Here is a 92,322-nt window from a genome sequence, read left to right as displayed (position 1 = left end):
GAGCCATGCTCGGCAGGGGCTTTCCCCGGCAAGGCCTCTTGCCGAGCATGGCTCGGCACTACAGGACGCTTTATCGGTAAGGCCTCTGCCGAGCATGGCTCGGCACTACAGTGGTCCAGCTTTCTGCCGGGCATGGCCCGGTATCGCGCTGCAAACATACGCAGTAGTAGGGGTTGCGCCAGATCCGGTGCTGCGACTTGGTCGCAGTGGTGAGCTAGACTGTGGGCCCTGTCGTGGCCGTGAGGCCACCCTGAACGGAATTGTCATCCCGCATGAGTTGGCTCAGCAAGTTGATGCCGTCCGGCATCCGTACCGACAACACGCCCTCCAAAAAACGCAGCGTCCCCGAGGGGCTGTGGGAAAAATGCAGCAGCTGCGGCGCGGCCCTGTACCGCCCGGAGCTGGAAGAAAACCTTGAGGTCTGCCCGAAGTGTGGGCACCACATGGCCATCCGCGCGCGCGCGCGCCTGGCCTCGTTGTTTGATGCTGATAGCACCAGCGAGATCGCCGCCCGTCTCGGGCCGACCGACGTGCTCAAGTTCAAGGACCAGAAGAAATACGTAGAGCGCATCAAGGCCAGCCAGAAGAACACCGGCGAGTACGACGCGTTGGTTGCCATGCGCGGCCTGCTGAAGGGCCGCCCGCTGGTGGCTTCTTCCTTCGACTTCGCCTTCATGGGCGGTTCGATGGGCTCGGTGGTCGGCGAGCGCTTCGCGCTGGCGGCAGAAACCGCGCTGGAAATCGGCTCCCCCTATGTCTGCTTCTCCGCCTCCGGCGGTGCACGCATGCAGGAAGGCCTGTTCTCGCTGATGCAGATGGCCAAGACCTCGGCCGCGCTGGCCAAACTGCGCGAAGCCGGTCTGCCCTACATCTCGGTGCTGACCCATCCCACCACCGGTGGCGTGTCGGCCTCGTTCGCGATGCTGGGCGATATCAACATCGCCGAGCCGCAGGCACTGATCGGCTTTGCCGGCCCGCGCGTGATCGAACAGACCGTGCGCGAAAAGCTGCCCGAAGGCTTCCAGCGCTCCGAGTTCCTGCTTGAGCACGGCGCCATCGATCAGATCTGCGACCGCCGCGAAATGCGTGACCGCCTGGCCGACCTGCTGGCCATGTTGGGCCGTCAGCCGCAGCATGAGGAAGTAGCAGCCTGATGGGTACGCGCAAGTATTTTGGTACCGACGGCATCCGTGGCCGGGTCGGCAAGGGCGTCATTTCCGCTGATTTTGTGCTGCGGGTTGGCAATGCGTTGGGTCGCGTGCTGGTTGCGCGCAGCGGCGGCAAGCAGCCGACCGTGGTGATCGGCAAGGACACGCGCATCTCCGGCTATATGTTCGAGTCGGCGTTGGAGGCAGGTCTGGTTGCTGCAGGTGCCAACGTGCAGCTGATTGGGCCGATGCCGACCCCGGCGGTGGCCTTCCTGGCGCATACGCTGGGTGCCGATGCCGGCATCGTGATCAGTGCCTCGCACAATCCGCATTACGACAACGGCATCAAGTTCTTCTCGGCCGAAGGTGAGAAGCTCGATGACGCCACTGAGCTGGCGCTGGAAGCGGCGATGGATCAGCCGTTCTCGACGGTGGAGTCCGAGCAGCTCGGCAAGGCGGTCCGTGCGCGCGATGCGGTCGGTCGTTATATCGAGTTCTGCAAGGCCAGTGTGCCGCGCAATTTCTATCTGCGTGGACTCAAGGTCGTGCTCGATTGCGCCCATGGCGCCACCTATCACGTTGCGCCGCTGCTGTTCCGTGAGCTGGGTGCCGAGGTGACTGCGATCGGTGCCGAGCCCAATGGCGTCAATATCAACGACGGTGTGGGCTCGACCCATATCGACAATCTGGCACGCAAGGTGACCGAGGTTGGGGCCGATATCGGCATTGCCTTCGACGGCGATGGTGACCGCGTATTGATGGTCGATCACACCGGTGCCGCAGTGGATGGCGACGGCTTGCTGTACGTGCTGGCCAAGGCGTGGCAGGCCAACGGCCGCCTGCGTGGCCCGGTGGTGGGTACGCTGATGACCAATTACGGGATGGAGCAGGCGCTGGAGCGTCTGGGTATTCCATTCGTCCGCGCCAATGTTGGTGACCGTTACGTGCACAAGGCACTGGTCGATGGCAATGGGGTGCTGGGCGGTGAAGCCTCCGGTCATATCCTGTGCCTGGATCGCGCCACCACTGGGGACGCCATCGTCAGTGCATTGCAGGTGCTGGAAGTGCTCGGCGATGCTGGTGTGAATCTGCACCAGGCCCTGCAGGGGCTGGTGATGGTGCCGCAGAAGACGATCAATGTGCGCCTGGAAAGTGGCGCGCGCGAAGTGGTTGCAAGTGCGCCGGTGCAGGCTGCGCTGGCAGCCGCCCAGGCAGCTGTGGCCGGGCGGGGCAGGGCGTTCCTGCGGCCGTCGGGTACCGAGCCGGTGGTGCGGGTCACGGTCGAGGCCGATGAGGCCGGGCTGATGACCGCCACCCTTGAGGCGCTGGCCAACGCGGTTCGTTCGGCTACCGCACAGGTTTGAGCTGGATCATAGTGGTGTTGCCGGGACGTCGGTTTCAATAGCCGGCGTCCCGTTCCCTTCTTTGGAGTTTTGTATGAGTTCCCGTATTCCCACCCTCGATATCACCCGTTTCGATACTGACCGTGACGCCTTCGTGGCCGAACTTGGCGCGGCGTATCGTGAGTGGGGTTTTGCGGGTATTCGCAACCACGGCATTCCGCAGGCGGACATCGACGCCGCGTATGACGTGTTCAAGGCGTTCTTCGCCCTGCCGGAAGATGTGAAGAAGCAGTACCACATCGCTGGCGGTGGTGGTGCCCGTGGCTATACCCAGTTCGGCGTGGAGACCGCCAAGGGCTCCAAGCACTTCGACCTGAAGGAGTTCTGGCATATCGGTCGCGAGATCGCCGATGACTCCAAGTACCGTGAGGTGATGCCGCCAAACCTGTGGCCGAGCGAAGTCCCCGGCTTCAAGGAACATGGTTACGGCCTCTACCAGAAGCTCGACCAGTTGGGTTCGCGTGTGCTGTCGGCGCTGGCCCTGCACATCGGTCTGCCGGAGAACTACTTCGCCGACAAGACCAATAACGGCAACTCGATCCTGCGCCCGATCCATTACCCGCCGATCACCACCGATGACATCCCGAATGTGCGCGCTGGCGCGCATGGCGATATCAACTTCATCACCCTGCTGGTCGGTGCCAGTGCGGCCGGCCTGGAAGTGCAGTCGCATGAAGGCGAGTGGGTGCCGTTCACCTCGGACGCCGACACCATCGTGGTCAACATCGGCGACATGCTGCAGCGCCTGACCAACCATGTGTACCCGTCCACCATTCACCGCGTGGTCAATCCCCCGGGTGAGCTGGCACGCAAGCCGCGTTATTCGGTGCCGTTCTTCCTGCATCCGAACCCGGATTTCCTGATCGACGTGCTGCCTTCGTGCATCACTGCAGAGAATCCGAGCCGTTATCCGGAGGCGATCACCGCCCATGGCTTCCTGGAAGAGCGCCTGCGCGAGATCAAGCTGAAGTAAGCCTGCGCTGGCTCCAGCAGCTGTCGCAAAAACGCCGCCTCGGCCTTGGCCCGGCGGCGTTTTTGCATCTTGTCTTCCGTTGTCTGCAGTTTGTCCTGCCGATGTCCGCATATCGGCTATCCTTTGCCGATACTTTTTACCGGGGAGTTATGCCTGAATGCGCCAAAAAATCGTTGCTGGTAACTGGAAGCTGCATGGCAGCCGTCAATTCGCCACCGATCTGGTCGGGCAGGTGGCTGCTGGCCTGCCGCTGGCAGGTGTTCGCCTGGTGATCTTGCCGCCGCTGCCGTACCTGGGCGATCTGGTCGAGGATTTCGAGGGTACGGAGCTGCTGTTCGGCTCGCAGGATGTGAGCAGCAACGAGAAGGGCGCCTATACAGGGGAGGTTTCGGCCAGCATGCTGGTAGACGTCGGTGCCACTCATGGTCTGGTCGGCCACTCCGAGCGCCGCCAGTACCACAACGAAAGCAGTGAACTGGTTGCGCGCAAGTTCGTTGCCGCGATCAATGCAGGCCTGGTGCCAGTCTTATGTGTTGGTGAGACGCTGGAGCAGCGAGAGGCTGCGCAGACCGAGGCGGTGATCGCCTCGCAGCTGGCGCCGGTGCTGGATCTGGCCGGGGTCCAGGCCTTCGCCAAGGCAGTGGTGGCGTATGAGCCGATCTGGGCAATTGGCACCGGCCGAACTGCCTCGCCAGAGCAGGCGCAGGCCGTGCATGCGTTCATTCGTGGCGTAGTCGCCGAGCGCGATGCTAGAATTGCCGATTCGTTGTCGATCCTTTATGGCGGCAGCGTCAAGCCCGACAACGCAGCAGAGCTGTTTTCACAGCCTGACGTCGATGGCGGGCTGGTAGGTGGCGCTTCGCTGGTGGCGGCTGATTTTCTGGCCATCGCGAGGGCGGCCGCCAGTCGCTAACGGGTAATTGTCCGGGACGGATTTCAAAAATGCTGATGTTGATCCTCAATGTGGTCTATGTGCTGGTGGCGCTTGCGATGATCGCGCTGATCCTGATGCAGCGTGGCTCTGGTGCTGCCGCTGGTTCGGGTTTTGGTGCCGGTGCGTCGGGTACGGTGTTCGGTGCGCGTGGCGCGTCCAACTTCCTGTCCAAGAGCACCAAGTGGCTGGCCGTGGTGTTTTTCGGCATCAGCTTGTTCATGGCGTGGTATGCCAGCCACGGCTCGCGTCCGACGGACCAGGGCGTGGGCCTGATGAGTGCGGTTGAAGCGGCGGCTCCGGCTGCTGCGCCGGCGGCCCCGGCAGGTGAGTTGCAGGCCGTTCCGACAGCTCCGGCTGCCGCAGCGGTGGGTGAAGTGCCGCAGGCAACGGCTCCGGCGGAAAATATTCCCGCCAAGAGCGAAGAAAAGCCCGCTGAACCCGCACAGAAAGACTGAAGACGGTTACAATACGCGGCGCACTGCGAAGCAGCTGCGCTGACGTAAGCCCAGGTGGCGGAATTGGTAGACGCACTACCTTGAGGTGGTAGCGACTTAGGTCGTAGGGGTTCGAGTCCCCTCTTGGGCACCATTGTTTTATGCGGGTACACGGGTTGCAGCAGCTTCCCGTCGTGGCAAGTCCCGTTCATCCCCCATGCCTTGGCACCTGCAGGTGTCCCGGGCAGAGGCAAGAGAGAATCGCTGTGCTGGCCGAATATTTGCCGTCTCTGCTGTTTCTGATCGTCGCCACCGGCATCGGCGTTGCGCTGATGTTGATCGGTCGGTTCCTCGCTCCGCGTTCGCCGGACACCGAGAAACTCTCCGCCTACGAGTGTGGCTTCGAGGCGTTCGAGAACGCGCGCATGAAGTTCGATGTGCGCTACTACCTCATCGCCATCCAGTTCATCGTCTTTGACCTGGAAATCATCTTTATTGTGCCCTGGACCCAGGTGTTCATGGAGCTCGGCGCGCGTTCGCTGGTCACCATGGGCTTGTTCGTGGGCATGCTGTTCCTCGGCTTTATCTACGTGTGGAAGAAGGGAGCGCTGGAATGGGAGTGATCCAAACTCTCGACGGCCTGATGAACAACCCCGTCCCGGAAGGGCGGGTTGATGACATTCTGCGGCCTGAAGGCGATAACCCCCTGCTCGAGAAGGGCTATGTGACCACCAGCGTTGACGCGCTGTTGAACTGGGCACGTACCGGCTCGATGTGGCCCATGACTTTCGGTCTGGCCTGCTGCGCGGTGGAAATGATGCATGCCGGTGCGGCGCGTCTGGACCTTGATCGCTACGGTGTGGTGTTCCGTCCGTCGCCGCGACAGTCCGACGTGATGATCGTGGCCGGTACCCTGGTCAACAAGATGGCCCCGGCGCTGCGCAAGGTCTACGACCAGATGCCGGACCCGAAGTGGGTCATCTCGATGGGTAGCTGCGCCAACGGCGGCGGTTATTACCATTATTCCTATGCAGTGGTGCGTGGTTGCGATCGTGTGGTGCCGGTGGACGTTTACGTCCCTGGCTGCCCGCCGACCGCCGAGGCGCTGGTGTACGGCATTTTGCAGCTGCAGAAGAAGATCTGGCGTACCCAGACCATCGCACGCTGACCCCCTTTCAAATCAAGAGCACGCCAGCCCCCATGGCCCAGCAAGCACCTTCTCTCATCGATAAACTTCGCGCCCGTTTTGCCGGTGCGCAGGTTGTGGTGGTCGAACCGCGCGGCGAAGTAACGCTGGAAGTGGCTGTTGCCGATTGGCACGCAACCGCTCTGGCGCTGCGTGACGAATTCGGTTTCGAGCACGCCACCGATCTGTGCGGCGTCGATTACCTCGGTTACGGCAGCGACGAGTGGGATACCTCGGACGTTTCCTCGCATGGCTTCAGCCGCGGCGTGGAAGGCAATGGCGCAGGCCGTTTCGCCTGGGGTGAATTCCCCAGCCACGAGACCGCCGAAGGCGCTCAGCCGGACGCAATGCCCAAGCAGCGTTTCGCCGTGGTCTGCCAGTTGCGCTCCTACCAGCACAACCAGCTGCTGCGCATCCGTTGCTACGCCCCCAGCGAATCGCTGCCGGTGGTGGCCTCGCTGACCGACATTCACCCGGGCCTGAACTGGTTCGAGCGTGAAGCGTTCGACCTGTACGGCGTGATCTTCGAAGGCCACCCGGACCTGCGTCGCATCCTGACCGACTACGGTTTCGTGGGCCATCCGTTCCGCAAGGATTTCCCGCTGATCGGCAACGTCGAAGTGCGTTACGACGAAGAAAAGAAGCGCGTGGTCTACGAGCCGGTGACTTCGGTCGAGCCGCGCGTAGGCGTGCCGCGTGTTATCCGCGACGATGCCCGCTTCCAGACCGCTGAAGGCGAGCGCGCGCAGACGGAGGCAAGCAAGTGAGTGCGGACGTAAAGAAGGAATATCACCAGGCCTCGCAGGCCTTTGCGAGCAATCCTGCCGAAGCCAGGCAGGAGATCCGCAACTACACCATGAACTTCGGCCCGCAGCATCCGGCCGCACATGGTGTGCTGCGCCTGATCCTGGAAATGGACGGCGAGACCATCATGCGCGCCGATCCGCATATTGGTCTGCTGCACCGCGCGACCGAGAAGCTGGCCGAATCCAAGCCGTTCAACCAGTCGATCGGTTACATGGATCGCCTGGATTACTGCTCGATGATGTGCAACGAGCACGCCTATGTCCGCGCCATCGAAACCCTGGTGGGTATCGAAGTGCCGGAGCGTGCGCAGTACATCCGTACCATGTTCGACGAAGTCACCCGCGTCCTGAACCACTTGATGTGGCTGGGCTCCAACGCGCTCGATCTGGGTGCGATGGCGGTGATGCTGTACGCCTTCCGTGAGCGCGAAGAGCTGATGGACTGCTACGAAGCAGTCTCCGGCGCGCGCATGCACGCGGCGTACTACCGTCCGGGCGGCGTGTACCGCGATCTGCCGGACACCATGCCCAAGTACAAGGAATCGCGTTGGCACAAGGGCAATGCGCTGAAGCGTCTGAACGCTTCGCGCGAGGGCTCGCTGCTCGACTTCCTGGAGAACTTCACCAATGAGTTCCCGGGTCGCGTTGACGAATACGAAACCCTGCTGACCGACAACCGTATCTGGAAGCAGCGTACCGTCGGCATCGGCGTGATCACCCCGGAGCATGCAATGGCCTGGGGCATGACCGGCGTGATGCTGCGTGGTTCGGGTATTGCCTGGGATCTGCGCAAGAAGCAGCCGTACGCCAAGTACGAGGCGGTCGATTTCGACCTGCCGTTGGGCACCAAGGGCGACTGCTACGACCGTTACCTGGTGCGTATCGCAGAGATGCGCGAATCCAACCGCATCATCAAGCAGTGCGTGGCTTGGCTGAAGGCCAACCCGGGCCCGGTGATGGTCAAGAACTTCAAGGTTGCCCCGCCGGCTCGCGCCGAGATGAAGGACGACATGGAAGCGCTGATCCATCACTTCAAGCTGTTCAGTGAAGGCTATTGCGTGCCGGCCGGCGAAACCTATGCGGCGGTTGAAGCGCCCAAGGGCGAGTTCGGTTGCTACCTGGTTTCCGACGGTGCCAACAAGCCGTTCCGCGCCCACCTGCGCGCGCCGGGCTTCGCCCACCTGTCCTCGATCGACTCGGTCGTGCGCGGCCACATGCTGGCCGACGTGGTGGCAATGATCGGCACCTACGACCTCGTGTTCGGCGAGGTTGACCGGTAATGCCGGGCAATCACACATCGTCCGTTGCCTGCGCGGTTCTGCCGCCGCAGGCATCGGTTTTTCAGCTTTTGGTATTCGTTGAGGTCGGCCGATGAAGGCGACGGGTAATTTCGAGGCGGCGCGCAACGTCGACCCGATGGTGGTGCTGAGCGACAAGACGCGCGCTCACATCGATCACTGGCTGTCCAAGTTCCCGCCGGATCGCAAGCGTTCGGCGGTGCTGCAGGGTCTGCATGCCGCACAGGAGCAGAACCAGGGCTGGCTGAGCGACGAGCTGATCGCCGGCGTGGCCAAGTACCTGGACCTGCCGTTCGTGTGGGCGTACGAAGTTGCAACCTTCTACTCGATGTTCGAGACCGAGAAGGTTGGCCGCAACAACGTCGCCATCTGCACCAACGTCAGCTGCTGGCTCAATGGCGCTGACGACATCGTCCGCCATTGCGAGAAGAAGCTGGGCATCAAGCACGGTGAATCGACCGCTGACGGCCGCGTCTACCTCAAGAAAGAGGAAGAGTGTCTGGCTGGCTGCGCCGGTGCGCCGATGATGGTCATCAACGGCCATTACCACGAGCGCCTGACGCTGGACCAGGTCGACGCGCTGCTGGACGGGCTGGAGTAAGGCATGGCACACCACGAATCCAAGGGCCCGGTTGGACCGGCGCCGCTTCCGCACAACGTGGTCTACACCACGCTGCATTACGACACCCCGTGGTCGTACGAAAGCTATCTGAAGACCGGTGGCTACGCCGCGCTGCGCAAGATCCTCGAAGAGAAGATCCCGCCGGCCGACGTCATCGAGATGGTCAAGCAGTCCGGCCTGCGTGGCCGTGGCGGTGCAGGCTTCCCGACCGGCTTGAAGTGGTCCTTCATGCCCAAGGGTGATGTGCAGAAGTACATCCTCTGCAACTCGGATGAATCCGAGCCGGGCACCTGCAAGGACCGCGACATCCTGCGTTACAACCCGCATTCGGTCGTGGAAGGCATGGCGATTGCCTGCTACGCCACCGGCTCGACCGCGGCGTACAACTACCTGCGTGGTGAGTTCCACCACGAGCCGTTCGAGCATTTCGAGCAGGCCCTGGCCGATGCCTACAAGCACGGCTGGCTGGGCAAGAACGTGCTGGGCAGCGGTTGCGACATCGACATCTATGGCGCACTCGGCGCTGGCGCCTACATCTGCGGCGAAGAAACCGCACTGATGGAGTCGCTGGAAGGCAAGAAGGGCCAGCCGCGTTACAAGCCGCCGTTCCCGGCCAACTTCGGCCTGTACGGCAAGCCGACGACCATCAACAACACCGAGACCTATGCCTCGGTGCCGGCGATCATCCGCAACGGCGCGGAGTGGTTCAAGAATCTGAGCCTGACCAACAACGGTGGCCCGAAGTGCTTCTCGGTCTCCGGTTGCGTCGCCGTAGGCGGCAACTTCGAAGTGCCGCTGGGCACCACCTTCGACGACTTGCTGGCGATGGCCGGTGGTCTGCGTCCGGGCCGCACCCTGAAGGGCGCAATCCCGGGCGGCGTGTCGATGCCGGTGCTGACCGCTGCGGAGCTCAAGGGTCTGCCTATGGACTACGACACCATCCGTGCACTGGGCTCTGGCCTGGGTTCGGGTGCCATCGTGGTGCTGGATGACAGCGTCTGCTGCGTCAAGTTTGCCTGCCGCATCAGCCAGTTCTTCCACAAGGAATCCTGTGGCCAGTGCACCCCGTGCCGTGAAGGCACCGGCTGGATGCACCGCGTGCTGGAGCGCATCGTCGCCGGCCAGGCCACGATGGAAGACCTGCATCAGCTGAAGACGGTTGCCGGCCAGATTGAAGGCCACACCATCTGTGCGTTCGGTGAGGCGGCAGCGTGGCCGATTCAAGGCTTCCTGCGCCAGTTCTGGAACGAATTCGAGTACTACATCGTCAACGGTCATTCGATGGTTGACGGCAAGAAGGTGGAGACTGCTGCCGCATGAGCGCGCAACCGGTAAATCCCAACGTACCGCCGGATCACGTGACCATCGATATCGATGGTCAGTCCCTGGTCGTACCCAAGGGTTCGATGATCATCCAGGCCGCCGACAAGGCTGGCATTCCGATTCCGCGCTTCTGCTACCACGAGAAGCTGCCGATCGCCGCAAACTGCCGCATGTGTCTGGTCGACGTTGAAAAGTCGCCCAAGCCGTCGCCGGCCTGCGCAACCCCGGTCATGGATGGCATGAAGATCCAGACCCGCAACGAAAAGGCGCTCAAGTACCAGCGTTCGGTGATGGAGTTCCTGCTCATCAACCACCCGCTGGACTGCCCGATCTGCGATCAGGGCGGCGAGTGCGAACTGCAGGACGTGTCGTTGGGTTATGGCCGCTCGGTCAGTCGCTTCAACGAGCGCAAGCGCGTCGTGGTCGACGAGGACATGGGGCCGCTGGTCGCCACCGAGATGACCCGCTGCATCCAGTGCACCCGCTGCGTGCGCTTCACCGCTGAAGTCGCTGGCACCTACGAGCTGGGTGGCATGTCGCGTGGTGAAAACCTGCAGATCGGCACCTACGACGGCAAGCCGTTGACCACCGAGCTGTCCGGCAACGTCATCGACGTGTGCCCGGTCGGCGCGCTGACCAACAAGGTGTTCCAGTTCAAGGCACGTCCGTGGGAACTGACCGCACGCGAATCGCTGGGTTACCACGACGCGATGGGCTCGAACCTGTTCCTGCACACCCGTCGCGGCGAAGTGCTGCGCGCGGTGCCGCGTGACAACGAGCTGGTCAACGAGTGCTGGCTGTCCGATCGCGATCGTTATTCGCACCAGGGCCTGTATGCGGCCGACCGCGCGGTCAAGCCGCTGCAGAAGGTCAATGGCGAGTGGAAGGAAGTGAGCTGGGCCGAAGGTCTGGCCGCTGCCCGCGAAATCTTCGAAGCCAACCGTGGCGACGAGCTCGGCGTGCTGGTGCACCCGGCGACCTCGAACGAGGAGGGCGCATTGCTGGCCCGCCTGGCCGCTGGCCTGGGTTCGAACAATATCGACCACCGCATCAACAACCGCGACTTCTCCGATGCGCCGGTTGCCGAAGCGTTCGGCATGTCGCTGGCTGACATCGAGCACGCTGATCAGATCGTTGTGCTGGGTAGCAATATCCGCCACGAACTGCCGCTGCTGCACGCTCGCCTGCGCAAGGCGCAGACCAGCAACGGCGCCAAGATCCATTCGATCAACCCGGTTGATTTCGACTTCGCGTTCAAACTGGCTGGCAAGCACATCGTTGCACCGTCGCGCTTCGTCGAAACGCTGGGCAAAGCGCAGCTGGTCGACGCGGTGAAGGGTGGCAACAACACCGTCATCATCGTCGGTGCGATTGCCGAGAATCACCCGCAGGCCGCTGCCATCCGTGCCGCTGCCAGTGCGTTTGCCGCTGCAACCGGCGCCAAGCTGTGCCGCATCCCGCAGGGTGCGAATGCCGTGGGTCTGGCCCAGGCTGGCGTGCTGCCGGCCGGCAAGGACGTCAATGCAATGCTGGCGCAGCCGCGCAAGGCCTATGCCCTGTACGGCATCGAGCCGGGCCTGGACTTCGCTGATACCGCTGCTGCCCGCAAGGCACTTGCCGGTGCCAAGGTCGTGGCCTTCAGCCATTTCGCCTGCACCTCGACCCGCGATGTGGCCGATGTGATCCTGCCGATCGGCGCGCTGCCGGAAATCGACGCGACGCTGACCAATCTGGACGGTCGCGAGCAGAACGCCCGCGCCGGTGGCAAGCTGCAAGGCGAGGCCCGCGAGGGCTGGCGCGTGCTGCGTGCGCTGGGTGGTGACATGCAGTTGGCCGGTTTCGGTTTCACCGATCTGGCAGGCCTGCGTGCCGGTCTGCAGCCGGTCACGGTCAAGGTTGCCGCTTCGGCGCAGCCGCAGCTGGCAGGCGAGGGCTTTGAAGTGGCTTCGACCCCGGCGATCTACCGCACCGATGCCGTCGTGCGTCGTGCGCAGGCGCTGCAGTCGCATCCGCTCAACAACGATCCGCGCATTGTGCTCAATGCCGAAGACGCCGCGCGTCTGCAGCTGAGCGAAGGCCAGATGGCCAAGGTCGGTACCGACGCTGGTCGCGCCACGCTGTCGGTTGTGGTCGACGCGCGCGTCGCCGCCGGTACGGTGTGGATTGAATCGGGCCACGGTGCAACCGCGCCGCTGGGTGCCGCTCGGGTAACGGTGGTGGCTGCATGAACGAGTTGCTGTTAAACGCGATCGAGCCCTTGTTCCAGTGGTTCATGTCGCTGGGTGACATCGGCATCGTGCTGTGGACGGTGATCAAGATCCTCTTGATCGCCATGCCGGTGATCATTTCGGTTGCCTTCTACGTGTTGTGGGAGCGCAAGCTGATCGGTTGGATGCACGTCCGCCACGGGCCGATGTACGTCGGCCTCGGTGGCCTGCTGCAGGCTTTCGCCGACGTCACCAAGTTGTTGTTCAAGGAAATCATTGCTCCGGCCAGCGCACACAAGGCGATGTACATCATCGCACCGCTGATCGTGCTGGCACCGTCGTTCGCGGCGTGGGCAGTGGTTCCGTTCGACTACAAGCTGGTGCTGTCCAACGCCAACGTTGGTCTGCTGTACCTGCTGGCGATGACCTCGCTGGGCGTGTACGGCGTGATCCTCGCCGGTTGGGCCTCCAACTCCAAGTACGCCTTCCTTGGTGCGATGCGTTCGGCCGCACAGGTGGTCAGCTACGAAATCGCCATGGGCTTCGCCCTGGTCGGCGTGATGATCGCCGCCGGCAGCTTGAACCTGACCGACATCGTGCTGGCGCAGAAGGGCAATTCGGGCCTGTTCGACTGGTTCCTGCTGCCGCTGTTCCCGCTGTTCGTCGTGTACTGGGTCTCCGGCGTTGCCGAAACCAATCGCGCGCCGTTCGACGTGGTGGAAGGTGAGTCGGAAATCGTTGCCGGTCACATGGTTGAGTACTCCGGCGGTGCGTTCGCACTGTTCTTCCTGGCCGAGTACGCCAACATGATCCTGGTCAGCTTCCTGATCTCGATCTTCTTCCTCGGTGGCTGGCTGAGCCCGCTCCAGGGTTGGATCACGGCCGACATCTCGCCGTGGATCAACTGGATCTGGACCGGCGGTTGGCCGTGGCTGCTGCTCAAGGTGCTGTTCTTCGCCAGTGCGTACATCTGGTTCCGTGCCAGCTTCCCGCGCTTCCGTTATGACCAGATCATGCGTCTGGGCTGGAAGGTGTTCATCCCGCTGACCATTTTCTGGATCGCGGTGACGGCACTGATGGTGTTCTACGGCGTGATCCAGAAGGGCGTTTGATTCATGAATAAGATCACCCACTATTTCAAAAGCCTGCTGCTCCTGGAGTTGCTCGGCGGCTTGTGGCTGACGCTGAAATACGCGTTCAAGCCCAAGTACACCGTGATGTACCCGATGGAGAAGTTCCCGCAGTCGCCGCGTTTCCGTGGCCTGCACGCCCTGCGCCGTTATCCCAACGGTGAAGAGCGTTGCATCGCCTGCAAACTGTGCGAGGCGGTGTGCCCGGCACTGGCGATCACCATCGACTCGGCCAAGCGCGAAGACGGCACCCGCCGTACCACGCGTTACGAAATCGATCTGTTCAAGTGCATCTTCTGCGGCTTCTGCGAAGAAAGCTGCCCGGTGGACTCGATCGTCGAGACCCACATTCTCGAGTACCACTTCGAGAAGCGTGGCGAGAACATCATCACCAAGCCGCAGCTGCTGGCAATTGGCGACCGGCTTGAAGCCGAAATCGCCGAGCGCCGCGCCGCCGACGCCGCCTTCCGCTGAGGTCTTGAGATGGATTGGGTAAATATTGCTTTCTGGTTCTTCTCCATCATTGCCGGCATTTCCGCGGCAGCGGTGATCAGCGTGCGCAACCCGGTGTACGCCGTGTTGTGCTTGATCCTGACGTTCTTCTCCATTGCCTGCGTCTGGCTGCTGGTGGGGGCCGAGTTCCTCGGCGTCACCCTGGTGCTGGTCTACGTTGGCGCGGTGATGGTGTTGTTCCTGTTCGTGGTGATGATGCTGGACATCGACACCACCAACCTGCGTGAAGGCTGGGTGCGTTACTTGCCGGTCGGCCTGGTGGTCGCGGTGGTGATGCTGGTGCAGATGCTGACCCTTATCGGCGTCAAGGCACGTACCGCGCCGTTCCCGGTGGACAACGCCGCTGCGGTGGCTGCCGATACGTCCAACATCACCTGGCTGGCGCGCAGCCTGTTCACTGAATACCTGCTGCCGTTCGAGTTCGCTGCCGTGATCCTGACCGTCGCCGTGGTGGCAGCCGTGATGCTGACCCTGCGCCGCCGCGAAGGCCTGAAGACGCAGAACCCGACCGAGCAGACCATGACCAAGGCAAAAGACCGCCTGCGCATGGTCAAGATGGCCGCCGAAAAGCCGGTGGTGCAGGTCGATACGCAACATGACGGTGGCGAGGAGGCCAAGCCATGATTTCTCTGGGCCATATGCTCGCGCTGGGCGCGGTGATGTTCTGCATCAGCGTTGCCGGCATCTTCCTCAACCGCAAGAACATCATCGTGCTGTTGATGTCGATCGAACTGATGCTGTTGTCGGTGAACATCAACTTCATCGCCTTCTCGCGTGAGCTGGGCGACACCGCCGGTCAGCTGTTCGTGTTCTTCATCCTGACCGTGGCCGCGGCCGAAGCTGCAATCGGCCTCGCGATCCTGGTGACCTTGTTCCGTACTCGCCACACCATCAACGTGGGCGAAGTCGATTCGCTGAAGGGCTGATCCGAAGATGGAAATCACTCTCTCCAAGAGTCTGTTGATTGCAGTGGTGCTTGCACCGCTGTTCGGCAGCATCATCGCCGGCCTGTTCGGTCGTCAGGTGGGGCGCAAGGGCGCCCAGTACATCACCATCCTGGGCGTGGCCATCAGCTGCGGCCTGTCGGCTTACATCTTCTCCCAGCTGTTGTGGGGCGGGGCGCAGCCGTACAACCAGAACGTCTACACCTTCTTTGAAGTCGGCCAGTACGCGGCCCACGTCGGTTTCATGATCGACCGTTTGACCGCGATGATGATGGTAGTGGTGACCTTCGTGTCGCTGCTGGTCCACATCTACTCGATCGGCTACATGTCCGAGGACGACGGCTACCAGCGTTTCTTCAGCTACATCTCGCTGTTCACCTTCTCGATGCTCACCCTGGTGATGAGCAACAACTTCCTGCAGCTGTTCTTCGGCTGGGAAGCGGTGGGCCTGGTGTCGTACCTGTTGATCGGTTTCTACTTCAAGAAGCCCACGGCCATCTTCGCCAACATGAAGGCGTTCCTGGTCAATCGCGTCGGTGACTTCGGTTTCCTGCTCGGCATCGCCGGCATCCTGTGGGCCTTCGGTTCGCTGGACTACGCCACCGTGTTTGCCAATGCCAGCACCGTGCTGGGCACCGAGACCACCGGTCACGCCATGGTGCAGCTGATCGGCGACAACCAGTGGAGCGTGGCGACCATCATCTGCATCTGCCTGTTCATCGGTGCGATGGGCAAGTCCGCCCAGGTGCCGCTGCACGTGTGGCTGCCGGACTCGATGGAAGGCCCGACCCCGATCTCGGCACTGATCCACGCCGCAACCATGGTCACTGCGGGTATCTTCATGGTGACCCGCATGTCGCCGCTGTTCGAGCTGTCGCAGACCGCGCTGGACTTCATCCTGTTCATCGGTGCTACCACCGCGTTCTTCACCGGCCTGATCGGCATCGTGCAGACCGACATCAAGCGCGTGGTTGCGTACTCGACCTTGTCGCAGCTGGGCTACATGACGGTTGCACTGGGCGTGTCGGCCTACTCGGGCGCCGTGTTCCACCTGATGACCCACGCCTTCTTCAAGGCGCTGCTGTTCCTCGGTGCCGGCTCGGTGATCATGGGCATGCACCATGAGCAGAACATGATGAAGATGGGCGGGCTGCGCAAATACATGCCGATCACCCACATCACCATGTGGATCGGTACGCTGGCGCTGGTGGGTACCCCGTTCTTCGCCGGTTTCTACTCGAAGGACACCATCATCGAAGCTGCCGCGATGCACGCGCACGCTGCCGATGCCGGCTGGGTTGCCCTGTACGGCTACTGGGCGGTGCTGGGTGGCGTGATCGTCACCAGCTTCTACAGCTTCCGTCTGCTGTTCCTGACCTTCTTCGGCAAGGAACGCTTCCGCGACGCGCATGATGATCACCACGCTGATCATGGCCACGGCCACGATGACCATCACGGTCATGGTGCGCACGTGCCGCATGAGTCGCCGTTGGTGGTGACGATCCCGCTGGTTCTGCTTGCCATCCCGTCCATCCTCATCGGCTTCTTCACCATCGGCCCGATGCTGTTTGGTACCGGCTGGGACGGCCATGCCGCCGCCGCCGGTATTCCCGGCCAGACCATGTCGTTCTTCACTGGCATCGTCGACTTCTACGACCCGGCACGTGACACCATTGCCGAAGTGGGCAAGGAGTTCTGGCACGGTTCCGTGGCCTATGCGGTACACGGCATGCAGATGCCGGCGTTCTGGCTGACGGTTGCAGGTTTCGCGTTGGCCTGGGTGTTCTACATCTGGAAGCCGGAACTGGCAGGACAAGCTCGCAAGACCCTGGCACCGGTGGTTTCGGTGCTGGAAAACAAGTACGGCTTCGACAAGCTCTGGATCGACGGCTTTGCCGGCGGTGGTGTGCAGCTCGGCAAGGCCGCCCGTGCCGTTGATAGCACGGTCGTCGATGGGGTGATGGTCAATGGCTCGGCGCGTCTGGTCGACCTGGCTGCCAACCTGTTGCGCCGCACCCAATCCGGTTTCCTCTACCACTACGCGTTCGCGATGATCATCGGCCTGATTGCCCTGTTGGGCGTGCTGATGCATTTCTGGCGTTGACCTGTACGGAATAGAAGACGTGTCGAACTGGCCTCTACTTAGTATTCTCATTTGGCTGCCGATCATCGGCGGTGCATTGATCCTGGCTCTGCGCAACGCCCAGGCCGCCCGTTGGGCGTCTCTGGCGGTAGCACTGCTCACTTTCCTGCTCAGCCTCGGTCTGCTCAGCGGTTACGACCGCGCCGCTGCCGATGTGATGCAGTTCGTCGAACAGCATCCCTGGATCCCGGCGTTCGACATCGGCTACAACCTGGCCGTCGACGGTATCGCCATCGCCCTGATCCTGCTGACCACGCTGATCGGCGTGTTGGCACTGATCGGTGCCTGGGGCGTGGTCGACAAGCGCGTCAACCAGTACGTGGCCGCCTTCCTGATCCTGGAAGGCGTGACGGTCGGCATTTTCGCCGCCACCGACGCGATGCTGTTCTACGTGTTCTTCGAAGCCATGCTGATCCCGATGTTCCTGATCATCGGCGTCTGGGGCGGTCCGCGTCGTATCTACGCGGCGATGAAGTTCTTCCTGTACACCTTCCTCGGCTCGGTGCTGATGCTGGTGGCACTGATCTATCTGTACCTGAAGGGCGGCAGCTTCCAGCTGGTTGACCTGTATCAGCTGCAGCTGTCCGGCAAGGAGCAGACGTGGATATTCTTCGCCTTCCTGATCGCCTTCGCGGTCAAGGTGCCGATGTTCCCGGTGCACACCTGGCTGCCGGACGCGCACGTTGAAGCGCCGACCGCCGGTTCGGTGATCCTGGCCGCGATCGCACTGAAGATCGGTGGCTACGGCTTCCTGCGCTTCAACCTGCCGATCGTCCCCGATGCCAGCCACGAGTGGGCATGGCTGGTGATCGCGCTGTCGCTGGTGGCGGTGATCTACGTTGGCCTGGTGGCGATGGTGCAGGACGACATGAAGAAGCTGATTGCTTATTCGTCGGTCGCGCACATGGGTTTCGTCACCCTGGGTACGTTCATTGCGCTGTGGCTGGTTCGTGACGCCGGTAGCGCCGATGCAGCCCGCCTGGGCCTGCAGGGCGCCATGGTGCAGATGATCTCGCACGGCTTTGTGTCCGGCGCGATGTTCTCCTGCGTGGGCGTGCTGTATGACCGCATGCACAGCCGCCGCATCGCCGATTACGGCGGCGTGGTCAATGTGATGCCATGGTTCGCAGCGTTCGCACTGCTGTTCTTCATGGCCAACTCCGGCCTGCCGGGTACCAGCGGCTTCGTTGGTGAGTTCATGATCGTGCTGGCTGCATTCCAGTGGAACCCGCTGGTTGCCTTGGGCGCCGCGACCACGCTGATCATCAGTGCTGCTTATTCGCTGTGGCTGTACAAGCGCGTGTTCTTCGGTGAAGTGGGTAACGCCCACGTCGCCGAGCTGAAGGACATGAATGGTCGCGAGTGGCTGGTAATGACCGTGTTTGCGGTCGGTACGCTGGTGCTGGGCTTCTATCCCAAGCCGCTGACCGATCTGATGGAGCCCTCCATCGCCCATCTGGCGATGCAGATCGCTTCAAGCAAGCTGCTGTAAGCGGCTCGTCGAGAGTATTGATTCCAGGATTTGATGATGACCACGCCGACGCCTTTGCCGTTGACCATGACCGACCTGCTGCCGTTGCTGCCCGAACTGGTAGTGATTGGCGGTGCCTTTGCCCTGCTGATCCTTGATCTGTTCATCAGCACCAAGCACAAGGTCTGGACCCACTTCATTTCGGTGGCGATCCTCGCTGTCGCCTTCATCATGCTGTTGAACGGCGTGGGCGGGCAGGGCGAGGTATTCCACGGGATGTTCATCCGTGACAACGCTGCCGACGTCATGAAGACCGTGGTGGTGCTGGTCAGTGGCCTGAGCCTGATCTACGGTTGGAGCTACCTGCGCGAGCGCAATCTGTACCAGGGCGAGATCCCGGTACTGATCCTGTTCGCCACCGCCGGCATGATGATCCTGGTCTCGGCCGGCAGTCTGCTGATGGTCTACCTGGGCCTGGAACTGCTGGCACTGTGTTCCTACGCGCTGGTTGCCAGCAACCGTGAGAACAAGCTCGCGGCCGAAGCCGGCATGAAGTACATCGTGCTGGGTTCGTTGGCGTCGGGCCTGCTGCTGTACGGCATGTCGCTGATCTATGGCGCCACCGGCTCGCTGCACCTGGACGTGATCCACGCTTCCATCGCCCATTCCGATGAGCGCCTGCTGCTGTTGACCGGTGCGGTGTTCATGGTTGCCGGCGTTGCCTTCAAGCTGGGCGCGGCACCGTTCCATATGTGGCTGCCCGACGTTTACCAGGGTGCTCCGGCACCGATCGCGCTGTTCATCAGCTCGGCACCGAAGTTGGCTGCATTCGGCATGGCCTACCGCCTGCTGGAAATGGGCGTTGGCCCGCTGTCGACCGAGCTGCAGTACGTGCTGGCCGGCCTGGCTGCGCTGTCGCTGGTCATCGGTAACCTGATGGCCATCGCCCAGACCAACCTGAAGCGCATGCTGGCGTACTCGACGGTGTCGCACATCGGCTTCCTGTTGATGGGTATTGCCGGTGGCGGCGAGGCAGGTTATTCGGCGGCGCTGTTCTACGCCATTGCCTACGCCATCATGTCTACTGCCGCATTCGGCGCGATCATCGCCATGTCGCGTGCAGGTTTTGAGGCCGAGAACATCGAAGACTTCAAGGGCCTGAACGCACGCAGCCCGTGGATGGCAGGCTTGGTCTTGTGCATCATGGCGTCGCTGGCCGGTATCCCGCCGTTCCTGGGCTTCTGGACCAAGCTGTCGGTGCTGAGCGCGGCCGTCAATGGTGGCCTGCTGTGGCTGGCAATGGTTGGCGTGTTGTGTGCGGTGATTGGTTGCTTCTACTACCTGCGCGTCATCAAGGTCATGTACTTTGATGAGCCGGTAGGTGAACCGCTGCCGCGCAACAATGACCGCATCCTGGGTATCGTGCTGGGTGTGAATTCCGTGCTGCTGCTGTTCCTGCCGCTTGGTTTGGGCCCGATCATGGAGTGGATGCGCAATTCTTTTGCACATTTGTAATAAAAAACGTTACAAATCTGCGCGAAGTGTGTATTATTCATCTCCTGAGTTGACGACCTCACCGCCTCGCGGAAAGGTCGGAATCACCTGATAAGTGGTTCAGCCGGAAGGGTTTTTCCGGGTTTCTCTAGCGACTAGAGAGAAACGCGAAGTAAATAAGTCTTGCATTATCGGCTTGGTTACTTCATAATTCCGCTTCTGATGCGGGGTGGAGCAGTCTGGCAGCTCGTCGGGCTCATAACCCGAAGGTCGCAGGTTCAAATCCTGCCCCCGCTACCAGCTTCGGTCTTTGCAACACGATGTGTTGATGAGGCAAAAGTTGGGCTCGCAAGAACGGCTGCTTCCGTTCTTGCAACCGGGATCCGGTCATCGGATCCAAACGGACAAAGGGCCCATGTGGGCCCTTTGCTGTTTCTGGAAATCAGAAACCCCGGTTGGGTGACAACCGTTCTCTAACTTACGAATCAAGGCTGGCTGTGAGCGACAAGGCTACTGAAATCGCGAATCTGCTGGGCCCCACCGTGCAGGCGTTGGGGCTCGAGTTGCTTGGCGCCGAATATCTGCCGGCCCCGGGCGGCGCTACGTTGCGCCTGTATATCGACGTGCCGCTGGCTGAGCAGCCTGAGCGCATGGTCAACGTTGAGGACTGCGAGCGGGTGAGCCGCGAGGTATCCGCGCAGTTGGACGTCGAGGACCCGATCAGCGGCAATTACACGCTGGAAGTGTCTTCGCCGGGCGTGGACCGTCCGCTGTTCTCGCTGGAGCAGTTCGAGCGCGCCATTGGTGAATCCGCCAAGGTCGGCCTGAAGCTGCCGCAGGAAAACCGCCGTCGCCTGCAAGGCGAGATCGCCGCGGTTGACCAGGAGCAGGGCACGGTGACTTTTGTCGTCGACAACAAGCCGTTCGTGGCTTCGTTCGACAACATCGACAAGGCACGCATCATTCCGGACTGGGCCGCTTTGGGCCTGGCACCGACCAAACCGACGGGTCCGGCCCCCAAGCAGGGCAAGACCAAGAATAATTCCAATAACGAAACGGCGGCCAAAAAGCCGCGCGCGGAGTGAGCCGATGAGCAAGGAACTTTTGCTGGTAGTTGACGCAGTCGCCAACGAGAAGGGCGTGCCGCGTGAAGTCATTTTTGACGCGATCGAGGCCGCACTGGCTTCTGCCGCGAAGAAGCGTTATGCCGAGGAAGAAGTCCTGGCGCGCGTTTCGATCAACCACAAGGACGGCACCTACGAAACTTTCCGTCGCTGGGAAGTGGTCGCTGATGACGTCGTGATGGAGTCGCCGGACCGTCAGATCCGTTTGATGGACGCTATCGATGAAGCCGACGGCGTTGAAGTCGGCGACTACATCGAAGAGCAGATTGAAAACCCCGATTTCGGCCGTATCGCAGCGCAGGCTGCCAAGCAGGTCATCGTCCAGCGTGTGCGCGAAGCCGAGCGCCAGCAGGTGGTGGATGCATGGAAGGACCGTGTTGGCGAACTGGTCACCGGTGTGGTCAAGCGCGCTGAGCGCGGCAACATCTATGTCGATCTGGGCGGCAATGCCGAAGCCTTCATTCCGAAGGACAAGGGCATCCCGCGTGACGTGCTGCGTGCCGGCGACCGCGTGCGCGGTTACCTGGCTGAAGTGCGTTCGGAGCCGCGTGGCCCGCAGCTGTTCATCAGCCGTGCTGCCCCGGAATTCATGATCGAGCTGTTCAAGCTGGAAGTGCCGGAAGTCGGCCAGGGCCTGGTTGAGATCAAGGCCTGTGCACGTGACCCGGGCGACCGCGCCAAGATCGCCGTGCTGGCCCATGACAGCCGCACCGATCCGATCGGCGCCTGCATCGGCATGCGCGGTTCGCGCGTGCAGGCGGTGTCCAACGAGCTCAATGGTGAGCGCGTGGATATCGTGCTGTGGAATGAAAACCCGGCCAACTTCGTCATCAACGCGATGGCACCGGCTGAAGTGCAGTCGATCATCGTTGACGAAGAAAAGCATTCGATGGACCTGGCCGTCGCGGAAGATCGCCTGGCCCAGGCGATCGGCAAGGGCGGCCAGAACGTGCGTCTGGCCAGCCGCCTGACCGGTTGGCAGCTGAACGTGATGACCCAGGACCAGGTGACCGCCAAGTCGGAAGCCGAACAGGGCGTCGCCCGTCAGTTGTTCATGGACAAGCTGGAAGTGGACGAAGAAATCGCCGGCATCCTGGTGTCCGAAGGTTTTGGTACGGTGGAAGAAATTGCCTACGTGCCGGTTGGTGAGTTGCTGGCAGTGGAAGGCTTCGACGAAGATATCGTTGAGGAACTTCGTGCCCGCGCCCGCGATGCGCTGCTCAATGAAGCGCTGGCGGTGGAAGAGGGTGCTGACGGCGGTGTGCCGGCAGCAGATCTGCTGGCACTGAAGGGCATGGATGAGGCCACTGCGTACGCGCTGGCTGGCCACGGCGTGCGCACAAGTGAGGATCTGTCGGATCTGGCTGCCGACGAGGTTCTGGAGTTCGGCATCGAGGGCATGGATCTGGAGCGCGCCGCGGCGTTGGTCCTGGCAGCCCGCGCCGAGGAGATCGCCCGCCTGGAGCGCGGCGAATGAGCCAGCGATGAACAGTGCCCTGAGCCGCTCAGGGCGTAGACTCCGCGCTGCCTTCGTTCGTGACGAGGGGGCGCAAACAAGATCATAGGATCCGAATGTCGCAGCAAACCACCATCCGCAAGCTCGCCGAACTGGTCAACACGCCGGTCGAGAAACTGCTTGAACAGCTGTCCCAGGCCGGGATGAAGTTCAGCGGTCCCGACCAGGTCGTGACCAGTACCGAGAAAGTGAAGCTGCTTGGCTTCCTCCGCCGTTCGCATGGCAAGGAAGAGCAGCCGGTCGAAGACGCCGAAGCCGCAGCCAAGAAGATCACCCTGAATCGCCGCAAGCATCAGGAAGTGACCGTCAACGCTGGCCGCAGCAAGACCACCGTCAATGTGGAAGTACGCCAGAAGCGCACCTACACCAAGCCGGAAGGTGGCAAGCCTGCGATGACGCCGGACGAAGAGCGCGCCGACATCCTGCGCAAGCTCGAAGAATCGCGTCAGCGCAATCTCGACGAGCAGCGCATGCTGGCCGAGAAGGACCGCGCCCGCGACGAAGGCATTGCAGCCAAGAAGGCCGCCGAGGAAGCCGAAGCCGCACGCATCGAGGCCGAGAAGGTCGCTGCTGAAGCGGCTGCCAAGGCTGCTGCTGCAAAGCCGGCACCTGAAGTCGAAGCGCCGGCGCCGCGCGCCGCGCGTCCGGCCGCAGCTGCGCCGGCCCGTGCACCGGCCCGCGAAGAGCGTGGCAACAACGCAAACGCCAATGCCAACGCAAAGCCGGGCAAGCGCAATGAAGGTGGTGATGGCAACCGTTTCGGCGGCCAGCTGCACCTGTCGGCGTCTGACCGTGCCCGTCGTGGCAACAGCAACAACAACAATTCGCGCGGCCGTCCGGGTGCGCGTGCACCGCAGGGTCGCCGTGGCAACGATGCATCGCGTAGCGGTGGCGGCAGCCATGCCTTCGAACGTCCGACCGCACCGGTGGTGCGTGAAGTCGCCGTTGGCGACACCATCACCGTAGCCGATCTGGCGCAGAAGCTCGCGCTCAAGGGCGGCGAGGTGGTGAAGGCGCTGTTCAAGATGGGCGTGATGGCTACCATCACCCAGACCATCGACCATGACACCGCCGCACTGGTTGTCGAAGAGCTCGGCCACAACGTGGTGCGCGCCAACGCCAATGACGCCGAAGACGCACTGCTGGCCATCACTGGCGCCGATGAGCGCGTAGCCGTGCCGCGTGCACCGGTCGTGACCATCATGGGCCACGTCGATCACGGCAAGACCTCGCTGCTGGATTACATGCGCCGCACCAAGGTTGCCAACGGCGAAGCCGGTGGTATCACCCAGCACATCGGTGCTTACCACGTGACCACGCCGAAGGGTGTGATCAGCTTCCTTGATACTCCGGGCCATGCCGCGTTCACCTCGATGCGTGCCCGTGGTGCGCAGCTGACCGACATCGTGGTTGTGGTGGTTGCCGCCGACGATGGCGTGATGCCGCAGACCAAGGAAGCCATCCAGCACGCTCGCGCCGCAAACGCGCCGATCGTGGTGGCAATCAACAAGATCGACAAGGCGTCGGCTGACCCGATGCGCGTCAAGAACGAGCTGCTTGCTGAGCAGGTCGTGGCCGAAGACTTCGGTGGTGACGTGCAGATGGTGGAAATCTCGGCCAAGACCGGTCTGGGTATCGACGACCTGCTGGACGCGATTTCGCTGCAGGCCGAAGTGCTGGAGCTGAAGGCCGTGGCCGACGGCCGCGCCAACGGCGTGGTCATCGAATCCTCGCTGGACAAGGGCCGTGGCCCGATCGCGACGGTGCTGGTGCAACAGGGTCTGCTGAAGAAGGGCGACTACCTGGTGTGCGGTATCCAGTACGGCCGCGTGCGTGCACTGTTCGACGAAACCGGTGCCCAGGTCTCCGAGGCGGGTCCGTCGATTCCGGTGCAGGTGCTGGGTCTGTCGGGCGTGCCGGAAGCCGGTGATGACTTCGTCGTGGTTGAAGACGAGCGTCTGGCCAAGGACGTTGCGCAGACGCGTGAAACCAAGCGTCGCGAGTCGCGCCTGGTCGCCACTGCTGGCAGCCGCATGGAAGACATCATGTCGCAGCTGGGCAAGGGCGAAGGCCAGCAGGTGCTGAACCTGCTGATCAAGGCCGACGTGCAGGGTTCGGTGCAGGCGCTGAGCCAGGCACTGGTTGCACTGTCCAACGACGACATCCGCATCAACGTGATCCACTCCGGCGTGGGCGGCATCACCGAGTCCGACGCCAACTCGGCCGTGGCTTCCAAGGCCACTGTCATCGGCTTCAACGTGCGTGCGGATGCTTCGGCCCGTCGCATCATTGAGTCCAACGGCGTTGACCTGCGTTACTTCTCGATCATCTATGACGTGATCGACCAGGTGAAGCAGGTGGCATCCGGTCTGCTCGGCGTGGAAATCCGCGAAGAGATCATCGGTATCGCCCAGGTCCGCGACGTGTTCCGCAGCTCCAAGTTCGGCGCGGTTGCAGGCTGCATGATCATCGAAGGCGTGGTGAAGCGGAACAAGCCGATCCGCGTGCTGCGCGACAGCGTGGTGGTGTTCGAAGGCGAGCTGGAATCGCTGCGTCGCTTCAAGGAAAACGTCGAGGAAGTTCGCAACGGTACCGAGTGCGGTATCGGCGTGAAGGCTTACAACGACGTCAAGCCGGGCGACCAGATCGAGTGCTTCGAGCGTATCGAAGTGCCGCGCACGCTGTAACGGCTGTGATCGAGGCGCCGGGAGTCGGGATTCGCTGAGGCGGGTCCTGACGAGCGGAACCTCCAGCAGTCGGGTCGGGGAATCGTGAGTTGCGGCCGTGAATGCGGTTACAGCGAGCGGTTCCCTTCCGGTTTCATTGAAATTCACTCTTTATTGCTGATACTTGCCTGATGCCTAAGACTTTCCATCGTACCGACCGTGTTTCTGCACAGATCCGCCGTGATCTGGGCACGCTGGTGCATGCCGCCGTGCGTGAATTCGGCCTGCCTTCGGTCAGTGTGTCGGACGTGGAAGTCACTCGCGACATGGCCCACGCCAAGATCTTCGTGACCGCGCTGATGCCGGAACGTGCGGATGAGGCGATGAAGGGGCTGCGCGAGTTGACCGTTGAACTGCGTATGTCGCTGGCCAAGGCGATGAAGCTGCGGCATGTGCCGGAGCTGCATTTCCACTACGACGATTCGGTCGACCGTGGTGAGCGCATCGACAATCTGCTGCGCGACCTGGTGCCGCCGCCGGAACCCGAGTCCGACGCCGACAAAGGCACCGATAAAGAATAATCGCAGCAGCCCGTAAGGGCTGTTGTCATGTCTGGCCTGCGCGTTCGCGCAGGCGACGTTCCCGTTTTTTGCCAGGTGTGCTGAGTGCGTGCCTGCCCGCCTATGGTGTTGCATGCGTCCCCGAATCCAATTCCGCCGCCTGGATGGCATCGTTCTGCTCGACAAGCCGGCCGGCATGAGCTCCAACACCGCGCTGCAGGTTGCGCGTCGCCTGTTCCGTGCCGAAAAGGGTGGTCATACCGGTAGCCTCGATCCGCTGGCAACTGGCTTGTTGCCGCTGTGTTTTGGTGAGGCGACCAAGATCGCGGGCTTGCTGCTGGGCTCGGCCAAGGCCTATGACGCCGAAATCCGGCTTGGTAGCACCACTGATACCGATGATGCCGACGGCGCTGTGCTGCGCGAGCGGCCGGTGCCTGAATTCAGTGATGCGCAGTTGCAGGCGGCCTTGGCCAGCCTGACTGGCGCCATCCTGCAGCGTGCACCGATCTATTCGGCGCTGAAGCAGGGTGGTGAGCCGCTGTATGCCAAGGCTCGCCGCGGTGAGGCCATCGAGGCGCCCGAACGTGAGGTGCATGTCCAGTCCATCGAGGTGCTGGCGCGTGAAGGTGAGCGCCTGTCGCTGCGCGTGACCTGCGGTTCGGGCACGTATATCCGCAGCATCGCTCGCGATCTGGGTGAGCTGCTTGGCTGTGGCGCGCATGTCACCGCGCTGCGCCGACTGTGGGTGGAGCCGTTCATGGCGCCGAAGATGATCGGCCTGGATGCACTGCGCGCGGTAGCTGAGTCCGGCGACGAAGCAGCCCTGCTGGACTGGCTGCTGCCAATCGAAACGGGCCTGAGCCAGTTCGCCCGGGTTGAGCTGGATGCCGCCCAGGCAGCCCGGTTCTGCCTTGGTCAGCGCCTGCGCAATCCGGCCTGGCCGGTGGGCCTGGTGGTGGTTTACGGCGAAGGCGGTCAGCCGCTGGGCCTGGGCCAAGTGGAAGAGGGTGGGCGACTTGGCCCGCAGCGCCGCTTCAATCTCTGAACGGGAGGGGCGGACAGTACCTTTCAAGTCACTTCCGCCTTGTCCCGGATGGTTGTGACCGTTACAATTTTGCGGCCCTAGAAAGGGCAACTGCCCGCCTCGGTGGGCAGCCTATTAATCGGCGAGCTGTGCGGTGCGTCTTGAGACGTTCCTGCTGGCCCCGCATCTGAAGAGAAAAATCATGTCGATCGACACCCAGAAAGTCATTGAAGAAAACAAGCGCGGCGCTGCTGATACCGGCTCCCCGGAAGTCCAGGTCGCCCTGCTGACCGCTCGCATTGAACTGCTGACCGGCCACTTCAAGGAGCACAAGAAGGATCACCACAGCCGCCGTGGTCTGCTGCAGATGGTCAACCGCCGCCGTAGCCTGCTCGACTACCTGAAGAACAAGGATGTCGCACGCTATAAAGCATTGATCGAAAAGCTCGGCCTGCGCCGCTAATCGATATCCGCCGCGGCGCAGCGATGCGCCGCGGCTTTGTTTTTAGAGCTTCAAAATCGTAGTAGACCGGCCGGAACCGCCCGGCCAGCCGTTGCCGGCATGGGTTGGCAACGGACCAATCGAAGAAAGCATTTCAAGGATCCCCCGTGGCAAAAATCACCAAAACCTTCCAGTACGGCAAACACACCGTCACGCTTGAAACCGGCGAAGTCGCCCGTCAGGCCGGCGGCGCAGTCATCGTCAAGATGGACGACACCGTGTTGCTGGTCACTGCCGTCGCCGCCAAGAGCGCGCGCGAAGGCCAGGACTTCTTCCCGCTGACCGTCGATTACCAGGAAAAGTTCTACGCCGGTGGCCGTATCCCGGGTGGCTTCTTCAAGCGCGAAGGCCGTGCGACCGAAAAAGAGACGCTGATTTCGCGCCTGATCGATCGCCCGATCCGTCCGCTGTTCCCGGAAGACTACAAGAACGAAGTGCAGATCATCGCCACGGTGATGTCGCTGAACCCGGAAGTGGACGGCGACATCGCCGCCCTGATCGGTGCCTCGGCCGCACTGTCGTTGGCCGGCACCCCGTTCAAGGGCCCGATCGGCGCTGCCAAGGTCGGTTACAAGGACGGCCAGTACATTCTCAACCCGACCGTGTCGGAGCTGAAGGAATCGCAGCTGGAGCTGGTGGTCGCTGGTACCGCCAATGCCGTGCTGATGGTGGAATCCGAAGCCGCACTGCTGTCCGAAGACGTGATGCTGGGCGCCGTGACCTTCGGTCATCGCGAAATGCAGAAGGTCATCAACGCGATCAATGAACTGACCGTTGAAGCCGGCACCAAGCCGAGCGACTGGGTTGCCCCGGCCAAGAACACCGCGCTGATCAGCGCCCTGCAGGAAGCCGTCGGCGGCAAGCTCGGCGAAGCCTTCCAGGTGCGTGACAAGCTGCAGCGTCGTGACGCCATCTCGGCGATCAAGAAGGACGTGGTTGAGACCCTGGCTGGCCGCGTTGCCGCTGAAGGTTGGAACTCGGCCGAGCTGTCGAAGGAATTCGGCGAGCTGGAATACAGCACCATGCGTAACTCGGTGCTGGACACCAAGGTCCGCATCGACGGCCGTGCGCTGGACACCGTCCGCCCGATCGCCGTGAAGACCAGCGTGCTGCCGCGTACCCACGGCTCGGCGCTGTTCACCCGCGGTGAGACCCAGGCCATCGTGACCATCACCCTGGGCACCGCCCGTGATGGCCAGGTGATCGACGCCGTTGCCGGTGAGTACAAGGAAAACTTCCTGTTCCATTACAACTTCCCGCCCTACTCGGTCGGTGAGTGCGGTCGTTTCGGTGCGCCGAAGCGTCGTGAAATCGGCCACGGCCGTCTGGCCAAGCGCGGTGTGCTGGCTGTGATGCCGTCGCTGGAAGCCTTCCCGTACACCATTCGCGTGGTGTCGGAAATCACTGAATCCAACGGCTCCTCGTCGATGGCTTCGGTCTGCGGTTCCTCGCTGGCCCTGATGGACGCCGGCGTGCCGGTCAAGTCGCCGGTTGCCGGTATCGCCATGGGCCTGGTCAAGGAAGGCGAGCGTTTCGTCGTCCTGTCCGACATCCTGGGTGACGAAGATCACCTGGGCGACATGGACTTCAAGGTCGCTGGTACCGCCGAGGGCATCTCCGCCCTGCAGATGGATATCAAGATCGAAGGCATCACCGAAGAGATCATGAAGCAGGCACTGCAGCAGGCCAAGGCTGGCCGTCTGCACATCCTGGGTGAAATGGCCCACGGCCTGACCACCCCGCGTGCCGAGCTGTCGGACTACGCGCCGCGTCTGCTGACCATCAAGATCCACCCGGACAAGATCCGCGAAGTGATCGGCAAGGGTGGTTCCACCATCCAGGCAATCACCAAGGAAACCGGCACGCAGATCGACATCCAGGACGATGGCACCATCACCATCGCTTCGGTGAACAATGCCGCTGCCCAGGCCGCCAAGGCCCGCATCGAGCAGATCACCTCGGACGTCGAGCCGGGCCGCATCTACGAAGGCAAGGTCGCCAAGATCATGGACTTCGGTGCATTCGTCACCATCCTGCCGGGCAAGGACGGTCTGGTCCACGTGTCGCAGATCTCCAGCGACCGCGTCGAGAAGGTCGGCGACGTGCTGAAGGAAGGCGATGTGGTCAAGGTCAAGGTGCTGGAAGTCGACAAGCAGGGCCGTATCCGCCTGTCGATGAAGGCCGTTGAAGAAGGCGAGGGCACCCCGGCCGAATAAGGCTGCGGTGTTGTATCGCTGAGAAGAAAAGCGGGCCTTGTGCCCGCTTTTCTTTTGCCCGGAAAACAGCAGTTGAGCAGCCGCGTAGTGCCGAGCCATGCTCGGCAGAGGCTTTCCAGGTAGTCCATCGGTCTTGTGGGAGCTGCGTCAGCCGCGAAGCTCCAGGTCCGCCAGGTTGCAGGCATCACCAGAATTTCATTCCCGCCAGCTTCGCGGCTGATGCCGCTCCCACAAGACTGTAGCTGTGCTGCCCCAGAGCACCATTACAGCCGGTACCCACTATCCCTGATCCGCCATCACCCGCTTCTGCCGATGGAATGCGAGCACGCGCCTGCCAGCATTTCCGAGGGTGCAAACGAGGGCGGATATGGCAGCTCAGCGCAGCGCGGGCGGCGCGATTCAGCGTCACACAAACATCGCCTTTGTCGGAAAGACTGTAGCTGCCTGTTTCCTTGCAGGTATCTGCATGGCCATTCTGGCACCGGCTTTACCCCCAGCATGGCTGCGCTGGGCGGCATTTTTGGCGGGCCTCCCGTTGTGGTTGGCGACCCCGCGCTGGCGCTGGCTGGGGGCGTTGCTGGCCGGCTTGGGCTGGACTTGCCTGCATGCAGGCTGGGGCTTGGATCAGCAGCTGGCAGGACACAGGGAGGCGCAGGAAATCACGGTGACGGGCGTTGTAAGCAGCCTTCCCCAGCACGAGATCCGTCGTACCCGCTTTCAACTAAGCGTAGACACCAGCGCTGATGTCCCTGCCGACCTGCGCGGGGGCGTGGTGCAGGTCGCCTGGTACGACGACTTCGGCGCGACAGAGCCAGGTCCGCGGATGCAGGTGCACGCGGGCGAACGCTGGCAGTTGAACCTGCGCCTGCGTGCACCGCGAGGTTTGGTGAATCCAGGTGGCTTCAATGCCGAGCGACATGCGTTGGCGCAAGGCATTGCCGCCAGCGGCGTCGTGCGTCAATCGCCTGCACCGGAGCGGCTGGCGACAGCAACAGGCCTTGGGGCATGGCGCGAAGGCATGGCAGCACGGATTGCAGTGCAGGTTCCGGCCGCGTCCTCGCGCTATGTGCAGGCCTTGGCGCTAGGCGATACGCGCGGTCTCGGCGAAAGCGATTGGCAGGTACTGCGCGCTACCGGGCTGACCCATTTGATAGCGATTTCTGGTTTCCATGTGGGGATGGTCGCACTGTGCGCAGCGTGGCTTGTGGCAGGGCTTTGGCGCTTGCTGCCCCGGTTTGGTCGTTATTGTCCGCGTCCGCAAGCTGTTGCCATTGGTGCGCTGCTTGGGGCAACGGCGTATGCGGCGGTCGCTGGGTTCGGCTTGCCAACGGTGCGCACCGTGCTGATGGTGGCGGTGGTGGTGCTGGCACGACTCGGGCGCAGGCCAGTCGATGTTGCTGGCGCATTGGCGTTGGCGGCCTTGGCCGTGCTGTGGCTGGCGCCATTGTCGGTGCTTACCGCTGGCTTCTGGCTCAGTTTTGCCGGGGTTGCGTGGTTGCTGTGGTGTCTGCCCGAGCGCACGCATTGGTTGCGCGGTTTTTTGTCGGCGCAGCGCGTTGCGACGCTGGGTTTGTTGCCGCTGACGGTGATGCTGTTCGGCCAGGCCTCGGCGATCGGTCCACTGGCCAATCTGATCGCCATTCCCTGGTGGAGCCTGGTGGTGGTGCCGCTGGCGCTTGTCGGTACGGCACTGGAGGCGATATGCAGCGGCGCGGGTGGCCTGGCCTGGCGGGTCTCGGCCTGGTGTTTCGATCTGAGCTGGCCGCTGTTCCAGATGCTGGGCAGTGCTCGCTATTCATTGTGGTGGCTGCCCGAGCCGACGTGGTTCGCCTTGCCCTTTGCGTTGCTGGGCGCGGTATGGCTGTTGCTGCCGGCCGGAGTTCCGGGCAAGGGCTTGGCGGTGCTGCTGTGGTTGCCGCTGTGCGCGCCGTGGCGCGACAGGCCCGAGTCCGGCGAGTTCGAGCTGGTCACGCTGGATGTGGGGCAGGGTTTGGCAGTACTACTGCGCACCCGCCACCATGCCTTGCTGTTTGATACCGGGCCGGCGGTAGCGGACGGCTTCGATGCGGGGGAGCGGGTGGTGGTGCCGGCGTTGCGCGGCTTGGGTGTGCCGCGACTGGACCGATTGGTTGTCAGCCATGGCGATCATGATCATGCTGGAGGGTTGAAGGCCGTGCAGGACGTGCTGCCTCCGGCGGCCATACTCATGCCGCCAGGCTTGGTTCTTGAGGCTGGCGGCGCTGGAGCACGCTGCGAGGCGGGACAGGCCTGGCAATGGGACGGGGTGCTGTTTGAGTTTCTGCACCCCACGCCGGGTTTTCCGTATCTGGGCAATGAATCCAGCTGTGTGCTGCGGGTCAAGGGTGCTTATGGAGCGGCCTTGTTGACTGGTGACATCGGCGAAGTTATCGAGCAGCGCCTGCTCAAACAGATGCCGGCAAAACTGCGTGCGGAGGTGGTGCTGGTTGCTCACCATGGCAGCGGCGGCTCCTCCAGTCACAGTTTTGTCGCGGCGACCGACGCGCGTCTGGCGCTGATTTCCAGCGGCCATGGCAACCGTTTCGGCCACCCTCGGCATGATGTGGTGGCGCGCTGGCAGCGTTCAGGGGCCGAGGTGCTGACCACGGCCGGGAGCGGGGCGCTGCACGTCTGGCTGGGCAAGGAGGGTTTACAGCTGCGTGAGCGCAGAATCTGGCGTTCAAGGCTATGGGATGCCGCTGAGCGGGTGCGGGCGGCTGCTATCCTATCTGACATCAAATACGCGGCCACGGCGCCGGAGGGTTGAAACGTGTGGGAATTGGTCAAAGCCGGCGGATGGCCGATGGTGCCGTTGCTGTTGTTGGGCGTGCTGGCGCTGGCGATCGTCCTGGAGCGTTTCTGGAGCCTGCGTCGTAACGAGGTGCTGCCGCCGGGCCTGGGCCAGGAGGTCCGCAACTGGGCCGCGCGCGGCAAGCTGGATGCCTCACATATTGACTCCCTGCGCGCCAACTCGCCGTTGGGCGCGTTGCTGGCGGCCGCGCTCGAGGCGCGCAATCGCCCGCGTGACCAGATCCGTGAGCGCATCGAAGACACTGGCCGCCACCTGGTGCACAGGATGGGCCGTTTCCTCAATGCACTTGGCACCATCGCTTCGGCCGGCCCGTTGCTGGGCTTGTTGGGCACGGTGGTCGGCATGATCCAGATGTTCCTGGGTATCCTCGACCATGGTGTGGGTGATGTTGGGCAGCTCGCTGGCGGCATCGGCAAGGCGCTGGTGTGTACCGCAACCGGCATGATGGTGGCGATCCCGGCCTTGATGTTCCATCGTTACTTCCGTGGCCTGATCGATGGCTACGTGATCGAGATGGAGCAGGAAGCCAGCGCGCTGCTGGATGCACTGGATGGTCGCCCGGCGGTCATGGCGGCCAGCAAGGCCGCCGCGCCGCGCCCGGCGGCAACCGAGAAGGCCTGAGCCCATGCGGATTGGTAACAATCGCACCCAGGATGAACCGCATATCGATCTGGTGCCGTTGATCGATGTGATCCTGGTGCTGATCATCTTCTTCGTGGTCACCACCACCTTTGATGCGCGCTCGACGCTGCAGGTGCAGTTGCCCACGGCCAGCGACCAGAAGACCAGTTCGCCGCAGAGTTCGCTGAGCGTGCTGGTCAATGCCGATGGCCGCTACTTCGTCAACGATCAGGAAGTGCTGCGCACCGACATCGAATCGCTGAAGCAGATCATCGCGCAGTTGGCCGGTGCCGATCGCGAGCAGACGGTATTGCTGCGCGCTGATGCACGCACGCCCTATCAGGCCGTGGTCACCGCACAGGATGCCCTGGGTCAACTCGGTTTCCGCCGTATTGCGATTGCCACCGCACCGGAAGCCAAGCAATGAGCGATAACAGTTCGCCCTGGCAGGCCTACAAGCGCTTGCTGAGTTTCGCCAAGCCTTATCGTCCACTGCTGTTGATGGCCGGCCTGGGCATGCTGGTCGAGGCTGGCGCAGGTATGGGTTTTCTGGCGTTGATGAGTCCGATCACCAATAATCTGGTGAATCCGGAAGACATCAATCCTTGGATGCCGCTGGCCGTCATCGGGTTGTTCTTGGTGCGCGGTGCTGCGGGCTACCTGACTGATATGGGGATGGGTAAGGCTGCACGCAGCATTGCCCGCGATATGCGCGTGCGCGTGCTTGGCAAATATTTGCGACTGCCCGGCCAGCGCTTCGATGGCGAGCCGGTGCCGTCCATGCTGGTTCGGCTTGGCTCGGACAGTGATCAGGTCGCGCAGGCTGCAATTGACGCAATGAAGGTGGTGTTGCAGCAATCGCTGCAAGCGCTTGGCTCGCTGGTGATGATGTTCATCTATAGCTGGCAGGTGACCTTGGCCATCTTCGTGCTGGCGCCACCGCTGGCGTGGGTGATGAACAAGGTGGCGAAGCGCTACCGGCGCATCAGTCACCGTATTCAGGAGAGCGGTGCAGATTTGCTGCAGGCGGCAGATCAGGCGTTGTCCAGCCATCAGGAAGTAAAGATTTATGGCGCACAGCCCAGTGAAATGGGGCGCTACTCGGTACTCGCCAACAACAACCTGCGATTGGCGATGAAGGTGGAGGCCACCCGAAGCATCTCCTCCGGAATGGTGCAGCTGATCGGTGCCATCGGGTTGGCCGCGTTGCTACTCATTGCCGGACATGAGGCCGCAGCCGGTCGTTTGACCGTAGGTGACTTCGTTGCGTTGCTGATGGCGATGCTGACCATCATTCCTGCACTCAAGCAGCTGACCAACGTACAGAACATGACCCAGCGCGGCATCGCTTCGGCGCAGCGCCTGTTCCATGTGCTTGACGCCAAAGATGAAGTGGATGAAGGCAGCCTGCCACTCCAGCGAGCCGACGGCCTATTGGAGTTCCGTCACGTCACCGCGCGCTATGCGGGCCAGGCCAAACCAGCGCTGGAGGACATCAGCTTCATCGCCAAGCCCGGTACGGTAACGGCCATTGTCGGCCGCTCTGGTAGCGGCAAGTCGACCTTGATCAAGCTGATCCCGCGCTTCTATGAGATCGAGGCGGGTGAAATCCTGCTCGATGGCCATCCGCTGCAGGACTACAAGCTGGCCGATCTGCGTCGGCAGATCGCTTTGGTTGGTCAACAGGTCACCTTGTTCAATGGCAGCATCGCCGAGAACGTCGCTTATGGTGAGCTGCAGGAGCGCAGTGCCGAGCAGTTGCAGCGTGCAATCGATGGCGCAAACGCCAGCGAATTTGTCGAGCAGTTGCCGCAGGGTATTGATGCGCCGGTTGGGGCAAAGGGCGGTCGCCTGTCCGGCGGCCAGCGTCAGCGCCTGGCGATTGCCCGGGCAATGCTCAAGGATGCGCCTATCCTGATCCTGGACGAAGCTACCGCTGCGCTGGACAATGAATCCGAGCGGCTGGTGCAGGACGCACTGCAGAAGTTGATGCCAGACCGCACCACGCTGGTCATCGCCCATCGCCTGTCCACCATCGAGCACGCCGATCAGGTGTTGGTGATGGATCAGGGGCGCATTGTCGAGCGCGGTACCCATTCCGAATTGCTGGCAATGGGCGGCTTGTACGAACACCTGCATAGCATGCAGTTCCGCGATAGGCAGGAATGATGGCCAAGCAAGGACCGCAAACGCCGGCCTACTGGTATGGCGATGCGCCGGTGCCACTGCTGGTGCGGCTGGTAGCGCCACTGTATGGCGCCCTAACCGGTCTGCGTCGCAGCCTGTACCGACGCGGCTGGCTGCGCGCCCGGCAGGTGCCGCTGCCGGTGATCGTGGTCGGCAATATCACTGCCGGTGGTACCGGCAAGACTCCGCTGACCATCGAACTGGTCAATCGCCTGCGCGAAGCGGGTTGGAAGCCCGGTGTTGCCAGTCGCGGTTACGGTCGCGATGAGGCCGATACCGCGCGTTGGGTCACCGCCGATATGGACGTGCGCTTGGGCGGTGATGAGCCGGTGCTCATCGCCTGGAAGACCAGTGTGCCGGTGCGGGTGGACAAGGACCGGGTCGCAGCAGCCAAGGCTTTGCTGGACGCTGGTTGTGATGTGGTGGTCTGCGATGACGGCCTGCAGCACTACCGGCTGGCACGCGATATCGAGATCGAAGTGGTGGATGCGGTGCGGCGCTACGGCAACGGCCGGTTGTTGCCGGCCGGGCCACTGCGCGAACCAGTTTCGCGCGCGGCGCATTGCGATTTCCGCGTGGTCAATCTCGGGCAGACCAGCGATGGGTCCGCTCAGGTGGAAGATTCCGGCTTTGGTGAGTGGGCGATGCGGCTGTCGATCGATTCGGCTCGGCCGCTGAAGGGCGGCCGCGACAAACCCTTGAAGGCATTTGCGGGGCTGCGTGTGCATGCGGTGGCCGGTATTGCCAATCCGCAGCGGTTTTTCCAGATGTTGCGCGCACGTGATATCGGCGTGGTGCCGCATGCCTTTGCCGACCATCATCGCTACACGGCGGAAGACCTGTCCTTCGGTAGCGAGTTACCGGTACTGATGACCGAGAAAGACGCAGTCAAATGCCAGGGTTTCGCCACCGCGTGGCACTACGCTGTGCCGCTGCAGGCTGAATTGCCGGCAGCGTTCTGGGTGGCCCTGCTCGACCGTCTGGGTAAGCTGTCCCGCGGGTGAGGCATGCCGTTGTCGAGCGTGTTGAAAGGAGTTGAGATGAGCAAGGTTCCCGAATTCGTGGTGGCCATTCCGGCCCGCTATGCCTCCACCCGTTTGCCGGGCAAACCTTTGGCGCTGATCGCCGGGGAGCCGATGGTGCTGCACGTAGCGCGCCGTGCGCTTGCCGCTGGTGCCCGCGAAGTCTGGGTGGCCACCGATGATGCGCGTATCGCGCAGGCGGTGGCGGGGCTGCCCGGTATTCATGTGGCGATGACCGATCCCGCACATGCCTCCGGTACCGACCGTCTGGCCGAATGCGCGCGGCAGGCCGGTTGGGCCGACGATGTGATCGTGGTGAACCTGCAGGGTGATGAGCCGTTTGCCCCAGCCGCAGGCATCCGGGCGGTGGCGACAATTCTTGCCGATAGCGGTGCACCGATGTCGACGCTGGCAACGCAGGTCGAGGATGCCCCGACCTTGTTCGATCCCAATGTGGTCAAGCTTGTACGGACCTCGCAGGGTGATGCCCTGTACTTCAGCCGTGCGCCGATTCCGTGGCACCGCGATGGCTTCGCCAGCAGTCGCGATGTGCTTCCTGCAGGGCAGTGGCTGCGGCATATCGGTATCTACGGTTACCGGGCCGGCTTCCTGCAGCAGTTCGCCGCCATGCCGCCCGGCAATCTGGAGCAGATTGAATCGCTGGAGCAGCTGCGGGTGTTGGAGGCTGGTTTTCGCATTGCGGTGGCCTTGTCACCGGCGCCGTTTCCACCGGGAATCGACACCCCGGAGGATCTGCATCGCGCCGAGGCGCAGATGAAGGCAGCGCAATGAGGCTGCTGGTGGTCTGCCTGGGCAATATCTGCCGCTCACCGATGGGCGAAGGTGCGTTGCGCGCGCGGATTGCCGAGGCGGGGCTGGGCAGCTGGATGCAGGTTGATTCGGCTGGCACCTCGGGCCATTGGCATGCCGGGCGCAGTCCTGATCCACGTGCCGTTGCCTGCGCCCGCCAGCATGGCGTGAACATCTCCGCCCAGCGAGCCCGTCAGCTGCTGGCCGAGGATTTCGAGGAATACGACCTGATCCTGTGCGCAGACGGCGACAATCTGCGTGACGCGCGGGAGCTGGCACCGGCAGGGTTTGAAGGACGTGCGGTGCTGTGGCTGCCGTGGGCGGGCATTGACGGGGCTGATGTAGTGCCGGATCCCTATTACGGTGATGTGGGAGATTTCGAGCACAGCTGGGCACTGCTCGATACTGCGGCCCAGGCCACAGTGCGCCGCCTGTCGCGGCGCGATGACTCCGGCATAATCCCTGCATGAACGAAACCCGTGTAACGGAACTGCCCACGTCTGGCATCTGGCTGAACGCAGCGCCTGCGACCCTGCAGGACATGCGCGGCCGCCCGTTGGTGCTGGCCTTCGTCAACGGCGCCTCGGTCTGGTGCATGCAGCGGCTGGCCGAGGTCATGCGCTGGCAGGCACGCAACCCTGGCCGGGTGCAGCTGCTGGTGGTGCAGGTGCCGCGCTTCGAATTCGAACGCGAGCCGCAGCATGCGTTGAAATTGCTGCGTCGGCAGGGCATCAGCGCGCCCATCGTGCTGGACGCGCAGTGGGATGCCTGGCGTCGGTTTGACGTGCAGTCCTGGCCGACCTTGCTGATGCTCGATGCCTATGGGCAGGAACAGGAGCGGCTGGTCGGCGCGACCGGTGATTTGGAGCGGGCCTTGAACAGCCTGGGCGAAGGCGTGATGCGTCCGCTGGACGACGATGGCTATGGCATCCGTGAGATCAACGCCGAGCCGCGCCTGCCGCTGCTGTTCCCGGCCGGTCTGGTGGCTACGGCAGATCGCCTGTACGTGGCCGACACCGGCCATCACCGTATTCTTGAATGCAACCATGCTGGCCGCGTACTGCGTCAGTTCGGCCTGGGTAGTGCTGACCTGATCAATGGCGGTACCGGCGAGGCGGCGTTCAATCGGCCGCAGGGCCTGGCCCTGGTGCGCGAGATCCTGTACGTGGCTGATACCGGCAATCACGCCTTGCGCAGCATCAATCTGATCAGTGGGCAGGTGGACACCTTGTGCGGCAACGGCCGTGCCGGTGATCCGCGTGCCGGCGTGTTGGCCCAGCCTTGGGACAGTCCGCTCAATCATCCAGCAGCGGTTGCGGTGGCGGACAACCAGGTCCATATCGCGATGGCCGGTGACAACCATATCTGGAGCTATGACCTGGGCACGCGCGAGCTGCGCTGGAGGGCCGGTGCCGGCGCAGTGGAGGTGCGCGATGGCAGTGGTCATCTGGCTGCATTTGCACAGCCCAGCAGTCTGGTTGCGGTCCAGCAGACGCTCTACGTCTGCGACGCGCTCGGCTCGGCGATCCGTTCGGTGCAGCTGCGTGGCGACCTGGTGCAGACGCTGGTCGGGCAGGGGCCATGGGAGTCGGGCAATGTTGATGGCCCGCGCTTGCGTGCACGTCTGCAGTACCCGTTGGCCTTGGCGATGGGGCCGGATTCGCCGCTGCTGTGGATTGCAGATGCCGGCAATGGCTCGCTGCGTACCCTGCGGCTGGGTGGAGGTGATCTGTCCACGGTCAACCTGCCGCGTCGCCTGCATGGTCCGGCGGCGCTGGCCGTTGCTGCAGGCGCGATCTGGATTGCCGAAGCCGACGCGCACGCGGTGCTGCGTTTTGATCCACTCAGCGGCGAACTGAGTGAAGTGCCGATTGAAGGATGACCGACGTAGTTGCCAATGAATTCGATGGCAAGGCCTTCGCTGCGGCGCTGAGTACCGCGCCAGGTGTGTACCGGATGTACGCTGCCGACGACACTTTGCTGTACGTGGGCAAGGCTGGTGCGCTGCGCAAGCGCGTAGGCAGCTATTTCAACGGCTCGCCGAAGAGCCGCCGCATCATGATGATGCTGTCGCAGGTGGCGCGGATGGATGTCACCGTGACCCGCACCGAGGCTGAAGCGCTGCTGCTGGAAAACCAGCTGATCAAGTCGCTGAACCCGCGCTACAACGTCTCGCTGCGCGACGACAAAACCTATCCGCAGGTGTTGCTGACCCGCGAGCAATGGCCGCGGATTGCCCTGCATCGCGGCCCGCGTGCGTTGCCTGGGCGTTACTACGGGCCGTATCCGGGCGTCGGCGCGGTGCGCGAAACGCTGAACCTGATGCACAAGCTGTTCAAGCTGCGCAGCTGTGAGGACAGCGTGTTCCGCAACCGCTCGCGGCCCTGCCTGCAGTACCAGATTGGCCGCTGCAGCGCGCCCTGCGTGGAGTTGGTGGCGCAGGCCGAATACGACGAATCGGTGCGGCGCGCGGCGATGTTCCTGGAGGGCAAGAGCGATCAGCTTGCCGAGGAATTGATGCAGGCGATGCAGCAGGCCAGCGATGCGCTGGAGTTCGAGAGTGCTGCGCGACTGCGTGATCTGGTGGCTTCGTTGCGCAGCATGCAGAACCGCCAGTACGTGGATGGACGCGCCGCCGATCTGGACGTGCTGGCCTGCGCGACCCATGGGGCCAGCGCCTGCGTGATGCTGCTCGCCTTCCGCGATGGCCGCAATCTGGGCACGCGTGCATTCTTCCCGCGCACCAATGGCGAAGACAGCGCCGAAGAGGTGTTGGCGGCGTTTGTCTCGCAGTACTACGTTGAACATGAGCCGCCGGCGGAAGTGCTGCTGGATCGGCAGATTCCGGATGCGGAGATGATCGAGGCCGCGCTGAGCGCGTCGGCCGAGCGCAAGGTCGCCTTGAAGTGGAACGTGCGTGGCGAACGCGCCGGCTACGTGGAACTGGCCAGTCGCAACGCGCAGATCACTCTGGTCGCCGAGATGGACAGTGCCGGTGCGCAGCAGGCGCGCAGCGAAGCGGTGCGCGAGATGCTTGGGCTGGCCGAGCCGGTCAAACGCGTGGAGTGCTTCGATATCAGTCACACCATGGGTGAGGCCACGGTGGCCTCCTGCGTGGTGTTTGACGCCGCCGGGCCGGTGCGTGCGCAGTACCGGCGCTACAACATCAGCGGCATCGAGCCGGGCGACGATTACGCCGCCATGCGCCAGGCCATTGACCGACGTTTCCGCCGCGCGGTGGAAGAAGGCGGGGTGCTGCCGGACGTATTGCTGATCGATGGCGGCGCCGGACAGTTGGCACAGGCGCAGGCGGCACTGGCCGATCTGGGCGTGGAAGGGGTGATGCTGGTCGGCGTGGCCAAGGGTGTGGAGCGCCGTGCCGGCCACGAAGCGCTGGTGCTGCCTGATGGGCGCGAGCTGCGCCCCGGCGCGGCGTCACCGGCCCTGCAGTTCATCCAGCAGGTGCGTGACGAGGCACATCGCTTTGCCATTACCGGCCACCGCGGGCGCCGCCAGAAGGCGCGCATGACCAGCAAGCTAGAGGATATTCCTGGAATCGGCCCGCGTCGGCGCGCCAGCCTGCTCAAGCATTTCGGTGGCATCGCCGGTTTGAAGGCGGCAGGCGAGGCCGAAATCGCCCGCGTGGAAGGCATCAATGCCGCCCTCGCTGCACGTATCTACGCTAACCTTCATGGTCTGTCGGTACCCGATCCGGCGGCGGAGTAATGTTGTAATGAAATTGACCATCCCCACCTGGCTGACGTTGCTGCGGATCCTGATGATCCCGGTGCTGGTGCTGGTGTTCTACCTGCCCTATGCCTGGACCAATTTCGCCTCGGCGGCGATTTTCGGCCTGGCGGCTATCACCGATTGGCTGGACGGCTGGGTCGCGCGCAAGTACGAGCAGCATTCGGCGTTCGGTGCGTTCCTGGACCCGGTGGCGGACAAGTTGATGGTGGCGGTGGCCCTGTTCCTGATCGTGCAGGGGCACCCGACGCCGTGGATGGCGTTCTGGGCGGCGGTGATCGTCGGCCGTGAAATCGCGGTGTCGGCGTTGCGCGAGTGGATGGCCGAGATCGGCCAGCGCGCCAAGGTGCGGGTTGCGATGATCGGCAAGGTCAAGACCACCGCGCAGATGGTGGCGTTGCTGTGCCTGCTGTACTCGGTGTCGCCCAATACCTCGTACAAAACCATCTGGATGGGCGAGCCGGTGTTCCATATTGGTGACTGGATGTTGGCCATCGCCGCTTTGCTGACTCTGGTGTCTGCGCTGCAGTACCTGCGTGCGGCTTGGCCGAGCCTGCGTGAAGACGAAAAAGCCGCGCGCAATAGTGCAGCCAAAAAGTGAACAGGCTGTTGACACTGCGCCCAATGCATGTAGAATTTCGCCTCCCAAGCGGGAATAGCTCAGTTGGTAGAGCGCAACCTTGCCAAGGTTGAGGTCGCGAGTTCGAGTCTCGTTTCCCGCTCCAGTTTCAAGCATCGAGTCACGTTCGTTTGTGCTTCGATGAGTAAATAGATGTAGCAAGCCTGCGGGAATAGCTCAGTTGGTAGAGCGCAACCTTGCCAAGGTTGAGGTCGCGAGTTCGAGTCTCGTTTCCCGCTCCAGTCTTGCAATGCATCTCGAATGTTGGCGCTCTGTTTCGCAGATGCTGCATTCAATCCGCGGGAATAGCTCAGTTGGTAGAGCGCAACCTTGCCAAGGTTGAGGTCGCGAGTTCGAGTCTCGTTTCCCGCTCCAGATAATGATCTGCAGATTCCATGTGAAATCTGCAGGTAAAGAAAAGCCCCTGATGGGGCTTTTTTATTGTCCGCGATTTACCTTCAGCCAGCTGCTGCCGACATCGGCAGCAGCTGGTAATGCGTGACGCTGCTCAGCGCGCGCCGTGCGCAGCAGGTTCCGCAGTAGAGGTGTGGGCCGCTGCACTCCATGCACGCAACCCGATCACGGCAAGACCGAGGAAGAACACGTACAGCGCCGCGGTCACATGCAGTGACTTGAACAGATACGCGCCCACGTACACCACGTCGACCACGATCCACAGCCACCAGGTGGCGGTATGACGGCGTGCCTGCCACCACTGTGCGACCAGGCTCAATCCGGTCAGTATCGCGTCCAGCCATGGCAGCGATGCATCGGTGAAGCTGTGCATGCCGGCGCCAAGTGCGATGCCGCCAAGCACGCCGATGCCCAGGTCACGCAGCATCTTGCTGCGTGACAAGGGCACGATGCGCACACTGCCTTCGTCGGCGGCGTGGCGGCGCCAGTTGATCCAGCCATAGACGAGGAAAACGGCGAAGGCGAGCTGCAGCAGCGTGTCCGAATACAACTTGGCTTCGGCGAACACCAGTGCATACAGCGCCACCGACAGCAGGCCGACCGGCCACGCAACCATCCGCCGTTGCGCCATCAGCCAGACACCGAGGATGCTGCATAGCGCGGCCGACCATTCGAGCGTGGCGCTGTTCACAGCGCTACGCTCACCGATACGCGTGCCTGCCGCGGTGCGCCCGGGAACAGGTAGTAATCGCCCATGCTGCTGCCGGTATCGCGCCAGTAGAAGCGGTTGAAGAGATTGTCCATCGACAGGTTCCAGTTCACTGCGTGGCCTTGCAACTGATGCTGGAAGCGCAGGCCGGCATCGAACACGTTGTAGCTCGGTGCGCGTACCGCGCCATCAGCACGCGCGGTATTGGCCGATGCGTAACGCCAGCCGCCGGTCAGGTCCAGCCCTTCGACGAAGGGCAGGGCATAGCTCAGGTGCACACTGGTCCGCAGCTTGGGTACGTTGACCAGTTGGTGGCCTTCGTAGCTCGGTGTGCCGGTGTCGCGCGCACGTGCCTGCAATACGCTGGCGCTGGCGACGATCTGCAGTGCATCGGTGAGCTGGCCGTTGGCGGTCAGTTCCAGGCCGACGTGGGCCTGCTTGCCTTCCTCTACGAAGGTGTAGCCGACGTCGCTATCATCGGGCTTTGCGTACTGGTACGGCTGGGTGGTGCGGAACAGTGCCGCGCCCAGCGTCAGCTGCTCGCTGCTGGCGTACTTCACGCCAACTTCGAGCTGGCGCGACCGCACCGCGGGCAGGAAGGTATCGGCATTGGCGGTCCAGAACGGTGCTTCCTGGCCAAGCGAGATGCCTTCGACATAGCTGGCGTAGGCATTGATGCTGTCGCTGGCCTTCCACATCACCGCAGTCTGCGGCAGGAAACGTGACAGGCGGCTGCGACGTTCTGGATTGCCGCGCTTGTCATAGGCGCGTTCGTTCAGGCGCACGTAGCGGCCGCCGGCCAGCCACTGCCAGTCTTCATTGAGCTGGATGCGGTCCAGTGCGAAGACGGCGGTCTGGCGGCTGTCCAGGCGACGTGCGGACGCGCCCGGCATCAGCGGCGAGGGCTCGAACACGGGCAGCTGCTTGTCGTGGATGTTGACGGTGCCGACGTATTCGTTGACGTTGCGGCGCTTGTCCACGGTGCGGCGGAACTGGTCGGCACCCACGGTCAGCTGATGGCCGATGCTGCCGGTGTCGAAGCTGCCGCGCAGCTCGGCACGCAGCTCCTGGTTGCGACGGGTATCGTCCGGGCTGCGGTAGTCATAGATGTCGTAATCGCCGTTGGGGGCGAAGTAATTGCCCGGCACGCTGCCATCGGCACATTCGGCGGCGTAGTAGCAGCCATAGGCGAAAGCGACGTTGTCATCGATCACCGTGCGGCTGTGGCTGACGGCAACGCGCGATTGCCAATTGGCGTTGAAGTCGTAGGTGTGCAGCGCGGTGATGTTGGTGCTGGCGATGCCTACCGGCTGCTGCCACGGCTGGTAGCCGAGCAACTGCTCGCGGTCCACGCCGGTCGGCAGTTCGCTTCCGCCCAGCAACTGGTAGCCGGAAGCCGAGCGCTGCGCGCTGGTCTGGTAGTTGGCATCCACTTCGAGTTTGCCGCGCTCGCCGATCAACCAGTCGGTCGCCAGCGAATAGAAGTTGCGGCGGCCATCGGCATGTTCGATATAGGACGCGCTGTCGTCCCATGCTGCGTTGAAGCGCAGGCCGAGGCGCGGGGTCAGCCAGTGGCCGACGTCGATGGCGGCATAGCGCGAGCCTTCGTTGTCGGTGCCGAGGGTGACGGTGCGTACTTCGGCCGGTCGCTTGCCGACGTAGTTGATGATGCCACCCGGTGCCATCACGCCGGCCGCCAGGCCAGCTTCGCCCTTCAATACTTCCACCGACTGCAGGTTCTCCAGCGCCAGACGCTGTTCGCCGGCGATCGACATGCCGTTGAAGCGGTAGCCGGTGGCGGTGTCCAGCGCGAAGCCGCGGATGGCGACGTTCTGGTAATAACCGACAGGGGCGTAGGCATCGCCCAGTGAGGCGTCATTGCTGGCCAGCTCGGACAGCGAGCGCACCTGCTGGTGGTCGAGGAAGTCGCGGTCCAGCACGTTCATCGATGCCGGCGTGCTTTTCCAGTCTCCGCTGCCAAAGCTGTTGGCGCGGGAGTTGTCCGCTTCTGGCTGACGGGCCTGTACGCGTACGGCGGCAAGCTCGGTCGGGGAATGTTCGGCGGTGGCATCAAGGCCGGTGTCGCTGGCGTACAGCGGCAGGGCGGTGCTCAGGGCGAGAGACAGCAACGTGGGGCGCAGGCAGCGGTTCATTCGATTCGTCTTCAGGCAACAAGGGAGACGAAGCGAAGGCGCGCATGCGCAGCGCCAATGACGGCGCTACGGCTGCTGCTCAAAGCTCCCTACGCCGGTGCAAACCGGATCAGGTTCCAAGGGACTCTCTCAGCCTGGCAAATCCAGGCACCCCCGCTTCAGGGCGCCATTTCACTACAAATGCGAATGATTTGCGAGTCGGGCCGCTTCAGGCGGCCGCGTGCAGGGCCTGCAACAGGGCTTGGCCATGCTGGCTGGCGAACCATTCGGGGTGGCCGAGCATGAATGGTTGCCAGGCGACATCGGCATTTGTGGTGGAGCCGGTGATGCCTTCGAAATACTCGACTTCTGACAGTGCAAAGTCGAAATGCACCATTGGCAGCAGATCGGCCAGCAGGTGTACCCGCTCGGCCGACAAGGGCAACACCTCGCGGTAGCCAGCGAGCAAGGCCAGCGCGATATCGATACGCACCGCCTCGGCGCCGCGTTCCAGTTCCAGCCAGGCCACGGCGTTGCGTTCGATGGCGGTGGCCAGATCGAACAGGGCGCTGGTGGGGGAGGCCAGGCCGAAATCGAGCACGCTGCTGACCTGCATCGCGTTGTCGCCATGGCCCCACAGCAGGTTGGAGACGTGCCAGTCGTTGTGCGCCCAGAGTCGAGGTTCCGCCTGCAGGCGCGCGGCCAGGCCGACGTGCCAAGGCAAGACGCTGCGCTGCAGTTGTTGCTCCCACGGAATGCGGGCCAGGTAGCGGGCAAGGCCGGGCCGGTTGTCGAGATCGGCCTTGATTGCGGAGATCGGGTCTTCAGTACGGATCAGCTCATCGCGGGCGACCAGCAGGTGGGTGCTGCGTTGGGGCGCGAGATAACTGGCCGAGGCGCGGTGCAGGGTCGCCAGCATGTGCCCGGCGGCGCGTGCGCGTTCGGTCTCGGTCAACAGCGTCCACGACGGGGCGTCGCGGTACAGGTCCTGGCCATCGGCTACGGCGTGCAGTTCGTAGGTCCAGTCGTCGTGCTCAGTGGCAGTCTGGCCATCGTGGCCATGCAGGAGTTGGACAACCGGCACCCCTGCCTTGGCGAGGTGGGTGATGAATTGATGCTCTTCCTGCAGGCAAGTGGCGCTGCGCACCAGTCGGTGGTGCCGTTTGACGAAGACCTTGCCGTGCGGGCCCTGAACAATAGCTGCGGCCGACATCGGTCGCGGGCTGTGCCAAAGCAGGGTGCTGCCAGCATCCAGTTGCGGGTAGTGATTACACAGCCAGGCAAGCTCGGCCGTATTGATGGCGGGCCAGTCGGCGGCCACCTCATCGTTGTTCAGGCCTTGCACGCGGTGTGATTGCTGGGTCATCGGAACGGGCTGGGACAGGTGATGCGAGGGAGGCGCGATGGTACGTCAGCTCCGCCAAGGCTGCTGGATGTAGAACCGAGCCATGCTTGGCAAGGGGCCTTCCCGGTAAGGCCCCAGCCGAGCATGGCTCGGCTCTACAGGGATTCAAGATCCAATGCCGACAGCCAGGCAACCCGTGTGAAAGGAATTGTTAAAAAGCGCTGGCGCGGATCAGCCGAAGTCTGTATTATTCGCCCACACCGCGGGAATAGCTCAGTTGGTAGAGCGCAACCTTGCCAAGGTTGAGGTCGCGAGTTCGAGTCTCGTTTCCCGCTCCAAATCGGAAAGGGCCCCCGCAGCGGGGTCTTTTCATGTCGAGGCGGTGTAGTGCTTCGGCGGTGCAATTGTTTGGCCTGGTAGCAGAGTGGTTATGCAGCGGATTGCAAATCCGCGTACGCCGGTTCGATTCCGACCCAGGCCTCCATGAGTAAGCACTAAAGCCCTGAGAAATCAGGGCTTTTTTGTTTTCTGCGATTTCTCATCGGCCCGCAGTCCCCGATTCAGAGGGCAAAAGGCGCGGTTGACACTCGTTTTCCAGTGGCTGACTCGCGTTGGCATGCGCAGAGTGCGCGCACGCGAGTACAAATACTCGCTGCGCAGGCGAGTAAGCAGCAGGCAAGCCCTGTTGTCAGCTGCAGATGCGTGCGACGATTTCATTTTCGAGGTGCGCGAATGCGCGCCACTCGATTGCCTGCAACTGGCTGCGTTGTGCAGGTGGCAACGCGCCAGTCAGCATCGCTGCACCGAAGTCGCTCAGTACTGCCTCGCCGGTGGCTGGGTTCCACAGAATATTGTGGGCGTACAGGTCGCCATGCAGCACGCCCTGCGCATGCAGATGGGTGAGCGCCGCGCGGATGCAGCCCAGCAGGCGCTCGGTGATGGCAGGCGTAAAGCGCGCATGCGTTGCATAGACATCGCGCGTGCAGCTGGAAAGGCTGGGCGGGCCGGCCAGGTTGACGTAAACCGGTGGAAGCAAAGGCAATGCAACTGCCAAGCGGCCTGTCGTGTGGCCTTCAACCACCTCCAGCGGGGTAAGCAGGTTCGGGTGGCCAGCGGCAACCAAGCCTGCGGCGAGTTCTGACTGCGGCGTGCCATCGCTGGTAAATGCCGCCTTGAATACTTTGACGGCAATCGTTTCATTGCTGTGCTTGAGGGTGGCGCGGTGGATGTGCCCACTCGCCCCTTCGCCCAGCAGCTCGCCGATATCCAGATCGTCGTAGTGGATGGCGTGGTGATGCGCTTCCACCAATGCGGCGTGTTCGGCGTCCGCAGTCAGTGGATTGCCGGCCAACGCCGGCCAGGCCAGGTTTGGCAATGCAAGCACGGTTGCTGGAATTTCATTGAAATGGTTGCTGGCTATCCGCAACAGCTCCAGTGCTTTGCAATTGCTCAGGTCAGGTAGTGCAGTGAGCTGGTTGCAGGAGAGCATAAGCTTCTGCAGCCGTGGGCGCTGGCCAAGTTCTGCGGGTAATTCACTGAGCTGGTTGTCGGTGAGAATCAGCCAGCGAAGCCGTGCTGGCAGGCTGCGTTCGGATACCTGCGCAATCTCACAGGCCTTGAAGCCGACCATTTCGAGCTGCTCGCAGTCGCCAAGTGCAACCGGCAAATGCGTAAACGGGTTGTTGGAGCAGAACAGGATGCGCAGCTTGCGCAGTCGCTGCAGGTCATCGGGCAAGGAGGTGAGTTGGTTGCCGGAGAGGTCCAATACTTCCAGCGTCTCGGCCAAGGCGAACAGCGCCTGCGGGAATTCGGTCAGGCCCAGGTTGACCAGTCGAACAGCGTTGGCGCCGACAAGGGCGCCGCTTTTGAGATCTTCAAGGGTATGCATGCAGTGCGAGTGTACCGGCTCCAACACAAGGCTTTTGTGGGAGCGGCGTAAGCCGCGAAGCCGATAGATCATCAGATGGCAGGGATGTCCATGGTTCAAGCAATGTCAACTTCGCGGCTTACGCCGCTCCCACAGCCTCTACATGCTGCGCCCGGCTAAATGCTTGCAGCGGTGAATGCCGCCAGGACGAAGCACAGCAACGTGATGCCGGCGAACGCCAACGGCTTGATGCGCAATCCGGGGGGGGCGGTATCGCCATCGTTGGCTGGACGGGCGCGATGGATCAGCTCCAGTGGGTAGTGCTTGCTGGCCATCACATCGTCACAGGCATCCATGCAGTTGCCGCATTCGATGCAGCTGCTGGAGCGACCATTGCGGATATCCAGCCCGATCGGGCAGGCCGCAACGCAGGCACCGCAATCGGTGCAGTCCCCGAGGTGGACCGGACTGAACTTGGGCATGGCGCCGGCAATGGCTGGGTGGGCGGCGCGGAATACATAGTCGGCCGCAGTGCTTGCATCGAGCAGGCCGCGTGAACGATGCAATACGCTGGCGTTGTCCTGGCCGCGCTCGCCACGTGGCTCACCGCGCGGCGCGTTGTATTGGATGCAGGGCGTGCGTGCATCGGCAATCAGTGGCTGCACGCGGCTGTAAGGGCAGAGATAGCTGCAGACCTGTTCGTGCAGATACACCACGTTTGCCCAGGTGGCCAGGCCGTAGAAGCTGATCCAGAAGAATTCCCAGCCACTGAGCGTAAGTGTGAGTACGCCGTGCGCCAGCTCTGCGATAGGCGTGAAGTAGCCCACAAAGCTGATGCCGGTCCACAGCGAGATTGCCGCCCACAGTGTGTGTCGAAGTGGTGTTCCCAGTGGCTTCGCCCTGCCTTTGAAATCGGTCAGGCGGGTCAGTCTGCGGAACAGGCGGGTCAACACCGTCTGTGGGCAGGCATAGGTGCACCACAGGCGCCCGTAGAGGCTGGTGGCAAGGCAAAGCAGGGCCAGTGTGGCCAAGGCAAGCCAGAGCAGTGGTATTGACTGCTCCGGTTGCATCGAGATGCCGGTGACCTGGAACTGGCGTGCATCGATGTCGAGCAGCAGCCAGGGTTTGCCGCCCCAGTGCAGCCAAGGCAGGCCATAGAACGCCGCCAGCATCGCCAGGCTGGTGAGCTGGCGGAACCTGTCGCGCCTGCGCGCGGTGCCGGCGCTGGCTTCGCCGATGCTGCGCACAGGCTTCATTCGAAGACTTCCTCCTGCTCGCGCGCGGGACGCAATAGCAGCGCTGTCACTGCGCACGCGCACAAGGTGCCAACCCAGAACATGAAGAAACCCAGCGAATAGCCAACTTCACGGCTGATCACGTGCTGCGGGAAGCTGATCTGCTGCAGTTCCAGCGGGTCGATGAACGCAAAGAACACCGCCGACATCACCGCTGCGGTAAAAAAGCTGGGCCACGCCACGGCACCCAGGCGTTGAATCAATGGCAGCGGGCGGCGGATGTTGGAGTCGGCAGAAACGGTCATTTTGGATTCCCGGGGGCCTCTTGGCGAAGGAATAGAATCGGGTTGGCAGCACTGCGGTTCGGCGCCAGCTGGTGACCCGGTGTGCAAGGCTAGGGGCTGTGCCGGCGTGCGTCGTTGATCCTGATCAAGCAGGGCGTTGCCGGATGTAGTCAGTTCGGGCTAGGCAACAGGAGGTGGGTTGTGCGGGCTGGACCGGATGTGTGTAGTGAGGAAGAGGTGGAGCTGCTGGTGCGGCGTTTCTACGCGCGGGTGCGCGAGGACGCGGTACTGGGGCCGATATTCGAGGCGCGGGTGCACGACTGGGAGGCGCATCTACAACAACTGATCGACTTTTGGTCGGCCCTGCTGCGTGGAACCTCGCGCTTCAATGGCGCACCCATGCCCAAGCACCTGGCCATCCCCGGGCTGGAATGGCCGATGTTTGAGCGCTGGTTGGCGTTGTTTGCACAGACCACGGCAGAGCTGGGCAACCCGGCGATGCAGGCCTTGGCGGATGAGGCGGCCGGGCGGGTGGCCGGCTCCATCTGGCGTCGATACCACGCCCCTTCGTTCCCGATACTCTGAACGGATGCCGGGTTGGGCCCGTTCATGAATAGGTGAATTGATCTAACTCAAGGCGATGATGCCTGGGCGGGGGCAAGCTGGCGCCATGAACATGCCGCTGCCAACCTCAAATGCCCTTGGCTGGACCTTCGACGCGGACCTGCTGCGCCGGCATGACCGGCCGGGTCCACGCTACACGTCCTATCCAACCGCCCCGCATTTTCATGATGGTTATGGGCAGGCGCAGTTCTGTGCGGCGGTAGCGCGCAGCAACGCGGTGGGGCGGCCGATGTCGCTGTATGTGCATGTGCCGTACTGCAGCAGCCCGTGTTTCTACTGTGGCTGCAACCGCGTGATCAGCCGCGACCGCAGCAAGGGCGAACGCTATGTCGATCAGCTGCTGGTTGAGGCGGACTGGCTTGCGCCGCTGTTTGCACGCGAGCGCGAAGTGGTGCAGCTGCATCTGGGCGGTGGCACGCCCAACTTCCTGGCCCCTGATCAGCTGCGTCGATTGATTGGCGGGCTGGAAAAACTGTTCAATTTCAGCCAAAGCAGTGCTCGTGATTTCTCGATCGAACTGGACCCGCGCTCGGTCAGCGTCGACGACATCGGTGTGCTGGCAGAGCTGGGTTTCAATCGCGCAAGCCTGGGCATCCAGGACTTCGACCCGCAGGTGCAACAGGCGATCAATCGCGTGCAAGACGTGGATGAGACGATGGCCATCATCCAGGCCTGCCGTGACCATGGCATGCGCTCGGTGAATGTGGACCTGATCTATGGTCTGCCGCTGCAGACGCTTGCCGGGTTTGGCCGCACGCTGGATACGGTAATCCAGGCGCGCCCTGATCGGCTGGCGATTTACGGCTACGCGCACCTGCCGCATATGTTCAAGGCGCAGCGCCAGATCCAGGACCGCGATCTGCCCGACCCGGAGCAGAAGCTGGCGCTGCTGGGGCTGGCCGTCGATCGGCTGTCGGCGGCTGGTTACCAGTACATAGGCATGGATCATTTCGCGCTGCCGGAAGAAGACCTGTCGCGTGCGCAGCGTGCTGGCAGCCTGCATCGCAACTTCATGGGCTATACCACCCATGCCGACAGCGATCTGTTGGGGCTGGGCGTCAGTGCGATCAGTCATATCGATAGCAGCTACAGTCAGAATCCGCGCGATCTCAAGGACTGGGAAGCAAAAATTGCCGAGGGCGGCGTGCCGGTATGGCGCGGATTGGAACTGGATGGGGACGACATGCTGCGCGCGGAGCTGATCCAGCAGTTGATGTGCCATGGCAGCGTGGATGGCCGTGCGCTGGCGCGCCGGCATGATGTCGATTTCGACATCTACTTTGCCGAGGAGCTGATTGCACTGCGGCATCTGCAGGATGACGGCTTGGCCAGTTACAACGATGGCGTGGTCGCAGCCACCGAGCAGGGCCGGCCCTTGCTGCGCCTGATCGCGATGTGCTTTGACCGCTATCTGAAGGCCGCGCAGCAGCCAGCACGCTACTCGCGGGCCATCGGCTGAGGCCTTGCTTGCGGCGGGTTCGGCACCGCCGCCAATCTTCGTGATTCACAATTGGGCCGCAATCAGGCACGCTATTGCGATGCCCGGATGGCGAAACTGGTAGACGCATCGGACTTAAAATCCGCCGGCCGCAAGGCCTTGCCGGTTCGATTCCGGCTCCGGGCACCAGTTCGCAACCTCAGGGGATGGCATGGGCGCCGAGATCACCGCCGCGGCAACGCCGCAGATCGCAATCATCGGCTTGGGCTATGTTGGCCTGCCATTGGCCGTCGAGTTCGGTAAAACGCTCGATACCCTGGGTTACGACATCGATATCGCCCGCGTTGCAGAGTTGCAGGCCGGGCACGACCATACGCTGGAACTGGACGACGCTGAGCTGAGCGCGGCGCTGCATGCGCGCTACACCGCGGACAAGGCCGAGCTGGCCGGGCGCAATGTTTTCATCGTCACCGTGCCCACGCCGATCGATGCTTACGAGCAGCCTGATCTTGCGCCGCTGCGCAGTGCCAGTGCGCTGATTGCTGCGGTGCTCAAGCGTGGTGATCTGGTGATCTACGAGTCCACCGTATATCCGGGTACTACTGAAGAGGTCTGCGTACCGCTGCTGGAGCAGGGCTCCGGGCTGCGTTTCAACCAGGATTTCTATTGCGGCTACAGCCCGGAGCGGATCAACCCAGGCGATCGCCAGCGCCGTTTGCCGGATATCAAGAAGATCACATCAGGCTCCACGTCCGAGGCCGCCGCAGTGGTTGATGCCTTGTATCGGCGCATCATCACGGCTGGCACCTGGCCGGCGTCGTCGCTGCGCGTGGCCGAGGCGGCCAAGGTGGTGGAGAACATCCAGCGCGACGTGAACATTGCCCTGGTCAACGAACTGGCGCTGATCTTCGACAAGCTGGGCATCGACACGTTGGATGTGCTGGAAGCGGCAGGCACCAAGTGGAATTTCCTGCCGTTCCGGCCCGGCATGGTTGGCGGGCACTGCATTGGCGTTGATCCCTACTACCTGCTGCATAAATCCGAGAGCGTGGGTTACCACCCGGATCTGATCCACACCGCGCGCCAGGTCAACAACCGTGTGGTGGCGCACGTGGTCACCCGTGTACGTGGCCTGCTCGAAGGAAAGAACAAGCCGTTGCAGAACGCGCGTGTGCTGGTGCTGGGGGTAACGTTCAAGGAGGATTGCCCTGACCTGCGCAACAGCCGTGGGCTGGACCTGGTGCAGATGTTTGCCGCAGCCGGTGCAAAGGTCGATGCGTTTGATCCCTGGGCCGATCCGCGCAATGCGCACGACATGGGCGGTGTAGAGCTTGTGAAGGCGCCGCAGCGAGGTGTCTACGACGCCGTGGTCCTGGCCGTGGCGCACCAGCAGTTCCGTGCCTTCGACGAGGGGCAGATCCGTGCCCTGGGTGTGCCGGACATGGTGGTCTACGACGTGAAATCGGCCTGGCCGAGGCAAGTAGTGGACGACCGGTTGTAGAATCCGCCATCCGTGTAGTTCGAGGACGGTAATGCATCGTTATCTGGTTTATGTGCTGGCACTGATCCTGCTGCCAGTATCACTGGCGCTGGCTACCCACTGGCCTGCTTGGTACTGGGGCGTTGGCCTGTTCGGCCTGATGGCGGTGCTCGGCACCTGGGATGTGTTGCAGCGGCGCAGCGTGCTGCGTCGCAACTACCCGGTGTTGGCGCATTTCCGCTACGGCTTCGAATCCATCGGCCCGGAGATCCGCCAGTATTTCGTGCAGAGCGATCTGGAAGACGTGCCGTTCTCGCGGCAGCAGCGTCAGCTGATCTATCAGCGTTCACGCAATGAGATGGATGTGGTCCCGTTCGGGACGCTGCGTAGCGCGTATGCGGTGGACTACGAATGGATCAATCATTCGCTGGCGCCTACCAGTATTGCGCACCACGATTTCCGTGTGGTGATCGGGCCTGACTGCGCCAAGCCTTATTCGGCCAGTGTGTTCAATATCTCGGCGATGAGCTTTGGTTCCTTGTCGGCCAACGCGATCCGCGCGCTGAACAAGGGCGCCAAACTTGGTGGCTTCTGCCACGACACCGGTGAAGGTTCGATCTCGCCGTATCACCGTGAGAATGGCGGTGATTTGGTCTGGGAAATCGGCTCGGGCTATTTCGGTTGCCGCGATGACAACGGCCGCTTCAGCGAAGAGCGCTTTGTCGAGAATGCGAGCTCCGATCAGGTCAAGATGATCGAGATCAAGTTGTCGCAGGGTGCCAAGCCGGGCCACGGCGGTGTGTTGCCGGCGGCCAAGGTCAGTGCTGAAATTTCCGCGACGCGCGGCGTGCCGATGGGCGTGGATTGCGTATCGCCATCCAAGCATTCAGCGTTCTCCACACCGATTGAACTGCTGCAGTTCGTTGCGCGCCTGCGCGAGCTGTCCGGCGGCAAGCCGGTTGGTTTCAAGTTGGCCATCGGCCATCCGTGGGAATGGTTCGGCATCGCCAAGGCGATGCTGGAAACCGGGATGCTGCCGGACTACATCGTGGTCGACGGTGCCGAAGGCGGCACTGGCGCGGCTCCGGCCGAGTTCATCGATCACGTAGGCGTGCCGATGAACGAGGCGCTGATCCTGGTGCACAACACCTTGGTGGGGCTTGGCCTGCGTGATCGCATTCGATTGGGTGCGGCCGGCAAGGTCACCACGGCCTTCGATATCGCCCGTACCATCGCTTTGGGTGCGGACTGGTGCAATGCCGGGCGCGGTTATATGTTCGCGCTGGGCTGCATCCAGTCGTTGAGTTGCCACAATGACAAATGCCCGACCGGCATTGCTACCCAGGACCCGAGCCGTTGGCGTCATCTGGAGCCGGTCGACAAGGGCCAGCGGGTGTTCAATTACCACCAGAACACCATGCGCGCGCTACGTGACCTGCTCGGGGCTGCTGGCTTGCACGATACCTCCGAGCTGGGTCCGGAGCACATTCTTCGCCGCGTATCGCCGGTGGAGATCCGCTCGCTGGCCAGCCTGTACCGTTATCTCGAACCAGGCGAATTGTTGAACAAGGTGCCAGAGCACACTGTGTTCCGCGAGTATTGGGCCGAGGCGCGCAGTGATTCGTTCACCCCGCCAGCCCGGATTGCGGCGTTGCGTACCAGCAAGATGCGTTGATCCTCGGCAGCCTGTAGGAGCGGCGTGAGCCGCGAAGCCCGCAGCGATGAAACTGCGGGCTTTTTTGTGGTCGGATTGATTTTCAGCTTCGCGGCTTACGCCGCTCCTACAAGGGGCGACGTTATCGGTAAGGCCTCTGCCGACCATGGGTCGGCACTACGGGGCGACGTTATCGGTGAAGTCGCTGCCGACCATGGGTCGGCACTACAACCAGCGGATCACACCTTCTGCGGCACGTTGGCCGCTGGCATAACAGGCGGTCAGCAGGTAGCCGCCGGTTGGGGCTTCCCAGTCCAGCATTTCGCCCGCGCAGAACACGCCTGGTTGCGCGCTGAGCATCAGCCCGCCATCCATCGCTTCGAGCTTCACGCCGCCAGCCGTGCTGATGGTTTCGGCCATCGGTCGCGGGCGTAGCAGCTGCAATGGCAGGCGTTTGAGCGTGCGTGCAACGGCTTCCAGATCGTTGCCGGCGTCCTTGCCCAGCACTTCAAACAACAGTCCTGCCTTGGCCGCATCCAGGCCAGCGGCGCGGCGCAGGTGTTCGCCGAAGCTGCGGCCCTTGCGGGCGCGGCCGAGATCGGCGAGCAGGCGGGCTTCGTCGCGGCCGGGTACCAGATCCAGTTCCAGCGTCACCGCACCATCGCGATTGAGGGTTTCGCGCAGGTCAGCGGCCAACGCATAGATCAGGCTGCCTTCAATGCCGTACTGACTGACCACGCATTCGCCTTGCAGCGATTGCGGCTGGCCCTGCAGGTCGGTCCAGTGTGCAACGACAGGCTTGATCGGTGCACCGGCATGGCGGTCGCGGAAATGGGCAGTCCAGTCGATGTCGAAGCCACAGTTGGCCGATTGCAGCGGCGCGGTATCGACGCCGCGTTCCTGCAGCACCGACATCCAGTTGCCGTCAGAGCCCAACTCCGGCCAACTGCCGCCGCCCAGCGCCAATACCGTGGCATCGGCGCGCACACTGATCTCGCCATCGGCGGTGGCCATGCGCAGGCTGCCGTCCGGGTTCCAGCCCAGCCAGCGGTGCTGCACGTGGAAGCGCACGCCTTGCTCCTTCAACCGGCGAACCCAGCCGCGCAGCAGCGGTGCTGCCTTACGGTCCACCGGAAACACGCGTCCGGAACTGCCGACATAGGTTTCCACACCAAAACCCTGCGCCCAGCGGCGCAGTGCTTCGGAATCAAAGCCGTCCAGCCATGCGCCAACTTCGGCCTGGCGTTCGCGGTAACGACTGTCGAACAGTGGGCGCGGGTCGGAATGGGTGAGGTTGAGCCCACCCTTGCCGGCGATCAGGAACTTGCGACCGGGCGAGCCCTTGGCCTCGTACAGGTTGACCGCCAAGCCAGCGGCACGCAGATGCTCTGCGGCAAACAGGCCGGCCGGGCCGCCGCCAATGACGGCGACGGTTTTATCAGCGAGGTTTGACATCAAGCAGTTCTACATCGAAGACCAGCGAGGAGCCGGCCGGGATCGGGCCAACGCCACGGTTGCCATAGCCGTATTCGGCCGGAATCATCAGGGTGCGCTTGCCGCCAACCTTCATGCCAGCCACGCCTTCGTCCCAGCCGCGGATGACCTGCTTGTCGCCCAGGTTGAAGCTGAACGGCTCGCCGCGATCCAGCGAGCTGTCGAACTTCTCGCCGTGTTTGTCGGGCTTGCGCTCGTCGTAGATCCAGCCGGTGTAATGCACGCTGACCTTGCTGCCGGCCACCGCTTCAGCGCCGTTGCCGGCTACGGTGTCGATCTGCTCGAACTTGGCAATGGTGCCGCCAGGAGGTGGGCCCGGCGGGGTGCAGCCGGCGGCCAACAGGGACAGCAGCAGCGGGATGAACAGACGGCGCATGGTGCGCTCCGTTGGAAATGGGCGTGCAGGGTAGCGCATCGCTGCCGGGTATCATTGCGGCATGGCCAAACTGCTGCTCAATCTACGTAATGTCGGTGACGACGAAAGCTTCGAGGTCGGCGAACTGCTCGACCGCAATGGCATCGCCTGGTATCGCACCGAGCCCAGCCCTTGGGGTATTTCCAATGGCGGCATCTGGCTGCGCGAGAACGATGATCTGCCGCGTGCGAAAGGTTTGATGGCGAGCTATCAAGCTGAACGCGGGCAGCGGGTGCGTGACGAGCGGGAGGCGGCGCTGCGCGATGGTAGTGCGGAGACGTTCGGGTCGATGTTGCGCAGCCGGCCATTATTCGTGGTGGCGGTGTTGCTGGGCATGGTGGTTGTGTCGGCCTTGGTGCTGCTGCCGTACTTCCTGTTGCGGGGGTGATGGCTTTCAGCTCCCTCCCTTGCTCCGCAGGAGGAGGGGAGGGTTGGGGAGGGGTTGGCCTTTGGGCTTTTCAGGCAATGCCAGCTTCGCGGCTTACGCCGCTCCCACAACGCCCGTGGGGCCGGTCGTTTAAACTATGCGCATGATCGTCAATACCGCTGCCTACCTTTTTGTTCCGCTGGCTGATGCCGAAGCATTGACCGCCACCTTGCATGAACGCGCTAAAGCGCTGGAGCTGCGCGGTACCATCCTGATCGCGGAGGAGGGCATCAACCTGTTCCTTGCCGGCAGCAGTGAAGGTATCGAGGGCTTCTACGGCCAGCTCAAGACCGATGCACGCTTTGCCGACATGCGCATCAAATACAGCCACAGCCAGATGCAGCCGTTCGCCAGGCTGAAGGCCAAGTTCAAGTCGGAAATCATCAGCTTCCGCCGCGAAGACGGGCAACCGCTGGATTACCCGCGCGCGCCCAGCGTGGCCCCGGCCACCGTGCAGCGTTGGTTGCGGCAGGGCCATGACGACGACGGCAAGCGCGTGGTGATGCTGGATACCCGCAACTGGCAGGAATTCGCCCATGGCACCTTCGAGGGCGCGCTGACGCTGCCGATCGCCAAGTTCACCGATCTGCCGGCCGCACTGGAGCCTCATCGCGAGTCGTTGGCCGACGCCACCGTGGTCAGCTTTTGCACCGGCGGCATCCGTTGTGAAAAGGCCGCGCTGTGGATGCAGAACGACGGCATGCACAACGTGCTACAGCTGGAAGGTGGCATCCTCGGTTACTTCGAGGAAGTGGGTGGCGAGGGCTATGACGGCCGCTGTTTCGTGTTTGATGAACGCGTAGCGCTGGATGCACAGCTGCAGCCGCTGGTGGACCGGCAGGACGAAGCCCAGGCCTGATCCCGCACGGGCAGGGCGTGGGAAACAGTGTCCCGATCGAAGTCGTGGTGACTGCATGGAGAATGCGAGGACGAACCCCATGTCCTTCGTATCGTCCATGGAGACCGCAGAATGACCCCCCTTTCCATCCTTGACCTGGCCCCGGTCTGCGAGGGCTCAACCCCGCAGCAGGCGTTTGCCAATATGCTGGAGCTGGCCCAGCATGCAGACCGCTGGGGCTATCACCGCTATTGGCTGGCCGAGCACCACAACATGCCCGGCATCGCCAGTGCCGCGACCGCGGTGCTGATCGGGCATGTGGCCGGTGGCACTTCGCGCATCCGCGTGGGTTCGGGTGGGGTGATGCTGCCCAATCATTCGCCGTTGCAGGTGGCCGAACAGTTCGGCACCTTGGCCTCGCTGTACCCGGACCGTATCGATCTGGGGCTGGGCCGGGCGCCCGGCACCGACCAACCCACCGCGCGTGCCTTGCGCCGTTACTTCGACAGCGCCGACCAGTTCCCGCAGGATGTCGCCGAACTGCTGCACTACTTCGCGCCGGTACAGCCCGGGCAGTCGGTGCAGGCCGTGCCCGGTGGCGGCATTCCGGTGCCGGTCTGGCTGCTGGGCTCGAGTCTGTTCAGCGCCCGCTTGGCGGCGGCGATGGGCCTGCCGTTTGCGTTTGCCTCGCACTTCGCCCCGGATGCGATGGATGAAGCGCTGGCCTTGTATCGCCGCGACTTCCGTCCTTCCGAGCACTTGCAGGCGCCTTACGCGATTCTGGCCTTGAATGTGGTGGCCAGCGAATCGGAGGCCGAATCGAAGCGCTTGTTCACCAGCCTGCAGCAGACCTTCGTCAATCTTCGGCGCGGTACGCCCGGGCGTATCCCGCCGCCGGTGGATGACATCGAGGCGTTCTGGGCGCCGCACGAAAAGGCGGGTGTCGAGCGTGCCTTGGCCTGCAGCATCGTCGGTGATTCGGCGCAGGTGGCCGAGGGCTTGGCGGCCTTCGTCGAGCGCCATCGCCCGGATGAAATGATGTTGGCCGCCAACATCTATGACCCTGCGGCGCGCTTGCGTTCGTTTGATCTGGCGATGCAGGCCTGGCAACGGGTGGGCGCGGCGTAAGTCTTGCGCTCCCTCCCTTTCGCGCAGCGAAGGGGAGGGTTGGGGAGGGGTTTGTTTTGCTGGTAAAGCCCCCGCCGAGCATGGCTCGGCACTACGCTTCTGCTCCCTCCCTTTCGCGTAGCGAAGGGGAGGGTTGGGGAGGGGTTTGCTTTTGCTGGTAAAGCTTCTTGCCGAGCATGACTCGGCACTACCACCTGCCGTGGGCCGTCAACTGGTCATGCGCTCGAACAGCGCGATGCTTTCGCTGATCAGCTGGCCGGAGCCGAAGCCGAAGAACAGGCCGGCGGCAATCGCGCCGAGCCAGTTGAACAGCATCAGCGCGCCATCGCGTTCGAGCAGGGCCAGCGCAAACAGCAGCAGCTGGAAGCCGAACAGGTAGTTGGTGAACGGAATCGGCAGCGACAACAGCAGGCCGACCAGCAACAACAGCACGCCGGTCAGCATGCGCGCCGGGAGCGGCACGATGAGCACCGCCAGCCGAGGCTTCAACATCCGGTCCAGGCGTTGCAGCGGTCGGCTGATCCTGCTCAGGAACTTGTGCACGGTGCTGCGCTTGGGGCCGCGGCGGGCAATGAAGCCTGGCAGCCATGGCCGCGACATGCCGAACAACAATTGGCTGCCGATCAGAAACACCAGCGGACTGCTGACCGCGCCGCCTATGCCCGGGATCGGGATGAAGGCAGGCAGGATGGCGATGAACAGGAAGACGCCGAAGGCGCTCTGCTCCAGTCCTTGCAGAACCTTACCCAGCGGCAGATGTTCATCCGGGTCGCCGCGTTCAAACATCGCCAGCAGGGTGCGGATGCCTTCGTTGCGGTAGCCGCCGGTCTCGGTCCTGCAGGTGTCCGGCACGCTGCCGTCCGGGTCAACCGGTGGTGTCATCGGCGTCTTCTTCCGGCAGCCTGCGCAGCAGCAGCTTGTCGATGCGAGCACCGTCCAGGTCGACGATCTCGATGCGCCAGCCGGCCCAGTCGAAGTATTCGCTCGCGTGCGGTATGCGGCCGAAGTAGTGCATGCACATGCCGGCTATGGTGTAGTAATCGCCTTCCTCGGCATCCGGCAGCTCGGCGCCGTTCATCAGCTCCTGCAGGTCATCCACCGGCAGCGAGCCGTCGACCAGCAACGAGCCGTCTTCGCGGGTCACGACCAGAGCGTCATCGTCGGTGTTCTCGGTGGCCTGCAGGCGGCCAACCACGGCGCCCATCAGGTCGGAGATGGTCACCAGGCCCTGGATTTCGCCGTACTCGTCCACCACAAGCGCCATTGACTGGTGCTCCTCGCGGAAGATCTCCAGCAGCTTCATCGCGTGGGTGGACTCGGAGACGTACAGCGTCTCGCGCAGGTTCTCGAACAGGTTGTGGCTGCCGCCACTGAGGCGGGTGACCAGGCTCTTGACCTCAAGAATGCCGGCGATGTCCTGGTCGTTGCCGCGATACACGGGATAGCGCGAGAACGAATGGTCGCGCATGGCGGACAGGTTCTTTTCCGGGCCAGCGTTGGTGTCCAGCCAGGCGATGCGGTTGCGCGGGGTCATCAGGCTGTCGGCGGTGCGGTCGCCCAGGCGCATGACTCGGTTCATCATGTCGCGCTCGTGGCTGTCGATCACGCCCTGCTCGTGGCTTTCGGCCACCAGCATGCGGATTTCCTCTTCACTGACCGAGGCCGATTCGGTTTTGCCCAGGCCGAGCAGGCGCAGTACCAGTCGGGTCGAGTGCGACAGCAGCCAGACGCCGGGGGCGGCAATGCGTGCCAGCCAGCTCATCGGCACCGCGACAATGCCGGCGATGTCCTCGGAGCGGGTCAAAGCGACGCGCTTGGGTACCAGTTCGCCGAAGATAAGCGTCAGATAGGTGATCAGTGCGACTGCCAGGGTCTTGCCGAGGAACTCGGACCACGGCTGCACCGCACCGAACAGCGAGAAGTTGGCTGACAGGGCCGGGAAGAACGCCTGCAGGTGCTGGGCGATGGCGCCGCCGATCGCGTCGCCACCGTACACGCCGGTCAGGATGCCGATCAGGGTGATGCCGATCTGCACCGTGGACAGGAAGTTCTCGGGTTTCTCGGACAGGGCCAGGGCGCGTGCGGCGCGCTTGCTGGAGCCAGCCAGCTGCTTGAGGCGGCTCTTGCGCGAGGTCATGACCGACATCTCGGACATGGCAAAGAACCCGTTCAGCAGAATCAGGGCCAGGACGATAAAAAATTCAAACACGGGTCTCTCCCCGGGTTGGTGACAGGGAGGGCGGGTGCTTGCGGCTGCGGCGGGCGCTCAGGGGCGGGATCCGGCGCTGTGGCGGGGGATAAGGGTCGTCTTCCATAGGGTGCACCGCGAGGGCGCTGGGCGATATTAGCAAACCGCCGGGGCCGAGGTGGGGCCGCCCGTTCACATTTCTGGGCTAAAAAACTCGCCGGGAATACCCTGAATGCCATCTAGCCGTCATAATTCGCCCCTGATGCCGTCCCTCCCGCGACGGCGAATAGGCTCCCCATGTTTTCGTTGCAGACCATCTTTGGCTCCGGCAAGCAGTTCTACACCTACCTCGACGAGGCCGCGCAGGCCGCCTATGACGGTGCCAAGGCACTGCACAGCATGATGCGCGAGGCCGATCGTCAGCCGGCGCTGGATGCATTCAAGCTCGCCCGTCTGCGCGAACGCGCCGCCTCGGACAAGATCAGCCAGGCACTGGTTGACAGTTTCATGACCCCGATCGAGCGTGAGGACATCGAAGCGCTGGGTTCGGCGCTGTACAAGATTCCCAAGCAGATCGAGAAGTTTGCCGACCGTTACTCGCTGGCCGTACAGCATCTGGACCAGATCGACTTCGCCCCGCGCGCAGCGATGCTGGAGCAGGCCGCAGGTGTGGTGGTGGAAATGGTCAACGACCTGCGCCACATGAACCTGGACCGCATGACCGCGCTCAACGAGAAGCTGCGTTCGCTGGAGAACGAGGCTGACCGTCTGATGCTGGAGCTGTACCGCGACATCTACTCCGGTCGCTTGGACAACCTGCAGATGTTCCTGCTCAAGGAATTCTTCGAGATCCTGGAAAAGGCCATCGACCGTTGCCGCGAAGCCGGCGTGGTGGCTTACCAGATCGTGCTCAAGAACAGCTGACGGGGACGCTCTATGCTCACCCTCGTCCTGGTGGTGATTCTGGCCGCGCTCGTCTTCGAGTTCATCAACGGCTTCCACGACACCGCCAATTCAATCGCCACCGTGGTGGCAACCAAGGTCCTGTCGCCCGGTTGGGCGGTGATGTTGGCCGCTTTCATGAACCTGATCGGCGCGCTGACCGGCACCGCCGTCGCGCTGACCATCGCCAATGGCCTGCTCAACACCGATGTAGTCGATGTGACCCCGCAGGTGATTCTGTGCGCGTTGCTCGGCGGCATCGTCTGGAACCTGATCACCTGGTGGAAAGGCCTGCCGTCCTCGTCCTCGCACGCGCTGATTGGTGGTCTGTGCGGTGCGGGTCTGGCCGCTGCGCATAACAATTGGGATGCGCTGATCTGGTCGCAGAACCTCGGCAACTGGGCGCAGAACAAGGGCCTGTTGTGGAAGGTGTTCGTACCGATGATCACTTCGCCGATTGCCGGTTTCCTGCTCGGTATCGTGGTGATGTGTCTGTTGTGGGCGATCATCGCCGGCATGTCCCGCGTCGGCGGTGTGCTCGGTCGGCTGGCGCGCCCGCGTTGGGTCAATGCTTTCTTCGGCAAGGCGCAGATCGTCTCTGCGGCTTACATGGGCTTTGCCCATGGTCACAACGATGCGCAGAAGACCATGGGCATCATCGCGATGACCTTGGTTGGTGCCGAGGCCGCCGGTGCGTTGAACGACCTGCCGTCGTGGCTGGCCTTCATGCACCCCAATGCCAATGCTGGCAACGGCATCGCCATGTGGATCGTGCTGACCTGTGCGGTGGTGATGGCAGCCGGTACTGCCTCCGGTGGCTGGAAGATCATCAAGACCCTGGGTCACAAGATGGTCAAGCTGCACCCGATCCACGGTTTTGCCGCGGAGACCAGCTCGGCCACGATCCTGACCCTGGCTGCGCACTTCGGCATGCCGGTCTCGACCACCCACAGCATCTCCACCGCGATCATGGGCGTTGGCTTCGCCAAGAACCCGAAGTCGCTGCGTCTGGGCGTGATTGAACGCATCCTGTGGGCCTGGATCCTGACCATTCCGGCGGCAGGTGGCTGTGCTTACCTGATCCTGCGTCTGTTCGAAATGGTGGGTTGGAACTGAGGATATCGGTTCGCAGCCTGCAAACAGAAACCCGCCAGCGATGGCGGGTTTTTTGTTGGGGCGCAGGCTGCTTTTGTAGGAGCGGCGTAAGCCGCGAAGCAAGCACATCATCAGATGGCAAAAGATCCTGACCCGCCAGCAGCACCAGCTTCGCGGCTTACGCCGCTCCTACAAAAGCGGCGCGCGGGCAACAAAAAGCCCGCCGGTCAGGGCGGGCTTTCGCTGCATTACCTTTGCGCGGATCAGGCTTCCAGCGAAGCCAGATCGCCCTTGCTCTCCAGCCAGCCCTTGCGGTCCGGGGCGCGCTTCTTGGCCAGCAGCATGTCCATCAAGGCCGAGGTCTGCTCGCTGTCGTCCACGGTCAGCTGCACCAGGCGGCGCGTATCCGGATGGATGGTGGATTCGCGCAGCTGCGAGGGGTTCATCTCGCCCAGGCCTTTGAAGCGGGTGACGCTGACTTGACCGCGGATCTTCTCGCGCTCGATCTTGTCCAGCAGCGAGCGCTTCTCTTCTTCGTCCAGCGCATAGAACACCTGCTTGCCCACGTCGACGCGGAACAGCGGCGGCATCGCCACGAACACGTGGCCGGCGTCCACCAGCGACGGGAAGTGACGCAGGAACAGGGCGGCCAGCAAGGTGGCGATGTGCAGGCCGTCGGAGTCGGCGTCGGCCAGGATCACCACCTTGCCGTAACGCAGGCCGGACAGGTCGTCCTTGCCCGGGTCGCAGCCGATGGCGATGGCCAGGTTATGCACTTCTTCCGAAGCGAGTACGCTGCCCGAGGCGACTTCCCAGGTGTTCAGGATCTTGCCGCGCAGCGGCAGAATGGCCTGGAAATCCTTGTCGCGGGCCTGCTTGGCGCTGCCGCCTGCCGAGTCACCTTCCACCAGGAACAGCTCGGTGCGCGATAGGTCCTGGCTGATGCAGTCGGCCAGCTTGCCGGGCAGGGCCGGGCCCTGGGTGACCTTCTTGCGGGTGACCAGCTTTTCGGTCTTCAGGCGAGCGCTGGCGCGCTCGATGGCAATCTGCGCGATCTTCTCGCCCAGTTCCACGTTCTGGTTCAGCAGCAGGCTGAAGGCGTCGTGCACGGCGCCTTCGACGAAGCCGGCGGCCTGGCGCGAGGACAGGCGTTCCTTGGTCTGGCCGCTGAACTGCGGGTCGGTCATCTTCAATGACAGCACGAAAGCGACCCGGTCCCATACATCTTCCGGGGCCAGCTTGACGCCGCGCGGCAGCAGGTTGCGGAAGTCGCAGAACTCGCGCAGCGCCTCGGTCAGGCCGGTGCGCAGGCCGTTGGCGTGGGTGCCGTGCTGGGCGGTCGGGATCAGGTTGACGTAGCTTTCCTGCACCAGCTCGCCTTCCGGCAGCCAGGCCACGGCCCAGTCAACGATCTCGGTTTCCTTCTTGACGCTGCCGGCGAACAGGTCGGCTGGCAGCATTTCGCGTTCGCCCAGCTCTGCCTTCAGGTAGTCGCGCAGGCCGTCTTCGTAATACCAGGTGTCGACTTCGCCGGTGGCTTCGTCGGTCAGCTTGACGGTCAGGCCCGGGCACAACACGGCCTTGGCGCGCAGCAGGTGGCGCAGTGCGCGCACATTGAACTTGGGCGTGTCGAAATACTTGGGGTCGGCCCAGAAACGCAGGCGGGTGCCGGTGTTCTTCTTGCCGACGCTGCCGACCACCTCCAGCGGGCTGGCGCGGTCGCCATCGCGGAAGGTGATGCGGTGCTCGGCGCCATCGCGGCGGATATGGATCTCCACCAGTGTGGACAGGGCGTTGACCACCGATACGCCGACGCCGTGCAGGCCGCCGGAGAAGGTGTAGTTGCGGTTGTTGAACTTGCCGCCGGCATGCAGCCTGGTCAGGATCAGTTCGACGCCCGGGATCTTCTCTTCCGGGTGGATGTCCACCGGCATGCCGCGGCCGTCATCGCTGACCTCGCAGCTGCCATCCTTGAACAGGGTGACTTCCACGGTCTTGGCGTGGCCGGCCAGGGCCTCATCGACCGAGTTGTCGATCACTTCCTGCGCCAGATGGTTCGGGCGGGCAGTGTCGGTATACATGCCAGGACGGCGTTTGACCGGGTCCAGGCCAGAGAGGACTTCGATGTCAGCGGCGTTGTAACGGGCGTTCATGGATCTCGGTAGGGCGCAAATCGACGTGGGAGTGTGCGGTCTGGCGGCGATTTTTGCACGCAGGGCATTCAGGGCCGGGGCAGCTGCGACGAGGTATCCTGTAGCCGGTTCCAAAAAGGCCCGCCATTCCAGGCGGGGCAAGCCGAGGAGGTTTTGGATGAAAACATCAGAATTGCTGGCCCTGGGTGTTGTTGTCGCTGCGGTTGCCGCTGTTCCCTTCGTGATGGCGCAAAGCGCTGACAAGGGCAAGGCTGCCGAGGCTGCGCAGGCTGCCCCGGTCGACAAGGCGCAGAGCGACGCCGAGCAGAAGGCCAAGCGCCGCGCTGCCGCCGCTGCGCAGGACAAGGCCAAGGCTGACCAGCCGGCGCCGCGTGAAGAAGAGGAAGAGGAAGCCCGTCGCCGTCGCTGACGCGGTTTCCCCGAGTTTCAAGGACGCCCCGGCGCAGGTCGGGGCGTCTTTTTTTTAATCCGCCGCATCCAAGTGCTTGGGTGTTTTGGCGACAACCTTTAAACTAGGGCTTTCCGGGAGGCAGTGAGCCGTGACCCCCCTTATTTTTGTTACCGGTGGTGTGGTGTCCTCGCTAGGCAAGGGCATTGCAGCCGCGTCCCTGGCCTCGATTCTCGAGGCGCGTGGCCTGAAGGTCACCATGATGAAGCTGGATCCGTACATCAACGTCGATCCAGGCACGATGAGCCCCTTCCAGCATGGCGAGGTCTATGTCACCGACGACGGTGCCGAGACCGACCTCGATCTGGGTCACTACGAACGTTTCGTCCATAACCGCCTGAGTCGCAAGAACTCGGTGACCACCGGGCGTATCTACGAGAACGTGATCCGCAAGGAGCGCCGTGGTGACTACCTGGGTGCGACCGTGCAGGTCATTCCGCACATCACCGACGAAATCCGCCGCTGCATCGACGAGGCCACTGCTGGCTTCGACGTGGCGCTGGTGGAAATCGGCGGCACCGTTGGCGACATCGAGTCGCTGCCGTTCCTGGAGGCGATCCGCCAGGTGCGCACCGAGCGTGGCCCGGAGAAGGCGCTGTTCATGCATCTCACCCTGGTGCCGTACATCGGTGCGGCTGGTGAGCTGAAGACCAAGCCGACCCAGCATTCGGTCAAGGAACTGCGCTCGATCGGCATCCAGCCGGACGTGCTGCTGTGCCGTTCCGAGCAGGCGATTCCGGATTCGGAGCGCCGCAAGATTTCACTGTTTACCAACGTTTCCGAGCGCGCCGTGATCAGCGTGCCGGACGTGGAAGTGCTGTACCGCGTACCGATGGGCCTGCATGCGCAAGGCCTGGACGAGATCGTGGTCAACCAGCTCAAGCTGGGCGACAAGGCCGGCCCGGCCGATCTGTCCGAGTGGGAGTCGGTGCTGGATGCAGCGCTGCATCCGCTGGACGAAGTCACCATCGCCGTGGTCGGCAAGTACGTCGACCATCAGGATGCGTACAAGTCGGTGGGCGAGGCGCTCAAGCACGGCGGCCTGCGCCAGCGCACCAAGGTCAACCTGAAGTGGCTGGAAGCGCAGGAGCTGGAAGAATCCGGTCTGTCTGCGCTGGAAGGCGTGGACGGCATCCTGGTGCCGGGCGGCTTCGGTGATCGCGGTTTCGAAGGCAAGGTGCTGACCTCGCAGTTCGCCCGTGAGCAGAAGGTGCCGTACTTCGGTATCTGCTACGGCATGCAGGCGGCGGTGGTTGATTTCGCCCGCCATGTGGCCGGTCTGGAAGGTGCCAACAGCACCGAGAACGACCGCCAGTCGCCAAACCCGGTGATCGGCCTGATCACCGAATGGCGTACCGCCACCGGTGAAGTCGAGAAGCGTGACGAGAAGTCCGATCTGGGTGGCACCATGCGTCTGGGTCTGCAGGAGCAGCGCCTGAAGCCGGGCACCCTTGCCCGTGAGCTGTACGGCAAGGACGTGGTGTCCGAGCGTCACCGCCACCGTTACGAGTTCAACAACCGCTACCGCACCCAGTTGGAAGACGCGGGTCTGGTGATCGCAGGCAAGTCGATGGATGACACGCTGGTGGAAGTGGTCGAGCTGCCGCGTGACCAGCACCCGTGGTTCCTGGCCTGCCAGGCACACCCGGAGTTCCTGTCCACCCCGCGTGGCGGCCACCCGTTGTTCATCGGCTTCATCCGCGCCGCGCGCGAGAAGAAGGCCGGCGGCAAGCTGCTGCAGGAAGCCCGCGCCTGAAAGGGTAGTGCCGAGCCATGCTCGGCAGAGGCTTTCCAAGGGTAATCAGCAGGTAGTGCCGAGCCATGCTCGGCAGAGGGCATTACCCGTGGCGTGTGAATGAAGGCGAGCTTCGCTCTCCTTGCCCTCATCCGCCCTTCGGGCACCTTCTCCCACAGGGAGAAGGGCAAGGTGCTCCTCAGACAAGGCCCGCCCAGTGCGGGCCTTGTCCGTTTAGGCAACCCCACGCCGCTTTCAGGCGAAAGCAACGGCCGCGCCAGCCTGCGCTTCGTTTAAACTCCCGGCTGGTTTTTGTGTTTCCCGTCGATAACAGACTCTCCTGAACGAGCCTAGCCCCCAGACATGACCAACATCGCCAAGATCCACGCCCGTGAAATCCTCGACAGCCGTGGCAACCCCACGCTGGAAGCCGAAGTCACCCTGGCCGACGGCTCGTTCGGCCGCGCCGCCGTCCCGTCCGGCGCTTCGACCGGCACCAAGGAGGCCGTGGAGCTGCGCGATGGCGACAAGACCCGCTACCTGGGCAAGGGCGTGCGCAATGCTGTTGGCAACATCAATGGCGCGATCGCCACCGCACTGGCCGGCTTCAATGCCGAAGATCAGGAAGGCCTGGACCGTCGCCTGATCGATCTCGACGGTACCGAAAACAAGGGCCGCCTCGGCGCCAATGCGCTGCTCGGTGTTTCCATGGCCGCTGCCCACGCGGTCGCCGCTTCCAAGAAGCAGGCGCTGTGGCAGTACCTGGCCGCCAAGACCGGCGCTACCCCGTCGCTGCCGGTGCCGATGATGAACATCATCAACGGTGGCGCGCATGCCGATAACAACGTCGACTTCCAGGAATTCATGGTGTTGCCGGTCGGTTTCAGCTCGTTCAGCGAATCGCTGCGTGCGGGTACCGAAATCTTCCACGCGCTCAAGTCGGTGCTGAAGGGCCATGGCCTGAGCACTGCGGTGGGCGATGAAGGCGGCTTCGCGCCGGACTTCCGCAGCAACGTCGAGGCGCTGGATACCATTCTGGAAGCCATCGGCAAAGCTGGCTACAACGCCGGTGAGGACATCCTGCTCGGCCTGGACGTCGCCTCCAGCGAGTTCTACGAGAACGGCAAGTACAACCTGGTCGGCGAGAACAAGCGCTTGACCTCCGAGCAGTTTGTCGACTTCCTTGCCGACTGGAGCGCGCAGTACCCGATCATCAGCATCGAGGACGGCCTGGCCGAGAACGACTGGGCCGGTTGGAAGCTGCTGACCCAGCGCGTCGGCAACAAGGTGCAGCTGGTCGGCGACGATCTGTTCGTCACCAACCCGAAGATCTTCGCCGAAGGCATCGAGTCGGGCACCGCCAACGCCATCCTGATCAAGGTCAACCAGATCGGCACCCTGACCGAGACCCTGGAAGCCATCGCCATGGCCGACAAGGCAGGTTATGCGGCCATCGTCTCGCACCGTTCGGGCGAAACCGAAGACACCACCATCGCCGACATCGCCGTGGCCACCACTGCCACCCAGATCAAGACCGGCTCGCTGTGCCGCAGCGATCGGGTGGCCAAGTACAACCAGCTGCTGCGCATCGAGGAAGCCCTCGGTAGCGGCGCGCGTTATGCCGGCCGTGATGCGTTTGTCTCGCTCAAGCGCTGATCGTCATGCGTAATTGGCGCTGGCTGCTGCTGGTGCTGGCGGTACTGCTGGGTTTGCTGCAGTACCGCTTCTGGTTTGGCCAAGGCAACTCGGGCGAAGTGATGATGCTCGAGGCGCAGGTGGCCAACCAGAAGCGTGACAACGACGGTCTGCAGCAGCGCAATGATTCCCTGGCAGCGGAAGTCCAGGACCTCAAGGATGGCGAGGCTGCCATCGAAGAGCGTGCGCGCAGCGAACTGGGCATGATCAAGCCGGGTGAGAAGTTCTACCGGGTCGTCGAAGACGCGCCGGTAGCGGCTCCGGTGGTGCCACCGGCTTCGGCAACGCATCCGGCGCCCGGGCAGGGTAACCAGCAGTCGCCACCGGAGAACATCCCTTGATCGTGCAGACCTGGGCGGTGGTTCCCGCAGCTGGGCGCGGTGCGCGCTTCGGCGGGCCGGTGCCCAAGCAATACCTGCTGGCCGACGGTGAGCCCTTGCTCGCGCATGCCCTGCAGTCCTTGCTTGCCCATCCCGGCGTGGCCGGGGTGATGGTGGCCATTGCCGAGAACGACGCCGATTGGCCGGGCTGGACCTCGTTTGCCGACAAACCGGTACTGACCTGCGTGGGAGGAGAGACCCGCGCAGCGTCGGTATTGGCGGGCCTTCAAGCGCTGCCGGATAGCGTACGTGCCGATGATTTCGTGCTGGTCCACGATGCCGCGCGGCCAAATCTGGCGGCGAGCGATCTGAGTCGATTGCTGGAAGTGGGGCGTGCTGATCCGGTTGGCGGCATTCTCGCCGCACCGGTGCGCGACACGCTCAAACGTGCTGGCGATGACGGCGGCATTGATCGCACCGAGCCGCGGGAGCGGCTGTGGCGCGCGCTGACCCCGCAGTTGTTCCGTCGCCATCAACTGACCCGCGCGCTGCTTGATGCTGCCGCCGCTGGCGTCGATGTCACCGACGAGGCGATGGCGATGGAGCGGCAGGGCGTGCGCCCGTTGCTGGTCGAAGGCGCGGAAAGCAATTTCAAAGTGACCACCCCGGCCGATCTGGCCCGTTTCGAATTCGAGCTGTCGCGGCGCGGCAGCTGATCCCTTGCCGACGCGTTGGCGTCGGCTCTGCCTAGAAGTACTGCCATGAACTTTTCCGTTTCCTTCCCTCCCATCCGTATCGGCCAAGGCTATGACGTGCATGCCTTCGGTGAGGGCGACCACATCATGCTGGCCGGCGTGCGCGTGCCGCACGGTCGCGGCGTGCTCGCACACAGCGATGGCGATGTGGCCTTGCATGCATTGTGCGATGCCATGCTGGGTGCGCTGGCGCTGGGTGATATCGGCGTGCATTTCCCGCCTTCCGATGATCGCTGGAAGGGCGCGGACAGCAGTCGCTTTGTCAGCCATTGCAATGAATTGCTGCGCGAGCGCGGCTGGCAGGTGGGCAATGTCGATATCACCGTGATCTGCGAGCGGCCCAAGGTGGGTCCGCATGCGCTGGCGATGCGTGAGAAAGTGGCGCAGCTGTTGGAGGTCGATCTGGACCGGGTCAGCATCAAGGCCACCACCAGCGAGAAGCTGGGCTTCACCGGTCGCGAAGAAGGCATTGCCGCGCAGGCCGTAGCCTTGTTGGTGGCCGCATGATCGCGCTGCCGCTGGCTTTTGGCGATCCGGTGCTGACTGCGGCCATCCGCAGCGTGCCGGAAGACTTCCAGGTGGATGAAATTCCCGCGTTCGAAGCGACCGGCGAAGGCGAGCACCTGCTGCTCGACATCCGCAAGCGCGGCGCCAATACCGTGGCCATTGCCAAGCAGTTGGCGCAGTGGGCGGGCGTGCCGGAAATGGGCGTCAGCTATGCCGGGCAGAAGGATCGGCATGCGGTAACCACGCAACGCTTCAGCGTGCACCTGCCCAAGCGCGTCGCGCCGGATCTGGCGCTGTTGGAGTCTGACGAGCTGCACGTGCTGGCATCGACCTGGCACAACCGCAAACTGCAGCGCGGCGCGTTGGCGGGCAACCGCTTCAAGTTGGTGCTGCGCGGGGTGCACGGCGACAAGGCGGCCATCGAAGAACGCCTGCAGATTGTCGCTGCACGCGGCTTGCCGAACTGGTTTGGCGAGCAGCGCTTCGGTCGCGATGGCGGCAATGTGCCGGCAGCGCTGCAGATGTTTGCTGGCCGTCGGGTACGCAAGGATCAGCGCTCGATGCTGCTGTCGGCCGCGCGCTCGGCCTTGTTCAACCGCGTGCTGGCCGCACGCGTGGAACAGGGCAACTGGGACACGGCGTTGGAAGGCGAGGTGTGGATGCTGGACGGCAGTCGTTCGGTGTTCGGCCCGGAGCCGATGAACGAGGTGCTGGCTGAGCGCTTGGCGCGTTTCGATATCCACCCCAGCGCGCCGTTGTGGGGCGTTGGTGAGCTGCGCGCGACCGATGCCGCAAGGGCACTGGAAGATCAGGCTCTGGGTGATGAACAGGCCTTGGCATTGCGGGTCGGGCTGGAGCAGGCCGGGCTGAAGCAAGAGCGCCGTTCGCTGCGCCTCAAGCCCATGTTGATGCAGCACCAGTGGTTGGCCGACGATGTGCTGGAAGTGTCGTTCGCCTTGCCGCCGGGCTGTTACGCCACCGCAGTGCTGCATGAACTGGGGGAGGTGAGCGACGCCAGCCGCAATGAAATTGCGGGCGCTCCTGCAGCTGAAGCCGAAGCGTCGAGCGAAGAAAGCGCCGCCGAGTAAGCGGTTGGCTAAGTCGTAGCCCGGGTATGCGCAATGCACCCGGGAGGCGCGGCAGCCCGCCCGCGAACAGCTCCGGGTGCGCTGCGCTTACCCGGGTTTCTGCAATGCTGGGGCTGCGCCGTTTGGATGAGCGGTTTTTACTGGCCGAGCAGGAAGGTCAGCGATTGGCCAACAGCACCAGGACCGCACCGGTGCCGCCCTGGGTGGGTGGCGCTGAATGAAATGCCAGCACGTCATTGCGCTGGCGCAGCATGCGGTCAACCAGGTTCTTCAGTACCGGGGCGCCGCCATCTGATTGCAGGCCTTTGCCGTGGATGATGCGCACGCAGCCGTGCTCGTGCGCGCGTGCCTCCAGCAGGAACTGGCGCAGCAGGTTCTCGGCCTGGGCGGCGGTGGCGCCGTGCAGGTCCAGTTCGTCCTGTACTGAATACTGGCCGCGCTTGAGCCGTTGGAACATCTGTGGCGGCAGGTTGTCGCGCCGGTAACTGGCGTTGTCGCCGGCTTCCAGTGGCTTGCTGGAACGTAACAGGCGCGCAAATTCGCCCAAGGCCTCGGATTCATCCTGTTCTGCCATGCGCGCGCGCGGCTTGGGCCGTGGCTTGCCCGCAGCCGGTGCCTCCACCTGGCGCATTGGCGTTACTTCGCCAATGGCTGAGCGGAACAGCGCGGCGTCATCTTCTTCATCTGGGTACGACATTTGTACAGCGTAACGTGCGCGCGGTCGCAGGCAAGCCCTGCGACGGTGGAAAGTGCCGCGGCGCATTCCGGTATCATGGCGGCTCAGGTCGGTCCGTCACGGTGATGTACTAACCGGAGGTTCCGGCGATTGCGGCGCTGAGTGGGAGCGTCGCGTGTTGATCCAGTAACCCAGGCCTTTAATGCGCGTACTTGTATCAAATGACGATGGTGTAGACGCCCCCGGCATCAAGATGTTGGCCGAGCAGCTTCGCAACGCCGGACATGAAGTCACCGTGGTGGCACCTGATCGGGATCGTTCCGGCGCTTCCAACTCACTCACGCTGGATCAGCCGGTGCGTCTGCGCCGCATTGACCACTACACCTGTGCGGTGGCGGGTACGCCCACCGACTGCGTGCACCTGGCGCTGACCGGCATGCTCGAATTCGAGCCGGATATCGTGGTGTCGGGCATCAACAATGCCGCCAACCTCGGCGATGACGTGATCTATTCGGGCACGGTATCTGCAGCGATGGAAGGGCGACATCTTGGCTTGCCCTCGGTGGCGGTGTCGCTGGTCACACACAAGCATGAAGCCAAGAACTTCGTTACTGCCGCGCGCGCTGCGGTGGAGATCGTGTCCCGGCTGATCGCCGATCCGTTGCCGGCCGATACCATCCTCAACGTCAACGTGCCGGATCTGCCTTGGGATGAGATCCGCGGTTTCGAGGTCACTCGGCTTGGCAACCGGCATCGCGCCGAAGCCTGCGTTCCGGCGACCGATCCGCGCGGCAATACCGTGTACTGGATCGGCCCGGCCGGCAGCGAGCAGGACGCCGGCCCCGGCACGGATTTCCATGCAGTGCGCACCGGGCATATTTCGATCACCCCGATCCAGGTTGACCTGACCCGCTATTCGGCCTTGGAAAAGGTCGCCAGCTGGGTAGGTGGGCTGACCGAAACCCTGGGGAAGCCTGAATGACGCCGCGCCTGCGCCTGCAACCGGAGGCCGTGGGTATAGGCATGACCTCGCAGCGGGTGCGCGACCGTCTGGTTGATCGCCTGCGCGAAGTGGGCATTGCAGACGAGGCCACGCTCAACGCCGTGCGGGTGGTGCCGCGGCATCTGTTCATCGATGAAGCGCTGGCGTCACGCGCCTACGAGGACACCGCACTGCCGATCGGCCATGGCCAGACCATCTCCCAGCCCTGGGTCGTGGCGCGGATGACCGAGGTGGTGTTGGCGGTCGCGCCCAAGAAGGTGCTGGAAGTCGGCACCGGCTCGGGTTACCAGGCCGCTATTCTTGGCGCGTTGGGTCTTGAGGTGTTTACCGTCGAGCGTATCGGCGACCTGCTGCGGCAGGCACGCAAGCGCTTTCGTCATCTGGGCATGAACATCCGCACCAAGCACGACGACGGCCGCATCGGCTGGCCCGAGCATGGCCCGTACGACGCCATCGTAGTGACGGCCGCTGCGCCGGCGCTGGTGGATGCCTTGATCGACCAGTTGGCCGTCGGCGGCCGTTTGGTTGCACCAGTTGGTGGCCCCGGTGGACAGGTGCTGTTGCAACTGACCCGGCAGGCCGATGGCACCATTACCCAGGAAGAGCTGGCGCCGGTGAGCTTTGTGCCGTTGTTGCCGGGCATGTTGGACTGAGAACAGGATTACTCACTGAATGAAGATTTTCGGGCCGTTATACGACCGCGCCATGGTTTGGGCTGCCAATGAGCGCGCGCCCACCTATTTGACCGTACTGAGTTTCATCGAGGCCATCATCTTCCCGGTGATGCCGGAAGTGATGCTGATGCCGATGTGCGTGGCGCAGCCGCGCAAGGGCTGGCGTTTTGCGACGCTGAGCTTGGCCGGCTCGATGGTCGGCGCGATGGTGGGCTACGCGCTGGGACATTACGCCTTCGAGGTGCTCAAGCCGGTGTTCGAGGCGATGGGTATGCTGCCGGCCATCGAAAGTGGCATCGCCACCCTGCAGGCCAAGATGGCGGAGTCGCCGTGGGCGGTGTTCACCTTCCTGGTGCTGGGCGGCTTCATGCCCATCCCCATGAAGGTCTTCACATGGGCCTCGGGTATCGTCGGCGTGCCGATGCCGCAGTATGTACTGAGCATGTTGGTCGGACGCGGCAAACGGGTTTATTTGTTGGCGGCGGTGATCCGCTTCGGCGGCGCACAGGCGGCCGAACGGTTGCGGCGCTGGATTGAACCGCTGGGCTGGATCGCCACCGCATTGGTGGTCGGCCTAGTGGCTTGGCTGGTCTGGAGGGCCAAATTCGCATGAATGCATTGATGTTGGGCAAGGGTTTGAGCAGGACGCTGGCCGTGCTGGCAGTGGTCTCGTTGGCAGCGTGTGGTACCGCCACGGTGGTGAAGCCCTCGGGCGGCAGCTCGGGTTCTTCCACTTCCACCACGCCGCGTACCTCGGTGGCCAAGCCAGGACAGACGGCGGTAGTGCGTCGTGGCGATACGCTGTTTGGTATTGCCCGGATCAACAACATCACACCGCGTGATCTTGCTGCATGGAATGGCTTGTCCGAGCCCTACACGATCTATCCGGGGCAGGCCCTGCGTCTGTATCCGGGCGGTGCCACGGCCAGTCGGCCGGCGACCGGTGGTTCGACGAACACCGCTACCCGCCCGGTAACGCCGCCAACGGTCGTCGCGCCGACCCCGGTCAATAGCGGCATCGGCTGGCGCTGGCCTGCTGAGGGCGCTCTGGTCGGCCGGTTTGTGGCTGGTGAGGCCACCAAGCAGGGCGTGGATATCGCTGGCAGCAGCGGCCAGGCGGTGCGTGCCGCTGGTCCTGGCGTGGTGGTGTACTCCGGCGCAGGCCTGGTTGGTTATGGCGAGCTGATCATCATCAAGCACAACGACCAATGGCTGTCGGCCTATGGGCACAACCGCAAGCGCCTGGTCAATGAAGGACAGAACGTGAAGGCGGGCGACCAGATCGCCGAGATGGGCCGTACCGGCACCTCGCGCGACATGCTGCACTTCGAGATCCGCTACAACGGCAAACCGGTCGACCCGCTGGTCTACCTGCCGAAGAAATAAGCGTCAGCTGCCGCGCCAGCCGTAGTGCCGAGCCATGCTCGGCAGGGCTTTCCCAGCCAAGCTGCAATTGTAGTGCCGAGCCATGCTCGGCAAGGGCCTTACCAGCCAAGCCGCAACGTAGTGCCGAGCCTTGCCCGGCACGGCTTTCCCTGCGATGCGTCAGTGCGCACCGAACTTGTGGGAGCGGCGTAAGCCGCGAAGCTGATGAACTATCCGATGCATTGGCTGTAAAGCCCCTGCCGAGCATGGCTCGGCACTGCAGGGAGGCATTCGGCCTTGCCAGCAGGGGCCGAAAATCAGCTGTCGTCGGGATTGCAGGCATGTCTGCAGGCTGATCAACCGTCAGCTTCGCGGCTTACGCCGCTCCCACAAAAATGCCCCGGCGCAGCATGGCTGCGCTCTATTGCGCGCTTTCCAGGATGATGGCCATCACCACGCGGCGGTTTTCGCCGGCCAGTACGTTATACGTGCGTGCGGCCGAGGCGTTGTTCATCACCTCGATGCCGATGCCGCGGGTCAGGCAGGCTGCCATGATCGCGGCGGGTGGGAACACCTGCTTGTCACCTGTGCCCAGAATCACCAGCGCCGGATTCAGGTCCAGTGCTGCTTGCAGATCTTCGGCGCGCAATTGGCTCACCGATGCGACCGGCCAGTCTTCAATCAAGCTGTTCGGCGCAAGGATGAAGCTGCGGCTCAGTGCGCGGTCGTTCACCTGCGCATGGCGGCCATCGGCCGAGCGCAGGGAATAGATGTAATCAGGAAGCTCGCGACTGAACTGCATGGGTATCCTCGGCGATCAGCCGCGCGGCAGCACGATCTGGCGCTTTTCCTTGGCCGGGCGGTACAGCACGGCGACGTGGCCGATGCGCTGCACCAGAGCGGCGCCGCTGGCCTGGATCAGTTCATCGATCAGGGTGTCGCGGGCTTCGCGGTCTTCTGCAGCAACCTTCACCTTGACCAGCTCATGGCGTTCCAACACTTCGTCCAGCTCGGCCAAAAAGGCCGGAGTGACCCCTTTGCCACCGATCTGCAGCAGTGCTTTCAGGTCGTGCGCGATGCCGCGCAGGAATCGGTTCTGGGCCGAGGTCAGGACGATGGACATGCAGGACTACAGGTAATCAAGGGGGTTCAGGGTATCATGACCACCCCTGTGAGCCCCATTGCCGATGCCTTCCCGTAGCAAAAGTAGCCAGCGCTGGCTGAAAGAACACTTCTCCGATCCTTTTGTGAAAAAGGCCCAGAAGGAGGGCATGCGCTCGCGCGCGGCCTACAAACTGGAGGAGCTGCTGGAGCGTGACCGCCTGCTGAAGCCGCATATGGTGGTGGTCGATCTGGGTGCCGCGCCGGGTGGTTGGTCGCAGCAGGTGCGCAGGCAGATGGGCGACACCGGCCGGGTATTGGCGCTGGATATCCTGGAGATGCCGCCCCTGGCTGGCGTCGAGTTCCTTCACGGGGACTTCAGGGAACAAGACGTTCTATCGCAGTTTGAAGCCATGCTCGGCGATGTGCCGGTAGACCTTGTGCTGTCGGATATGGCCCCCAATAAGAGTGGTATGGATGCGGTTGACCAGCCGCGGATGATGCACCTGGCGGAGTTGGCGATGGATTTTGCCGACAACCATCTCAAGCCGGGCGGGGCGTTCCTGATCAAGTTGTTCCAGGGCGTCGGCTTTGATGACTACGTGCGTGAAATGCGCCGTCGTTATGACAAGGTCGCCATTCGCAAGCCGGACGCTTCACGCAAGCGTTCATCCGAGGTTTATGCCTTGGGGCAGGGCAAGCGCACCCAGATAAAGTAAGCTCAGCCATACGACTTTTCAGTATTTAGTATCTAGAGGGACACCGGAGCCGATGAGGATGAACGACCTGACCAAGAACCTCCTGTTATGGGTGGTTGTCGCCGTCGTGCTGATGGTGGTGTTCCAGAGCTTTGCCCCACGCAGTGGGGCCGCCGCCGCTGGCGATGCACGCAATTACACGCAGTTCCTGCAGGAAGTGGATGCGGGCCGGATCAAGTCGGTGGAATACACCGACAAGACCACGCTGACCACCAACCACCTGCGCTTCAAGCGCGCTGATGGTTCCGACGGTGCGCTGTATGCGCCGGCCGACCCGAAGCTGCTGGACCAGCTGTATTCCAAGAATGTTGAAGTTGCCCGTCAGGAACCGGCTGGCCCGAGTTTCTGGGGCATAGTGCTGCAGTTCCTGCCGATACTGCTGCTGATCGGCTTCTGGATCTTCATGATGCGCCAGATGCAGGGCGGTGGCGGTGGTGCCAAGGGCGCGATGTCCTTCGGTAAATCCCGCGCCAAGCTGCAGGGCGAAGACCAGATCAAGGTCACCTTTGCCGACGTTGCTGGCTGCGACGAAGCCAAGGAAGAAGTTGGCGAGCTGGTCGAGTTCCTGCGTGATCCGTCCAGGTTCACCAAGCTGGGCGGCAAGATCCCGCGCGGCGTGTTGATGGTTGGTCCGCCGGGTACTGGTAAGACCTTGCTGGCCCGCGCCATTGCCGGCGAGGCCAAGGTGCCGTTCTTCGCGATCTCCGGTTCGGACTTCGTCGAGATGTTTGTCGGCGTCGGTGCCAGCCGCGTCCGCGACATGTTCGAGCAGGCCAAGAAGCATGCTCCGTGCATCATCTTCATCGACGAAATCGATGCCGTGGGCCGTCACCGCGGCTCGGGCACCGGCGGTGGCCACGATGAGCGCGAGCAGACCCTGAACCAGATGCTGGTCGAGATGGACGGCTTTGAAGGCGGCGAAGGCGTGATCGTGATCGCTGCCACCAACCGTCCGGACGTGCTGGACAAGGCGCTGCTGCGTCCGGGCCGTTTCGACCGTCAGGTCATGGTCGGCCTGCCGGACATCAAGGGCCGCGAGCAGATCCTGCGCGTGCACCTGCGCAAGGTGCCGGCTGCCGATGACGTGCGTCCGGAAGTGCTGGCACGCGGTACCCCGGGTTTCTCTGGTGCCGACCTGGCCAACCTGATCAATGAAGGCGCCCTGTTTGCGGCTCGTCGCAACAAGCAGGAAGTCGACATGAAGGACTTCGAGGACGCCAAGGACAAGATCTATATGGGTCCTGAGCGCCGCAGCATGGTCATGCGCGAGGATGAGCGTCGCAACACCGCTTACCACGAGTCCGGCCACGCCGTTGTCGCCATGTCGCTGCCCAAGGCCGACCCGGTGCATAAGGTCACCATCATGCCGCGCGGTTGGGCATTGGGCGTGACCTGGCAGTTGCCCGAGCACGACCACATCAGCAAGTACCGCGACCGTATGCTGGAAGAGTTGGCGATCCTGTTCGGCGGCCGCATCGCCGAGGAGATCTTCGTCGGTGAGATGTCGACCGGTGCCTCCAATGACTTCGAGCGTGCTACCAAGCTGGCCCGAGGCATGGTTACCAAGTACGGCATGTCCGATGTGATGGGCACCATGGTCTACGCCGACGAAGAAGCCGGCTATGGCATGCACAGCAAGACCATTTCCGAGGCCACCCAGCAGAAGGTGGACGCGGAGATCCGTCGCATCCTCGACGAGCAGTATCAGGTTGCCTACAAGATTCTGGAAGAGAAGCGCGACATCGTCGAAGCGATGACCGCCGCGCTGCTGGACTGGGAAACCATCGATGCCGAGCAGGTCAAGGCGATCATGGAAGGCCGCAAGCCTTCGCCGCCGGCCGGTTGGGTGGACAAGGGTGGCAACAATGACCGTACCGACGACGGCAAGGGTGGCGACGCTCCGCAGCCGGTCGCTCCGATCACCGATCCTGCCGGTCAGCATTGAGTCGGCAGCAGCATCAATGCAAGAAGAACGGGCCGGTTTTCCGGCCCTTTTTTTTTGTCCGCCAGCCGTCGTGCTGGGCGAGAATAGCGGCACTTTGGTTCTCCTTGGTTCTGTCCCATGAATGATTCCACGCCACCGCCCAAGGCACCCTCGGCCAACGTGCCGGAGATGATCATCGCCACCGTGGCCGGTGTCGGTTTCGGGGTGAAGACCAACAACTTTCTGGCCGGTATTTTCATCGGCGTGGTGCTTGGCGTGATCCTGAGCCTGATCGGCAGCCGGATCCGCGCCCGTAACAAGGACTGATTGCTGGCATTTTGCTGCCATCTGTCGGTCAAGAGTGTGCCGCCGGCTTCGCTGGAGCGCCGTTGCGGTGGCTTAAACTAGGTGCTGTTGCAGCCCGCCGGAGCGCCCATGTTTGATGTTTTCCCAACCCTTGAATGTGGCGACCGTACGCTGCGGCTGGATCGGCCGCAGGTTATGGGCATCGTCAACGTCACCCCGGATTCGTTCTCCGACGGTGGCCAGCATGCCGACACCGCTGCTGCCGTCGCGCATGCCTTGGCATTGGTCGAACAGGGGGCTGATCTGCTGGATATCGGCGGCGAATCCACCCGTCCAGGAGCGAGTCCGGTATCGGTGCAGGAGGAAATTGACCGCGTGGTGCCGGTGATTGAAGCCCTGCTTGCGCAGGTTGCGGTGCCGCTGAGCGTGGATACGTTCAAACCGGAAGTGATGCGCGCGGCGTTGGCCGCAGGTGCGCACATGATCAATGACGTGCAGGCTCTGCAGCAGCCCGGTGCGCTGGAGGTTGTTGCTGGGTCGAAGGCCGCAGTAGTGCTGATGCACGCTGTGGGTGGCCCCTATGATGCGGGCGTCATGCAGACCTACGTCGATATCGCCGGCGATGTGCAGCGCTTCCTCGCCGAGCGTATCTTCTCTGCAGAAATGGTGGGTATTGGACGTAAACGTCTGCTTTTGGATCCGGGATACGGGTTCAACAAGGACACGGCACAGAACTTCGCCTTGCTGGCCGCGCAGGATCGCTTGAGCGATCTGGGCGCGCCGGTGCTGGCGGGTTTCTCGCGCAAACGCTGTATTGGTGATGTCACCGGGCGGGCGCTTGCGGCAGAGCGCATGGCCGGTTCGCTGGCTGCGCATCTGCTGGCGGTGCAGAAGGGGGCGGTGATGGTGCGTGTGCATGACGTTGCCGCCACCGTTGACGCACTCAAAGTGCTGGCTGCATTCGATGCGGTTCCAGCGCCGCGCGCCAATAAACCTGCCATGCCACGCTGGCCGGACGAGGATTGATGGGCATCGATCAACGCCCCTTGGCCGTCGCCCTGATGGGGCCGACCGCCTCGGGCAAGACAGCAGCCGCCATCGCGCTCGCCAAGGCCTATGACGGTGAAATCGTCAGCGTCGATTCGGCGCTGGTCTACCGTGGCCTGGACATTGGTGCGGCCAAGCCGGACGCCGCCGAGCAGGACGGCATCCGCCATCACCTGCTGGATCTGCGCGACCCCTGGCAGACCTATTCGGCGGCCGAGTTCTCCGCTGACGCGACGGCGGCAGTGCGTGACATCGTTGCGCGCGGCAAATTACCGATTCTGGCTGGTGGTACCGGGCTGTACTTCCGTGCCCTCCTGCAGGGGCTGTCGCCGATGCCGGAGGCCGACCCGGCCATGCGCGCGGCAATTGCCGCCGAGGCCGAGGTCTTTGGCTGGTCGGCCTTGCACGCGCAGCTGGCAACTATCGACCCGGTCGCCGCAGCGCGCATCCACGCCACCGATCCGCAGCGCATCCAGCGGGCGTTGGAGGTCTATCGACTGACCGGGAAGCCGATCAGCTATTGGCAGGGCCTGCCAGGCATCGCCCGCCTGCCGGCTCGGGTGCTGAAGCTGGTGCTGGCCCCGGCTGATCGTGCAGTGCTGCATCAGCGCATCGAGCGTCGTTTCGATCTGATGCTGGAGCGCGGTTTCCTGGACGAAGTGCGGGCGTTGCGGGTGCTGCCGCAGATGGCTGCGGTGGCCGCGCCATTGGACCTGCCGGCGGTACGAGCGGTCGGTTACCGACAGGCTTGGCAGTTCCTGGATGGGCAGGGCACAGTCGCCCAGTTCCGCGACAAGGGCGTGTTTGCCACCCGGCAGCTGGCCAAACGTCAGCTCACCTGGCTGCGCGGCGAGCTGGATGCCCGCTGGTTCGACCCGGTTCGGGACATGTCTGGTGTGCAGAACGCGGTTTCCCGCTTTCTGCAAGGCTGAGCGCCCGCCGGGCGGTGTACCATCAGGGTCCGGACGGGCAGGGGACGCCGCCATCGGTCCGGTCCATAAAAACAATAACGAGGAGTAGACGATGTCCAAGGGGCAGTCTTTGCAGGATCCGTTTCTGAATGCGTTGCGCCGTGAGCGCGTGCCGGTTTCGGTCTACCTGGTAAATGGCATCAAATTGCAGGGCACGATTGAGTCGTTCGACCAGTTCGTGGTGCTCCTGCGCAACACCGTCAGCCAGATGGTCTACAAGCACGCCATTTCCACCGTGGTGCCGGCGCGCAATGTGCGCGTGGGGCCGGGTGGTGGCTATGTGCAATCGGGTGATGGAAGTCAGGCAGCTGATGACGAAATTGACAACGACAACGAATAAGCAGGTGGCGGCGCATGTTTGACCGCTCTAAAAAGGGCGAACATGCGCTGTTGATCCAGCCGCATGTTGGCCGGTTGGAAGAAGACGTACTGGAGGAGTTCACCGATCTGGCGCGCTCGGCCGGGGCAAGCATTGCCGCGACCATCAGTGCACGCATGGACAGGCCGAACCCTTCGACGTTGATCGGCAGCGGCAAGCTGGAAGAAGTGAAGGCTGCGGCCGACGCTACCGGCGCCGATCTGGTGCTGGTCAACCATCAACTCAGCCCGGTACAGGAGCGCAACCTTGAGCGCTACCTGGAGCGCCGGGTGATTGATCGCACCGGTCTGATCCTGGATATCTTTGCTCAGCGTGCACATAGCCACGAAGGCAAGCTGCAGGTTGAGCTTGCCCAGTTGCGGCATATGGCGACGCGGCTGGTTCGTGGCTGGACGCACCTTGAGCGTCAGCGCGGTGGTTCCATCGGTCTGCGCGGCCCGGGTGAAACCCAGCTGGAAACCGACCGCCGCCTGCTGCAGAAGCGGGTGGAACAGCTGCAGAAGCGGCTGGAGAAGGTCGAGGTGCAGCGCACCCAGATGCGCCGCGCCCGCGTGCGCAGCGAAATGCCGCGTATCGCACTGGTTGGCTACACCAATGCCGGCAAGTCCACCTTGTTCAACGCGCTGACCGGTGCCGGTGCCTACGCCGCCGATCTGCTGTTTGCGACGCTGGACCCCACCGTGCGACGTATCACCTTGCCCGGTGGCAACGCGATGCTGGCTGACACGGTCGGTTTCGTGCGCAATCTGCCGCATGACCTGGTGGCGGCGTTCCGTTCCACGCTTTCCGAAGCGCGTGAGGCGGATTTCCTGCTGCATCTGGTCGACGCCGCCGATCCGCTGCGCGAGGAACGCATCGCCCAGGTCGATGAAGTGTTGGAAGCCGTAGGTGCGGGCGACCTGCCGCAGCTGCTGGTGTTCAACAAGATCGATCGCATCGAAGGTGCTGAAGTGCGCCATGATGCACAGGATGGCGTTCCGGACGAATCACGGCGCGAGCGGGTTTGGGTTTCCGCGCGTGATGGCCGGGGTCTGGAACTGCTGCAATCGGTATTGGGCAAACGCCTAGGCCTGCAGCATGTCACCGGCCAGGTCCGTCTGCCGCCAAGTGCTGGCCGCCTGCGTGCGCGCCTGCATCAGTTGGAAGTCATCCGCAGTGAGCAGGCCGATGAAGAAGGTTGGCTGATCGACGTGGATATCCCGATTGCCGAAGCCGAAAAGCTGGCGGCAAGCGAGGACGGTGCGGTGATCAAGCCTTTGCTGCCGGAAAAGCTGCCTGAATGGTGATTCGGGCGGGAAGAGACAGCCGGCCTCGTGCCGGCTGTTTTGTTTTGTAGGAGCGGCGTAAGCCGCGAAGCAGGGGTTCCTGAAGCTGGTAGCACCAGTGCGATCTGATGATGTGTCGGCTTCGCGGCTTAGGCCGCTCCTACAACTCCGGCAGCTACCGCCTCACACCTGTGCCCTGACACGTGGGCGTCATCTGCGGTAAAACGTAAGGGTTCTCCGCCCAGCCCCCTTACCGCAATGTCCAATCCAACCGATGCCGATCTCAACGCCCTGGCCGCTGCGCTCGGCGAACGCCTGCAGCAGGCCTCCGTGCAGCTGGTAACCGCGGAAAGCTGCAGTGGCGGTTGGATCGCCAAGAGCATGACCGATATCGCCGGCTCCTCTGCGTTCTTCGACTGCGGCATGGTGGTCTACAGCTATGAAGCCAAGCAGCGCCTGCTCGGCGTCCGCGCGCAGACGCTGGAGCAGTTCGGTGCGGTCAGCCGCGAAACCGTGCTGGAAATGGTTGCTGGCGCGCTGATCAATTCCGGCGCAGGTGTGGCGGTGGCGGTGACCGGCATCGCCGGCCCCGGCGGTGGCAGCCCGGACAAGCCGGTCGGCAGCGTCTGGATCGGCTGGAAGCGCCGTGGCGGCTATGCGCGCGCGCAGTTGTTCCAGTTCGATGGCGATCGCGATGCGGTACGCAGGCAAACCGTGGATGCCGCATTGCGCGGCATCGACGAGCATCTATGACATGCTGGCCCGGCCAGCAACCGGGATGAGTCGCGATGTGGGAAACACTGGGCACGGTCCGTGATCTGGGCCGCTTGCAGGAAATAGCAGCGGTTCTGATCCGCTATGGTTTCGGCGACGTGGTGCGCCGTACCGGCTTGGCGTCGGTGCTGGAGCGGGCAGGCCGGCTGGTGCGCTGGAACGACAGCCAGCAGATGCTGCGGATGACCGCGCCGGTTCGCGTACGCAGCGCGATGCAGGAATTGGGGCCAACCTTCGTCAAGCTTGGCCAGGTGCTGGCCACGCGTGTGGACCTGTTGCCGCCGGAATGGATCGCCGAGCTGTCCGAGCTGCAGAATGCGGTGCCCGCGCTGCCTTATGCCGTGATTCGCGAGCAGTTGGAGGCCGATCTCGGCGCGCCGCCGGCGCAGGTATTCGCCTTTCTCGATGAAAGCCCGATGGCTGCCGCGTCGTTGGCGCAGGCGCATCGCGCGCGTCTGCACGATGGCCGTGAGGTGGTGCTGAAAATACGCAGGCCCGGCATCCGCGATGTGGTTGAAGCCGATCTGCGCCTGCTGGCGCGGCTGGCTGAAATCGTCGAAGCGCGCCTGCCGGATCTGCGCCGCTATCGGCCAGCGGAAGTGGTACAGCAGTTCACCCAGTCGCTGCGCAGCGAGATGGATTTCGCCGCCGAGTGCCGTAATTCCGAGCGCATCGCACGCAACTTCGATGGCCGCGATGACATCCTGATTCCCGGCGTGCATTGGCAGTGGACCTGCGAAAGCCTCAACGTGCAGGACTTCGTTGATGGCATTCCCGGCCGCAAGCTGGAGGCCGTCGACGACGCTGGCTTGGACCGTGCTGCGCTGGCCCGGCGTGGTGCCGAGATCGTGCTGAAAATGGTGCTGGAAGACGGCTATTTCCATGCCGATCCGCATCCCGGCAATATTTTCTACATGCGCGACGGGCGCATCGGCGTGATCGACTTCGGCATGGTCGGTGCGCTGTCCGAAGCGCGCCGCTTCCAGGTTGCGCAGTTGCTGCACGGGCTGGTCGAGCAGGAGCCGCAGGTGGTCGCCGACGTGCTGCTGGATTGGGCTGGCGGTGTGGAAGTCGACGAAGGTCGCCTGCAACAGGACATCAGCCAATTCGTCGATCAATACCGCGGCGTGCCGTTGAAGGACCTGCGCATCGGCCTGATGCTCGGTGACATCACCCAGTTGCTGCGCAGCTACAGCCTGACCTTGCCGGCCGACCTTGCGCTGATGATCAAGGCTTTCCTGACCCTGGAAGGCATGGGCCGGCAGCTGGATCCGGATTTCGACATGGCCAGTGCCGCGCGCCCGTTCCTGGAGCGGGTAGTACTGCAGCGTTATGCGCCCAAGGCACTGCTCAAGCGCGGCCGCCGCAGCTTGTTGGGGATGCTGGATCTGGCCGGCGAATTGCCACGTGATCTGCGCCGGTTGGTGCAGGCTGCGCGGCGCGGGCAGCTCAAGCTGCGGGTGGAAACCACCGCCTTGCAAGGCTTCGGCGATCAGGTCAATCGTGCCGCCAACCGCTTGGTGGTCGGCGTCATCACCGCTGCTTTGATCATTGGCTCGTCGATCGTGATGCACAGCGTAGGCGGACTCTCCAGTCGTTGGTTCCTGGCGTTGGGGCTGTGCGGCTTCGTCGGCGCGGGCATCTGCGGGGTCTGGATACTGTTCTCGATCTGGCGCAGCGGTCGCCACCACTGATCTTCGCCGAGGGACTTGCAGATCTTTTTGTTAGTAGTAATACTACTAACCATGAACCTCACCGACACCCAGCAGGCCATCCTCGACTTGATCGCTGAGCGCATCGAGGCCGAGGGCATGCCGCCATCGCAGACCGAGATCGCCCGCGCCTTTGGTTTCAAGGGTGTGCGCTCGGCCCAATACCACCTGGATGCATTGGAGGCGGCCGGCGCCATCGAGCGCGTCCCCGGCCGTGCACGTGGCATCCGCCTGGTACGCCAGGATGGCGAGGGCGATGCGGAGCAGGAGTCGCAGCTGCCGGCGCAGGCTGCCAACGACGAAGTGCTGCGCCTGCCGATCCTCGGCCGGGTTGCTGCTGGCCTGCCGATCGGTGCCGACATCGGTTCGGATGACTACGTGGTGCTGGACAAGGTGTTCTTCTCGCCGGCGCCGGATTACCTGCTGAAAGTGCAGGGCGACTCGATGATCGACGAAGGCATTTTCAATGGCGACCTGATCGGCGTGCACCGTACCCGTGACGCGGCCTCCGGGCAGATCGTCGTGGCGCGCATCGACGACGAAATCACGGTCAAGCTGCTGAAGATCGCCAAGGACCGGATCCGCCTGCTGCCACGCAACCCCGACTACGCGCCGATCGAAGTCCTGCCCGACCAGGATTTCTCCATCGAGGGGCTGTATTGCGGCCTGCTCAGGCCAAACCGCTGAAACGTACAGATTAGAGGTTCGCGGATCTGGATCCAGCGGAGCTTGAATCTGCGCATTTCGCAGCCGTAACTGACTGTTTCCCTTACGTAGGGTGGGTGTTTGGGCTGCTGTCGGTATCCTTGTCAGCCAAATAATTTTGTCGTCCCGGTTGCAGTCTCAGTCTGTGCGATACGACACCCCTACAGTGGACCCCATGACGAAATCAACGAAATCAACCCCGAGGACGAACGCGATGGACGAGAACAAGAAGCGCGCGCTTACTGCTGCACTGAGTCAGATCGAAAAGCAGTTCGGCAAAGGCTCGGTGATGCGTATGGGCGACCGCGTTGTCGAGCCCGTCGAGATCATCCCTACGGGCTCGTTGATGCTGGACATCGCACTCGGCATAGGTGGCCTGCCCAAGGGTCGTGTGGTCGAAATCTATGGCCCGGAATCCTCGGGCAAGACCACCCTGACCCTGCAGGCGATTGCCGAGTGCCAGAAGCTGGGCGGCACCGCTGCCTTCATCGACGCCGAGCACGCACTGGACCCGATCTACGCCGCCAAGCTGGGCGTCAATGTCGACGACCTGCTGCTGTCGCAGCCGGACACCGGTGAGCAGGCGCTGGAAATCGCCGACATGCTGGTGCGTTCGGGCTCGGTCGACATCGTGGTGGTCGACTCGGTCGCTGCGCTGACCCCGCGTGCTGAAATCGAAGGCGAAATGGGCGATCAGCTGCCGGGTCTGCAGGCCCGTCTGATGAGCCAGGCGCTGCGCAAGCTGACTGGCAACATCAAGCGCTCCAATACGCTTGTCATCTTCATCAACCAGCTGCGCATGAAGATCGGCGTGATGATGCCGGGCCAAAGCCCGGAAGTGACCACCGGCGGCAACGCGCTGAAGTTCTATGCCTCGGTGCGCCTGGATATCCGTCGTATCGGCGCGATCAAGAAGGGCGACGAGATCATCGGTAACCAGACCAAGATCAAGGTGGTCAAGAACAAGCTGGCGCCGCCGTTCAAGCAGGTCATCACCGAAATCCTCTACGGCGAAGGCATCTCCCGCGAGGGCGAGCTGATCGACATGGGCGTGGAAGCCAAGCTCGTCGAGAAGGCTGGCGCCTGGTACAGCTACGGTGAAGAGCGCATTGGCCAGGGCAAGGACAACGCCCGCGGCTATCTGCGTGACAACCCGCAGGTTGCAGTTCGCCTTGAGGCCGAGCTGCGCGAGAAATTCCAGCCCACCGAGGCGGCGCGCGAAGAAGGCGATGACGAAGACGGCGAGGAGTGATTTTCCCGCGGGAGCGGGCGGCGCATCGTCAGTGACGTCGTCCGCTCCTGCGGCATTTTGTCCATGAAGACCCCGCGCCAGGGATGGGGCGGGGTTGGGCGTTGCCGGGTTCTGGCGTGGCGGAATTGGGCCGGCCGGAGTTGAGCTTGGCCCAATCAAGCCCGGCCCAACCAAGCCCGGCCGAACCAAGCCTGGCCGAACCAAGCCTGGCCGAACCAAGCGGTGGTGTTCTGATGACCGAGATCGACGATCAGCCTGAGGGCAAAACCAAGCGTGGTCGCCAGCAGACGCCGCTGCAACGTGCACTGGGCCTGCTGGTCAGGCGCGAGCATTCGCGCAAGGAGCTCGGCCGCAAGCTGAAATCGCGTGGTGTGGATCCCGATGCGGTCGATGCGGCGGTGGCCAAGCTGGCCGAAGAAGGCTGGCAGGATGACACCCGCTTTGCCCAATCCGTGGTTCGCAACCGCGCCGGGAGTGGTTATGGGCCGCTACATATCCGCGCGGAGCTGGGCACCCATGGGCTGGACAGCGAGCAGATCGAGGCCGCGATGGCCTCGTTTGAAGGCGATTGGACTGAAAATGCGCGTGAGCTGGTATGCCGCCGTTTTGGTGCCAGTGGCCCGGAAGATCTGGCGCAGCGGCGCAAAGCCGCGGATCTATTGGCCCGCCGTGGCTTTGACGGCAACTGTATCCGCCAGGCCAGCCGCTACGATCCAGAGGACTGAGCAGGACTGGGCGGGCTGGGCCTGATACCCTTTCAGGGTTTCGGTTGTCCCGAATTCCCGCGCCCGCATGGGCTGCTGGGACCCGCTTGCCAGCTTACCGCCAGTCCCCATGAATACACCTGCCAAATTTACGACCTCCCAGATCCGCGCTGACTTCCTCGAATTCTTCAAGGGCAAAGGCCACACCATCGTGCCGTCGGCACCTTTGGTGCCGGGCAACGACCCGACCCTGCTGTTCACCAACTCGGGCATGGTCCAGTTCAAGGACGTGTTCCTGGGCGCGGAAAAGCGCAGCTACGTGCGCGCGGCCGACGTCCAGCGCTGCCTGCGTGCCGGTGGCAAACACAACGATCTGGACCAGGTCGGTTACACCGCGCGTCACCATACCTTCTTCGAAATGCTGGGCAACTGGTCGTTCGGCGATTACTTCAAGAAGGACGCCATTGCCTGGGCATGGGAGCTGCTGACCCAGGTCTGGAAGTTGCCGGCCGATCGCCTGCTGGTCACCGTTTACCAGACCGATGACGAGGCCTACGCGCTGTGGCGCGACATGATCGGCATCCCGGAATCGCGGATCGTACGCATCGGCGACAACAAGGGTGCCCCGTTTGCGTCGGACAACTTCTGGCAGATGGCCGATACCGGTCCCTGCGGTCCCTGCACCGAGATCTTCTATGACCACGGCGACCATATCGCCGGTGGCCCGCCGGGCTCGCCGGACGAAGATGGCGACCGCTTCATCGAAATCTGGAACCTGGTGTTCATGCAGTTCGATCGCCAGCCAGACGGCTCGCTGCAGCCGCTGCCGGCTCCGTGCGTGGACACCGGCATGGGCCTGGAGCGCCTGGCGGCGATCCTGCAGCACGTGCACACCAACTATGAGATCGACCTGTTCCAGGCGCTGATCCGCAAGGCGTCCGAGCTGACCGGCATGGCCGATCTGGAGAACAAGTCGCTGCGGGTGATCGCCGATCACATCCGCGCCTGCTCGTTCCTGATCGTCGATGGCGTGCTGCCGTCCAACGAAGGCCGTGGCTACGTCCTGCGCCGCATCATCCGTCGCGCCCTGCGCCATGGCTGGATGCTGGGCGTGCGCCAGCCGTTCTTCAACAAACTGGTGCCGACCCTGATCGAGCAGATGGGCGAGGCCTATCCGGAACTGCCGGCGCAGGCCGACATCGTCGTGCGCGCACTGCTGGCCGAGGAAGAGCGTTTCGCTGAAACCCTCGATTCGGGCATGAAGATCTTCGATGACGTTGCCGCCAAGGTCAGTGATGGCGTCATTCCGGGCGTCGACGCATTCCGTCTGTACGACACCTATGGCTTCCCGGTTGACCTGACCGCCGATATCGCCCGCGAGCGTGGCATGACGGTGGATATGGCCGGCTTTGACGCCTCGATGGAACACCAGCGCGAAACCGCGCGTGCGGCCGGCAAGTTCGGTGGCGGTGTGACGCTTTCCGCCGAACTGGTCTCCACTCTGAGCCCTACTGTTTTCCTCGGCTACGACCGTCTCCAGGCTGACGGCCTGAAGGTTGTCGCGCTGATCAAGGGCGGCCGCGCGGTCGATGCCGTGCAGGCGGGCGATGAAGTCATCGTGTTCACTGCGCAGACCCCGTTCTATGCCGAGTCCGGTGGCCAGGTCGGTGATACCGGCGTGCTGTCGGCAAGCGGCATCAAGCTGGCCGTGAGCGATACGCAGAAGTTCGCTGGCCAGTTCCACGGCCATGTCGGCAAGCTGGAGCAGGGTGCGCTGAAGGTCGGCGATGTGCTGGCCGGCGCGGTCGATGCTTCGCGCCGCAGCGCCACCATCCTCAACCACTCCGCTACCCACCTGCTGCACGCTGCCCTGCGCGAAGTGCTGGGCACCCATGTGCAGCAGAAGGGCTCGCTGGTGGCGCCGGATCGTCTGCGTTTCGACTTCTCGCACTTCCAGCCGATCACTGCCGAAGAACTGGCCGTCATCGAGCGCAAGGTCAACGAGCAGGTGCGTGCCAACAACGCCGCCGAAGTGCACAACATGGGCATGCAGGAAGCCTTGGACTTCGGTGCCATGGCGCTGTTCGGCGAGAAGTACGGCGAGAACGTGCGCGTGCTGAAGATGGGCGAGTACTCCACCGAGCTGTGCGGCGGCACCCATGTTTCGCGGACCGGCGATATCGGCCTGTTCAAGATCACCTCCGAGGGTGGTGTGTCCTCGGGCGTGCGTCGTATCGAGGCGGTGACCGGGCAGGGTGCGCTGGACTATGTAGCTGACGAGGAGGCGCGCCTGCACGAAGCTGCGCAGCTGCTTGGCGGCAGTGCCGGTGACGTGGTCGACAAGATCCGCCAGCTGGGTGAGCGCCAGAAGAAGCTTGAGCGCGAGCTGGAGGCACTGAAGGCCAAGGTCGCCTCAGGCGCTACCGCTGACTTGGGCGGTTCGGCAGTTGATGTGGCTGGCGTGAAGGTGCTGGCGGTACGCCTGGAAGGCTTTGATGCCAAGGCGCTGCGCGATGCGATGGATCGCCTGAAGCAGCAGTTGGGCGATGCCATCATCGTGTTGGCGGGTGTGCAGGACGGCAAGGCGGCCTTGGTTGCCGGCGTCAGCGGCGCAGCGCTGGGCAAGGTGAAGGCGGGCGAGCTGTTGGCCCACGTCGCCGCCCAGATCGGCGGCAAGGGCGGCGGTCGTCCTGACATGGCCCAGGGTGGCGGTGAGGATGGTCCCAAGCTGGTGGCGGCCCTTGAGGGCGTGCTGGAGTGGGTCAAGCCACATCTGGCCTGAATGTGACAAGTAATGCACCTTGAAGCTGTTCGCGCCCTGACGGTAACATTGGGAGTCTTTTCCCCTTTGTCGTGGGGCGCATAGCTGGAAGCGCGCCAATGCCGGTGGGAAACCCACCGGTTCCATGGAGATTTACACAATGTTGATCCTGACTCGCCGTGTAGGCGAAACCTTGATGATCGGCGACTCGGTCAGCGTGACCGTGCTCGGCGTCAAGGGCAACCAGGTACGTATCGGTATCACCGCGCCGAAGGATGTTGCTGTCCATCGCGAGGAGATTTTCCAGCGTATCCAGCGTGGCGATGAGCCCGCAACTCCCGGAAGTGAAGAAACTTCCGAATAAGGGGTTTACCTTTCACCCCGTTTAACGTTATTCTTCGCGCCCCGCTACGGAATACACGTAACGGGGCAAGAGAAACGGAGTGATGCCCGAGTGGCTGAAGGGGCTCCCCTGCTAAGGGAGTATAGGGTTAAAAGCTCTATCGAGGGTTCGAATCCCTCTCACTCCGCCAGTTTCAAAAAAGCCCCTTTATCGGGGCTTTTTTGTGTCTGTAGGTTTTTCATTTGCGATCTCTTTGAGTTTCAGTTTCTTTTTCGAAATGGTCGTGGGCGGATGTTATGTCGCGCGAGATGGTGGTGCGCGACGGTTCGGCGCAGGCGCGCTGCGTTGAGGTTTTCGCCGTAGAGCCGAGCCATGCTCGGCAGGGGCTTTCCCGGTGGGGCGTCTGCCGAGCATGGCTTGGCACTGCGGTGCTTGCGTTCCTGCAACGCTGGTGCGCGCTGAAGGGTCTGTGAAGTGTGGTGGCGTTGCATGTTGTGGTGCCGCTGTAGAGCTGGGCCATGCTCTGCTATAGCTTCCCGGTAAGGCCTTTGCCGAGCATGGCTCGGCACTACAGTGCTTGCGCTCCTGCGGCGCTCCTGCAGCGGCTGGTGCGCGCTGAAGGATCTGTGTGGGGGGGGGGGGGGGGGGGGGGGGGGGCCCGGGGGGGGGGGCGGGTTTGGGGCTGCCCCCCGGGGGGCGGGGGGTGCGCCGGTTGGGCC

The 92,322-nt window shown here is 63.1% G+C and carries 84 protein-coding genes, 9 tRNA genes and 1 riboswitch; of the genes, 79 read left to right on the top strand and 14 right to left on the bottom strand.

The features are described 5' to 3' along the window. Positions 1-272 precede the first annotated feature (272 nt). The 41 genes from accD (at position 273) to ACVOLL_RS11390 (ending at position 41,848) form a co-directional block, all read left to right on the top strand. The gene (gene accD / locus ACVOLL_RS11590; RefSeq protein WP_481513029.1) at positions 273-1,154 is read left to right on the top strand and encodes an acetyl-CoA carboxylase, carboxyltransferase subunit beta; all 882 of its coding nucleotides are present in this window, start codon (positions 273-275) and stop codon (positions 1,152-1,154) included. After that, positions 1,154-2,512: a phosphoglucosamine mutase gene (gene glmM, locus ACVOLL_RS11585; protein WP_481513028.1), complete on the top strand. Its 1,359-nt coding sequence runs from the start codon at positions 1,154-1,156 to the stop codon at positions 2,510-2,512. The genes accD and glmM overlap by 1 nt, the downstream gene beginning before the upstream one ends. 73 nt (positions 2,513-2,585) lie before the next feature. Beyond that, on the top strand, positions 2,586-3,524 hold the full coding sequence (locus tag ACVOLL_RS11580) for an isopenicillin N synthase family dioxygenase (protein ID WP_481513027.1): 939 nt from the start codon (positions 2,586-2,588) through the stop codon (positions 3,522-3,524). Positions 3,525-3,681: 157 nt separating this feature from the next. Next, the gene (tpiA, locus tag ACVOLL_RS11575) at positions 3,682-4,437 is read left to right on the top strand and encodes a triose-phosphate isomerase (RefSeq protein ID WP_481513026.1); all 756 of its coding nucleotides are present in this window, start codon (positions 3,682-3,684) and stop codon (positions 4,435-4,437) included. Positions 4,438-4,466: 29 nt separating this feature from the next. Further along, positions 4,467-4,913: a preprotein translocase subunit SecG gene (secG, locus tag ACVOLL_RS11570; protein WP_481513025.1), complete on the top strand. Its 447-nt coding sequence runs from the start codon at positions 4,467-4,469 to the stop codon at positions 4,911-4,913. A 48-nt stretch (positions 4,914-4,961) separates the two neighbouring features. Beyond that, positions 4,962-5,046 (top strand) — tRNA-Leu (locus ACVOLL_RS11565). Between the two features lie 112 nt (positions 5,047-5,158). Further along, positions 5,159-5,515, top strand: a complete 357-nt coding sequence (locus ACVOLL_RS11560; RefSeq protein WP_282268401.1) for an NADH-quinone oxidoreductase subunit A — start codon at positions 5,159-5,161, stop codon at positions 5,513-5,515. Beyond that, positions 5,506-6,060, top strand: a complete 555-nt coding sequence (locus ACVOLL_RS11555; protein ID WP_017354657.1) for a NuoB/complex I 20 kDa subunit family protein — start codon at positions 5,506-5,508, stop codon at positions 6,058-6,060. The genes ACVOLL_RS11560 and ACVOLL_RS11555 overlap by 10 nt, the downstream gene beginning before the upstream one ends. A gap of 32 nt (positions 6,061-6,092) precedes the next feature. Continuing rightward, the gene (locus ACVOLL_RS11550) at positions 6,093-6,845 is read left to right on the top strand and encodes an NADH-quinone oxidoreductase subunit C (protein WP_481513024.1); all 753 of its coding nucleotides are present in this window, start codon (positions 6,093-6,095) and stop codon (positions 6,843-6,845) included. A gap of 89 nt (positions 6,846-6,934) precedes the next feature. Further along, on the top strand, positions 6,935-8,164 hold the full coding sequence (locus ACVOLL_RS11545) for an NADH-quinone oxidoreductase subunit D (RefSeq protein ID WP_481513032.1): 1,230 nt from the start codon (positions 6,935-6,937) through the stop codon (positions 8,162-8,164). A 91-nt stretch (positions 8,165-8,255) separates the two neighbouring features. Continuing rightward, positions 8,256-8,783 carry an NADH-quinone oxidoreductase subunit NuoE gene (gene nuoE / locus ACVOLL_RS11540; RefSeq protein ID WP_282268404.1) on the top strand — a complete coding sequence of 176 codons (528 nt, stop codon included), beginning with the start codon at positions 8,256-8,258 and terminating at the stop codon, positions 8,781-8,783. Positions 8,784-8,786: 3 nt separating this feature from the next. Then, positions 8,787-10,124 carry an NADH-quinone oxidoreductase subunit NuoF gene (nuoF, locus tag ACVOLL_RS11535; protein ID WP_481513023.1) on the top strand — a complete coding sequence of 446 codons (1,338 nt, stop codon included), beginning with the start codon at positions 8,787-8,789 and terminating at the stop codon, positions 10,122-10,124. Then, positions 10,121-12,355: an NADH-quinone oxidoreductase subunit NuoG gene (gene nuoG, locus ACVOLL_RS11530; RefSeq protein ID WP_481513022.1), complete on the top strand. Its 2,235-nt coding sequence runs from the start codon at positions 10,121-10,123 to the stop codon at positions 12,353-12,355. Before nuoF ends, nuoG begins: the two co-directional genes overlap by 4 nt. Next, complete coding sequence (gene nuoH / locus ACVOLL_RS11525; protein WP_057626698.1) at positions 12,352-13,446, top strand: NADH-quinone oxidoreductase subunit NuoH; 1,095 nt, start codon at positions 12,352-12,354, stop codon at positions 13,444-13,446. Before nuoG ends, nuoH begins: the two co-directional genes overlap by 4 nt. Before the next feature lie 3 nt (positions 13,447-13,449). Next, positions 13,450-13,938, top strand: coding sequence for an NADH-quinone oxidoreductase subunit NuoI (gene nuoI / locus ACVOLL_RS11520; RefSeq protein ID WP_481513021.1), 489 nt, complete (start codon positions 13,450-13,452; stop codon positions 13,936-13,938). A 9-nt stretch (positions 13,939-13,947) separates the two neighbouring features. Next, positions 13,948-14,601, top strand: a complete 654-nt coding sequence (locus ACVOLL_RS11515) for an NADH-quinone oxidoreductase subunit J (protein WP_481513020.1) — start codon at positions 13,948-13,950, stop codon at positions 14,599-14,601. Further along, positions 14,598-14,903 carry an NADH-quinone oxidoreductase subunit NuoK gene (gene nuoK, locus ACVOLL_RS11510; protein WP_054656949.1) on the top strand — a complete coding sequence of 102 codons (306 nt, stop codon included), beginning with the start codon at positions 14,598-14,600 and terminating at the stop codon, positions 14,901-14,903. The genes ACVOLL_RS11515 and nuoK overlap by 4 nt, the downstream gene beginning before the upstream one ends. 7 nt (positions 14,904-14,910) lie before the next feature. Then, complete coding sequence (gene nuoL / locus ACVOLL_RS11505) at positions 14,911-17,025, top strand: NADH-quinone oxidoreductase subunit L (RefSeq protein ID WP_481513019.1); 2,115 nt, start codon at positions 14,911-14,913, stop codon at positions 17,023-17,025. A 19-nt stretch (positions 17,026-17,044) separates the two neighbouring features. Then, positions 17,045-18,556, top strand: a complete 1,512-nt coding sequence (locus ACVOLL_RS11500) for an NADH-quinone oxidoreductase subunit M (RefSeq protein WP_481508922.1) — start codon at positions 17,045-17,047, stop codon at positions 18,554-18,556. 36 nt (positions 18,557-18,592) lie between these two features. Further along, positions 18,593-20,050 carry an NADH-quinone oxidoreductase subunit NuoN gene (gene nuoN / locus ACVOLL_RS11495; RefSeq protein ID WP_481513018.1) on the top strand — a complete coding sequence of 486 codons (1,458 nt, stop codon included), beginning with the start codon at positions 18,593-18,595 and terminating at the stop codon, positions 20,048-20,050. 202 nt (positions 20,051-20,252) lie between these two features. Continuing rightward, positions 20,253-20,329: transfer RNA gene (locus ACVOLL_RS11490), tRNA-Met, on the top strand. A 197-nt stretch (positions 20,330-20,526) separates the two neighbouring features. Beyond that, positions 20,527-21,114, top strand: a complete 588-nt coding sequence (rimP, locus tag ACVOLL_RS11485; RefSeq protein WP_481508920.1) for a ribosome maturation factor RimP — start codon at positions 20,527-20,529, stop codon at positions 21,112-21,114. A gap of 4 nt (positions 21,115-21,118) precedes the next feature. Then, positions 21,119-22,630, top strand: a complete 1,512-nt coding sequence (gene nusA, locus ACVOLL_RS11480; protein WP_481508919.1) for a transcription termination factor NusA — start codon at positions 21,119-21,121, stop codon at positions 22,628-22,630. Positions 22,631-22,725: 95 nt separating this feature from the next. Further along, a complete protein-coding gene (infB, locus tag ACVOLL_RS11475; protein ID WP_481513017.1) occupies positions 22,726-25,356 on the top strand; it encodes a translation initiation factor IF-2 in 2,631 nt (876 codons plus the stop codon). Positions 25,357-25,526: 170 nt separating this feature from the next. Next, entirely contained in the window at positions 25,527-25,916 is a 390-nt protein-coding gene (gene rbfA / locus ACVOLL_RS11470) for a 30S ribosome-binding factor RbfA (RefSeq protein WP_282268427.1), read from the top strand. A 112-nt stretch (positions 25,917-26,028) separates the two neighbouring features. Beyond that, positions 26,029-26,940 (top strand): tRNA pseudouridine(55) synthase TruB, encoded by a 912-nt coding sequence (gene truB, locus ACVOLL_RS11465; protein ID WP_481513016.1) that lies wholly within the window; start codon positions 26,029-26,031, stop codon positions 26,938-26,940. A 181-nt stretch (positions 26,941-27,121) separates the two neighbouring features. After that, positions 27,122-27,382, top strand: a complete 261-nt coding sequence (rpsO, locus tag ACVOLL_RS11460; protein WP_057626688.1) for a 30S ribosomal protein S15 — start codon at positions 27,122-27,124, stop codon at positions 27,380-27,382. A gap of 146 nt (positions 27,383-27,528) precedes the next feature. Next, positions 27,529-29,637 (top strand): polyribonucleotide nucleotidyltransferase, encoded by a 2,109-nt coding sequence (gene pnp, locus ACVOLL_RS11455; protein ID WP_481513015.1) that lies wholly within the window; start codon positions 27,529-27,531, stop codon positions 29,635-29,637. A gap of 466 nt (positions 29,638-30,103) precedes the next feature. Continuing rightward, the gene (locus tag ACVOLL_RS11450; protein ID WP_481513014.1) at positions 30,104-32,422 is read left to right on the top strand and encodes a DNA internalization-related competence protein ComEC/Rec2; all 2,319 of its coding nucleotides are present in this window, start codon (positions 30,104-30,106) and stop codon (positions 32,420-32,422) included. Between the two features lie 3 nt (positions 32,423-32,425). Further along, positions 32,426-33,088 (top strand): MotA/TolQ/ExbB proton channel family protein, encoded by a 663-nt coding sequence (locus tag ACVOLL_RS11445; RefSeq protein ID WP_282270584.1) that lies wholly within the window; start codon positions 32,426-32,428, stop codon positions 33,086-33,088. 4 nt (positions 33,089-33,092) lie between these two features. Next, the gene (locus ACVOLL_RS11440) at positions 33,093-33,515 is read left to right on the top strand and encodes an ExbD/TolR family protein (protein WP_481513013.1); all 423 of its coding nucleotides are present in this window, start codon (positions 33,093-33,095) and stop codon (positions 33,513-33,515) included. Beyond that, a complete protein-coding gene (gene msbA, locus ACVOLL_RS11435; RefSeq protein WP_481513012.1) occupies positions 33,512-35,257 on the top strand; it encodes a lipid A export permease/ATP-binding protein MsbA in 1,746 nt (581 codons plus the stop codon). Before ACVOLL_RS11440 ends, msbA begins: the two co-directional genes overlap by 4 nt. Then, a complete protein-coding gene (gene lpxK, locus ACVOLL_RS11430; RefSeq protein WP_481513011.1) occupies positions 35,257-36,279 on the top strand; it encodes a tetraacyldisaccharide 4'-kinase in 1,023 nt (340 codons plus the stop codon). Before msbA ends, lpxK begins: the two co-directional genes overlap by 1 nt. Positions 36,280-36,315: 36 nt before the next feature. Continuing rightward, complete coding sequence (gene kdsB / locus ACVOLL_RS11425) at positions 36,316-37,089, top strand: 3-deoxy-manno-octulosonate cytidylyltransferase (RefSeq protein WP_481513010.1); 774 nt, start codon at positions 36,316-36,318, stop codon at positions 37,087-37,089. Continuing rightward, positions 37,086-37,577, top strand: coding sequence for a low molecular weight protein-tyrosine-phosphatase (locus ACVOLL_RS11420; RefSeq protein WP_481513009.1), 492 nt, complete (start codon positions 37,086-37,088; stop codon positions 37,575-37,577). Before kdsB ends, ACVOLL_RS11420 begins: the two co-directional genes overlap by 4 nt. After that, on the top strand, positions 37,574-38,989 hold the full coding sequence (locus tag ACVOLL_RS11415; RefSeq protein ID WP_481513008.1) for a hypothetical protein: 1,416 nt from the start codon (positions 37,574-37,576) through the stop codon (positions 38,987-38,989). The genes ACVOLL_RS11420 and ACVOLL_RS11415 overlap by 4 nt, the downstream gene beginning before the upstream one ends. Further along, positions 38,986-40,833, top strand: a complete 1,848-nt coding sequence (gene uvrC, locus ACVOLL_RS11410; RefSeq protein WP_481513007.1) for an excinuclease ABC subunit UvrC — start codon at positions 38,986-38,988, stop codon at positions 40,831-40,833. Before ACVOLL_RS11415 ends, uvrC begins: the two co-directional genes overlap by 4 nt. 7 nt (positions 40,834-40,840) lie before the next feature. Further along, entirely contained in the window at positions 40,841-41,455 is a 615-nt protein-coding gene (gene pgsA / locus ACVOLL_RS11405) for a CDP-diacylglycerol--glycerol-3-phosphate 3-phosphatidyltransferase (protein ID WP_481513006.1), read from the top strand. A 48-nt stretch (positions 41,456-41,503) separates the two neighbouring features. Then, a tRNA-Gly gene (locus ACVOLL_RS11400) sits at positions 41,504-41,579 on the top strand. A gap of 60 nt (positions 41,580-41,639) precedes the next feature. Beyond that, a tRNA-Gly gene (locus tag ACVOLL_RS11395) sits at positions 41,640-41,715 on the top strand. Positions 41,716-41,772: 57 nt separating this feature from the next. Beyond that, positions 41,773-41,848 (top strand) — tRNA-Gly (locus ACVOLL_RS11390). Positions 41,849-41,981: 133 nt separating this feature from the next. On the opposite strand, the gene pnuC is transcribed toward ACVOLL_RS11390, so the two are convergent. The 3 genes from pnuC to ACVOLL_RS11375 form a co-directional block, all read right to left on the bottom strand. After that, positions 41,982-42,578, bottom strand: coding sequence for a nicotinamide riboside transporter PnuC (pnuC, locus tag ACVOLL_RS11385; protein ID WP_481513005.1), 597 nt, complete (start codon positions 42,576-42,578; stop codon positions 41,982-41,984). Next, positions 42,575-44,749 carry a TonB-dependent receptor gene (locus ACVOLL_RS11380; RefSeq protein ID WP_481513004.1) on the bottom strand — a complete coding sequence of 725 codons (2,175 nt, stop codon included), beginning with the start codon at positions 44,747-44,749 and terminating at the stop codon, positions 42,575-42,577. Before ACVOLL_RS11380 ends, pnuC begins: the two co-directional genes overlap by 4 nt. 69 nt (positions 44,750-44,818) lie before the next feature. Next, a riboswitch (TPP riboswitch) is annotated at positions 44,819-44,914 on the bottom strand. Between the two features lie 43 nt (positions 44,915-44,957). Then, on the bottom strand, positions 44,958-46,094 hold the full coding sequence (locus ACVOLL_RS11375; RefSeq protein ID WP_481513003.1) for a phosphotransferase enzyme family protein: 1,137 nt from the start codon (positions 46,092-46,094) through the stop codon (positions 44,958-44,960). Positions 46,095-46,335: 241 nt separating this feature from the next. Here ACVOLL_RS11375 and ACVOLL_RS11370 point away from each other — a divergent pair. Both ACVOLL_RS11370 and ACVOLL_RS11365 read left to right on the top strand, forming a co-directional pair. Then, positions 46,336-46,411: transfer RNA gene (locus ACVOLL_RS11370), tRNA-Gly, on the top strand. A 72-nt stretch (positions 46,412-46,483) separates the two neighbouring features. After that, positions 46,484-46,557 (top strand) — tRNA-Cys (locus ACVOLL_RS11365). A gap of 204 nt (positions 46,558-46,761) precedes the next feature. Here the strand turns inward: ACVOLL_RS11365 and ACVOLL_RS11360 are convergent. The 3 genes from ACVOLL_RS11360 to ACVOLL_RS11350 form a co-directional block, all read right to left on the bottom strand. After that, a complete protein-coding gene (locus ACVOLL_RS11360; RefSeq protein ID WP_481513002.1) occupies positions 46,762-47,961 on the bottom strand; it encodes a leucine-rich repeat-containing protein kinase family protein in 1,200 nt (399 codons plus the stop codon). A 155-nt stretch (positions 47,962-48,116) separates the two neighbouring features. Further along, positions 48,117-49,196 (bottom strand): 4Fe-4S dicluster domain-containing protein, encoded by a 1,080-nt coding sequence (locus ACVOLL_RS11355; protein ID WP_481513001.1) that lies wholly within the window; start codon positions 49,194-49,196, stop codon positions 48,117-48,119. Beyond that, a complete protein-coding gene (locus ACVOLL_RS11350) occupies positions 49,193-49,456 on the bottom strand; it encodes a hypothetical protein (RefSeq protein WP_481513031.1) in 264 nt (87 codons plus the stop codon). Before ACVOLL_RS11350 ends, ACVOLL_RS11355 begins: the two co-directional genes overlap by 4 nt. A gap of 204 nt (positions 49,457-49,660) precedes the next feature. Here ACVOLL_RS11350 and ACVOLL_RS11345 point away from each other — a divergent pair, with 204 nt between their 5' ends. The 5 genes from ACVOLL_RS11345 to ACVOLL_RS11325 all read left to right on the top strand — a co-directional run bounded on the left by ACVOLL_RS11345 (position 49,661) and on the right by ACVOLL_RS11325 (position 54,676). Beyond that, positions 49,661-50,044 (top strand): group III truncated hemoglobin, encoded by a 384-nt coding sequence (locus ACVOLL_RS11345; protein WP_481513000.1) that lies wholly within the window; start codon positions 49,661-49,663, stop codon positions 50,042-50,044. A gap of 85 nt (positions 50,045-50,129) precedes the next feature. Further along, positions 50,130-51,542: an oxygen-independent coproporphyrinogen III oxidase gene (gene hemN, locus ACVOLL_RS11340; protein WP_481512999.1), complete on the top strand. Its 1,413-nt coding sequence runs from the start codon at positions 50,130-50,132 to the stop codon at positions 51,540-51,542. Positions 51,543-51,623: 81 nt separating this feature from the next. After that, positions 51,624-51,710 (top strand) — tRNA-Leu (locus tag ACVOLL_RS11335). 22 nt (positions 51,711-51,732) lie between these two features. After that, positions 51,733-53,022 carry a nucleotide sugar dehydrogenase gene (locus ACVOLL_RS11330; protein ID WP_481512998.1) on the top strand — a complete coding sequence of 430 codons (1,290 nt, stop codon included), beginning with the start codon at positions 51,733-51,735 and terminating at the stop codon, positions 53,020-53,022. Between the two features lie 31 nt (positions 53,023-53,053). Then, positions 53,054-54,676: an FMN-binding glutamate synthase family protein gene (locus tag ACVOLL_RS11325; RefSeq protein WP_481512997.1), complete on the top strand. Its 1,623-nt coding sequence runs from the start codon at positions 53,054-53,056 to the stop codon at positions 54,674-54,676. 204 nt (positions 54,677-54,880) lie between these two features. On the opposite strand, the gene ACVOLL_RS11320 is transcribed toward ACVOLL_RS11325, so the two are convergent. Next, entirely contained in the window at positions 54,881-56,110 is a 1,230-nt protein-coding gene (locus ACVOLL_RS11320; RefSeq protein ID WP_481512996.1) for a TIGR03862 family flavoprotein, read from the bottom strand. Further along, positions 56,094-56,525 (bottom strand): FKBP-type peptidyl-prolyl cis-trans isomerase, encoded by a 432-nt coding sequence (locus ACVOLL_RS11315; protein WP_481512995.1) that lies wholly within the window; start codon positions 56,523-56,525, stop codon positions 56,094-56,096. Before ACVOLL_RS11315 ends, ACVOLL_RS11320 begins: the two co-directional genes overlap by 17 nt. Positions 56,526-56,586: 61 nt before the next feature. Here ACVOLL_RS11315 and ACVOLL_RS11310 point away from each other — a divergent pair, with 61 nt between their 5' ends. The 3 genes from ACVOLL_RS11310 to ACVOLL_RS11300 all read left to right on the top strand — a co-directional run bounded on the left by ACVOLL_RS11310 (position 56,587) and on the right by ACVOLL_RS11300 (position 58,957). Next, complete coding sequence (locus ACVOLL_RS11310) at positions 56,587-56,952, top strand: DUF6164 family protein (protein WP_481512994.1); 366 nt, start codon at positions 56,587-56,589, stop codon at positions 56,950-56,952. A gap of 142 nt (positions 56,953-57,094) precedes the next feature. Further along, the gene (locus ACVOLL_RS11305) at positions 57,095-57,850 is read left to right on the top strand and encodes a sulfurtransferase (RefSeq protein WP_481513030.1); all 756 of its coding nucleotides are present in this window, start codon (positions 57,095-57,097) and stop codon (positions 57,848-57,850) included. 111 nt (positions 57,851-57,961) lie between these two features. Then, positions 57,962-58,957: an LLM class flavin-dependent oxidoreductase gene (locus tag ACVOLL_RS11300; RefSeq protein ID WP_481512993.1), complete on the top strand. Its 996-nt coding sequence runs from the start codon at positions 57,962-57,964 to the stop codon at positions 58,955-58,957. Between the two features lie 207 nt (positions 58,958-59,164). Here the strand turns inward: ACVOLL_RS11300 and ACVOLL_RS11295 are convergent, their stop codons facing one another. Together ACVOLL_RS11295 and ACVOLL_RS11290 are read right to left on the bottom strand one after the other, a co-directional pair. Further along, positions 59,165-59,839: an exopolysaccharide biosynthesis protein gene (locus ACVOLL_RS11295; RefSeq protein ID WP_481512992.1), complete on the bottom strand. Its 675-nt coding sequence runs from the start codon at positions 59,837-59,839 to the stop codon at positions 59,165-59,167. Next, entirely contained in the window at positions 59,823-61,166 is a 1,344-nt protein-coding gene (locus ACVOLL_RS11290) for a hemolysin family protein (protein ID WP_481512991.1), read from the bottom strand. The genes ACVOLL_RS11295 and ACVOLL_RS11290 overlap by 17 nt, the downstream gene beginning before the upstream one ends. 276 nt (positions 61,167-61,442) lie before the next feature. Here ACVOLL_RS11290 and ACVOLL_RS11285 point away from each other — a divergent pair, with 276 nt between their 5' ends. Together ACVOLL_RS11285 and ACVOLL_RS11280 are read left to right on the top strand one after the other, a co-directional pair. Beyond that, positions 61,443-62,069, top strand: a complete 627-nt coding sequence (locus tag ACVOLL_RS11285; RefSeq protein ID WP_057628278.1) for a DUF47 domain-containing protein — start codon at positions 61,443-61,445, stop codon at positions 62,067-62,069. Between the two features lie 12 nt (positions 62,070-62,081). Continuing rightward, entirely contained in the window at positions 62,082-63,203 is a 1,122-nt protein-coding gene (locus ACVOLL_RS11280) for an inorganic phosphate transporter (RefSeq protein ID WP_481512990.1), read from the top strand. Positions 63,204-63,445: 242 nt separating this feature from the next. Here the strand turns inward: ACVOLL_RS11280 and parE are convergent, their stop codons facing one another. Beyond that, positions 63,446-65,335, bottom strand: a complete 1,890-nt coding sequence (parE, locus tag ACVOLL_RS11275; RefSeq protein WP_481512989.1) for a DNA topoisomerase IV subunit B — start codon at positions 65,333-65,335, stop codon at positions 63,446-63,448. 157 nt (positions 65,336-65,492) lie between these two features. On the opposite strand from parE, the gene ACVOLL_RS11270 reads away from it, so the two are divergent. The 7 genes from ACVOLL_RS11270 to truD all read left to right on the top strand — a co-directional run bounded on the left by ACVOLL_RS11270 (position 65,493) and on the right by truD (position 71,883). Beyond that, on the top strand, positions 65,493-65,744 hold the full coding sequence (locus ACVOLL_RS11270; RefSeq protein WP_481512988.1) for a hypothetical protein: 252 nt from the start codon (positions 65,493-65,495) through the stop codon (positions 65,742-65,744). 130 nt (positions 65,745-65,874) lie between these two features. After that, positions 65,875-67,539 (top strand): CTP synthase, encoded by a 1,665-nt coding sequence (locus tag ACVOLL_RS11265; protein ID WP_481512987.1) that lies wholly within the window; start codon positions 65,875-65,877, stop codon positions 67,537-67,539. A gap of 342 nt (positions 67,540-67,881) precedes the next feature. Then, positions 67,882-69,174 (top strand): phosphopyruvate hydratase, encoded by a 1,293-nt coding sequence (eno, locus tag ACVOLL_RS11260; protein ID WP_481512986.1) that lies wholly within the window; start codon positions 67,882-67,884, stop codon positions 69,172-69,174. A 5-nt stretch (positions 69,175-69,179) separates the two neighbouring features. Then, on the top strand, positions 69,180-69,554 hold the full coding sequence (ftsB, locus tag ACVOLL_RS11255; RefSeq protein WP_481512985.1) for a cell division protein FtsB: 375 nt from the start codon (positions 69,180-69,182) through the stop codon (positions 69,552-69,554). Beyond that, positions 69,551-70,249, top strand: a complete 699-nt coding sequence (ispD, locus tag ACVOLL_RS11250) for a 2-C-methyl-D-erythritol 4-phosphate cytidylyltransferase (protein ID WP_481512984.1) — start codon at positions 69,551-69,553, stop codon at positions 70,247-70,249. The genes ftsB and ispD overlap by 4 nt, the downstream gene beginning before the upstream one ends. A gap of 45 nt (positions 70,250-70,294) precedes the next feature. Next, positions 70,295-70,795, top strand: coding sequence for a 2-C-methyl-D-erythritol 2,4-cyclodiphosphate synthase (ispF, locus tag ACVOLL_RS11245; RefSeq protein ID WP_481512983.1), 501 nt, complete (start codon positions 70,295-70,297; stop codon positions 70,793-70,795). Next, entirely contained in the window at positions 70,792-71,883 is a 1,092-nt protein-coding gene (gene truD, locus ACVOLL_RS11240; protein ID WP_481512982.1) for a tRNA pseudouridine(13) synthase TruD, read from the top strand. The genes ispF and truD overlap by 4 nt, the downstream gene beginning before the upstream one ends. Before the next feature lie 157 nt (positions 71,884-72,040). Here the strand turns inward: truD and ACVOLL_RS11235 are convergent, their stop codons facing one another. Beyond that, positions 72,041-72,580 carry a Smr/MutS family protein gene (locus tag ACVOLL_RS11235; protein WP_481509091.1) on the bottom strand — a complete coding sequence of 180 codons (540 nt, stop codon included), beginning with the start codon at positions 72,578-72,580 and terminating at the stop codon, positions 72,041-72,043. A 181-nt stretch (positions 72,581-72,761) separates the two neighbouring features. On the opposite strand from ACVOLL_RS11235, the gene surE reads away from it, so the two are divergent. The 4 genes from surE to ACVOLL_RS11215 are packed head-to-tail and all read left to right on the top strand — an operon-like array spanning position 72,762 to position 75,622. Further along, on the top strand, positions 72,762-73,541 hold the full coding sequence (gene surE / locus ACVOLL_RS11230; RefSeq protein WP_481512981.1) for a 5'/3'-nucleotidase SurE: 780 nt from the start codon (positions 72,762-72,764) through the stop codon (positions 73,539-73,541). Then, positions 73,538-74,215, top strand: coding sequence for a protein-L-isoaspartate(D-aspartate) O-methyltransferase (locus ACVOLL_RS11225; protein ID WP_313171538.1), 678 nt, complete (start codon positions 73,538-73,540; stop codon positions 74,213-74,215). Before surE ends, ACVOLL_RS11225 begins: the two co-directional genes overlap by 4 nt. 19 nt (positions 74,216-74,234) lie before the next feature. Further along, positions 74,235-74,849 (top strand): YqaA family protein, encoded by a 615-nt coding sequence (locus ACVOLL_RS11220; protein ID WP_481512980.1) that lies wholly within the window; start codon positions 74,235-74,237, stop codon positions 74,847-74,849. Further along, the gene (locus ACVOLL_RS11215; protein WP_481512979.1) at positions 74,846-75,622 is read left to right on the top strand and encodes a peptidoglycan DD-metalloendopeptidase family protein; all 777 of its coding nucleotides are present in this window, start codon (positions 74,846-74,848) and stop codon (positions 75,620-75,622) included. Before ACVOLL_RS11220 ends, ACVOLL_RS11215 begins: the two co-directional genes overlap by 4 nt. A gap of 400 nt (positions 75,623-76,022) precedes the next feature. On the opposite strand, the gene ACVOLL_RS11210 is transcribed toward ACVOLL_RS11215, so the two are convergent. Together ACVOLL_RS11210 and yhbY are read right to left on the bottom strand one after the other, a co-directional pair. Then, positions 76,023-76,403 (bottom strand): Mth938-like domain-containing protein, encoded by a 381-nt coding sequence (locus ACVOLL_RS11210; RefSeq protein ID WP_481512978.1) that lies wholly within the window; start codon positions 76,401-76,403, stop codon positions 76,023-76,025. Positions 76,404-76,418: 15 nt separating this feature from the next. Next, positions 76,419-76,724 carry a ribosome assembly RNA-binding protein YhbY gene (gene yhbY, locus ACVOLL_RS11205; protein ID WP_481512977.1) on the bottom strand — a complete coding sequence of 102 codons (306 nt, stop codon included), beginning with the start codon at positions 76,722-76,724 and terminating at the stop codon, positions 76,419-76,421. A gap of 64 nt (positions 76,725-76,788) precedes the next feature. On the opposite strand from yhbY, the gene rlmE reads away from it, so the two are divergent. The 15 genes from rlmE (at position 76,789) to ACVOLL_RS11130 (ending at position 91,793) form a co-directional block, all read left to right on the top strand. Next, entirely contained in the window at positions 76,789-77,421 is a 633-nt protein-coding gene (gene rlmE, locus ACVOLL_RS11200; RefSeq protein WP_481512976.1) for a 23S rRNA (uridine(2552)-2'-O)-methyltransferase RlmE, read from the top strand. A gap of 58 nt (positions 77,422-77,479) precedes the next feature. Next, positions 77,480-79,405 (top strand): ATP-dependent zinc metalloprotease FtsH, encoded by a 1,926-nt coding sequence (gene ftsH / locus ACVOLL_RS11195; protein WP_481512975.1) that lies wholly within the window; start codon positions 77,480-77,482, stop codon positions 79,403-79,405. Between the two features lie 117 nt (positions 79,406-79,522). After that, the gene (locus tag ACVOLL_RS11190) at positions 79,523-79,711 is read left to right on the top strand and encodes a hypothetical protein (protein ID WP_282271167.1); all 189 of its coding nucleotides are present in this window, start codon (positions 79,523-79,525) and stop codon (positions 79,709-79,711) included. 108 nt (positions 79,712-79,819) lie between these two features. Continuing rightward, positions 79,820-80,716, top strand: a complete 897-nt coding sequence (gene folP / locus ACVOLL_RS11185) for a dihydropteroate synthase (RefSeq protein WP_481512974.1) — start codon at positions 79,820-79,822, stop codon at positions 80,714-80,716. Continuing rightward, positions 80,716-81,669, top strand: coding sequence for a tRNA (adenosine(37)-N6)-dimethylallyltransferase MiaA (gene miaA / locus ACVOLL_RS11180; RefSeq protein WP_481512973.1), 954 nt, complete (start codon positions 80,716-80,718; stop codon positions 81,667-81,669). The genes folP and miaA overlap by 1 nt, the downstream gene beginning before the upstream one ends. Before the next feature lie 91 nt (positions 81,670-81,760). Beyond that, the gene (gene hfq, locus ACVOLL_RS11175; protein ID WP_057628256.1) at positions 81,761-82,048 is read left to right on the top strand and encodes an RNA chaperone Hfq; all 288 of its coding nucleotides are present in this window, start codon (positions 81,761-81,763) and stop codon (positions 82,046-82,048) included. A 14-nt stretch (positions 82,049-82,062) separates the two neighbouring features. Further along, entirely contained in the window at positions 82,063-83,373 is a 1,311-nt protein-coding gene (gene hflX / locus ACVOLL_RS11170; RefSeq protein ID WP_481512972.1) for a ribosome rescue GTPase HflX, read from the top strand. A 237-nt stretch (positions 83,374-83,610) separates the two neighbouring features. After that, positions 83,611-84,105 (top strand): CinA family protein, encoded by a 495-nt coding sequence (locus tag ACVOLL_RS11165; RefSeq protein ID WP_481512971.1) that lies wholly within the window; start codon positions 83,611-83,613, stop codon positions 84,103-84,105. 35 nt (positions 84,106-84,140) lie between these two features. Beyond that, positions 84,141-85,820: a 2-polyprenylphenol 6-hydroxylase gene (ubiB, locus tag ACVOLL_RS11160; protein ID WP_481512970.1), complete on the top strand. Its 1,680-nt coding sequence runs from the start codon at positions 84,141-84,143 to the stop codon at positions 85,818-85,820. Positions 85,821-85,871: 51 nt separating this feature from the next. Then, the gene (gene lexA / locus ACVOLL_RS11155; RefSeq protein WP_481512969.1) at positions 85,872-86,525 is read left to right on the top strand and encodes a transcriptional repressor LexA; all 654 of its coding nucleotides are present in this window, start codon (positions 85,872-85,874) and stop codon (positions 86,523-86,525) included. A 232-nt stretch (positions 86,526-86,757) separates the two neighbouring features. After that, a complete protein-coding gene (recA, locus tag ACVOLL_RS11150) occupies positions 86,758-87,795 on the top strand; it encodes a recombinase RecA (RefSeq protein ID WP_481512968.1) in 1,038 nt (345 codons plus the stop codon). Between the two features lie 233 nt (positions 87,796-88,028). Beyond that, complete coding sequence (recX, locus tag ACVOLL_RS11145; RefSeq protein WP_481512967.1) at positions 88,029-88,520, top strand: recombination regulator RecX; 492 nt, start codon at positions 88,029-88,031, stop codon at positions 88,518-88,520. Positions 88,521-88,629: 109 nt separating this feature from the next. Next, positions 88,630-91,281, top strand: a complete 2,652-nt coding sequence (alaS, locus tag ACVOLL_RS11140) for an alanine--tRNA ligase (protein WP_481512966.1) — start codon at positions 88,630-88,632, stop codon at positions 91,279-91,281. Positions 91,282-91,420: 139 nt separating this feature from the next. Beyond that, complete coding sequence (gene csrA / locus ACVOLL_RS11135; RefSeq protein WP_057628248.1) at positions 91,421-91,624, top strand: carbon storage regulator CsrA; 204 nt, start codon at positions 91,421-91,423, stop codon at positions 91,622-91,624. A gap of 76 nt (positions 91,625-91,700) precedes the next feature. Continuing rightward, positions 91,701-91,793 (top strand) — tRNA-Ser (locus ACVOLL_RS11130). The last annotated feature ends 529 nt before the right edge of the window (positions 91,794-92,322 follow it).

This window comes from Stenotrophomonas sp. STEN035 (genome assembly GCF_056759935.1).
This window is presented reverse-complemented; position numbering and strand designations above follow the sequence as displayed.

Coding starts and splice junctions, on each gene's coding strand:
- ACVOLL_RS11450 (WP_481513014.1), top strand. CDS start 30,104: ATGGCCATTCTGGCACCGGCTTTACCCCCAGCATGGCTGCGCTGGGCG.
- ACVOLL_RS11190 (WP_282271167.1), top strand. CDS start 79,523: ATGAATGATTCCACGCCACCGCCCAAGGCACCCTCGGCCAACGTGCCG.
- ACVOLL_RS11355 (WP_481513001.1), bottom strand. CDS start 49,196: ATGAAGCCTGTGCGCAGCATCGGCGAAGCCAGCGCCGGCACCGCGCGC.
- ACVOLL_RS11555 (WP_017354657.1), top strand. CDS start 5,506: ATGGGAGTGATCCAAACTCTCGACGGCCTGATGAACAACCCCGTCCCG.
- nuoK (WP_054656949.1), top strand. CDS start 14,598: ATGATTTCTCTGGGCCATATGCTCGCGCTGGGCGCGGTGATGTTCTGC.
- recX (WP_481512967.1), top strand. CDS start 88,029: ATGACCGAGATCGACGATCAGCCTGAGGGCAAAACCAAGCGTGGTCGC.
- secG (WP_481513025.1), top strand. CDS start 4,467: ATGCTGATGTTGATCCTCAATGTGGTCTATGTGCTGGTGGCGCTTGCG.
- alaS (WP_481512966.1), top strand. CDS start 88,630: ATGAATACACCTGCCAAATTTACGACCTCCCAGATCCGCGCTGACTTC.
- ACVOLL_RS11380 (WP_481513004.1), bottom strand. CDS start 44,749: ATGAACCGCTGCCTGCGCCCCACGTTGCTGTCTCTCGCCCTGAGCACC.
- ACVOLL_RS11220 (WP_481512980.1), top strand. CDS start 74,235: ATGAAGATTTTCGGGCCGTTATACGACCGCGCCATGGTTTGGGCTGCC.
- ACVOLL_RS11300 (WP_481512993.1), top strand. CDS start 57,962: ATGACCCCCCTTTCCATCCTTGACCTGGCCCCGGTCTGCGAGGGCTCA.
- surE (WP_481512981.1), top strand. CDS start 72,762: ATGCGCGTACTTGTATCAAATGACGATGGTGTAGACGCCCCCGGCATC.
- eno (WP_481512986.1), top strand. CDS start 67,882: ATGACCAACATCGCCAAGATCCACGCCCGTGAAATCCTCGACAGCCGT.
- ACVOLL_RS11310 (WP_481512994.1), top strand. CDS start 56,587: ATGGCCAAACTGCTGCTCAATCTACGTAATGTCGGTGACGACGAAAGC.
- lexA (WP_481512969.1), top strand. CDS start 85,872: ATGAACCTCACCGACACCCAGCAGGCCATCCTCGACTTGATCGCTGAG.
- tpiA (WP_481513026.1), top strand. CDS start 3,682: ATGCGCCAAAAAATCGTTGCTGGTAACTGGAAGCTGCATGGCAGCCGT.
- ACVOLL_RS11440 (WP_481513013.1), top strand. CDS start 33,093: ATGCGGATTGGTAACAATCGCACCCAGGATGAACCGCATATCGATCTG.
- truD (WP_481512982.1), top strand. CDS start 70,792: ATGATCGCGCTGCCGCTGGCTTTTGGCGATCCGGTGCTGACTGCGGCC.
- rpsO (WP_057626688.1), top strand. CDS start 27,122: ATGTCGATCGACACCCAGAAAGTCATTGAAGAAAACAAGCGCGGCGCT.
- infB (WP_481513017.1), top strand. CDS start 22,726: ATGTCGCAGCAAACCACCATCCGCAAGCTCGCCGAACTGGTCAACACG.
- ACVOLL_RS11415 (WP_481513008.1), top strand. CDS start 37,574: ATGAACGAAACCCGTGTAACGGAACTGCCCACGTCTGGCATCTGGCTG.
- ACVOLL_RS11295 (WP_481512992.1), bottom strand. CDS start 59,839: ATGACACCACCGGTTGACCCGGACGGCAGCGTGCCGGACACCTGCAGG.
- ftsH (WP_481512975.1), top strand. CDS start 77,480: ATGAACGACCTGACCAAGAACCTCCTGTTATGGGTGGTTGTCGCCGTC.
- csrA (WP_057628248.1), top strand. CDS start 91,421: ATGTTGATCCTGACTCGCCGTGTAGGCGAAACCTTGATGATCGGCGAC.
- pgsA (WP_481513006.1), top strand. CDS start 40,841: ATGAAATTGACCATCCCCACCTGGCTGACGTTGCTGCGGATCCTGATG.
- ACVOLL_RS11285 (WP_057628278.1), top strand. CDS start 61,443: ATGTTTTCGTTGCAGACCATCTTTGGCTCCGGCAAGCAGTTCTACACC.
- ACVOLL_RS11545 (WP_481513032.1), top strand. CDS start 6,935: ATGAACTTCGGCCCGCAGCATCCGGCCGCACATGGTGTGCTGCGCCTG.
- nuoG (WP_481513022.1), top strand. CDS start 10,121: ATGAGCGCGCAACCGGTAAATCCCAACGTACCGCCGGATCACGTGACC.
- nusA (WP_481508919.1), top strand. CDS start 21,119: ATGAGCAAGGAACTTTTGCTGGTAGTTGACGCAGTCGCCAACGAGAAG.
- ubiB (WP_481512970.1), top strand. CDS start 84,141: ATGTGGGAAACACTGGGCACGGTCCGTGATCTGGGCCGCTTGCAGGAA.
- ACVOLL_RS11515 (WP_481513020.1), top strand. CDS start 13,948: ATGGATTGGGTAAATATTGCTTTCTGGTTCTTCTCCATCATTGCCGGC.
- nuoN (WP_481513018.1), top strand. CDS start 18,593: ATGACCACGCCGACGCCTTTGCCGTTGACCATGACCGACCTGCTGCCG.
- ACVOLL_RS11165 (WP_481512971.1), top strand. CDS start 83,611: ATGTCCAATCCAACCGATGCCGATCTCAACGCCCTGGCCGCTGCGCTC.
- nuoF (WP_481513023.1), top strand. CDS start 8,787: ATGGCACACCACGAATCCAAGGGCCCGGTTGGACCGGCGCCGCTTCCG.
- ACVOLL_RS11280 (WP_481512990.1), top strand. CDS start 62,082: ATGCTCACCCTCGTCCTGGTGGTGATTCTGGCCGCGCTCGTCTTCGAG.
- ACVOLL_RS11360 (WP_481513002.1), bottom strand. CDS start 47,961: ATGCATACCCTTGAAGATCTCAAAAGCGGCGCCCTTGTCGGCGCCAAC.
- yhbY (WP_481512977.1), bottom strand. CDS start 76,724: ATGTCCATCGTCCTGACCTCGGCCCAGAACCGATTCCTGCGCGGCATC.
- kdsB (WP_481513010.1), top strand. CDS start 36,316: ATGAGCAAGGTTCCCGAATTCGTGGTGGCCATTCCGGCCCGCTATGCC.
- msbA (WP_481513012.1), top strand. CDS start 33,512: ATGAGCGATAACAGTTCGCCCTGGCAGGCCTACAAGCGCTTGCTGAGT.
- nuoI (WP_481513021.1), top strand. CDS start 13,450: ATGAATAAGATCACCCACTATTTCAAAAGCCTGCTGCTCCTGGAGTTG.
- ACVOLL_RS11235 (WP_481509091.1), bottom strand. CDS start 72,580: ATGTCGTACCCAGATGAAGAAGATGACGCCGCGCTGTTCCGCTCAGCC.
- ispF (WP_481512983.1), top strand. CDS start 70,295: ATGAACTTTTCCGTTTCCTTCCCTCCCATCCGTATCGGCCAAGGCTAT.
- ACVOLL_RS11375 (WP_481513003.1), bottom strand. CDS start 46,094: ATGACCCAGCAATCACACCGCGTGCAAGGCCTGAACAACGATGAGGTG.
- ACVOLL_RS11210 (WP_481512978.1), bottom strand. CDS start 76,403: ATGCAGTTCAGTCGCGAGCTTCCTGATTACATCTATTCCCTGCGCTCG.
- uvrC (WP_481513007.1), top strand. CDS start 38,986: ATGACCGACGTAGTTGCCAATGAATTCGATGGCAAGGCCTTCGCTGCG.
- recA (WP_481512968.1), top strand. CDS start 86,758: ATGGACGAGAACAAGAAGCGCGCGCTTACTGCTGCACTGAGTCAGATC.
- truB (WP_481513016.1), top strand. CDS start 26,029: ATGCGTCCCCGAATCCAATTCCGCCGCCTGGATGGCATCGTTCTGCTC.
- ACVOLL_RS11320 (WP_481512996.1), bottom strand. CDS start 56,110: ATGTCAAACCTCGCTGATAAAACCGTCGCCGTCATTGGCGGCGGCCCG.
- nuoL (WP_481513019.1), top strand. CDS start 14,911: ATGGAAATCACTCTCTCCAAGAGTCTGTTGATTGCAGTGGTGCTTGCA.
- miaA (WP_481512973.1), top strand. CDS start 80,716: ATGGGCATCGATCAACGCCCCTTGGCCGTCGCCCTGATGGGGCCGACC.
- ACVOLL_RS11315 (WP_481512995.1), bottom strand. CDS start 56,525: ATGCGCCGTCTGTTCATCCCGCTGCTGCTGTCCCTGTTGGCCGCCGGC.
- ACVOLL_RS11305 (WP_481513030.1), top strand. CDS start 57,095: ATGATCGTCAATACCGCTGCCTACCTTTTTGTTCCGCTGGCTGATGCC.
- ACVOLL_RS11325 (WP_481512997.1), top strand. CDS start 53,054: ATGCATCGTTATCTGGTTTATGTGCTGGCACTGATCCTGCTGCCAGTA.
- nuoE (WP_282268404.1), top strand. CDS start 8,256: ATGAAGGCGACGGGTAATTTCGAGGCGGCGCGCAACGTCGACCCGATG.
- ACVOLL_RS11215 (WP_481512979.1), top strand. CDS start 74,846: ATGAATGCATTGATGTTGGGCAAGGGTTTGAGCAGGACGCTGGCCGTG.
- hfq (WP_057628256.1), top strand. CDS start 81,761: ATGTCCAAGGGGCAGTCTTTGCAGGATCCGTTTCTGAATGCGTTGCGC.
- lpxK (WP_481513011.1), top strand. CDS start 35,257: ATGGCCAAGCAAGGACCGCAAACGCCGGCCTACTGGTATGGCGATGCG.
- ACVOLL_RS11550 (WP_481513024.1), top strand. CDS start 6,093: ATGGCCCAGCAAGCACCTTCTCTCATCGATAAACTTCGCGCCCGTTTT.
- hflX (WP_481512972.1), top strand. CDS start 82,063: ATGTTTGACCGCTCTAAAAAGGGCGAACATGCGCTGTTGATCCAGCCG.
- ACVOLL_RS11420 (WP_481513009.1), top strand. CDS start 37,086: ATGAGGCTGCTGGTGGTCTGCCTGGGCAATATCTGCCGCTCACCGATG.
- ACVOLL_RS11225 (WP_313171538.1), top strand. CDS start 73,538: ATGACGCCGCGCCTGCGCCTGCAACCGGAGGCCGTGGGTATAGGCATG.
- ACVOLL_RS11270 (WP_481512988.1), top strand. CDS start 65,493: ATGAAAACATCAGAATTGCTGGCCCTGGGTGTTGTTGTCGCTGCGGTT.
- folP (WP_481512974.1), top strand. CDS start 79,820: ATGTTTGATGTTTTCCCAACCCTTGAATGTGGCGACCGTACGCTGCGG.
- rbfA (WP_282268427.1), top strand. CDS start 25,527: ATGCCTAAGACTTTCCATCGTACCGACCGTGTTTCTGCACAGATCCGC.
- rlmE (WP_481512976.1), top strand. CDS start 76,789: ATGCCTTCCCGTAGCAAAAGTAGCCAGCGCTGGCTGAAAGAACACTTC.
- glmM (WP_481513028.1), top strand. CDS start 1,154: ATGGGTACGCGCAAGTATTTTGGTACCGACGGCATCCGTGGCCGGGTC.
- accD (WP_481513029.1), top strand. CDS start 273: ATGAGTTGGCTCAGCAAGTTGATGCCGTCCGGCATCCGTACCGACAAC.
- nuoH (WP_057626698.1), top strand. CDS start 12,352: ATGAACGAGTTGCTGTTAAACGCGATCGAGCCCTTGTTCCAGTGGTTC.
- ACVOLL_RS11330 (WP_481512998.1), top strand. CDS start 51,733: ATGGGCGCCGAGATCACCGCCGCGGCAACGCCGCAGATCGCAATCATC.
- parE (WP_481512989.1), bottom strand. CDS start 65,335: ATGAACGCCCGTTACAACGCCGCTGACATCGAAGTCCTCTCTGGCCTG.
- hemN (WP_481512999.1), top strand. CDS start 50,130: ATGAACATGCCGCTGCCAACCTCAAATGCCCTTGGCTGGACCTTCGAC.
- ftsB (WP_481512985.1), top strand. CDS start 69,180: ATGCGTAATTGGCGCTGGCTGCTGCTGGTGCTGGCGGTACTGCTGGGT.
- ACVOLL_RS11580 (WP_481513027.1), top strand. CDS start 2,586: ATGAGTTCCCGTATTCCCACCCTCGATATCACCCGTTTCGATACTGAC.